This window comes from Acetobacter lambici, assembly GCF_011516885.1.
Lineage (GTDB): Bacteria > Pseudomonadota > Alphaproteobacteria > Acetobacterales > Acetobacteraceae > Acetobacter > Acetobacter lambici.
Window position 1 is genome coordinate 1 of sequence record NZ_WOTD01000006.1, and the last position, 115,343, is coordinate 115,343.

Annotated in this window: 99 protein-coding genes and 1 tRNA gene (1 of these 100 running past the window's edge); 53 read left to right on the forward strand and 47 right to left on the reverse strand. The window is 60.2% G+C overall.

Annotated elements, in window-relative coordinates; translation table 11 throughout:
* Nucleotides 1–131: 131 nt before the first annotated feature.
* Both GOB86_RS04735 and GOB86_RS04740 read right to left on the reverse strand, forming a co-directional pair.
* The gene (locus GOB86_RS04735) at nt 132–920 is read right to left on the reverse strand and encodes an ABC transporter ATP-binding protein (RefSeq protein WP_194301090.1); all 789 of its coding nucleotides are present in this window, start codon (nt 918–920) and stop codon (nt 132–134) included.
* An 11-nt stretch (nt 921–931) separates the two neighbouring features.
* Nucleotides 932–1,717 carry an MlaE family ABC transporter permease gene (locus GOB86_RS04740; protein ID WP_165991227.1) on the reverse strand — a complete coding sequence of 262 codons (786 nt, stop codon included), beginning with the start codon at nt 1,715–1,717 and terminating at the stop codon, nt 932–934.
* A 222-nt stretch (nt 1,718–1,939) separates the two neighbouring features.
* Between GOB86_RS04740 and radA the strand changes: the two genes are divergently transcribed.
* From radA to GOB86_RS04760, 4 genes are all read left to right on the forward strand, one after another.
* Nucleotides 1,940–3,331 (forward strand): DNA repair protein RadA, encoded by a 1,392-nt coding sequence (radA, locus tag GOB86_RS04745; protein ID WP_165991228.1) that lies wholly within the window; start codon nt 1,940–1,942, stop codon nt 3,329–3,331.
* Between the two features lie 68 nt (nt 3,332–3,399).
* Nucleotides 3,400–3,473, forward strand: a tRNA-Gly gene (locus GOB86_RS04750).
* A gap of 618 nt (nt 3,474–4,091) precedes the next feature.
* Nucleotides 4,092–5,579 (forward strand): hypothetical protein, encoded by a 1,488-nt coding sequence (locus GOB86_RS04755; RefSeq protein ID WP_338421513.1) that lies wholly within the window; start codon nt 4,092–4,094, stop codon nt 5,577–5,579.
* Between the two features lie 69 nt (nt 5,580–5,648).
* Complete coding sequence (locus GOB86_RS04760) at nt 5,649–7,019, forward strand: amino acid permease (RefSeq protein WP_165991229.1); 1,371 nt, start codon at nt 5,649–5,651, stop codon at nt 7,017–7,019.
* A 106-nt stretch (nt 7,020–7,125) separates the two neighbouring features.
* Here the strand turns inward: GOB86_RS04760 and GOB86_RS04765 are convergent, their stop codons facing one another.
* From GOB86_RS04765 to GOB86_RS04775, 3 genes are all read right to left on the reverse strand, one after another.
* On the reverse strand, nt 7,126–7,809 hold the full coding sequence (locus GOB86_RS04765) for a YoaK family protein (RefSeq protein ID WP_165991230.1): 684 nt from the start codon (nt 7,807–7,809) through the stop codon (nt 7,126–7,128).
* A 205-nt stretch (nt 7,810–8,014) separates the two neighbouring features.
* Nucleotides 8,015–11,740: a bifunctional proline dehydrogenase/L-glutamate gamma-semialdehyde dehydrogenase PutA gene (gene putA / locus GOB86_RS04770; RefSeq protein WP_253543654.1), complete on the reverse strand. Its 3,726-nt coding sequence runs from the start codon at nt 11,738–11,740 to the stop codon at nt 8,015–8,017.
* Nucleotides 11,741–11,844: 104 nt separating this feature from the next.
* Nucleotides 11,845–12,549, reverse strand: a complete 705-nt coding sequence (locus GOB86_RS04775) for a GntR family transcriptional regulator (RefSeq protein ID WP_165991313.1) — start codon at nt 12,547–12,549, stop codon at nt 11,845–11,847.
* Nucleotides 12,550–13,102: 553 nt separating this feature from the next.
* Here GOB86_RS04775 and GOB86_RS04780 point away from each other — a divergent pair.
* Nucleotides 13,103–13,543: a DUF2501 domain-containing protein gene (locus tag GOB86_RS04780; RefSeq protein WP_165991231.1), complete on the forward strand. Its 441-nt coding sequence runs from the start codon at nt 13,103–13,105 to the stop codon at nt 13,541–13,543.
* A 207-nt stretch (nt 13,544–13,750) separates the two neighbouring features.
* Nucleotides 13,751–15,694, forward strand: coding sequence for an acetate--CoA ligase (gene acs, locus GOB86_RS04785; RefSeq protein WP_165991232.1), 1,944 nt, complete (start codon nt 13,751–13,753; stop codon nt 15,692–15,694).
* Nucleotides 15,695–15,724: 30 nt separating this feature from the next.
* Here the strand turns inward: acs and GOB86_RS04790 are convergent, their stop codons facing one another.
* Nucleotides 15,725–15,988, reverse strand: a complete 264-nt coding sequence (locus tag GOB86_RS04790) for a DUF1653 domain-containing protein (RefSeq protein ID WP_165991233.1) — start codon at nt 15,986–15,988, stop codon at nt 15,725–15,727.
* Nucleotides 15,989–16,071: 83 nt separating this feature from the next.
* On the opposite strand from GOB86_RS04790, the gene GOB86_RS04795 reads away from it, so the two are divergent.
* On the forward strand, nt 16,072–16,626 hold the full coding sequence (locus GOB86_RS04795; RefSeq protein ID WP_408737318.1) for a hypothetical protein: 555 nt from the start codon (nt 16,072–16,074) through the stop codon (nt 16,624–16,626).
* A gap of 5 nt (nt 16,627–16,631) precedes the next feature.
* Nucleotides 16,632–16,925: a hypothetical protein gene (locus GOB86_RS04800; protein WP_165991234.1), complete on the forward strand. Its 294-nt coding sequence runs from the start codon at nt 16,632–16,634 to the stop codon at nt 16,923–16,925.
* Between the two features lie 55 nt (nt 16,926–16,980).
* On the opposite strand, the gene GOB86_RS04805 is transcribed toward GOB86_RS04800, so the two are convergent.
* Nucleotides 16,981–17,943, reverse strand: a complete 963-nt coding sequence (locus GOB86_RS04805; protein ID WP_165991235.1) for an SAM-dependent methyltransferase — start codon at nt 17,941–17,943, stop codon at nt 16,981–16,983.
* A complete protein-coding gene (locus tag GOB86_RS04810; RefSeq protein ID WP_165991236.1) occupies nt 17,940–18,326 on the reverse strand; it encodes a DUF423 domain-containing protein in 387 nt (128 codons plus the stop codon). Before GOB86_RS04810 ends, GOB86_RS04805 begins: the two co-directional genes overlap by 4 nt.
* A gap of 138 nt (nt 18,327–18,464) precedes the next feature.
* On the opposite strand from GOB86_RS04810, the gene GOB86_RS04815 reads away from it, so the two are divergent.
* The 3 genes from GOB86_RS04815 (at nt 18,465) to GOB86_RS04825 (ending at nt 20,453) form a co-directional block, all read left to right on the forward strand.
* The gene (locus GOB86_RS04815) at nt 18,465–19,043 is read left to right on the forward strand and encodes a cob(I)yrinic acid a,c-diamide adenosyltransferase (protein WP_165991237.1); all 579 of its coding nucleotides are present in this window, start codon (nt 18,465–18,467) and stop codon (nt 19,041–19,043) included.
* A 251-nt stretch (nt 19,044–19,294) separates the two neighbouring features.
* Nucleotides 19,295–19,954: a hypothetical protein gene (locus GOB86_RS04820; RefSeq protein ID WP_165991238.1), complete on the forward strand. Its 660-nt coding sequence runs from the start codon at nt 19,295–19,297 to the stop codon at nt 19,952–19,954.
* Between the two features lie 31 nt (nt 19,955–19,985).
* Nucleotides 19,986–20,453, forward strand: a complete 468-nt coding sequence (locus GOB86_RS04825) for a hypothetical protein (RefSeq protein WP_165991239.1) — start codon at nt 19,986–19,988, stop codon at nt 20,451–20,453.
* Nucleotides 20,454–20,549: 96 nt separating this feature from the next.
* On the opposite strand, the gene GOB86_RS04830 is transcribed toward GOB86_RS04825, so the two are convergent.
* The 4 genes from GOB86_RS04830 to cysQ all read right to left on the reverse strand — a co-directional run bounded on the left by GOB86_RS04830 (nt 20,550) and on the right by cysQ (nt 24,480).
* Nucleotides 20,550–21,983 carry an FAD-binding oxidoreductase gene (locus tag GOB86_RS04830; RefSeq protein ID WP_165991240.1) on the reverse strand — a complete coding sequence of 478 codons (1,434 nt, stop codon included), beginning with the start codon at nt 21,981–21,983 and terminating at the stop codon, nt 20,550–20,552.
* Nucleotides 21,984–22,045: 62 nt separating this feature from the next.
* Entirely contained in the window at nt 22,046–22,603 is a 558-nt protein-coding gene (locus GOB86_RS04835; protein WP_165991241.1) for a hypothetical protein, read from the reverse strand.
* Complete coding sequence (locus GOB86_RS04840) at nt 22,600–23,601, reverse strand: L-threonylcarbamoyladenylate synthase (protein ID WP_165991242.1); 1,002 nt, start codon at nt 23,599–23,601, stop codon at nt 22,600–22,602. Before GOB86_RS04840 ends, GOB86_RS04835 begins: the two co-directional genes overlap by 4 nt.
* A gap of 108 nt (nt 23,602–23,709) precedes the next feature.
* Nucleotides 23,710–24,480 (reverse strand): 3'(2'),5'-bisphosphate nucleotidase CysQ, encoded by a 771-nt coding sequence (cysQ, locus tag GOB86_RS04845; RefSeq protein ID WP_165991243.1) that lies wholly within the window; start codon nt 24,478–24,480, stop codon nt 23,710–23,712.
* 159 nt (nt 24,481–24,639) lie between these two features.
* On the opposite strand from cysQ, the gene GOB86_RS04850 reads away from it, so the two are divergent.
* A complete protein-coding gene (locus tag GOB86_RS04850) occupies nt 24,640–26,112 on the forward strand; it encodes a leucyl aminopeptidase (protein WP_165991244.1) in 1,473 nt (490 codons plus the stop codon).
* Nucleotides 26,113–26,174: 62 nt separating this feature from the next.
* Here GOB86_RS04850 and GOB86_RS04855 read toward each other — a convergent pair whose 3' ends face one another.
* On the reverse strand, nt 26,175–26,621 hold the full coding sequence (locus GOB86_RS04855; protein WP_165991245.1) for a DNA polymerase III subunit chi: 447 nt from the start codon (nt 26,619–26,621) through the stop codon (nt 26,175–26,177).
* A gap of 99 nt (nt 26,622–26,720) precedes the next feature.
* On the opposite strand from GOB86_RS04855, the gene GOB86_RS04860 reads away from it, so the two are divergent.
* Nucleotides 26,721–27,575: an aldo/keto reductase gene (locus GOB86_RS04860; protein ID WP_165991246.1), complete on the forward strand. Its 855-nt coding sequence runs from the start codon at nt 26,721–26,723 to the stop codon at nt 27,573–27,575.
* Between the two features lie 35 nt (nt 27,576–27,610).
* Here GOB86_RS04860 and GOB86_RS04865 read toward each other — a convergent pair whose 3' ends face one another.
* Entirely contained in the window at nt 27,611–28,729 is a 1,119-nt protein-coding gene (locus GOB86_RS04865; protein ID WP_165991314.1) for a S1C family serine protease, read from the reverse strand.
* A 413-nt stretch (nt 28,730–29,142) separates the two neighbouring features.
* Here GOB86_RS04865 and GOB86_RS04870 point away from each other — a divergent pair, with 413 nt between their 5' ends.
* The 3 genes from GOB86_RS04870 (at nt 29,143) to cowN (ending at nt 31,843) form a co-directional block, all read left to right on the forward strand.
* On the forward strand, nt 29,143–30,645 hold the full coding sequence (locus GOB86_RS04870; RefSeq protein ID WP_165991247.1) for an aldehyde dehydrogenase family protein: 1,503 nt from the start codon (nt 29,143–29,145) through the stop codon (nt 30,643–30,645).
* 160 nt (nt 30,646–30,805) lie between these two features.
* A complete protein-coding gene (locus GOB86_RS04875) occupies nt 30,806–31,480 on the forward strand; it encodes a Crp/Fnr family transcriptional regulator (protein ID WP_165991248.1) in 675 nt (224 codons plus the stop codon).
* 87 nt (nt 31,481–31,567) lie between these two features.
* Nucleotides 31,568–31,843, forward strand: a complete 276-nt coding sequence (gene cowN, locus GOB86_RS04880) for a N(2)-fixation sustaining protein CowN (RefSeq protein WP_165991249.1) — start codon at nt 31,568–31,570, stop codon at nt 31,841–31,843.
* A gap of 31 nt (nt 31,844–31,874) precedes the next feature.
* Here the strand turns inward: cowN and hrpB are convergent, their stop codons facing one another.
* From hrpB to GOB86_RS04910, 6 genes are all read right to left on the reverse strand, one after another.
* Nucleotides 31,875–34,451, reverse strand: a complete 2,577-nt coding sequence (gene hrpB / locus GOB86_RS04885; protein WP_165991315.1) for an ATP-dependent helicase HrpB — start codon at nt 34,449–34,451, stop codon at nt 31,875–31,877.
* A gap of 105 nt (nt 34,452–34,556) precedes the next feature.
* Nucleotides 34,557–35,483: a hypothetical protein gene (locus GOB86_RS04890; protein WP_165991250.1), complete on the reverse strand. Its 927-nt coding sequence runs from the start codon at nt 35,481–35,483 to the stop codon at nt 34,557–34,559.
* 91 nt (nt 35,484–35,574) lie between these two features.
* Complete coding sequence (gene hslO, locus GOB86_RS04895) at nt 35,575–36,543, reverse strand: Hsp33 family molecular chaperone HslO (protein WP_165991251.1); 969 nt, start codon at nt 36,541–36,543, stop codon at nt 35,575–35,577.
* A gap of 123 nt (nt 36,544–36,666) precedes the next feature.
* On the reverse strand, nt 36,667–36,984 hold the full coding sequence (locus GOB86_RS04900) for a hypothetical protein (protein WP_165991252.1): 318 nt from the start codon (nt 36,982–36,984) through the stop codon (nt 36,667–36,669).
* A 4-nt stretch (nt 36,985–36,988) separates the two neighbouring features.
* Nucleotides 36,989–37,987, reverse strand: a complete 999-nt coding sequence (gene argF, locus GOB86_RS04905; protein WP_165991253.1) for an ornithine carbamoyltransferase — start codon at nt 37,985–37,987, stop codon at nt 36,989–36,991.
* Nucleotides 37,984–39,198: an aspartate aminotransferase family protein gene (locus GOB86_RS04910; protein WP_165991254.1), complete on the reverse strand. Its 1,215-nt coding sequence runs from the start codon at nt 39,196–39,198 to the stop codon at nt 37,984–37,986. The genes argF and GOB86_RS04910 overlap by 4 nt, the downstream gene beginning before the upstream one ends.
* 231 nt (nt 39,199–39,429) lie before the next feature.
* Here GOB86_RS04910 and GOB86_RS04915 point away from each other — a divergent pair, with 231 nt between their 5' ends.
* The 12 genes from GOB86_RS04915 to GOB86_RS04970 all read left to right on the forward strand — a co-directional run bounded on the left by GOB86_RS04915 (nt 39,430) and on the right by GOB86_RS04970 (nt 51,542).
* Nucleotides 39,430–40,092: a RecX family transcriptional regulator gene (locus GOB86_RS04915; RefSeq protein ID WP_408737315.1), complete on the forward strand. Its 663-nt coding sequence runs from the start codon at nt 39,430–39,432 to the stop codon at nt 40,090–40,092.
* A complete protein-coding gene (locus GOB86_RS04920) occupies nt 40,089–40,553 on the forward strand; it encodes a CHAP domain-containing protein (protein ID WP_165991255.1) in 465 nt (154 codons plus the stop codon). Before GOB86_RS04915 ends, GOB86_RS04920 begins: the two co-directional genes overlap by 4 nt.
* Before the next feature lie 126 nt (nt 40,554–40,679).
* A complete protein-coding gene (locus GOB86_RS04925; RefSeq protein WP_165991256.1) occupies nt 40,680–40,931 on the forward strand; it encodes a twin-arginine translocase TatA/TatE family subunit in 252 nt (83 codons plus the stop codon).
* A 27-nt stretch (nt 40,932–40,958) separates the two neighbouring features.
* Nucleotides 40,959–41,582 (forward strand): methylthioribulose 1-phosphate dehydratase, encoded by a 624-nt coding sequence (locus GOB86_RS04930; protein ID WP_165991257.1) that lies wholly within the window; start codon nt 40,959–40,961, stop codon nt 41,580–41,582.
* Nucleotides 41,579–42,124, forward strand: coding sequence for a 1,2-dihydroxy-3-keto-5-methylthiopentene dioxygenase (locus GOB86_RS04935; RefSeq protein WP_165991258.1), 546 nt, complete (start codon nt 41,579–41,581; stop codon nt 42,122–42,124). Before GOB86_RS04930 ends, GOB86_RS04935 begins: the two co-directional genes overlap by 4 nt.
* Nucleotides 42,125–42,143: 19 nt before the next feature.
* Entirely contained in the window at nt 42,144–42,854 is a 711-nt protein-coding gene (gene mtnC, locus GOB86_RS04940) for an acireductone synthase (RefSeq protein WP_165991317.1), read from the forward strand.
* Between the two features lie 7 nt (nt 42,855–42,861).
* Nucleotides 42,862–43,806 (forward strand): bifunctional riboflavin kinase/FAD synthetase, encoded by a 945-nt coding sequence (locus GOB86_RS04945; RefSeq protein ID WP_165991259.1) that lies wholly within the window; start codon nt 42,862–42,864, stop codon nt 43,804–43,806.
* Between the two features lie 156 nt (nt 43,807–43,962).
* Nucleotides 43,963–46,881 carry an isoleucine--tRNA ligase gene (gene ileS, locus GOB86_RS04950; protein WP_165991260.1) on the forward strand — a complete coding sequence of 973 codons (2,919 nt, stop codon included), beginning with the start codon at nt 43,963–43,965 and terminating at the stop codon, nt 46,879–46,881.
* 11 nt (nt 46,882–46,892) lie between these two features.
* Complete coding sequence (lspA, locus tag GOB86_RS04955) at nt 46,893–47,375, forward strand: signal peptidase II (RefSeq protein WP_165991318.1); 483 nt, start codon at nt 46,893–46,895, stop codon at nt 47,373–47,375.
* A gap of 55 nt (nt 47,376–47,430) precedes the next feature.
* Entirely contained in the window at nt 47,431–47,952 is a 522-nt protein-coding gene (locus GOB86_RS04960) for a DUF3035 domain-containing protein (protein WP_165991319.1), read from the forward strand.
* Between the two features lie 15 nt (nt 47,953–47,967).
* Entirely contained in the window at nt 47,968–49,905 is a 1,938-nt protein-coding gene (mutL, locus tag GOB86_RS04965) for a DNA mismatch repair endonuclease MutL (RefSeq protein WP_242012506.1), read from the forward strand.
* Nucleotides 49,906–50,021: 116 nt separating this feature from the next.
* Nucleotides 50,022–51,542, forward strand: a complete 1,521-nt coding sequence (locus GOB86_RS04970) for an NADH-quinone oxidoreductase subunit M (RefSeq protein ID WP_165991261.1) — start codon at nt 50,022–50,024, stop codon at nt 51,540–51,542.
* Nucleotides 51,543–51,559: 17 nt separating this feature from the next.
* Here GOB86_RS04970 and GOB86_RS04975 read toward each other — a convergent pair whose 3' ends face one another.
* The 3 genes from GOB86_RS04975 to GOB86_RS04985 all read right to left on the reverse strand — a co-directional run bounded on the left by GOB86_RS04975 (nt 51,560) and on the right by GOB86_RS04985 (nt 55,161).
* Nucleotides 51,560–52,459 carry an EamA family transporter gene (locus GOB86_RS04975; protein WP_165991262.1) on the reverse strand — a complete coding sequence of 300 codons (900 nt, stop codon included), beginning with the start codon at nt 52,457–52,459 and terminating at the stop codon, nt 51,560–51,562.
* A gap of 64 nt (nt 52,460–52,523) precedes the next feature.
* On the reverse strand, nt 52,524–54,548 hold the full coding sequence (parE, locus tag GOB86_RS04980; protein WP_165991263.1) for a DNA topoisomerase IV subunit B: 2,025 nt from the start codon (nt 54,546–54,548) through the stop codon (nt 52,524–52,526).
* A 94-nt stretch (nt 54,549–54,642) separates the two neighbouring features.
* Nucleotides 54,643–55,161: a hypothetical protein gene (locus GOB86_RS04985; protein ID WP_165991264.1), complete on the reverse strand. Its 519-nt coding sequence runs from the start codon at nt 55,159–55,161 to the stop codon at nt 54,643–54,645.
* 390 nt (nt 55,162–55,551) lie between these two features.
* On the opposite strand from GOB86_RS04985, the gene GOB86_RS04990 reads away from it, so the two are divergent.
* Nucleotides 55,552–56,091 (forward strand): Ig-like domain-containing protein, encoded by a 540-nt coding sequence (locus GOB86_RS04990; protein ID WP_165991265.1) that lies wholly within the window; start codon nt 55,552–55,554, stop codon nt 56,089–56,091.
* A gap of 83 nt (nt 56,092–56,174) precedes the next feature.
* On the opposite strand, the gene GOB86_RS04995 is transcribed toward GOB86_RS04990, so the two are convergent.
* Entirely contained in the window at nt 56,175–56,624 is a 450-nt protein-coding gene (locus GOB86_RS04995; protein ID WP_165991266.1) for an RrF2 family transcriptional regulator, read from the reverse strand.
* Nucleotides 56,625–56,777: 153 nt separating this feature from the next.
* On the opposite strand from GOB86_RS04995, the gene cysK reads away from it, so the two are divergent.
* Complete coding sequence (cysK, locus tag GOB86_RS05000) at nt 56,778–57,764, forward strand: cysteine synthase A (protein ID WP_165991267.1); 987 nt, start codon at nt 56,778–56,780, stop codon at nt 57,762–57,764.
* A gap of 93 nt (nt 57,765–57,857) precedes the next feature.
* On the opposite strand, the gene GOB86_RS05005 is transcribed toward cysK, so the two are convergent.
* The 10 genes from GOB86_RS05005 to gltX form a co-directional block, all read right to left on the reverse strand.
* The gene (locus GOB86_RS05005) at nt 57,858–59,084 is read right to left on the reverse strand and encodes an OmpA family protein (protein WP_194301088.1); all 1,227 of its coding nucleotides are present in this window, start codon (nt 59,082–59,084) and stop codon (nt 57,858–57,860) included.
* A 130-nt stretch (nt 59,085–59,214) separates the two neighbouring features.
* Nucleotides 59,215–59,556: a DUF1491 family protein gene (locus GOB86_RS05010; RefSeq protein ID WP_165991269.1), complete on the reverse strand. Its 342-nt coding sequence runs from the start codon at nt 59,554–59,556 to the stop codon at nt 59,215–59,217.
* 8 nt (nt 59,557–59,564) lie between these two features.
* A complete protein-coding gene (locus GOB86_RS05015) occupies nt 59,565–61,328 on the reverse strand; it encodes a S41 family peptidase (RefSeq protein ID WP_165991270.1) in 1,764 nt (587 codons plus the stop codon).
* On the reverse strand, nt 61,318–63,372 hold the full coding sequence (locus tag GOB86_RS05020) for an RNB domain-containing ribonuclease (protein ID WP_165991271.1): 2,055 nt from the start codon (nt 63,370–63,372) through the stop codon (nt 61,318–61,320). The genes GOB86_RS05015 and GOB86_RS05020 overlap by 11 nt, the downstream gene beginning before the upstream one ends.
* Nucleotides 63,373–63,375: 3 nt before the next feature.
* Nucleotides 63,376–66,123: a type I DNA topoisomerase gene (topA, locus tag GOB86_RS05025; RefSeq protein ID WP_165991272.1), complete on the reverse strand. Its 2,748-nt coding sequence runs from the start codon at nt 66,121–66,123 to the stop codon at nt 63,376–63,378.
* A gap of 29 nt (nt 66,124–66,152) precedes the next feature.
* Nucleotides 66,153–67,367, reverse strand: coding sequence for a DNA-processing protein DprA (gene dprA / locus GOB86_RS05030; protein WP_165991273.1), 1,215 nt, complete (start codon nt 67,365–67,367; stop codon nt 66,153–66,155).
* A 33-nt stretch (nt 67,368–67,400) separates the two neighbouring features.
* Entirely contained in the window at nt 67,401–68,042 is a 642-nt protein-coding gene (gene plsY, locus GOB86_RS05035; RefSeq protein WP_253543662.1) for a glycerol-3-phosphate 1-O-acyltransferase PlsY, read from the reverse strand.
* The gene (locus GOB86_RS05040) at nt 68,042–69,334 is read right to left on the reverse strand and encodes a dihydroorotase (protein WP_165991275.1); all 1,293 of its coding nucleotides are present in this window, start codon (nt 69,332–69,334) and stop codon (nt 68,042–68,044) included. Before GOB86_RS05040 ends, plsY begins: the two co-directional genes overlap by 1 nt.
* Nucleotides 69,331–70,272, reverse strand: coding sequence for an aspartate carbamoyltransferase catalytic subunit (locus GOB86_RS05045; protein ID WP_165991276.1), 942 nt, complete (start codon nt 70,270–70,272; stop codon nt 69,331–69,333). Before GOB86_RS05045 ends, GOB86_RS05040 begins: the two co-directional genes overlap by 4 nt.
* Nucleotides 70,265–71,671: a glutamate--tRNA ligase gene (gene gltX, locus GOB86_RS05050; RefSeq protein ID WP_165991277.1), complete on the reverse strand. Its 1,407-nt coding sequence runs from the start codon at nt 71,669–71,671 to the stop codon at nt 70,265–70,267. Before gltX ends, GOB86_RS05045 begins: the two co-directional genes overlap by 8 nt.
* A 38-nt stretch (nt 71,672–71,709) precedes the next feature.
* Between gltX and GOB86_RS05055 the strand changes: the two genes are divergently transcribed.
* Entirely contained in the window at nt 71,710–73,905 is a 2,196-nt protein-coding gene (locus tag GOB86_RS05055) for a ComEC/Rec2 family competence protein (RefSeq protein ID WP_165991278.1), read from the forward strand.
* 141 nt (nt 73,906–74,046) lie between these two features.
* Complete coding sequence (locus GOB86_RS05060) at nt 74,047–74,586, forward strand: cupin domain-containing protein (RefSeq protein WP_408737320.1); 540 nt, start codon at nt 74,047–74,049, stop codon at nt 74,584–74,586.
* Nucleotides 74,587–74,610: 24 nt separating this feature from the next.
* Here GOB86_RS05060 and GOB86_RS05065 read toward each other — a convergent pair whose 3' ends face one another.
* Entirely contained in the window at nt 74,611–74,949 is a 339-nt protein-coding gene (locus GOB86_RS05065; RefSeq protein ID WP_165991279.1) for a carboxymuconolactone decarboxylase family protein, read from the reverse strand.
* A 129-nt stretch (nt 74,950–75,078) separates the two neighbouring features.
* Between GOB86_RS05065 and zapE the strand changes: the two genes are divergently transcribed.
* From zapE to GOB86_RS05090, 5 genes are all read left to right on the forward strand, one after another.
* Complete coding sequence (gene zapE, locus GOB86_RS05070; protein WP_165991280.1) at nt 75,079–76,302, forward strand: cell division protein ZapE; 1,224 nt, start codon at nt 75,079–75,081, stop codon at nt 76,300–76,302.
* A gap of 204 nt (nt 76,303–76,506) precedes the next feature.
* Entirely contained in the window at nt 76,507–79,374 is a 2,868-nt protein-coding gene (locus GOB86_RS05075; protein ID WP_165991281.1) for a 2-oxoglutarate dehydrogenase E1 component, read from the forward strand.
* A gap of 109 nt (nt 79,375–79,483) precedes the next feature.
* Nucleotides 79,484–80,701: a 2-oxoglutarate dehydrogenase complex dihydrolipoyllysine-residue succinyltransferase gene (gene odhB, locus GOB86_RS05080; RefSeq protein WP_165991322.1), complete on the forward strand. Its 1,218-nt coding sequence runs from the start codon at nt 79,484–79,486 to the stop codon at nt 80,699–80,701.
* Between the two features lie 89 nt (nt 80,702–80,790).
* Complete coding sequence (gene lpdA, locus GOB86_RS05085; protein ID WP_165991323.1) at nt 80,791–82,512, forward strand: dihydrolipoyl dehydrogenase; 1,722 nt, start codon at nt 80,791–80,793, stop codon at nt 82,510–82,512.
* A 70-nt stretch (nt 82,513–82,582) separates the two neighbouring features.
* On the forward strand, nt 82,583–83,611 hold the full coding sequence (locus GOB86_RS05090; RefSeq protein WP_242012508.1) for a L,D-transpeptidase: 1,029 nt from the start codon (nt 82,583–82,585) through the stop codon (nt 83,609–83,611).
* A 120-nt stretch (nt 83,612–83,731) separates the two neighbouring features.
* On the opposite strand, the gene GOB86_RS05095 is transcribed toward GOB86_RS05090, so the two are convergent.
* Nucleotides 83,732–84,127 carry a DUF3597 domain-containing protein gene (locus GOB86_RS05095; protein ID WP_165991282.1) on the reverse strand — a complete coding sequence of 132 codons (396 nt, stop codon included), beginning with the start codon at nt 84,125–84,127 and terminating at the stop codon, nt 83,732–83,734.
* Nucleotides 84,128–84,486: 359 nt separating this feature from the next.
* On the reverse strand, nt 84,487–85,776 hold the full coding sequence (gene ahcY / locus GOB86_RS05100) for an adenosylhomocysteinase (RefSeq protein ID WP_165991283.1): 1,290 nt from the start codon (nt 85,774–85,776) through the stop codon (nt 84,487–84,489).
* A 179-nt stretch (nt 85,777–85,955) separates the two neighbouring features.
* On the opposite strand from ahcY, the gene GOB86_RS05105 reads away from it, so the two are divergent.
* Both GOB86_RS05105 and GOB86_RS05110 read left to right on the forward strand, forming a co-directional pair.
* The gene (locus GOB86_RS05105) at nt 85,956–86,660 is read left to right on the forward strand and encodes a lysophospholipid acyltransferase family protein (RefSeq protein ID WP_165991284.1); all 705 of its coding nucleotides are present in this window, start codon (nt 85,956–85,958) and stop codon (nt 86,658–86,660) included.
* Nucleotides 86,661–87,013: 353 nt separating this feature from the next.
* Nucleotides 87,014–88,075 (forward strand): DUF2125 domain-containing protein, encoded by a 1,062-nt coding sequence (locus GOB86_RS05110; RefSeq protein WP_165991285.1) that lies wholly within the window; start codon nt 87,014–87,016, stop codon nt 88,073–88,075.
* A 34-nt stretch (nt 88,076–88,109) separates the two neighbouring features.
* On the opposite strand, the gene gloB is transcribed toward GOB86_RS05110, so the two are convergent.
* Complete coding sequence (gloB, locus tag GOB86_RS05115; protein ID WP_165991324.1) at nt 88,110–88,835, reverse strand: hydroxyacylglutathione hydrolase; 726 nt, start codon at nt 88,833–88,835, stop codon at nt 88,110–88,112.
* A 67-nt stretch (nt 88,836–88,902) separates the two neighbouring features.
* On the opposite strand from gloB, the gene GOB86_RS05120 reads away from it, so the two are divergent.
* From GOB86_RS05120 to GOB86_RS05150, 7 genes are all read left to right on the forward strand, one after another.
* Entirely contained in the window at nt 88,903–89,652 is a 750-nt protein-coding gene (locus GOB86_RS05120) for a class I SAM-dependent methyltransferase (protein ID WP_165991286.1), read from the forward strand.
* A 130-nt stretch (nt 89,653–89,782) separates the two neighbouring features.
* Entirely contained in the window at nt 89,783–91,444 is a 1,662-nt protein-coding gene (locus tag GOB86_RS05125; RefSeq protein WP_253543649.1) for a hypothetical protein, read from the forward strand.
* Nucleotides 91,441–92,457 (forward strand): hypothetical protein, encoded by a 1,017-nt coding sequence (locus tag GOB86_RS05130; protein WP_165991287.1) that lies wholly within the window; start codon nt 91,441–91,443, stop codon nt 92,455–92,457. Before GOB86_RS05125 ends, GOB86_RS05130 begins: the two co-directional genes overlap by 4 nt.
* Entirely contained in the window at nt 92,454–93,041 is a 588-nt protein-coding gene (locus tag GOB86_RS05135; protein WP_165991288.1) for a hypothetical protein, read from the forward strand. The genes GOB86_RS05130 and GOB86_RS05135 overlap by 4 nt, the downstream gene beginning before the upstream one ends.
* Nucleotides 93,038–94,171, forward strand: coding sequence for a hypothetical protein (locus GOB86_RS05140; protein ID WP_165991289.1), 1,134 nt, complete (start codon nt 93,038–93,040; stop codon nt 94,169–94,171). The genes GOB86_RS05135 and GOB86_RS05140 overlap by 4 nt, the downstream gene beginning before the upstream one ends.
* A complete protein-coding gene (locus GOB86_RS05145; RefSeq protein ID WP_253543647.1) occupies nt 94,108–95,667 on the forward strand; it encodes an NADH-quinone oxidoreductase subunit D-related protein in 1,560 nt (519 codons plus the stop codon). The genes GOB86_RS05140 and GOB86_RS05145 overlap by 64 nt, the downstream gene beginning before the upstream one ends.
* Nucleotides 95,668–95,703: 36 nt before the next feature.
* Complete coding sequence (locus tag GOB86_RS05150) at nt 95,704–96,201, forward strand: NADH-quinone oxidoreductase subunit B family protein (protein WP_165991290.1); 498 nt, start codon at nt 95,704–95,706, stop codon at nt 96,199–96,201.
* Here the strand turns inward: GOB86_RS05150 and GOB86_RS05155 are convergent.
* From GOB86_RS05155 to aroB, 6 genes are all read right to left on the reverse strand, one after another.
* Entirely contained in the window at nt 96,190–97,080 is an 891-nt protein-coding gene (locus tag GOB86_RS05155; RefSeq protein WP_165991291.1) for a CDP-alcohol phosphatidyltransferase family protein, read from the reverse strand. The two genes, GOB86_RS05150 and GOB86_RS05155, sit on opposite strands and share 12 nt — an antisense overlap.
* Nucleotides 97,081–97,087: 7 nt before the next feature.
* Nucleotides 97,088–97,777: a phosphatidylserine decarboxylase gene (locus tag GOB86_RS05160; protein WP_165991292.1), complete on the reverse strand. Its 690-nt coding sequence runs from the start codon at nt 97,775–97,777 to the stop codon at nt 97,088–97,090.
* 93 nt (nt 97,778–97,870) lie between these two features.
* Nucleotides 97,871–100,516: an alanine--tRNA ligase gene (gene alaS / locus GOB86_RS05165; protein WP_165991293.1), complete on the reverse strand. Its 2,646-nt coding sequence runs from the start codon at nt 100,514–100,516 to the stop codon at nt 97,871–97,873.
* 153 nt (nt 100,517–100,669) lie between these two features.
* Nucleotides 100,670–101,167, reverse strand: coding sequence for a GtrA family protein (locus tag GOB86_RS05170; RefSeq protein WP_165991294.1), 498 nt, complete (start codon nt 101,165–101,167; stop codon nt 100,670–100,672).
* Nucleotides 101,168–101,987: 820 nt separating this feature from the next.
* Complete coding sequence (locus tag GOB86_RS05175; protein ID WP_165991295.1) at nt 101,988–103,076, reverse strand: OmpA family protein; 1,089 nt, start codon at nt 103,074–103,076, stop codon at nt 101,988–101,990.
* 348 nt (nt 103,077–103,424) lie between these two features.
* Nucleotides 103,425–105,155 (reverse strand): 3-dehydroquinate synthase, encoded by a 1,731-nt coding sequence (gene aroB / locus GOB86_RS05180; protein ID WP_165991296.1) that lies wholly within the window; start codon nt 105,153–105,155, stop codon nt 103,425–103,427.
* 65 nt (nt 105,156–105,220) lie between these two features.
* Between aroB and GOB86_RS05185 the strand changes: the two genes are divergently transcribed.
* The 3 genes from GOB86_RS05185 (at nt 105,221) to GOB86_RS05195 (ending at nt 107,448) form a co-directional block, all read left to right on the forward strand.
* On the forward strand, nt 105,221–105,481 hold the full coding sequence (locus GOB86_RS05185; protein ID WP_165991297.1) for a hypothetical protein: 261 nt from the start codon (nt 105,221–105,223) through the stop codon (nt 105,479–105,481).
* Entirely contained in the window at nt 105,478–106,410 is a 933-nt protein-coding gene (locus GOB86_RS05190) for a tyrosine recombinase (RefSeq protein WP_338421512.1), read from the forward strand. Before GOB86_RS05185 ends, GOB86_RS05190 begins: the two co-directional genes overlap by 4 nt.
* An 81-nt stretch (nt 106,411–106,491) precedes the next feature.
* Nucleotides 106,492–107,448 carry an acetyl-CoA carboxylase carboxyltransferase subunit alpha gene (locus GOB86_RS05195; RefSeq protein WP_165991298.1) on the forward strand — a complete coding sequence of 319 codons (957 nt, stop codon included), beginning with the start codon at nt 106,492–106,494 and terminating at the stop codon, nt 107,446–107,448.
* A gap of 43 nt (nt 107,449–107,491) precedes the next feature.
* On the opposite strand, the gene GOB86_RS05200 is transcribed toward GOB86_RS05195, so the two are convergent.
* Entirely contained in the window at nt 107,492–108,247 is a 756-nt protein-coding gene (locus GOB86_RS05200) for a competence/damage-inducible protein A (RefSeq protein ID WP_165991299.1), read from the reverse strand.
* A 156-nt stretch (nt 108,248–108,403) separates the two neighbouring features.
* Between GOB86_RS05200 and GOB86_RS05205 the strand changes: the two genes are divergently transcribed.
* The 3 genes from GOB86_RS05205 to GOB86_RS05215 are packed head-to-tail and all read left to right on the forward strand — an operon-like array spanning nt 108,404 to nt 112,908.
* A complete protein-coding gene (locus GOB86_RS05205) occupies nt 108,404–110,023 on the forward strand; it encodes a lysine--tRNA ligase (protein ID WP_165991300.1) in 1,620 nt (539 codons plus the stop codon).
* A 17-nt stretch (nt 110,024–110,040) separates the two neighbouring features.
* Nucleotides 110,041–112,107 carry a lysylphosphatidylglycerol synthase domain-containing protein gene (locus tag GOB86_RS05210; RefSeq protein WP_165991301.1) on the forward strand — a complete coding sequence of 689 codons (2,067 nt, stop codon included), beginning with the start codon at nt 110,041–110,043 and terminating at the stop codon, nt 112,105–112,107.
* 51 nt (nt 112,108–112,158) lie between these two features.
* Nucleotides 112,159–112,908: a MarC family protein gene (locus GOB86_RS05215; protein WP_165991302.1), complete on the forward strand. Its 750-nt coding sequence runs from the start codon at nt 112,159–112,161 to the stop codon at nt 112,906–112,908.
* 84 nt (nt 112,909–112,992) lie between these two features.
* Here the strand turns inward: GOB86_RS05215 and GOB86_RS05220 are convergent, their stop codons facing one another.
* Together GOB86_RS05220 and tsaD are read right to left on the reverse strand one after the other, a co-directional pair.
* Complete coding sequence (locus GOB86_RS05220) at nt 112,993–113,814, reverse strand: 23S rRNA (adenine(2030)-N(6))-methyltransferase RlmJ (RefSeq protein ID WP_165991303.1); 822 nt, start codon at nt 113,812–113,814, stop codon at nt 112,993–112,995.
* Nucleotides 113,811–114,917: a tRNA (adenosine(37)-N6)-threonylcarbamoyltransferase complex transferase subunit TsaD gene (gene tsaD, locus GOB86_RS05225; RefSeq protein WP_165991304.1), complete on the reverse strand. Its 1,107-nt coding sequence runs from the start codon at nt 114,915–114,917 to the stop codon at nt 113,811–113,813. The genes GOB86_RS05220 and tsaD overlap by 4 nt, the downstream gene beginning before the upstream one ends.
* A gap of 146 nt (nt 114,918–115,063) precedes the next feature.
* Between tsaD and hemC the strand changes: the two genes are divergently transcribed.
* A protein-coding gene (gene hemC, locus GOB86_RS05230) for a hydroxymethylbilane synthase (protein ID WP_165991305.1) crosses the window boundary here: on the forward strand, nt 115,064–115,343 show its beginning. The gene runs 797 nt beyond the window's last position; 280 of the gene's 1,077 nt are visible here — the first part of the coding sequence; it begins with the start codon at nt 115,064–115,066; its stop codon lies off the right edge, out of view.

Genomic DNA, 115,343 nt, shown 5'->3' on the forward strand with positions numbered 1-115,343 from the left:
TGCACAACGCAGCCTGCCCGTCGCCCACATTCTCAGATGGTCAATCTTCAGACGGTCTCACCAAGCAGCCGCACAACGCTCATATATCAAATCAAAATTGCAACTGTAGTGCTAGAGTGCGGTTATGGCCGTTACCGTCTTAATTCCATGGTAATCGGGCCTTCACGGCGGCCATGGGTGAACTGGTCCACGTAGTCATTCCCGCTGTGCATGAGCGATGCGGCGGCTCCCTGCCAGACCAGTTTGCCCTTGTAGAGCATGGCCGCTTCATCCCCGATCCGCTGGGCGGAGGCCATGTCATGCGTAATGGCAATAGCAGTGGAGCCAAGCTTTTTAACGCAATCCACAATCAGACCGTCAATGACAGCACCCATAATCGGGTCCAGCCCGGTTGTGGGTTCATCAAAGAACAGAATGTTGGGTTGGGCGGCAATGGCACGGGCCAGCCCTACACGCTTTTGCATGCCGCCAGACAGTTCGGAGGGGTACAGGTCCCCAACGGAGGGGGCCAGCCCCACCTGCTCCAGAATGGCTCCAGCCTTGTCACGCGCGGTGGCGCGGGTCAGCTTGTTGAGGGCGAGCAGGCCAAAAGTCACGTTTTCCCACACGGGCAGGCTGTCAAACAGCGCGCCGTTCTGGAACAGCATGCCAATTTCGCTGCGGAGTTGGTCGCGCCGTTTGGCGGGGGCAGCCAGTACGTCCTCGCCATCAATTTCAATACAGCCTGAATCCGGGGTCATTAGGCCCAGAATGCAGCGTAGCAGCACGGATTTGCCCGAGCCTGACCCACCAATAATGACAAACGAGGTCCCCTGCGGCACATCAAGCGAAATGCCATCAAGCACTTTTTTATCCCCGAAGGATTTGTGCAGGTCCCGGATACGGATTTTGGGGGGAGCACTGGTCATGCTCTGGTCCATGGCAGTGGCACTCATTGTGAGAAGAACAGGTCTGTAATCAGGTAGTCAAAGGCCAGCAGCAGAATGGAGGCCACCACCACGGCCGATGTGGTGGCAGAGCCCACGCCCTCGGCCCCGCCCTTGCTGTTATAGCCATAATAGCAGCCCATCAGCGTGATCAGGAACCCGAACAGGGCGGCCTTGACCAGCCCGACCGTTATGTCCATGGCCTTAACCGAGTTCAGCGTTGCCGTAATGTAGGCGGTGGGGGAAAAGCCAAGCTTGACCACGGCAACAGTAAAGCCCCCCGCAACGCCCAGCACGTCGGCCACCAGCACCAGCAGGGGCAGGGCAACAATGCCCGCAAGCAGGCGTGGCGCGACCAGATACTTCATGGGGTTGGTGGAAAGGGTGCTCAACGCATCAATCTGATCGGTCACGCGCATGGTGCCGATCTGGGCAGCCATGGCGGCTCCCACGCGGCCCGCGACCATAAGCCCCGCCAGCACCGGCCCCAGCTCGCGGGTTACAGCCAGCACAACAATACCCGCAATGGCGCTCTGGGCATGGTACTGCGCAAAGCCTGTATAGGATTGCAGTGCAATAACCCCACCCGAGAACAGGGCCGTTAGGGCAACAACCGGCAGGGAGAAGAATCCTGTCTCCAAAAACGTGCGGATAAACACTCGCCCGTAGAACGGTGGCCGCATAATGTGGGACAACCCGGCCAGAGCGAACAGCGCCAGAGCGCCCGCACTGCGGATAAGCGAGAGTGTGGCGCGGCCTATGCGGGCCACAAAATCAAGCACCATATCCATGAGTTCGGGCTGTCTGTTCCTGTTGTGTGTGGTCAGGGTCTGCTGTGGTGTGAGCCGTAACCCGTTCGGGCCGGGTTCGTCAAAGCATGCTTTTGTTTTGTTGGCTCGGCAGTGCTTTGTCCCATGGTGTGTGGTGGACTGGATTGCTAAGCGGGGCTTGAGTTTGTTCTTGTTTTATTCCATTTATGGAGCCTCCAGTAAGGCAGGAACAGGGGAATCCGCGTGGCCAAAAAAACGTCCCGCCAGTATGTGTGCAAGGCATGCGGTGCCGTTCATGCCAAATGGGCAGGGCAGTGCGATGCCTGCCAGGAATGGAACACGCTGGAGGAAATGGCGGTAGAACCACTGGCCGCGTCTTCGGCCACAACCCGTGCGGGCAAGGGGCGGCGTGTGCAGTTGCATGGGCTGGGGGGCAAGGTTGAACTGCCTCCACGCACGGGCACGGGCATTGCCGAGTTGGATCGGGTGCTGGGTGGGGGTCTGGTTCCGGCCTCCGTCGTGCTGGTCGGGGGGGACCCCGGTATTGGCAAATCCACCCTGTTGTTGCAGGCGGCAAGCCGTCTGGCGGGCAATGGGGAGCGGGTTCTTTATATTTCGGGTGAAGAGGCGGTGGACCAGATCCGCCTGCGCGCCATTCGCCTTGGCGTGGCACAAACCAGTCTTGATCTGGCGGCTTCCATTAACGTTGCGGATATTGTGGCAACGCTGGAGGCCGAGCCGGACGTCAAGGTCGTGGTGATCGATTCCATCCAGACCATGTGGCTGGAAACAGTAGACAGCGCGCCCGGTACGGTCTCGCAGGTGCGGGCTTGCGCGTTTGAGTTGATCCGGGCTGCCAAACGGCGTGGGTTCAGCCTTATTCTGGTTGGGCATGTGACCAAGGAAGGTTCACTGGCAGGCCCGCGCGTGCTGGAGCACATGGTGGATGCGGTCATGTATTTTGAAGGGGATCGGGGCCACCAGTTCCGCATCCTGCGTGCCGCCAAAAACCGCTACGGTGCCACGGACGAAATTGGTGTGTTCGCCATGACCGACCGCGGGTTGGAGGAAGTGAGCAACCCTTCCGCACTGTTTTTGGCCGAGCGACGGGGCAATATAGCCGGTTCCGCCGTGTTTGCGGGGCTGGAGGGCACGCGGCCCGTGTTGCTGGAAGTGCAGGCCCTGCTCTCCCCCAAAGGGGGGGATGGTGCACCGCGCCGTGCCGTGGTGGGGTGGGACACCGGGCGTCTGGCCATGTTGCTGGCGGTGCTGGAAACACGGTGCGGGCTTAAGCTGTCGGGCATGGATGTTTACCTTAACGTGGCGGGGGGGCTGAGAGTGGTTGAGCCCGCAGCCGATCTGGCTGTGGCTGCGGCTCTGGTTTCCGCTGCCAGTGGCGTCCCCACCAGCCCCGGCGAAGTGTATTTTGGTGAGGTCGGATTGTCGGGCGAGGTCAGGCAGGTTGCGCAGGCGGATGCACGGCTGAAGGAGGCCGCCAAGCTGGGCTTTACTCAGGCCGTACTGCCCCGCCGTATTGCACGGGGGAGTGCGCGTTCGCGCCCGCCAGAGGGTATGAGCCTGCGTGAGTTGGGCCATATTTCCGATCTGGTTGGCCCGGATGTGGAGGGGGAATAATACGCCCGCCCTGTTTGTATGGCATTGCAAGCGAGGTTGGAGCGCGCTATAAGGAGCCCACGCGTTACGCGGATGTAGTTCAATGGTAGAACGGCAGCTTCCCAAGCTGCATACGGGGGTTCGATTCCCCTCATCCGCTCCATACGCTCATTTTTCTCCCAATAAAATTGCTATCCCACTCCAAGTGCCCCATGCACGGTGCTGTGCATTTTTGGCCGTAATTTGGGGTTTGTCGTGCGTCTTGTCCGCAATTTAGCGGAAGTGGCAGGCCGCGAGTGATGTATCTGGTAAAATATATTGACCGGGGGCGGCTACAGTGAGGAAATTTATTCCCGTGTATATTATTTCGGTTCCGGCATATTAAGGCCGTTTTTCAGTCAAGAACGGAAAAGAAACGATATTCAATTAAATGATTACTTTCCGATATAAGAATATAATTTCAAGAATACATAAATACAAAATAAGCATATTTTTCATTATATCATCTTGAACATATTATAGGATGATGCGATCATTATAAATAATTGCTTAACCCCGCTGTGGGGAGCGCGGGCTCTATAGCTTATTTTGAAGGGGAGCGCTTCGGGGCGTGAATGGTCTGCAACAAACAACCAAAAATCATACTGGACTGTTCTGTTACACTCCCCGCCAGATATCGGCTCCATACCCGGCGGAGCGGGAAGAGTTACGGTCTTCCCGCTCCGCCGGGGGCCGGGTTTCTGGCGCGGTCAGGCTTGGGTGCTGCTCCTTGCTGCTCAGCGTGCTGGGCGAGATTTTGCCAGCACAGGCGGAGCAGACCCTGATCTCCATCAGTGGCGTAACCATCCAGAGCGGGCTGGACATTGGGGGGGCGGCTTTTCATCTCCCCAACACCAATTTTGGCGGGGGCTCCTATGCCGCCCGGCCATCGGGTGGGTACACCCGGCACGCCAACACAACCTATGGCGAACTGTATGGCAAGCCGATGCTCAAGGGCGAATGGAAGACCGGCTGGGGGTTTGACGTAATCGGGAATGCCTCGGCCATTGGCGCGACCACCCTTGGTGATGGGGATGCCGAACAGGTTTCGCAGACATCAGGCACCCCGCGCTCGGTCTATCTGGAGGAACTCTATGCCGGGGTCAGGGTGCCGGTCCGGCTGGCGGGTGGGCATCAGGTGTTTACCGTGCAGGGTGGGCGGCAGGCTTTTGCCGTGGATGATGGGTTTTTGATCGGTAAGGGCACCTATAGTTCGGGCGAACGTGGGGCCTGGTGGTACGCGCCACGTTTTGCCTTTTCCGGCCCCGGTGTGATCAAGCTGGAAGGAGACCCCGTCCGTGCCGATGTGTTCATGCTGGAAAGCAATTCGGATAACGATATCGACCGCGGATACGACCGGCCAAAAACCAGCTTTGTGGGGTTTGACGTCACATGGTTTGTCAACAAGGCGGGCGGGCATGGTGCTTCGGTTTATGCGGACCGCGCATCGTATGTGACCCTCACCTATTTCCATGTGCGTGATGCGGATACGTCCGCCCATTATGATTATTCAACCCGCGCGGACCGCGACGGCATGAATGTGGCGGCCCTGAGTTGGGGCGGCACGCTGTTCCCGGTCAAGGCGCTGGGTATTTCCAAAAACTTTACGTTCTATGGCAACTTTGTCTCGGAGCAGAACAGCCATCCGGGCAATGGGTACAAGGGTGTTTCGGCTTACGGTATGTATTTTGAGCCGGGCTACACCTTTTCCATGCTGCCATGGACCCCGCATATTTTTTACCGTTACACCCGCTTTGGGGGCGGCAAAAATTCCGAGGGCGGCGTCAAGCACAACTACGACACGTTCTTTCTGTACGATGGCAAGCGCTACACCTATGGCGGTTACTGGCCGGGTGAAATTGTGGGCATGTATCTCGCCCCTCTGTCCGATCTGGAGGATCACCAGATCGACCTGACAGTCGTGCCTCCCGTGCATCTGTTCCGACCGACTGATTCGCTCAAGCTTGGCCTGCATTTTTACGATCTGTCGCTCATCCATGCCTCGGGCATGGGGCTGAAGAACACTGGCCGCCATGTGTCGGATGAGCTGGATGCCTCCGTTGAATACACGCTGGACGAGAACACGTCCGCAGCTCTTGCCGGGGGGGCGGCTTTTGCCGGGCCAGCAGGTCGGGCTTTGTCAAAAGCCGGAGTGCCGGGGGACCAGCCCATGCCCAATATCGACCACCATGCGGGTGTGATCGAGGCGTATTTTTACAAGCATTTTTGAGGGGCATTTCCCTGTTTATTCCTCTTGAGTTATGAACGCACCAAGCCAACAAGAATAAAGGACCTCTCTATGGCTGAGCCGAACACCAAGTCTGCCGTTAAACCTGCCACCGGCCTGCGTAGCCGCCACATCGCCATGATCGCGCTGGGTGGGACTATTGGCGCGGGTCTGTTTGTGGGGAGCGGGGCTGCCATTCAGGCTACTGGCCCGGCGGTTCTGCTGGCTTTTCTGTTGGTGGGGCTGCTGGTCATTCTGGTCATGCGCATGCTGGGCGAGATGGTGGTGGCCGACCCCGGTCGCGGCTCATTTGTGGAATATATCCGTGCAGCACACGGGGACAGGCTGGGTTTTACGTCTGGTTGGCTTTACTGGTTCTTCTGGGTTGTGGTGCTGGGGAGCGAGGCCATAGCCGGTGCGATTTTGATACAGGACTGGGTTCATCTGCCCATATGGGTTTTGTCCATTGCGCTGATCGGGCTGTTAAAGCTGGTCAACTTTGCCGCCCCCCGCGTGTTTGGGGAATGTGAGTTCTGGCTCTCGGCCGTCAAGGTTTTCAGTATTCTGGCTTTTGTGGCTATTGGCGCGCTGTATGTGGTGCATGCTTTTGGCCCCGGTGTGCCAGTCTGGCATAACCTTATGGGCCATGGTGGTCTTATGCCGCATGGCATTGTGGCCGTGCTGTCCATTATTCCCACCATCCTGTTCACCATGATGGGGTCGGAAATTGCAACGGTTGCCGCGGGCGAATCTCCTGAGCCAGACAAGAACGTGGCACGGGTTACCCGCAGTCTGGGCACGCGCGTAACCCTGTTCTATCTGGCCTCTGTTGCCATGATCCTGCTTGTGGTGCCGTGGAGCGATATTGTTGCCGGGCGCTCCCCCTTTGTTACCGCCATGGACACAATGGGCATTCCGGGTGCTGGGATGATGATGCGCATTGTGGTGTTGAGCGCCATTCTCTCCTGCCTGAACTCCGCCATGTATATTACGTCACGCGTGCTGACCGAACTTGCGGCACAGGGCGATGCCCCGGCTTTTCTGACCCGCCGTTCGGCCAGTTCCGCGCCACGGTTGGCCATTACGGTCAGCAGTATTGCGGGTACGCTGGTGGCGTTTTCGTCCATTCTTGCACCGCAGACCATTTTTGCTTTTCTGCTGAGTTGTAGCGGTGGCGTTATCCTGTTGATCTATAGCCTGATTGTAACGGCCTACATTACAACCCGCTTTGCCGCGCGCCGGAACGGGACAGAAAAAGGCAATTACACGCTGTTCCTGTTCCCGCTGTGCAATTACGCAACGCTTGCGGGTGTGGTGCTGGTGTTTGTGGCCATGCTCCTTAACCCTGAGGAACGCATGACCGCTCTGGCGACCTTGGGCACGTCGGTCGTCTGCTACGCTTTGGCATCCTACTTTGCCGTGCAGAACAAACAGCAGGCCTGATTTTTGGTGTGTTCTGAATAAAGGAAAGGCCCGCCATAAGTCCGGCGGGCCTTTCCTTTATGTCTGCTGCGGGCCAGCAAAACGGGCCTGCGCTACAACGTACTGCTCAGGGAATGCTCATCCGGTCCAGATGGAATGCCAAGGGGTGTTTGCGGAGCAGGAGCAGCCCCCCGGCCACCACAATGGTGCCGCCGGCAAGTGCTATACCCAGTGAGACACTCCGCCCCGAGACCAGAGTGCCAATGGCCGCCCCTACGAACAGGCTTAAAATGGCGGCAACACGGCGCAGGGTGCCAGAACTGCTCCCCCCGGCGGCGGAACTGTTATGGGCCAGCCCATGCAGTACCATGGTGGCGGCGGGCAGGACCATGTCAGGCAGTTTGGCGTGCCGTGTGGCGGATGTCTGTAAGCCCATGGCGCAGGACAGCAGAGCGAGGGTGACGTAAATATCGCCCGGAATATTGGCTGACCAGATCCATGCGGCAACGCCGACCATAGCCCCCACACCGAGCAGAATATCGCCAACAGTGGCGCGTATGCTGCGTTGGCGGCGCACAAGCCGTCCGCCGATCATGGCGCCCAGAAAATAAAAGCCAATAGCTTCCAGCCCGGACAGAACAATGGCCTGAGATGTTGCAATGTTAACAGCCATCAGAATAATGGTGGCGGTCATGTAGCCTGCAAAAATCTTGAGATGCAGCAGAGAAATGGCGTCCAGCATGCCCATGGCCATGGTAACAAGCAAAATGGCAATGACCAGTTTGGCATCATGCCCCGCGCGGGTTGTCATTGTATCTCCTGATCAGATGGAAGTGAAAAAAATTGCCCCGCAGCCTGTGCCGCCGGGGTGGAGAGTGTTGTAACATTCTGCACGGTCACGGAAAAATGATCTTAGTTGGACCGTGCCATGTTTTGCCAGCCCATATGGCCATAGCAGGCTGAACAAAAAAGGCCCGGCAGAACCGCCGGGCCTGAAGTGTGGTGTTTGTGTGCTTTCAGCTCAGGGTCATCAGGCTGGCGTTGCCGCCTGCGGCTGTTGTGTTGATGCTGCGCGACTGTTCTTCCAGCACGGCTTCGACTGAGGGAAGACCATTTTTTGTAATGTAGGCCGAAACAATAGCCCCGTTGCCCGCAGCTAGCAGTGCGCGTGTGGCACGGAATGCTTCGTTATCTTCCTCACTCAGAAGAATGCTGCACTCAAGCGAGCGGGCGGAGGTAACAGGCCGAACAAACTGCCCGATGGAGGCAGGCAGGGTGGCAATAGCTGCCAGAATAGCGGGCTCCGCCATAATGGCCGCAGTGTTCCCCCCGGCAAGCGCCAAGGAGATCTGGTCATACAGACCAGTAGCTGTCTGGGCCATGCACAGCACTGTGCCGCGTGCGCCCAGCCTGTACAGGTTCAACTCGCCAACAGGGCCGGGCAGGGTGATCTGCCCGTTGGTCAGCGGCTGGCTGGCAAGGGCATGGGCGCGCTGGGCTGGCTGGCTCTCGCCTTGTGTGCGCAACCAGTCGGTCCAGTCCACCATGGCTTTTGGCGTGGTGCCGCGTGCAATTTGCGGCAGGGGCGGTACCTTTGCCAGCAGGCGGCGCAGAATAAGCGGTCCTCCGGCCTTTGGTCCGGTGCCGGACAGGCCACGCCCGCCAAAGGGCTGCACGCCCACAACCGCGCCAATGGTGTTGCGGTTTACATACAGGTTGCCTGCTTCCACCTGTTCCAGAACGCTCTGAACGGTGGAGTCCAAGCGTGTGTGCAGGCCAAAGGTCAGGCCGTAGCCCGTTGCGTTAATGTCGGCCAGAACGAGGTTTAACTGGGCGCGTCGGTAGCGCAGCACATGCAGGACCGGACCAAACACTTCCTGCCCAACTTCTCGGATGGATGTGACCTCGATCAGTGTGGGGGGCACAAAGCTGCCATTGGCGCAGTTGTCTGGCAGAGGTAGTGCGTGGACTGGCGCATTTTTGCTGCGGAATGTTTCAATATGCGCCGTAATGCCCGCGGCGGCTTCGGGGGTAATGACCGGCCCCACATCCGTGCACAGGGCGGAGGGGTTGCCGAGCCGAAGTTCATGCATGGCACCGCGCAGCATGGCCAGAACATGGTCCGCGCAGTCGTCCTGCACACAGAGAATACGCAGGGCGGAGCAGCGCTGGCCCGCACTATCAAAAGCCGAGGCCAGAACATCCGCCACGACCTGTTCGGCCAGAGCGGAGGAATCCACGATCATGGCGTTCTGTCCCCCCGTTTCGGCCACAAACGGCACGGGCTGGCCCGTGGCCGTGCGGCGGTCGAGGAGTTGGCGGTTGATCAGTTGCGCCACGGCGGTGGAACCGGTGAACATGACCCCCATAATACGGTCATCCCCTACCAGTGCTGCCCCCACATCGCCCTCACCGGGCAGGAGTTGCACGGTTGCTGCGGGAACGCCTGCTTCGTGCAGAAGCTGCACGGCTACCGCTGCGATCAGGGGTGTTTCTTCCGCCGGTTTGGCAATAACGGCGTTCCCGGCGGCAAGGGCTGCGGCAATCTGGCCAATAAAAATGGCGAGCGGGAAGTTCCACGGGCTAATGCAGGCCACGGTGCCAAGGGGGGCATGGGTCTCGTTGTTAAAATCGCGGCGGATGGTGGTGGCATAATAGCGCAGGAAGTCCACAGCCTCGCGGATTTCGGCCACGGCATTGGGGAGCGACTTGCCTGCCTCGCGGCAGATCAGGGCCATAAGGGCGGCGTGCCGCGCTTCCAGCAGATCAGCGGCCTTGAGCAGGCAGTCGGCCCGTATGGCTGGGGTTTTGGCTGACCATTCCGCAAAGCCCGTTTGCGCCACGTCCACTGCCAGCGTGACCGTAGCGGGTGTGGCGTAGGTGACATGGCCGACCAGATCGCGTCGGTCAGCGGGGTTGGTTACGGGGTGCTGCGTACCATGCGTGGGCGCACCGGGCACAATGGGGGCTGCCTGCCATTGCTTTGGAGCCGCCTTTATGCCTGCGGCAAGGGTTTCGAGCACCTGATCGTCGGCCAGATCAATCCCTGCGGAGTTCTGGCGCTCGGGGGCAAACAGGTCGAGTGGCTTGCGGATTTCGGAGTGTGGCGCACCAAATGGGGTGTAACGCTTGGCCGAGGTCACGGGGTTTTCGATCAGGGATGCCACGGCAATGGCGCTATCGCCAATCTGGTTGACAAAGGAGGAGTTCGCTCCGTTTTCCAGCAGGCGGCGTACCAGATAGGCCAGTAGTGTTTCGTGCGTGCCAACAGGTGCGTAAATGCGGGCCGGGCGGTTGAACCTGTCCGCCCCGACGACCTGACGGTACAGCGGCTCGCCCATGCCGTGCAGGCATTGGAATTCATAAGACCCGATCTCGTATTTTTGCCCGGCGAGTGTGTAGATGGTGGCAAGGGTACGGGCATTATGCGTGGCAAACTGGGGAAAAATGATATCCCGTGCATCCAGCAGTTTGCGCGCGCAGGCAATGTAGCTGATATCCGTATGGCATTTGCGGGTGTACACGGGGTAGTCCGCCATGCCTTCGACCTGCGCTTTTTTAATCTCGCTGTCCCAGTAGGCACCTTTAACAAGGCGAACCATAATCCGGCGGCTGGTGCGCCTGGCCAGATCAATAATGTAATCCAGCACGAAGGGCGCGCGTTTGCCGTAGGCCTGCACCACAAAGCCAATGCCGTTCCAGCCTTCCAGCCCCGGTGTGGCGCACAGGGCTTCGAGCAGGTCGAGTGAAATATCCAGCCGTTCGCTTTCCTCGGCATCAATGTTAATGCCAATGTCGTACTGCCGGGCCAGCAGGGTGAGTTCCTGCACAACGGGCAGAAGCTCCCCCATGACCCGTGCATGCTGCGCGCGGGCATAGCGCGGGTGCAGGGCGGAAAGTTTGATGGAAATACCGGGACGTTCGTAAACATTGGCCCCTTTGGCGCTGCGCCCGATTACGTTAATGGCGTTAATGTAGTCCTGCCGGTAACGCTGGGCGTCGGCGGCGGTGTAGGCGGCCTCGCCCAGCATGTCGTAGGAATAGGAAAAGCCGATCTGTTCGAGCTTTTTGCTATTCTTGCGGGCCTGCTCAATGGTCTGGCCCAGCACAAACTGCTCGCCCATCAGGCGCATGGCCGCATCCACGGCTTTGCGGATAACGGGGCGTGTGCTCCGCTCCACAAACCCCATAAGCGCGCCAGAGAGTGTTTTGTCATTATGTTCGGCCACAACGCGGCCCGTCAGGGCCAGCCCCCATGCGGCGGCATTGGCGAACAGAGGCTTGGCGCGGCCAACGTGGGAGAGCCAGTCGCTCTCGCCTATCTTGTCCTGAATAAGGGCGTCGCGCGTGGCCATGTCGGGAATACGCAGCAGGGCCTCGGCCAGACACATCAGCGCCACACCCTCGGCGGAGGAGAGGGCAAATTCCTGCACCAGTGTTTCCACCAGACCGGGGTTACGCTGGCTGCGCAGTGTTTGGGCAAGGCCGGTCGCCATGGCGGCTACGGCGCTGTCCTGCTGTGCGCTCAGGGTGGCGGCGGGGGTCAGGGCCTCAACGCATGTCAGCTCGGGGCGGCGGATGGCCTGGGTAATGGCCTTGCGCAGCGGGGTGCGGGAGGTGAAGTCGGGTGCAAAAGTATTGGTGGAGGACATGGCGTTGTTCATCCAGATCAGCCGCCAAACCGTGCGCCTGCGGGTCTGCAGGTTGGTTTTGGCTTCATAATGATTTTTCCGCTCTGACACGATAATATACGATTTGCAACATCATATATTACCCAATCAGGCATGATCCGCCGCATGGATGAACAAGCGTTTGTAAAATATGGATTTTTAGAGGGTAAAAATGCTCAGCCCACGTTAAGGCCAGCATGCCGACGCCGGAACACATCCACCGAGATTCTGGAGGCTTCCAGAATATGGATGCGCGTCAGTCTGGCGCACAAGTCCGCATCCCGGTCACGGCAGGCGTCCAGAATGGCCTTGTGTTCGTCGTGGGTGATGTTTGTGCGGCCTTCAATAATCAGATGTCCGCGTATGTAGCGGTCCAGTCTGGTATTCAGGTCTTCTATCATTTCCAGCAGGCGGGGGCGGGGGGCTGCGGCATAGATGGAATTATGGAATGCACGGTTGAGTGCGCCTGAGCGGATCATGCCCTGCGGGCCCTCCACACCGGCTACAAATGCCTCGTAGGCGTCCTCCACGCGGGCAAAGTCCACGCGGGTCATGTTGCGCACGCCCTCGGCTGCGGCCTGTTCTTCCAGCGTTGCGCGGATCTGGGAGTATTCCAGAATATCGGCCTCATCCAGCCCGATGACCATTGCGCCCTTGTTGGGCATGAACGCCACCAGCCCTTCGGCCTCAAGGTGCTTGAGCGCTTCGCGCACGGGAATAATGCTGACCCCAAAACCTGCGGCAAGCTCGGACTGGGGCAGGGCGCGGCCCGCTGGCAACTGGTCTTCCAGAATAGCTTTGCGCAACGCCGTGCAAATGCTCTCTGACGCGGTGCCATGCGGTGCAATTTCAACACTTTTGAAAAGACTGGCAGGCAGCATGTCGGTATGGGCTCCCGCTTGGATCGTTACGGACTCGTTAAGGTTGTTATAGAGTGGAAGGCCAAACTGTTCAATCGGCCAGTCCGACCAGAGCTTGCCATGAGGCAGGCTGATCTGGTGCATGGTGTTATATCACCTGATCGTGATTGCCGGTTGGCGGGGTGGCCAAACGCCATTTATGGTTTGGCGTGTGCGGGCTGGCAAAGGGTTGGTCGCCGTGCCCGATAACGGCCCGGTCGGGGTTGGCGCCTGTGCCGGGCCTGAACTGAACCATATGTATAAAATTACAGAAGACAAAGATAATATCGTAATGTTTCAAGAGCATAATTTTATATGGCCCGGCTGGGGGCACCATTTGTGAGCCCTTTGCAAAGGGCTGGCACAGCATATGGCACGGGTCCGTAACGTGGCGTTGTTTTTGTTATGACAGGCATGTCACCCGCCCGCCCGGACAGGACTGTGGTCTGCCATGTTTTTTGCGCGCGTGGGGGCTGCTTGATCTTTGCGGGGGTTACGGGGCAGTTTGGCGCATATTCCGTTTGGGAGATTCTGAATGAAACTGTTTGCCGTGCGTGCCCTGTCGGCGCTAGCCCTTACCACGTCCGTGCTGGCATCCATGCCCGCACTTGCTCATGCCGAGGATCAGACCCTCAATATGCCGGTTATCCGTGGGGGGGATACGTCTCTCCTCTCAACGGTGGACCCATCAGGTTACGTGGCCTCCATTGACCCGAAGGAAAATGCAGGCCTGCTGAACTACTGCGTACAGAACGAATACGTCCCTGATTACGACGATGCCTTCCGCACGTTGCAGGAATACAACAAAAAGACCAATGCCGTGTCCGATGGTTCGGATGGCAATATGTTCTATGCGATCGGCTCGGCAGGCCAGATCCGCCTGAACGACCACACCTACACCGTGGCAATGGCAACCCTGCCGCTGCGCCAGAAGACCTGTAAGGCTGTTCTGGACCGCGCCAAAGCTGCCCTGTAATTTGGCGGCAGGCCTTATTCCGCACCGACCGGAATTAAGGTGTGGAATAAAAACGGCATAACAAAAAAGGCTGATCACGGTGGTGATCAGCCTTTTTTTATGTCCGGTTCGGCACATTTTTGTGCGCTTGGGGGGCGGGCATGTCTTTCCTCAGGCGGCGTGATATGATCAAAGACCATCTGGTTCGGGTGCAAAATAAGAACGTAAATGAAAGGACCAGTCCGAGTGGAAGATAAAGTTCCCTGCACGACGGAGACAGGCGTCTCTGATCGCTATCTTGATCAAGTGCAGCGTGCGCAACGCGACCCGGAGGCCTTCTGGCTGTCGCAGGCGCGCAGACTGGTCTGGCATAAAGCGCCCTCCCATGCCTCCCGCTCCGATTTTGGCGGTGATGTGCGCATATCATGGTACGAAGACGGGCAGCTCAACGTGGCTGAAAACTGCCTTGACCGCCACGTTCTGACCCAGCCCGACAAGGCCGCCCTGATCTGGGAAGGTCAGGAAGACGGGCAGAAGCTGGTGCTGACCTACCGCGAACTGCACGCGCAGGTCTGCCGCCTTGCCAATGCGCTGCGCAGGCTGGGCGTTGGCAAGGGCGACCGTGTGGCCATTCATCTGCCCATGGTGGCCGAAGGCGTGGTGTCCATGCTGGCCTGTGCGCGTATTGGCGCAATCCATGTTGTGCTGTTTGGCGGTTTTTCGGCCGAAGGGCTGGCCGAGCGGCTTATGGATAGTGGCGCGGTCGTGGTTATTACGGCCGATGTGGCGCGCCGTGGGGCCAAGGCCATTCCCAGCAAAATCACCATGGATGAGGCCCTTGTGGCCTGTGGCGCGGCCTGCACCGTGCGCCATGTGCTGGTGGTGCCCGTAACGGGCACGGAGGTGCCCATGCAGCCCGGTCGGGACCTGCACTTTGCCGCGGAAGTGGCGATGGAAATGCCCGACTGCGCGCCAGAGATCATGGATGCCTGCGATCCGCTGTTCCTGATGTATACCTCGGGCAGCACGGGGCGGCCCAAGGGTGTGGTGCATGGCACGGGTGGGTATCTGGTCTGGGCATCCTACACGCAGGAGGTGGTGTTTGCCGCCCAGCCGAACGATGTGTTCTGGTGCACGGCCGATACAAGCTGGATTACCGGGCACACCTATGTTGTGTACGGCCCGCTATGCAATGGCGCGACAATCCTGATCTATGAAGGTCTGCCCTCATGGCCGCAGCCGGGTCGTTGGTGGGATGTGATCGACCGCAACAATGTGAGTGTCTTTTACACCTCTCCCACAGTCGTACGCGCCGCCATGCGTGAGGATGCGGACGTGGTGCGCAGTCGCTCCCTGTCCAGTCTGCGCGTGCTGGGCACGGTGGGCGAGCCGATCAGCCCCGAGGCATGGCAGTGGTTCCATGATGAGGTGGGCAAGGCCTGCTGTCCGGTGGTGGATACATGGTGGCAGACCGAAACAGGGGGTGTCATGCTGACCGCCAGTGCCGGGCAGGTGCCGGGCAGGCCGGGAGCGGCAGGTCTGCCGTTGCCGGGGGTGGAAGCCGTGCTGGTGGACGCACAGACCCAGACCGAGGTTGAAGGGGCGGGGGACGGCCTTTTGTGCATGGCCCGCTCATGGCCCGGTCAGGCCATGACCTTGTGGCGTGACCATGGGCGTTTCCGCCAGACCTATTTTACCACATGCCCCGGCCGTTACTTCTCGGGTGATGGTGCGCGGCGTGAGGGGGATGGATATTTCTGGATTACTGGCCGTGTGGATGACGTGGTCAATGTCTCCGGCCACCGTATTGGCACGGCGGAAATTGAAGACGCCGTGGCAACCGATGCCGAGGTCGTGGAAAGTGCCGCTGTTGGCGTGCCGCATGACCTGAAGGGGCAGGGGCTGGTGGTGTTTGTTGTGCCGCGAACGGAAGGGAGCCTGGACCCCGCCGCCGTGCGCCGCGCCATATCTGACGGGGTGGGTCGCTATGCGGTGCCTGAGCAGATTTACGTTGTGCGTGACCTGCCCAAAACCCGTTCTGGCAAAATTGTCCGCCGTCTTCTGCGCAAGATTGCGGCACATGATCTGAGTAATCTGGGTGATCTTTCCACCCTGTCCGACCCGGACATTGTGGAGGAAATTATTGCACAGGTGTCTGGGCAGGCAGGCTGATCAAACCCGCCTGTGGCGCATGGGGTGCCCCTATGCGCCACTTCTGGCGGAGTTGTCCGTGCCAATAAAAGCAAAGCGCGGCACGCCGTTCACGCTTTGCTGCCACATGGCCAGCGGGCGGACCCAGTAGGTCCCCAGTGCATCGCACCGGTAAGTGACCAGCCATTCCTCTGTCTCGCTGTGGCGGCCCACGCATAGAACCGTGTACAATCCCCCTTTATAATGGCGGTAGAGGCCGAGCTTTGGGTGCTCGGGCTGTTCTGGCGTGGTATTTGGGCTTGTCTGTTCGGACATGCTTGGGGTCTACTCCACAAAGGTAATATTGGTCAGGTCAAACAAGGAATGTGCGCTTGAAGCATCGTGTGGGGTTGTATTGTGTGTTGGCGGGGTTGTCTGCCCTGCCTTGCGGTGTTTCCTGTTATGCGGTGGCGCATGGCGCAAGCTCGGCCCGGCAGGCCGGGGCCGCCCACGGTAAAGCCGACCCCGTGGCCCTGACCGACCAGCGCGGCAGTGCGCTGGACAGTGCCGCCCGTGTGCTGAACGCGGATGATCTGGCCGCCGCTGCCCGCCATAATGATAAGCCGCTGGTGCTGGTAGGGTCGGCCCCCCTGTCGGCCAATGGTGCAAATACAGCGCTTTTTGTACAGGTGCAGGCCGCCAGCCTGTGCGGGTCCGCCGGGTGCTCCACGGATGTGTATGTCAGGCGGAATGGTGCGTGGGCCAAGGTTCTGGATTCCGTAAGTGGACCTATTGAGCTGCTGCCAACAACACACGGTGGCTTTAGGGACATTCTGGTGGATGGTTCTGACCGCTGGGTGTGGAAGAACAACACTTACGTGGATACGCTGGTGGCGCAGGATGTGCCGGGGCTAAAAGCATCGGTGCAGGAGCATCAGGCACAGATGGACGAACAGCCCGATGGGAGCCGCTAGCCATTATGGCACAGGTTGATGGCAGCATCCGGCTGACCCTGCTTAAAACAGGGGCCACGGTTGGTCTTACGGCCCTTCTGGTATTTGTGCTGCGCTGGGTGCTGGGGTTTCTGCCCCAACTGGATGCCATTACAGGTGGGCATGCGGGGGGGGATGTTCTGCGCTTTTTGGCCTCTAACGGGCATGCGCAGGCCCAGCAGGGCGTGGCCATTGCGCTGATTGTTTTCTGCTTTGCTCTGGCCGTTTTGGTCGTGCATGCTGCCGAACGCATACTCCGGCGCAGGCGGTCCAGGCGTTAGGGAGCGGCCAGCAGGCTGCGACCATCCGGTATGCTCCCTCCTGCGGGCAATTGGGTCAGGGCATGGAGGATGGCAGGGGGGATACGCCTTTAATGGCGGCATCTTGCGACCAGAAAAACGTCAGCTCGTGTTTGTTATGCGCCAGATGGGCGAGCGCCCCACCGGGAATGGCTTCAAACGCAGCGACGGTTTCGTGGTCGGTTTCGCCCTGAAATTTAACCGTCAGCACTATGTTTTTGGTCTGCCCGGCATCAATCCATGCACGGGTCAGGCGCAGCAGGCGCTGGGGGTAAGCAATAATATCGGAAAAAACCCAGTCCGCCGCAGGGAGCTGTTTTGGGTCCAGCCCAAAGGCGCTGGCCTGTTGGAAGCTGACCTCGGGCATGGCCGCGACCGATGGTGCCAGTGGTGCGCGGTCAAACGCGGTCACCTGCGCGCCAAGGCTTGCCAGCGCCCATGTCCAGCCCCCGGGGGTTGCTCCCAGATCATAACACCGCTCGCCCACACCGGGCCAACGGCCCAGACGGGTGCAGGCCTCCCACAGTTTGAGGTAGGCGCGGGAGGGCGGGTCTGTCCGGTTTTCCACAAATTCGGGCGCGCCATTAACAAATGGACTGCTTTTGGTGGCCGAAAACAACAGGGTTGATGTGTCCAGCAAGGTCCATGCCCCCAGTGGACTGGTCGGTGCGGGAGTGGGAAAAACAAGCGGCGCGGCTTTAACTGGTGGCAGTTTTTGCACAATCAGCCCGGCCCGGCGGAAGTTGTCCGCCGCATACAGGCTCCAGTTGCGTTGGATGGCCCGTAATGTATCGGACGCATTGCGGATGGAGGTAATGCTGGCGCGCTGCGGGGCGGTCCATATGTCCAGCGCCCAAGGGGAATAGACAGGTTTGTGGGTGGAGAGGGCCAGCATGCCATGCCAGTCCACAACCTCCACGCCACGCAGGAGCAGGTCTTCTTGCAAAACGTGCTTCAACCCGTCGGCTGCCAGCCATGCGCCCTGTATGGAGGTGCTCATGCGCGGCGCATCCACCCTACAGCCAGAAGCAGCCACGAGATAATAAGGAAGCTGCCACCAACTGGCGCGATATGGTTGCCATGGTGGCCGGTAAAGGCAGTGTTGTATACGCCGCCGCAGAACATGACCGTGCCCACAAGCACGCCACAGCCGCCTAACAGGAATACGCGGTTGGTGCGCCCGGCCAGTCCAAGGCCAAGGGCCAGCAGGGCTATGCCTTGCCACATCTGCATATCCATGGCGCTGCGTGCCATGATCCGCCCGCCCTCGGCAAAGTGTGCATCGGGCAGGTGCGCGGTCAGAGCGCCCATAATCGTGCCTGTGGCGATCAAAAGCGCACCACAGATCCGCCACAGACGTGTAAGAAAAGGTCCAGTCAGCATAGTGGGTGTATAGGCGTGTCTGCGGCAAACGGGAATAGTGCTGCATGCTCTGACGCCAATTTTAGTATCTGCAACGCCGGGTATGGTAATGCGTTTTGTTCCGATAAGAATAAATCTTGAGTGTCAGGGGGATGGGGCATGAGCATACGGATTGATAAAATTGTAACCCGCGGTGGGGATGGCGGGCACACATCGCTGGGTGATGGTTCACGCGTTACCAAGGATCAGGTCCGCATAGAGGTGCTTGGCACACTCGATGAGATTAACGCGCTTGTTGGTCTGGTGCAGGCCTACACTCCAGCAGGCGATAGCGTTGCGCACCAACTGACCGCCGTACAGAATCTGCTGTTTGATATGGGGGCGGATATCTGCCTGCCAGAGGACGGCCCAATGGCCGAGCGCGCGCACCGTGTGGAAGAAGCGGCCCTGCTGGTGATCGAGCGCAGGATAGAGGAGTTGCGGGTGCTGCAGTCCCCCATTGCGGGCTTTGTGCTGCCTGGTGGTTCCGTGCCAGCAGCCATGGCGCATATGACCCGCACACAGGTGCGCAGGGCCGAGCGCCGCATGGTGGCGCTGGCCCGGGAGGAACGGGTTAATCCGGTTTTATTGAAAATACTGAACAGATTGTCCGATTACTTTTTTGTGCTGGCGCGGCACTTCAATCATGACGGGCAAACCGACGTCGTGTGGCAGCCCGTGCCAAAAGACGAAAAATAGGTCCACCCCACACAACCCCTTGGAAAAAAGGGGGGTGTATGGTATATAAGACCACAGCAGACATTGCCTGCGCGGCAATGTGTAAAATACCCTGCTGCCGGTGCTGCGGCCATATCTCTGTTTTTATCATACCATCTGGCCATAAACACAGTTGCATCGCATCTGTTTTAACCAGACGTATAAAAGCACACTTGGCTTTCTGGCAGCTTTTAAACAGACCATAAAATATCTGAAACGTGACATCTGAATTCATGAATACATCATCTTTTCTCTCCCCCCCTGTAGTGGACAGGGATAATGAGGAAGGGCTTGAAGAAGCGTCCATGCGCAATGCGCTCGAACGCATTGGACATTCCGCCCGTTCCCGCCAGTCTGCTGCTCCGCAACCCCGCCCCGCCGTCGAAAACGCAAATAACAAGCGTCGTCGCTTTGTGCGTGATGGAGAGGTGCAGGTGGAAAAGCATTCCCTTGCCCGCACAACGCCGCGTACGGTCGCCATGCCACGTGTTGCAGGCACGTCCCGCGCCGTGCATTTTAATGAAGAAGACAATAGCGAACTCTCCCGCCTGCGCCGCCAGTTGGCGGAAGAAAAGCTGAAGGTGGAAGAAAGCGAACGGCAACTGGCCGACATGCAGGCTACCCAGCGCGGCTTGACCACGCGCATTGGCCACGCGGACGCCCTGATTGCCGAGCAGAAAAACAAACTGGCTGAGCGCGAAGCGGAACTGGCTGCTGCCGGTCGGGAAATGCGTGCCGGACGCCGCCAGATGGAAGAGCTTGAAGCCGAAATGGCAGCCCTGCGCCGCCAGTTGGACGCCAAGCCACGCGGCCGCCCACGTAAGGAACCCGAACAGGCGGAAGTTGCAGCCGTGGTGGCAGAGCCGCAGCCTGTTAAGTGGTGGAAGGACTAACCCCTGACGTCGCGTTCGGGGATTGCCCACAATGAAAAATAATACGGCCACGCCCGCCCTTGCCCTTCTGGTTCTGGACGTAGCTCTTGGGGTGGCGTGCGTGGTGCTGCCCCCAGTGGTTATGGGCTTTGTTGGCCTGCTGCGCGATGTGTTTGGCGTGCTTGTGCTGCCATTCACCTTTCTGTTCGGGCTGGCGGGCTGGTCGTCCGACCTGTCCTCCCTTTCCAGCGTGCATGATGGTCTGGTGCCCCAGACCGCCAGCCACCCGCTTTACGCCGTTATGGCGGCAGCCGCGCTTGGTGTTGGGGGTGTATGCTCTGTTCTGGCCTGTAACACACCACAGGGAGCCAGAGTGGAGCGGATTGCAGCGCCCGTTTTAACAGGTCTTGCCATGCTTATGGTGGGGTTTGATCCTGGGCTGATTGTTCTGCCAGCTTTTATTTTGCAAATACTGTGCTTTTGGTATCCAACGCTGTCTTTTTCTTTTCGGCGTCAATAAAAGCATTTTCCATAATTGGCCCGTATTTATGCGGTTATTACAGAATGGACCGAAGACCGCCCCAAGCGTGCCTTCGGTCCAGATCGTGGGTTATGCTCAGGCGGGGGGTAAAACCTTGCCGGGGTTCATCAGGTCCTGCGGGTCAAGGGCTGCTTTGATCCGGCGCATGGTTTGCAGTTCGGCCCCCCCACGCCATGATGGCATCATGTAGGTTTTAAGCTGGCCAACGCCATGCTCGGCAGAAAAAGACCCACCCAGTTTGCGTACAATCTCGGCCACTGTATCCATCATGGCGTGGTCCTGTGCCAAAAATGCGGTCGGGTCCGCGCCTTCGGGCTGCACCAGATTGAAATGGATGTTGCCATCGCCAATATGGCCAAAAGGCGCTACCCGAATGCCGGGAATAAGTGCCTCGCAGGCTTTGGTGGCATCCGCAATAAATTCTGGTATGGCAGCTAGTGGCACGGACACGTCGTTTTTGACCGATGCGCCTGCGCGTTTTTGTGCCTCGGCATGTTCTTCACGGATCATCCACAGGCTCTGGCGCTGGCTTTCGCTTTCGGCCAGAACGGCGTCTGTGACCAGCTCGTCTTCTAGCGCGCTGCCCAGAACATCTTCCATAAGGCTACGCAGGCTATCATCGGCACGGGGGCTGGCCAGTTCCACCAGCACGTAGGCAGGAGCCGGGGCTTCCAGCGGCAAGGAAGCGCCTTCGATCAGGCTGTTGACCAGTGCCATGGATGTGCCGGACATGAACTCAAAGGCATGAATGGCGGAGGGGTCCTGTTTGCGGAAGGCGGCAAACAGGTTGAGTGCCCCCTGGGGGCTTTCTACGGCGCAAAGGGCCGTCTCGCGCGAGCGGGGGGCGGGCTGGAGCTGAATAACGGCTTGCGTAATAATGCCAAGCGTTCCTTCCGAGCCCACAAGGAGCTGGCGGAGGGCGTAACCTGTGTTGTCCTTGCGGAGTTTACGCATCAGGTTCAGCACGTTGCCGTCGGGTAGCACGGCTTCCAGCCCCAGTGCGAGTTCACGCGCGTTGCCGTAGCGTACCGTATTGTTGCCGCCTGCGTTGGTGGCCAGAATCCCCCCGATATCAGCCGACCCTTCGGACGAGATGGAAAGGGGGAGCAAAAGCCCCTGCGCACTTGCCGCATCCTGCGCGGCCTTAAGGGTCACGCCCGCATCTACGGTCATGGTCAGGTCGGCATGGTCAATATTGTGGATCTGGTTCATGCGGGTGGTGGAAATAACCACGGCATGCCCGCTCGAATCCGGTGTGGCACCGCCGACCATGCTGGTGTTACCCCCTTGGGGCACCATAGGCACGTTGTGGGCATGGCAAAGGGCTACGGCTTTTGCACAGTCCTCGGTATTGGCCGGGCGGAGTACTGCGGCGCAGTGACCATGGTAGAGGGCGCGCCAGTCCACGCAGAACGCCTCCGTATCCGCCGGGTTGGTCAGCACACCTGAAGGGCCAAGGATCTGCACCAGCGCATCATGGAGGGTTGGGGGAAGGGGCGTTTGGGACATGGCTCTGGTTTTCCCTGCAAAAGCACAAAAAAGACAAAGTAAAAGGGCGGTCTGGCCACCCTTTAGTAAAGATAATGGGTGTTATCGGCTACGGTGTGGATGGGAGCTGGCCACAGGGCATGCACGGCCTGCGACCCCGCAACCCCAACCAGCAGGCCAACAATCAGGCTGATGGCAATGGTCACCGGTTTTTGGCTGCGGTTGCTGCTCTTGAGCGTTGCCAGATGGGTTTGCAGTTCCGCGCGGGACTTCTGGGTCAGGTAGAGTTCGGATTTAAGTGTTTCGTTCTGGGAGTAGGCAACCCGCAGGTTGCGGTCCAGCCGGGTAATGCTATCCGCCATCTCCCGCAACTGCACACGGTACTGGTCGGGCATGTCCGTTGTTTTAGACTTGCTGGTAGAGGCCCGTGTGCCCGCCTGACGGGTCGCGGTTTTGGCCTTGGATGGGTTGACGGCAATGGTCTGGAACAGGTTTTTGAGCGCGCCACCCGTTGTGCTGTTCTTGCGCGCGCGGTTGCGCAGGGCCTGTAGGGCGGTGTCCGACTGGCCGGGGTGGTCTTCAAGCACCAGTGCCAGAATATCCGACAGAATTTTAAGTTCCTTGGGATCAATCTCGGTCATGGCGCCATATCTCCCGTTCCGTCCTGCGGGCGGGGGGCTGCCGCGCGGTTCAGGCGGTCCTGTATGGCGCGGCCCAGACCGTGCTGGGGAATGGGCTGTACGGCAATGCGGTTTAAGCCAAGGCGCTGGCCTTCGCGGTCCAGTGTGCGCAGGCCGGTAAACAGCCGTGCGGCGGCTTCTTCCAGACTGCCACTTTCGCTCAGGTTCCAGACCAGCGGAGCAGGGGTGGGGCGGGGGGCGCCAAATGCCAGCAGGGCCTCATCCGCCTGAGCGTGCAAGACATTGAGCCGCACAGGCAGATGCGGCGCGTAATGCGAAATCAGACGGCCCGGAGAGTGGGGGGCCTGATCACTGGCTGTGCGGGGCAGGCTGATATGCGGGCAGATAGTCTGCAACTCTTCCAGTGTAACACCACCGGGGCGCAGCAGGCAGGGGGCGTGCGGGTCTGTCAGGTCCACCACTGTGCTTTCCACCCCTACGGTGCAGGGGCCACTATCCAGCACGGCGTCTATGCGCCCATCCAATTCCTCCAGCACATGGGCGGCATCCACCGGGCTGATACGGCCTGAACGGTTGGCCGAAGGGGCGGCTATGGGGCGATCGACCAGTTCCAGCAGCGCATGGGCCGTGGCATTGGCGGGCACACGCACCGCAAGGCTGGACAGCCCGTCGGCTGCCAGATCGCTAATGCAGCACCCCGGCGCGCGGGGCAGGATAAGAGTGAGTGGGCCCGGCCAGAAGGCCTGTGCCAGCCTGCGTGCTACCGGGTTGGGCGTAACCTGCTCGAACGCAGCCTGCGCACTGGCAAAATGGCTGATGAGCGGGTTAAAGCGTGGCCGGTTCTTGGCTTCAAAAATACGGGCTACGGCCTGTGGCTGGCTGGCATCCGCCCCAAGGCCGTAAACGGTTTCCGTGCCAAACGCCACAAGGCCGCCAGCACGGAGAATGCTGGCAGCTGTGGCAATGCCGCTTTGGGTGGCATCCAGACGTCTGGTCATGGTTTTCTCATGGCAACAGGGCGCAATCCGTAGGCCGATCAGTAAGGCTGGCAATGTTTTGGCAACAGGAGAACCCTGCGTAAAGGGGCTACGGGTGGACTGCCCTGTTTATAGCGTTCCGGTACAGACAAAAGGAGGATTTTTCCAGTCTGTTTTGCCATAAATAAGGGGCGAGCCATCCAGCAGGGTAATATGACCACCCGCGGCTTCCACTATGGCCTGCGGGGCGGCTATGTCCCACTCCATGGTTGGGCCAAGGCGGGGGTACAGATCGACCAGCCCTTCGGCCACGCGGGCAAATTTTACGGCAGAGCCGATATTGCCCAGATGCGCTATTTTTTTGCCGTTCAGGTATTCGGCCAGACGGGTATCATCCGCATGATGGCGTGAGGCCAGAACGGTCAGCCCTTCGGCTGGGGCTGTGCGGACATGAATGGCCTGCAACCCGTTTTTGTCCAGCCGGTGGGCGCCAAGACCCACACCGCCGGTGTAAAGCTGGTGGTAGGCTGGCAGGGCCATGGCCCCCAGTGCCGCATGGCCATTGCGTACAAGGCCGATATTGACGGTAAAATCATCCCGCCCGGCGGCAAATTCGCGCGTGCCGTCCAGCGGGTCCACCAGCCAGTAGGCGGGGGTGGCATAAGCTTGCAGGCCAGCGGCAACTTCTTCTTCCGCAATAACGGGAATATCGGGTGTGGCCGCGCGCAGCCCGCGCAGAATGTGGGCCTCTGCCGCGTGGTCCGCCTCCGTTACGGGGGAGGAGTCGGTTTTGGTCACGGTTTCAAAACCCCGCGCGCGGATGGTGCGGATGATTTCGGCGGCTTCGTTGGCCAGTCTGGCGGCAAGGGCCAGCAGGTCTGTATCTGCAAGGGTGCTCATGACCCTAGCATACGCCAGCTTGGGGCTGCCGTCATGCCCTGTGGTGCATGCGTGGTGTTTATCGTGCAATCGGGGGTGCTGGCCTGTGTGGCTATTGCCAAGACAGGGTGGGAGACTTAGGCAGAAAAGATGTGGTTTTCAGGGAGATCGGTCAAAATCATGCTTCAGATTTCATTTTCCACCCAAACACAGCCTGCTGCTGGCGCACTGGCTATTCTGGTGCCCGAAGGGGACACACGCTCCGCCGTTTTTCAGGCGTTTGATCAGGCAACCCATGGCGCGCTGGGACGTGCGGCCAAGGCCGAGGGGTTTAAGGGCAAAGGTGGCACAAGCTGTGTTGTGCTCGCACCATCGGACAGTTTTGAACGCATTGTGCTGGTAGGCCTTGGCAAGACGGACGATGTGGATGCATGGGCGGCGGAGAAGGCGGGCGGCCTTGCGGCCTCCCTGCTGGGGCGTGCGCCCAAGGCCGCGCTGGCCGTGGGGGACCTGTCTGGCGCTCTGGCAGCCCATGTGGCGTTGGGTGCCGTGCTGGGGGCCTACCATTTTGGCCTCTACCAGACCAAGGATGAAGACGACAAAAAACACGTTCTGGCGGACCTGTCCGTGCTGGGTGAGCACGCGGGTGCGGCAGAAGATCTCTGGCCGTCCCTTCAGGCCGTTGCACGCGGTGTTGTGCTCACGCGCGACCTTGTGAGCGAACCTGCCAATGTGCTCAACCCGGCCGAATTTGCCGAACGGGCCACCACCTTGCGCGCCCACGGACTGGAGGTGGAAGTGCTTGACCGCGCCGCCATGGCCGAACTGGGTTTTGGCGCCCTGCTGGGAGTGGCGCAGGGGAGTGCCAATGAACCGCGCACCGTGATCATGCGCTGGAATGGCGGCAAGGAAGGCGATGCCCCGGTAGCCTTTATTGGCAAAGGTGTGACCTTTGATTCGGGTGGTATTTCCATCAAGCCTGCGGCTGGTATGGAAGACATGAAGTGGGACATGGCCGGGGCGGCAACCGTGACCGGGCTTATGGCCTCGCTTGCGCTGCGTAAGGCTCCGGTCAATGCTGTTGGTGTTGTGGGGCTGGTCGAAAACATGGTCTCCGGCACGGCACAGCGTCCGGGCGATGTGGTGCGTAGTGCATCCGGGCAGACGATTGAGGTGCTGAATACAGATGCCGAGGGCCGTCTGGTTCTGGCCGATGTGCTCTGGTATGCGCGTGACCGCTTTGCCCCCCGCCTGATGGTGGATCTGGCAACCCTGACCGGCGCCATTATTGTGGGGCTTGGCCACGAATACGCGGGTCTGTTCTCCAATGACGATGCGCTGGCCGTGGGTCTGGCGGATGCCGGTGCCTTTACGGGTGAAAAGCTGTGGCGCATGCCCATGGGCAAGGAATATGACGCCCTGCTGAAGTCCGATATTGCGGATATGCAGAACATCAGCGGTGGTCGGGCCGGTGGCTCCATTACCGCGGCACAGTTCCTCAAGCGTTTTGTGGGTGAAACCCCATGGGCGCATCTGGATATTGCCGGGGTCGCCTGGGCCAGCAAGGCCAAAAATGGCCAGCCCAAAGGGGCAACCGGCTTTGGTGTGCGCCTGCTTGACCGGTTTGTGCGTAACGGGTTTGAACAGGGCTGAGCCTGCCATACCTCTGCCTGCCCGGTTATGCGGGCAGGCGGCTTTTTGCTGGAAGTGCGGGCTTAACGCGCGCGCTTCCAGCCTTTGTCTTCCTGTCGCCAGTAAGCAAGGTCATGCCCCGCCTTGTGGGCCTCTGCCCAGCGCGTGCGTGCGGCGGCCACGGCACTTTCGTCATGGCCATCAAACAGGTCGAATATCCGCTCAAAGCGGGTTGGGTCGGCGCAATGCCGGTTTTGCGTTAAAAACAGAAAACGTGCCTCGTTCGGGCAGTCATCCCCCGTACTCAGCCAGATAGGTTGCAGGTCCGGGCAGGCTATGCCCGCGCTGCCGTGGGGCAACCACCGTGGGCTGGCACTCTGCCAGAGCGTTTTGTCCAGCTCATCCAGCACAGGTTTGTCCGCACACCACACGACCGCCTTTTGCCCACTGTCCAGCGTGCGGGTCAGCAGCATGGGTAACGCTTCTGTCAGGCTGGTGCGGGTCAGGTGGTAAAAGCCGATCTGGGTCATATATCAACTATAACAGTCTTGCCGTGGGGCGGAACAGAACAGGGTGCAAGCCTGTTCTATGCTGCCTGATGGCGTGAGGATACAAGGAGTAAAGCAGCAATGGTCCAAACCATAACCCTGCCAGATGGTACAACCCTGCCCGCATTGGGGGCAGGGACATGGAACATGGGGGATTCCGCTGCCCGCCGGGAGGAGGAAATTGCAAGTCTGCGCTACGGGGTGGAGCAGGGCGTGCAGGTGGTGGACACGGCGGAAATGTACGGTAATGGCCGCTCGGAAAAACTGGTGGGAGAAGCCATAGCCCCCATGCGTGAGCAGGTTTTTCTGGTGAGCAAGGTGCTGCCCACCAATGCGTCCGCCAAGGGTGTTGCACAAAGCTGCCGCCGGTCTTTACAGCATTTGGGAACAGACAGGCTGGACCTTTACCTGCTGCACTGGCGCGGCAGCGTGCCACTGGCCGAAACGGTGGAGGCTTTTCGCACGCTCCAGCGCGAGGGACTGATCCGGCACTGGGGTGTTTCCAATTTTGATACGGACGACATGCGTGATCTGGAGCGGTGCGCGCATGGGGGCGAATGCGCGGTCAATCAGGTGCTCTACAGTCTGGAACACAGGGGGGTGGAATATGACCTGCTGCAAGCGGACAGGCAGCGCAAGGTTGTAACCATGGCCTACTCCCCCATTGGTCAGGGTGGGGCATTGCTTGCCAACCCCGTGCTGAGGCGTGTGGCAGCACGGCATACGACATCGCTCGGGGGTGCAACGCCTGCGCAGGTGGCGCTGGCATGGGTGCTGCGCCAGCCCAATATGCTGGCTATCCCCAAAGCGGGCACGCTTGCGCATATGCGGCTTAATCTGGCGGCGGCGGAGCTGGAACTGGGGCCGCAGGATCTGGCGGAACTGGATGGAGCTTTTGCGCCCCCCACCCGCAAGCAGCCGCTGGCCATGATCTGATCATGGTGGCAGCCCATGGGAGGACTGGCCTGAAACTAGTGGAACCCACCATCCTCGGATAAAGGGCGCAGGCCAACACGTATGGTCAGGGTCTGGGGGTGGGTGTTGCGCATAATGGCCAGTGTTGCGTCACTCCCCGGTTTGGCGGCGGCAATGGCGCGGATCATGGCGCGGGCGGTATCCACATGCTCCCCGTTGAGCATGGTAATAATATCGCCCTTGCGCAGCCCGCCATGGGCTGCGGGGCTGTCGCGGTCCACTTCGGTCACTTTGGCGCCGCTATGGGTCTGCACATCATCCAGCGTTGTGCCCAGCCAGCCGCGGTCTATGTGACCCGTCTGGCGCAGGGTCTCCACAATGGGGATAACAATTTCGGACGGAATGGAAAATCCAAGCCCGACCGACCCGCCGGTGGGGGAGACAATGGCGGTGTTCAGCGCCACAACCTGCCCGGCAAGGTTAAAGGTCGGGCCGCCGGAGTTGCCGGGGTTTATGGGGGCATCCAGTTGCAGAAAATCATCAAACGGGCTGCTCCCGATATCGCGCCCACGAGCAGAGACAATGCCTGCGGTTACGGATGATCCCAGACCAAACGGGTTACCCGCCGCCATAATCCAGTCGCCCACCTGTACCAGTCGGCTATCACCCCATTCCACATAGGGCAGGGCTTCGGGGCTGGTAATTTTGATAACGGCAATATCCGTCAGTGGGTCCATGCCCACCAGTGTTGCGGTAAATTCCTTACCACTGGCGAGCGAGACGGTAATGGTATCCGCATCCTCCACCACATGGCCGTTGGTCACGATAAAGCCGTGCGGGTCGATCAAAAACCCCGACCCGGCTTCGAGCAGTTCATCCCCATGGTGGCGCATGCGTTCGCGGTAGCGCCGCTCCAGCGGTGTGCCTTTAACGGAGGAGGGGAGTTTATGGTGGCTGTCTGCGGCAAAGTCATCCCGCGTGACGGCAATATTGACCACGGCAGGAACCACCTTGCGCACAAGGGGGGCAAAGCTGACCGGCCCGGTCGTTACAAGCGGGGTTGCCGGGGCAAAGGGCGGCAGCGTGTCTGCCCACGCCGCACCTGTGCTCAGGAGCGGCGTGCAGCACAGGTAGGCCACTGCCACGGAGGGCAGGCCTTGCAGCAATCTGGTCATAAAATGCGGTGCCATGGAGCCAAGCATGTGAACTTTAGGCCATGTTTGGCGGGCTTGCGCAACCATGCTGCCAGCGTGAAGCCTGTTTTCGTGTTCTTTTTAACACGGCTGTGCGCAGGAAAGCAGGACTGACTGCCAGTTCTGGTGCCGGGTGGTGGGCGCGGGCAGCACGCTTATACGTCCATATCTGCCACTCTGATCGGTCCCGGTATTTTCCATATTTTCAAAAAACGGGTTCCTTCCCCCGGACGGGCATCACGGTTTTTTCGATCATGTCTCCTGCAATATGGGCAGGCGAGGACATGTTTTATGGCCCGAAACTTGCGTCTGTTTTCCAGCAAGAACCAGCCTTGTGACTGCGCACCGGCGCGGACCGGTCGCGGGCTGGTATTTTTTATGTGCTGGAGCATCGCATGAGCGTTAATCAGGAACCGCCCTTCAAGGCCCGTTATGAAAATTATATAGGCGGGCAGTGGAAAGCACCCATCCGGGGCGTTTACATGCAGAACAGCTCCCCCGTGGATGGACGCATTCTGTGTGAAGTGCCCCAGTCCAGCGCTGAGGATATTGACCTTGCACTGGACGCTGCCCACGCGGCTTTTCCGTCATGGGCGCGTACTGCCCCGGCTGAACGGGCTTTGCTGCTGCTCAGGGCGGCGGACCGCATGGAGGCCAGTCTTGACCTCCTTGCCAGAGCGGAAACATGGGATAACGGCAAACCGATCCGTGAGACACTGACGGCGGACATTCCGCTGGCAATTGACCATTTTCGCTATTTTGCCGGGTGCCTGCGCGCGCAGGAAGGTACCTTGAGCGAAATTACAGATACGACCATTGCCTACCATTTTCATGAACCATTGGGCGTTGTCGGGCAGATTATTCCGTGGAACTTCCCTATTCTCATGGGGGCATGGAAGCTGGCTCCCGCTCTGGCGGCGGGCAACTGCGTGGTCATGAAGCCAGCCGAAACAACGCCAGCCAGCATGCTGGTGCTGATGGAACTGATTGGTGACCTCTTTCCCCCCGGCACGCTGAACATTGTGAACGGCTTTGGGCGGGATGTGGGGGCGGCTCTGTCCAACAGTACGCGCATTGCCAAAATCGCGTTTACCGGCTCCACGCCTACCGGCAAAACAATTGCCCATGCCGCAGCGGAAAACCTGATCCCGGCCACGCTGGAGTTGGGGGGCAAGTCTCCAAACATCTTTTTTGCCGATGTGATGGAGCACGATGATGACTATCTGGACAAAGCGGTGGAAGGCTTTGCCATGTTCGCCCTCAATCAGGGGCAGATATGCTCCTGCCCAAGCCGCGCGCTGGTGCATGAATCCATTTACGACCGGTTTATCGCCCGTGCCCTGCCCCGTATTCAGGCCATACGTCAGGGGCACCCGCTTGACCCGCAAACGATGATGGGGGCGCAGAACTCCACCATGCAGCAGCAGAAAATTCTCGACTATATCGCCATTGGCAAAAGCGAGGGCGCGGAACTGCTGACAGGGGGCAACAGACCAGACCTTGGCGTGGAACTGAACAAGGGCTGTTACGTCCAGCCCACAGTGTTCCGTGGCCACAACAAAATGCGTATTTTTCAGGAGGAAATTTTTGGGCCTGTTCTGGCGGTCACAACTTTCAGAACCGAGGAGGAAGCACTGGCCATTGCCAACGATACGCCTTTTGGCCTTGGGTCTGGCGTTTGGTCACGCAATGCAAACATCTGTTATCGCATGGGGCGTGGCCTGCAGGCGGGGCGGGTGTGGGTCAACTGCTACCACGCCTATCCTGCCCATGCGGCTTTTGGGGGCTATAAAAAATCTGGCCTTGGGCGCGAAACCCACAAAATGGTTCTGGAGCACTACCAGCAGACCAAAAACATGCTGGTCAGCTACAGTGAGACCAAGCTCGGTCTGTTCTAGGTTCAGGACATGCGTGTTCAGGTATGCCCCTATTGGCAGACCTGTGAAGGAAGCACCGTTCGTCGCTTTATCCTCAGGGTCAAGCGGGTTCCGGGCTTAACGTCGTAACGCTAAGGAGGCAGGGCCATGTGGTATGGGATTTGCGCTATGGGTCTGCACGATGCCACCCCATAGTCCCGGCCATGCCTCCATTGTGGCATTGCTGGAACAGGAAGGAACACACCCGCTCCGTGGTGTGTTCCAGATGGTGGCGTTTGAGCGTGGGCAACTGCTGACCCACCCTGATGATGCGGATTATATATTTGTTGTAAAAACCGGCTGCCTGCGTGCGTTCCTGCTGGCGTTTGATCGGGAACTGAGTCTGGCCTATCTCCGGCAGGGCGATATGTTCAGCACCCATACACGTCTGCAAATGCAGGCAAGCGAGCCAACCGAGCTTTTTATGGCCAGACGGACAGCGGTGGAGCGGGTATCGGCCGCCTATCCCGCTCTCCAGTATGCCCTGATCCACGGTCTGGCAAAAGTACTTGGCCAGACCATGACCTTGCTCGAAGACCTTGCCTTCCACCATGCCAGAGGCCGGATTGCCCGTTACATTGTGCGTAGTGCAGCACAGGCTGGCATAGACCTGCAACGTGGGCAGGTTGTGCCGCTCACACTCGGTATGGAGGAAATGGCCGCCCTGCTGGGCACAACACGGCAGACGGTCTCGACCGAGTTCAACAGCATGATCCGCGAAGGCGCATTTGCGCGGGAGCGCCGGCGCGCCCTCCGGTTGGGGGATGTGACCTTACTCAAAAACTGGGCCAGTGGAGATGCCATAAGGGGCGGCTGATGCGCCTTTTGTCGGACATCTGACAGACAGGCCGCTCCTGATATTCCACACTCCCTTTCTGGCGCGGTAAAACTGAAAGAGAGAGATATGCCCGAAGGCTTTGATCGTTATGTCAGCTTCAGGAATGTTGAATGGGAAAGCAAGACAGCCGAGGTGTTCGACCTGCTGCAAACGCATTTTGAGCAAAATACCAGCCCGTTCTGGAGCTATTTTCTCAAGCAACGCGGCATTGCCCATGCTCAGGGGCTGGATGACCTGCGGGTTCTGCACAACTTCCTGCCAACCCTGAAGGACATTTTAGAAGACCTTGAGGACGCACGGACCTTGCATAAGCTGGAAGAGCTTGAGGACCGGTGCATGTAACGGTGCGGTCCTCTCTCCTTTTACGCGCGGTTCAGCTTGGACGCTGCCGGGGTTTTGCTGGAGCAAGAGCGGGGTTTTCCGGCCAGTCGTGGCGGGGGTAGCGGCCACGCATGTCGCGCCGCATATCCGCCCATCCACCTTGCCAGAACCCGCCAAGGTCCGCCGTAATGGCCTGTGGTCGCCCTGCGGGGGAAAGGAGCGCCAGACGTAGTGGCACCCGCCCGCCTGCAAGTCTGGGCGTTTGCTCCGTGCCATAAAAAACCTGCGCGCGGGCAGAGGCCACGGGCACGGGCTGGGTATAGTCCACATCCGCCCGGCCCCCGGGGAAGGGCAGGTGAGTGGGCAGTTCGCGCTCCAGCCACTGGTATTGCTCGTAGCTCAGCAGGTTGCGCAGCAGGGCATGCACGTCCAGTTCCTTTATGGCGGCAACAGAGGTGCGCCCAGCCATGTAAGGGGCCAGCCAGTCCTCAACACTGCGCGCAAGGGCGGGGGATGAAAAATCGGGCCATGCCTGCTCCCCTTCTGGTCCGTTATGCGTGGGGGCGGCCTGCACACTGTGGGCCAGCGCAACACGGGCCTGCAACTGCTTGACGGCATCTGTCCAGTTCAGGGCTGTTTCCAGAGCATCGCGCACATGGAGCAGCAGGAGGGAGGCTGCCTCCTCGGGTTTGACCTTTTCGGTCCGGTCCTTGAGCACAAGGCAACCAATGCGCGTGCGCCTGCGTGCCAGAATATTGCCCGATACGGGGTCGAGCGTGGTTTCCACCTGCTCGTGTGTGCGTGCCAGCAGGGTAGGGGGCAGGTCATTCAGGTCCAGCGGTGCCGCAAGACGGATCTCGGCTGCCGTGCGCAGGTGCAACCCGGCCACGGCCAGCAGGCGGTGGGGGCTTAACCCGTCATCGCGCTTAAGGCGTGCGTTGCTGCCATTGGCCAGCCGGTAGCTGCCCGGCTCGCCCCGGCACAGGGCAATCCGGTCGGGAAAGCCCGCCGCCAGCAGGGCCGCAGGGTTGCCTTGGGCACGCAGGTGCTGGGGCACGTTCAACCGGGAGCGAAAGCGCTTTGCCGCAAGGCGGATGCGGCTCAGGGCACCCCGGTCCGCATCCGGGTGGCCCTCGCCTGCAATCAGGTCCAGCCTCAGGCCAATATCGGCTGAGGGTGTTATGGGGGGGCGGCCCTGTGCCGTGTGCCGTGGCCGCAGGGGGTCGCGCTCTTCCAAAAGGGCGGCCATGTCCGCCGCCATTGCAGCCTCCTCCGCCGTGCGTGCGGCCAAAAGCATGGCGGCAAGGCGTGGGTGTGTGCCAAGCTGGGCCATGCGTTTGCCAAGTGGGGTAATGCCGCCTGCATCATCCAGCGCGCCCAGATGTTCCAGTAGTTCCCGTGCCGCGGCAACCGCACTGCCGGGGGGCTGGTCTGGTAGGGGCAGGGGGGGGGGCGTGCCCACGGTATCGGCCCACAGGGCTGTGGCCAGAACGTAGTCTGACAGATCGGCTTCCAGAATTTCCGGCCGGTCATGCTGGGGCATGGCGCGCTGTGTGTTCGCACTCCACAGGCAGTAGGCCGTACCTGGTGCCTCACGCCCTGCACGGCCCGCCCGCTGGCGGGCCGCCGCCTTGGAAATACGGAGTGTATCCAGCCGCGAAAGCCCCGCCCCCGCATCAAACCGTGGCGCACGGCGGTAGCCGCAATCCACCACCACACGCACCCCCGGTACGGTGAGCGATGTTTCCGCAATGGATGTAGCCAGAATAACGCGGCGCTCGCCTGCCTCGCCCGGGCGTAGCACACGGGCCTGTTCTGCTGGGTGTAGCTCCCCATGCAGGGGCAGCACTGTTGCACTTATCCCGTCCAGCAACTGGGCTGTGCGCCGGATTTCCCCCGTGCCGGGCAGGAAGGCCAGAATATCACCCGTGGTATCCGCCAGTGCCTGCCGGATACCCGCAGCCGTGGCCGGGGCAATATCGCGCAGGGTGGGAATATCCTTTTTGGCGTGGTGGACCTCCAGCGCAAACATGCGGCCTTCGCTGGTAAGCACGGGGGCGTTCATCAGGCTGGCCAGCCGTTCGGTCTCGGCCGTGGCAGACATGGCCACAAGCCGTAGGTCGGGGCGCAAGGTGCGTTGCAGGTCCAGGCAGAAGGCAAGTGCCAGATCCGCCTCCAAAGAGCGTTCGTGCACCTCGTCCAGAATAACGCAGGCCACATCTTCAAGCATGGGGTCGCCCAGTAGGCGGCGCAGGAACAGTCCTTCGGTCAGCACCTCAATACGGGTGCGGGCCGAAACCGCACTGTCTATGCGGGTGCGGTAGCCAACAAACCCGCCCACATCCTCCCCCATAAGGGAGGCAATGCGCTGGGCGGCAGCGCGTGCTGCCAGCCTGCGCGGTTCGAGCATGATAATCCGCCCGCTTTCGCCCCGCCATGCGCAGGCTGCCAGTACGGGGGGGATGGATGTGGTTTTGCCTGCCCCCGGTGGGGCCACCACAATAGCGCTGGCCGGGCGCTCTGGCGTTGGCTCCACAGCCAGAACCGCGCGGAGTTCTGGTAGAATCTCCTTGACCGGCAGGCCGTTGGCAATTGCGTCAGGATCGGGGGAAAAAGGCTGGGCTGTCATGCCGCCTTTTATGGCGGTCTGGCGGTCCGGCTGCAATGTTTACCCATTCCCTCCCTCCATGTTCAGCGCGGGGCATGGAGGGGAAGAGGGCGGGTTAAGCCGGGGTTAGTGTGTTTTTGTGCTGGAGGGCAGGGTTAAAAACCCGGCTTTGGGGGAGAGGGTTTTGGCCTGTGCCGGGGTGTCGTCCATGCCAGCGGGGAAAATGGCGTTGGGTTCGCTCTCCTGCGTTGCTGCGGTTGCTGGTGCAGGTGTGGCGGCAGGCTGGGGAATGCTGCTGGGGGTGTCCGTGCTGGCAGGTGGCTGTGCGGCTCCAGCACTGGTGGCGGGCGTGGTGCTGGGTACGGTTATTCCGGGCTGGAGTTCCGTCAGGCCGCTGGTTTCAGATGGTGTACCTGCCACGGGTGGGGCATCGGGCGCTCCGGTCAGGGACTGGGTCTGGATGGCGTTGTTCATGGGGGTGCCGCCCGCATCCACCAGCCATTTGTTCAGGGAATGGCGGATCTGGTACTCGAATTCGACATTGATGGTCTGCATCATGTCTTTTGTAATTTCGTACAGGTTTGCCGGGCTTTCCACATCCTGCGACGGGTCGGGGTGCAGGGTCTGGGTGGCCTGTGCCGAAGCACTCGCCACGCGCTTGCCTTCGGTGTTGAGGATGTCCAGATGGATATCCATCTGCCCGTCCAGTGTGCCGCCGGGTTGGTGCAGAATAAACGCGCGGTCAATAACAAAATGGGCCGTGGTGGCGGCTGCCGTATTGCCCGTGGCCATCAGCCTGTCAGCCGCCATCTGCCGCAATGTGTGGTCTGGTGGGGAGGGGGACCTGTACCCAATATCACCCGGCTCTGGGTTGGTTACGGAGTTGTCCACCACATCCAGCGTGGCCACGTTCAGGTGGATCTGGCCCAGATAGTCATAGCTCAGGGGGGCAAACTTGGTTTGCTGCGGCTGGTCCGCGCACCCCGCGAGTGCTGCTGGCAGAATAAGGGATGCAAGCAGATGGGAAAGACGCATACGGGGGAACGGCAGCATGGCACAACCTCTTTAACAGCCGACTGAAATAATCCAACGCACGCCCCGGTGCGGGGGCACCGTCAACCGTGCGTTCTGGGTAAAGGTGCGCTCAGCTTGTGGCGGAAGCGATATCCTTGCGCGGGAAATGAAAATCCTTGTTACAGAATTCGCATGTCATGACGATGGTATCGTCCCTTACGCACATATGGTCCAGATCATCCTCGGGAAAGCGCTGGAGCACTTCCACCAGCCGTGCGCGTGAGCAGCGGCAGCCAAAAGCCAGAGCACGGGACTGGCTGACATGCAGGTCTTCCTCATGGAACAGGCGGTGCAAAAGCTGGGGGGCTGGCAGGGTGTCGTCCAGCAGTTCGGCCACGGTCAGTGTGGTTGCCAGAATGGTCGCGGTTTCCCACGCCGTGTCATCCTGTGTTGCGTTGTCGGTCCCGATCAGTTCCGCCTCCGCCGTGCCGCCTTCGCCTGCAATGCGTTCGAGCACCAGAGCGCCAGAGCGCCAGCCTGCATCGGTCATTGTGCACGCAAGCATAATCCAGCACGCATGCTGTTCGCTGGTGGCAAAGTAGTGCGTGGCCATGGCGGACAGGTCGTCCCCCGCGATTTCCACAATACCCTGATGGCGCTCCATTTCAGCACCCTGATCAACGGTCAGGGCCAGATAGCCATCTCCGAGCAGTTCCCTGTCTGTCGGGGTGGGGTTGTGGGCCAGCAGGGTGTCCAGTGCAGCGTCATCCGTGCGGGCATAAAAACGCAGTGCGCCATCATGCGTGCAGTCCGCCACCAGCATGGAAACGGGACCACTCCCCTTGATCTGTAGGGAAAAAGACCCCTGAAATTTAAGGGCGGAGGCCAGAGCCGCAACAAGAGCCAGCGCCTTGCCTGCAAGGGCCGTAACCTGTGCGGGGTTGTCGTGGCGGGTGAGCATGGCGTCCGCCAGCACGCCAAGGCGGATCAACCGCCCACGGACCGGTCGTCCCGCCAGATAGAAAGGCGTTACACCGCCCGGAACCACCAGACCGGGCACATCGGGGCGGTCACGGTCGAGAAAAGCCGGTTTTTCCATAAAAACGTTCTATCCTGCCAAAATAACATCAAGGCCATGCCGCCCCGCTCCGGATGGAAGGGGGGGGATGCCTTGGCGCACCTTAATCATGAGGTGCTGGGAGTATGGGGTGTTCTGCTTTACTCAGGCCTGAGCGGAAATATCCAGTTCAAGTTTTTCAAGCTGGCGCTCAAGCGTGCGGGCGGCATCGGGGGTAAGGCCCAGCGTGTCGGTCAGGGCGCGGAGCAGGCCCTTGCGGCACGCGTCGTGTTCCATGTCCAGATCACCCGCGCGGCCACACCCGGCCAGACAGTCCAGATAGGAGGCACGGAGCGGTGCGAGCCTGTCCGCGGCAAAGGGAAGGGTCGCCAGAATACTGTCCAGAGCAGGCTCAACCCAGCCGGGAACGCTGGGTGTTTCTTCCGTGGAGGTTGGTGTTACGGGCTTTTCCGCATCACTCATGAGTTTACTCCTTGCCAAAGGAGGTCCAGTTGGTCCCTCCCATTGTCCATGCCAGAATGCCCTTCTGGGCGTGCAGGCGGTTTTCGGCCTCGTCAAACACTACGGAGTGGGGGCCTTCGAACACGTCCTGCGTAACTTCCTCCCCAATATGGGCAGGCAGGCAGTGCATGAACAGGGCATCGGGGGCGGCAAGGCCCATCAATTTTGCGTCCACACGGTAGGGCTCCAGCCGCGACATGCGGGAGGCGGCCTCCTCGTGCGAGTCGGACATGCTGACCCATGTATCGGTTACAATGCAGTCTGCTTTTTCCACGGCGGCATGGGGGTCTTCCGTCCACTCCACATCGCCACCTTCAAGCCGTGCCCAGTCCAGCACAGCCTGCGGGGGCTTCATTTTGGCAGGTGTTGCCGCGCGGAGTTTGAAGCCAAAGCGCACAGCCCCTTCGATCAGCGAGACGAGCACGTTGTTGCCATCCCCCGTCCAGGCGAACGTGCGGCCACGCACGGGGCCGCGATGTTCCTCAAACGTCATGATATCGGCCAGAATCTGCACCGGGTGGGAGTCCGGTGTCAGCCCGTTAATGACCGGGCTTGTGCTCCACCGTGCCAGTTCGTGCAGATTGGTGGTGTTGCCCGTGCGCAGGACAATGGCATCCACAAAGCGGGAGAGCACACGCGCCGTATCGGCCAGTGTTTCACCCCGGCCGATCTGCATGTCCTGCGGGCTGAGCACCACGGCGTCCCCCCCAAGCTGGCGCATGCCCACTTCAAAGGAAACACGCGTGCGCGTGGAGGGTTTGGAAAGGATAAGCCCCAACTGCCGCCCTGCCAGCGGCTGGCGGGGGTGGAGCGGAAAGCGGCGGTTCTGCTGCATCCGCTTCATGCTGCTGGCAACATCCAGAATCTGGCGCAGGGTTGCCCCGTCCAGATCCTTGAGGTCAAGAAAATGGCGAAGCCCCGTCTGCACCGGTGTGATGGAAGAGGTGGAAAGAGCCGCACTCATGGGGTTGTCTCCAGAACTGTCTTGTTTTTGTTATCAGGTTTGGCCCGCAGGGTTGTAACGGCCTGCACAAGCATGGCCACGGCCTTGCGGCAGTCATCTTCCGTTACGGTCAGGGGGGGGACAAGGCGCAACACATTATCGCCTGCTGTTACGCACAAAAGCCCTGCCTCCTGTGCCGCGGCCTGTACATCGCCCACCACAGGCACGCAGCGCAGGCCGATCAGCAGGCCAAGGCCACGGCGTTGTTCAAAAACATCCGGAGCATCGGCTACAAGGCTGTCCAGCAGGTCATCGAGCAATGCGGCGCGGGTGCATATCTGGTCCATAAAGCCCGGAGCCAGCAGTACATCCAGCACGGCATTGGCGGCAGCACATGCCAGCGGGTTACCCCCAAAGGTGGTGCCATGCGTGCCCGCGGTCATGGCTTTGGCCACGGTTTCGGTCGCCAGAATGGCCCCTATGGGAAAGCCCCCGCCAAGCCCCTTGGCCGTGCTCATCACATCAGGCGTAATACCTGCCCACTGGTGGGCAAACAGACGGCCTGTGCGGCCAACACCACTTTGCACTTCGTCCAGTGCCAGCAGCACGCCGGTCTGGTCGCACAGCGCGCGCAGGGCGCGCAGATATTCCACACTGGCGCGTTTGATGCCGCTTTCCCCCTGAATGGGTTCGAGCATCACAGCGGCGGTGCGCGGGGTAATGGCGGCCTTTACAGCCTCGATATCGTTAAAAGGCACATGCACAAAATCGGTAACCGGCGTGCCAAAACCTTCCAGATATTTCGGGTTGCCGGTCGCTGCGAGCATGGCCAGTGTGCGGCCGTGGAACGCCCCATCCATACAGATGATCTGGGTCCGTTCGGGGTGGCCTGCCATCATCTGCGCGCGGCGGGCCATTTTGACCATGCCCTCGTTGGCTTCCGCCCCGGAGTTGCAGAAGAACACACTATCGGCAAACGTGTTGGCGACCAGCCGCTCGGCCAGTTTTTCCGCCTGCGGAATGCGGAACAGGTTGGAGACATGCATAACCCGCCCGGCCTGCTGGCTTATGGTGTCTACCAGATGGGGGTGCGCGTGCCCCACGGAGCAGGTGGCAATACCCGCAGCAAAGTCCAGGAATCGTCGTCCATCCGATGCGTACAGCCAAGAGCCTTCGCCCCGCTCAAAGGCGAGGTCGGCACGCTTATAGGTCGGCATCAGGGGAGGAATCATGGAATCTGGTCTTTACGTTGGTGGTTATCAAACCTGAATGAGGGAAGCTGGAACAGCGCAAAACAAAAAACGCCCGCTACCGTAAAAGGGTGGAGCGGGCGGCCCGTTGCGCATCTGGCTATAATGCCGTGTTCATGTTGTGGGTGTCAAACTTCTGTATTGAATACTTTGCATATCTATTATGCTGTGTGGCAATTCTGGTGTGGCTACATAGTGGCGCAAAGGCGCAACATGAGCATACTATCCATAACCATGGACAACACCACGCCCCCTTCCTTGACCTGTCCGCCCCCGCAACGTTCAACCCTGCGGGAGGCGGCACTGGCGCATCTGGCCCGTTTTGGCACTACCCGGCAGGGGCTGGAGCAGGTTCTGCTGCGCCGCGTTGCCCGTTGGGCGCAAAAAGCCCAGCGTGCGGGGGATTGTGCGGAGGTCGTGGCCGAACATGCGGCAGGACTGCGCCCCGTAGTGGTCGCGGTGGTGGATGACATGGTGCGGCTGGGTGCGGTGGATGATGCGGTGTTTGCCCGCTCACGCGTGCGCAGGCTTGTGCGTTCTGGCCGTTCCACCCGCGCGGTGCAGGCCCACCTTGCGGCCAAAGGTGTTGCCCCGGAAGTGCGGGAAGAGGCGCTGGAAGAGGGCGTGGGCACGCTGGGTGCAGGCGAGCGGGAACTCTGCGCCGCATTGGTGCTGGCGCGCAAACGCAGGCTTGGCCCGTTTGCCACAGACCCCGCCGAACCAGATGAGGATGAGGCCAGTGGCATGGCCCGGCAGAACAGGGCGCTGGGGGTGCTGGCGCGCGCGGGTTTTGCGCGCGACGTGGCCGAGCGTGTTCTGGAGATGCAGAGCGAGGAGGCGGAGGACTGGATGGACCGCTTGAGAGCCGAGTCGTGAAGGCGGGCCGGTTATGCCTTACCCTGCCGTTGCTGCTGGCCGCCTGTGCGGGTGGTGGGCATGGAAGCTGGCATGGGGCCCTGCAGTGCGCGCCCTATGCGCGGGAACATTCGGATATTAACCTGCGCGGTGATGCCGCAACATGGTGGTGGCAGGCGCAGGGCCAGTACGCGCGGGGCTCCCGCCCCAGAACGGGGGATGTGCTTGTGTTCCGTGCCACACACAGGCTGCCATCGGGCCATGTTTCCGTTGTTCGGGAAGTGCGGAACAACCGTCTGGTGCTGGTCGATCATGCCAACTGGGAGCCGGGGGAGGTCACCCGCCACGCTCCCGTGCAGGACGTATCCCCCCGTAATGACTGGACGCGGGTGCGCGTGTGGTGGTCCCCCACACATGCGTTTGGCAAGACGGTTTATCCAACCTACGGATTTATAGAACCGTATACTCCGGGAAATAGCTGATCAGGCCGTTTGCGCGGGGTTAAAAAGGAAAAACTTGCATCATGGCGTGTTCGCCCTCATGTACAAGGCGGATTACGGCAAGCAGACTGGCCGCACATGCGCGCCACAAGGTTAAGGAAGAGTGGAATGGGCAGCTTGAGCATCTGGCACTGGCTTATTGTTCTGGTGGTCGTGCTGGTGTTGTTTGGTGGTGGCGGCAAGATCAGCACCATCATGGGGGATATGGCCAAGGGCATCAAATCCTTCAAAAAACACATGGCTGATGACGAACCGATGGACGATACCGCCTCGCGTGCGGGTTCGGGCCATATTGCACCGCCCCCGGCTGCCGCTGCCGAGCGCGCCGCCGCGCCAGCAGACAAGACCACCCAGCACTAACCAACGCCGAGGAAGGCCAACAGCATCATGACGGATAACGCCACCACGGATTTTGTCCGCGGCGCGCAGGATATTGTGCATGCGGGCCAGCGGCTGGATGCGCGCGGCTGGGTGCCAGCCACGGCAGGGAACATCAGTTGCAGGCTGCCTGATGGGCGCATAGCCATTACGCGTTCGGGCTGCCACAAAGGTTTTTTGACCCAGAACGATGTGATAACCGTGGATCTGGCGGGCAAGCCCCACCAGCCGCAGAACAAACCCAGTGCGGAAACCCTGCTGCACTGTCAGGTTTATCGTCTGTTGCCAGATGTGGGCGCGGTGCTGCACGGCCACTCGGTTGCCTCCACCGTTCTGTCCATGACCGAACCTTCTCAGGCCCTTATTCTGGAAGATTACGAGGTCCAGAAGGTGTTTGAAGGGCAGAGCACGCATGAAGCCAGTGTGCGTGTGCCGCTTTTTGCCAATGATCAGGATATTGCCCGTCTGGCACGTGAGGTGGAGCCATTTTTTGCTGACATGCCCGCAGGCTACATTATTCGTGGTCATGGTGTGTATGTGTGGGGCAAAAACATGGCCGCAGCCCTTGCCCGGCTGGAAGGGCTGGAGTTCCTGCTGGCCTGTGTTCTGGAAAGAAGGAAGCTGGGGAAATGAGCAGCCTGAGTGTGTTTGAGGACAGCCACCCCGGTGTGGCCCTGTTACAGACGCAGGACGGGGCGGAAATTGCCGCAGCCCTTGCCCCGTTTGGTATCCGCTTTGAACGGTGGGACGACGTGCAACCCCCACCCAGAGATGCGGACGAAGCCACAGTGCTGGCAACCTACCGCCCATGGCTGGACAAACTGATGGGGGAAACCGGGGCAGGCTCGGCCGATGTGCTGCGCGTCAATGCCCAGACCCCCAACAAGGAAGCCCTGCGCAGCAAGTTCCTGTCCGAACATACCCATAGTGAGGACGAAGTACGATTTTTTGTGCATGGGGGTGGCCACTTCATCATGCACATCAATGACCGGGTGTATGATGTGGAATGCACGCAGGGTGACCTGATTTCCGTGCCGGAAGGGTATAAGCACTGGTTTGACGCAGGCCCAGAGCCCGATATGGTGACCCTGCGCATCTTTACCCACAAGGAAGGCTGGGTGGCCCAGTATACGGGTGCGGATATTGCCCGCCAGTTCCCCTCCTTTTCCAGCTAGGCAAGATTTCACGACCATGATGCAGAATACGGGTTCAGCCACGCCACGCGTGGTGCTGCTGGATATTGAAGGCACCACCCTGCCGGTGGCTTTTGTGCATAAAGTGCTTTTTCCCTATGCGCGCACGCACCTGCCCGCGTTGCTTGCACAGCAGCACGATAATCCTGTGGTAGTGCAAGCTCTGGCGGAAACCGCACAGCTGGCTCCCGGCGTGCCTGCGGCAGAACAGCTTGAACGCTGGATGGATATGGACGCCAAGGTCGCCCCGCTCAAAAGCCTGCAAGGACTGTGCTGGGAGCAGGGCTACCGGCAGGGCGAACTGGTGGCTGACCTGTTCCCCGATGTGGTGCCAGCTCTGAAGGCATGGAAAGCCGCAGGGCTGACTCTGGCCGTTTATTCTTCCGGCTCAGAAGCCGCGCAGAAGCTGATTTACGGCTACACGGAGCAAGGGGATGTAACACCCCTGTTCAGCGCGTTTTTTGACCTGAAAATGGGTGGAAAAAGAGAGAGCACAAGCTACAGCGCTATTGTGCAAAAGGCAGGCTGGGCTCCGGCCGAGGTGTTGTTCCTGTCCGATGTTGTGGCCGAGTTGGAAGCCGCCGAGCAGGCCGGGTTGCAGGTCTGCCAGATTGCCCGCCCGGAGGACAAAACGGTGCCGGGTGTCCGCCATCGGGTTGCGGCCTCCCTGCCTCAGGCAGCCCGCCTGTTCGGTCTGCCCGAAGGAGCGTAATGGGTCGATGACAATCAGCCTGCACACCAACTGGCGGGATATTCCCGCAGAAGCCCACGGCTGTGCCGCAGCCTTGGGTAATTTTGATGGTGTGCATCTTGGGCATGCCCATCTGCTCCACTCTGTTTTTGCCGCCCGGCCAGACCTGCCGCCTGCCGTTGTGACGTTTGAGCCGCACCCGCGCGAGTTGTTCCGCCCGCAGGACCTGCCATTCCGGCTGACCCTGAGTGCGGAGCGGCTGGAGGCCCTGCGTGCATTGGGTGTGCGCCACGTTTTTCAGATCGGGTTTGACAAGGCTTTTTCCGAACTGAGTGCCGAACAGTTTGTGGATGATGTGCTGCACAACGCGCTGCGCCTGCACCACGTTGGCTGTGGGCCGGACTTTGCTTTTGGCCACCGCCGGGGTGGCAATGTGGCGTTCCTTGCCGAGCGCACACATCAGCTTGGCATGGGCTTTACCGCTGTGCAGGCGCTGGCCGATCAGGGCGGCCCTTTTTCCTCCACCCGCATCCGCCGCCTGTTGCAGGACGGCTATCCCGACGAGGCGGCGGGCGAACTCGGGCGCCTATGGTGTATTCGTGGTGTTGTGCAGCATGGGGACAAGCGCGGCAGGCTGCTGGGCTTTCCCACGGCCAATATTCCATTGGGCCGCCACCTTGAACCCGCGCGGGGTGTGTACGCGGTCACAGTGCGCCTGCCCAACGGGCAGACCCACCGTGGCGTTGCCAATATCGGCCGCCGTCCCACCATAAATGATGGGCAGGAAAGCAGGCTGGAGGCGCATCTTTTTGATTTTGAGGGCGACCTGTACGGGCAGGAACTCTCGGTCAGCCTTCACGCCCTGCTGCGGGAGGAAAAACGCTTTGACGGGCTGGACGCGCTTAAAAACCAGATCGCGCAGGATGCAACGCAGGCCCGGCAGGTGCTGGACGCGCCCCCCTCTTTGAGCTGACCCGGATGGCATGGTCGGGGTCGGGTTGGGCAGTGCTGTCCGGTTTGGTGCTTGACCCTGAGCTTTTCCTTTTTGATAAGACAGTAACGACCAAGGTGGCGTGGGTGCCAAAAGCCCGCATGCCATGAACCCGAACCGAAGTGACCTCAGCCTCCCATGACCTCATCGAGCAGCGAACCCGACAAGACATCCCTGGCCGACCAGTATCGCAATACGGTGTTTCTGCCACGGACCTCTTTTCCCATGCGTGGCAACCTGCCCCAGCAGGAGCCCAAATGGCTGGAAAAATGGCGCGAAAGCGGGCTGGATGAGAAGCTGAAGCAGCAGGCGCAGGGACGCCCGGTCTTTACCCTGCATGACGGCCCGCCCTACGCCAACGGGCACCTGCACATTGGTCATGCGCTGAACAAGATCAACAAGGACGTTATCAACCGCGCGCACCGTATGGCGGGCTACGCGGTGCGTTACGTGCCGGGCTGGGACTGCCACGGTCTGCCCATTGAGTGGAAAGTGGAGGAAGGGTATCGCAAGGCCAAGCGCGACAAGGATTCCGTGCCTGTTCTGGAGTTCCGGGCCGAATGCCGCAGTTACGCAGGCAACTGGCTGAACATCCAGATGGAGGAATTCCAGCGTCTGGGCGTGCAGGCCGAATGGCGCAACCGCTACGCCACCATGGATTTTTCGTCCGAGGCGGCAATTGCCGAGGAAATCGGGCGTTTTCTGCTCAACGGCAAGCTGTACCGTGGCCTGCGCCCGGTTATGTGGAGCCCGGTGGAAAAAACCGCTCTGGCCGAAGCGGAAATCGAATATCACGACCACACATCCACCACCATTCTGGTCGCATTCCCCGTGGTCAAGGACCCCACGCCCGCCCATGCGCTGGCCGATGTGTCCGTGGTTATCTGGACCACAACGCCGTGGACCATTCCGGGCAACCGCGCGCTGGCTTACGGGCCGGAGATCACCTACGTGGTCCTGCGGGTGGACGAAACGGGCGAGGGTGCGATGCTCGAACCCGGTGCCCGCGTGCTGGTGGCCGAAGCACTGGTCGAGTCCTTTTGCACCGGGGCGCACGTAACCGCGCACCACATCCTTTACACCCTGCCCGGCAGTGCGCTGGCCGGTGCCGTGTGCGCGCATCCGCTGCGTGGCGCAGGGTATGATTTTGACGTGCCCATGCTGGCGGGGGACTTTGTGACCACCGATGCAGGGACCGGCCTTGTGCATCAGGCCCCGGCCCACGGCGAGGACGACTTTACACTCTGCCGCGCCAACGGTGTGGATGTGCCAGAAACCGTGCAGGACGATGGGACTTACGCGCCATGGGTCCCCGGTTTTGCGGGGGTCCATGTGTTCAAAGCCGCCGATGTGGTCTGCGCTACGCTGACCAGTGTGATGGAACGCGCCAACGCCGCGGGCACCGCTCCGGCCGGTCTGGTCGGGCGGGGGGAGATTGTGCATTCCTACCCCCACTCATGGCGTTCGCGCGCGCCGGTCATTTACCGGGCAACACCGCAATGGTTCATCCGTATGGACGGAGAAAACGCCCTGCGGGAGAACGCGCTCAAGGCGTTGGAAAACGTCACCTTTGTGCCCGCACAGGCGCGCAATCGCCTGACCTCCATGATCCGCACCCGCCCGGACTGGTGCATCAGCCGCCAGCGCGCATGGGGCGTGCCCATTGCCGTGTTCGTGGAAAAACGCACAGGCGAAGTCCTGCGTGACCCGGTTGTGATGCAGCGCGTGGTAGATGCCTTCCGCTCCGAAGGGGCGGATGCATGGTACACCTCCGAACCCGCACGTTTTCTGGGGGAAGGTCGCAACCCCGATGATTACGAACAGGTGTTCGACATTGTCGATGTCTGGTTTGAAAGTGGGTCCACCCATGCCTTTGTGCTGGGCCGTCCGGGCCTGAGCTTTCCGGCCGATCTGTATCTGGAAGGTTCGGATCAGCACCGTGGCTGGTTCCAGTCCTCCTTGCTGGAAAGTGTGGGCACACGGGGTGTCTCGCCCTACAAGGCGTTGGTGACCAACGGTTTTGTTCTGGACGAACAGGGCCGCAAAATGTCCAAGTCCTTGGGTAATGTGATTGCCCCGCAGGATGTAAACGACAGCATGGGGGCAGATGTGTTGCGCCTGTGGGTCATGAATTCGGACACCAATGACGACCTGCGCATTGGCAAGGAAATTCTCAAACAGCAGGGCGAGCTATACCGCCGCCTACGCAACACGCTGCGCTGGCTGCTGGGTGGTCTGGACGGCTTTACCGAGGCCGAAGTGGTGCCTTACGCGGAACTGCCCGAGCTGGAACGCTGGGTTCTGCACCGTTTGAGCGAACTGGGTGGTCTGGTGGCCCGCGCGGTGGAAACGCATGAATGGGTTGGGGTTTACCCAGCGCTGCATGGCTTTTGCACAACGGACCTGTCGGCTTTTTACTTCGATATCCGCAAGGATGCGCTGTATTGCGATGCCCCCTCCAGCCCCACCCGCCGCGCGGTACGCACGGTGCTGGATGTGCTGCACCGCTGCCTGAGCACATGGCTTGCCCCCGTGCTGGTGTTTACGGCGGAAGAGGCATGGGCCGCCCGCTTTGGCGATCAGGCCAGTGTGCATGAACAGGCTTTTCCCGACCTGCCAGCGGAATGGACCGACGCGGCTCTGGAAGAGCGCTGGGCGCGTATCCGCTCCGTCCGCCGCATTATCACGACCGAGATCGAGGGTGCACGCCGCGCGGGGACCATTGGTTCCTCCTTGCAGGCACAGGTCGAACTGACTTTTTCGGAAGAAGAAGCTGGTATTTTTGCGGGCGTGAACTGGGGTGAACTGGCTATTGTCTCGCACGTGGAAGTGGTGATCGACCCCACATCCTCTTCCGTTTATGTGGAAGGGGATGAAGGGGGCGATCTGCATGGCGCGCCCGTGGTCCGGGTGGCGGAGGGCGAAAAATGCGTCCGCTGCTGGAAAGTCCTACCAGAAACGGGGTCGAATCCGGCTTACCCCGGTGTGTGCCCGCGTTGTGCCGATGTGGTGGCCCAGAGCGGTTTTGTCAGCACATCCGAGCAGGAGGGCGCGTGAGCAGGCCGTTCATGCTCCGGCCAGCAGGCATTGGCCTGCTGGTGCTGATGCTGGTTCTGTCTGTGGATCAGTTGAGCAAATTCTGGATTTTGTACGGGCTGGACCTGCCCGCCCGTGGCTCTGTTGCAGTGTTGCCGTTCCTTAACTTTACCATGGTCTGGAACCATGCCGTGACATTTGGCATGTTTGGCGGACTTGGTGGCGCTGGGCGGATTGTGTTTTCCGCTGTGGCAATGGTAGTAGCTTGTTGTCTGCTGGTGTGGATGGCCAGAACCCCCAGCAGGTTGACGGCAGCGTGCGTGGGTGCGGTAACCGGCGGCGCCATAGGCAACGTAATTGATCGTGTGCGCTATGGGGCCGTGGTGGATTTTTTGCATGCCCATGCATTCGGTTGGTCTTGGTATGTATTCAACGTGGCTGACTCCGCTATAGTATGCGCGGTATGCGTCTTGTTGTTGCAGAATTTTCTGTCTGATGGACAGCGGACATCTTAGGCATAAGCAGCCCGCGCCAGAGCGCGCGGTTTTCAGGATGAGTGGAAGGCAGATGATAGTGCGCCGTGTTTCGACCCTGATTTCTCCGGTGCTGCTGGTAGGCGGCTGCATGATGCTGAGCGGCTGCTCCGGGCATGAGGCCGCCGAGGCCTTCGGCCTGGAACGGAGCATGCCAGATGAATATACGGTGACAACACGCTCACCGTTATCCATGCCCCCTTCGGAGGAGCTGGTTAAGCCCAGCAAAGGGGATGAACGCACGCACGATGAGAGCGAACGCCTGCAGGCGCTCGAAACTCTCTCCCCCGATGTGGCTCTGCGCGGCACTAATGGGGATACCAGTGAAGGCCAGACCATTCTGGTCAACGAGGCCACAGCCGCCTCTGATGAACCCGATCAGGGTGAACTCGGTGCCGCTGGTTCGGGCTTTGTGGAGCAGTTGATGTTCTGGAAAGGTGGCAAGGCAGGGGGCGTTGTGAACGCGGATGAGGAAAACCGTCGGCTCAAAACCAATGCGGCCCTTGGTGCCTCGCCCACCAAAGGCGTTACCCCGACCCAGCACCCCAAAAAGAAGTAGGGTACGGGTCTGACCATGTCAGACCAGCCTGATCAGGTGGTCATGCCAGGTGGTGTGCCTGACCACCCGCATGTGCGGCGGTTGCCCGAAGTTATTGTTAACCGCATTGCTGCGGGCGAGGTGATCGAACGCCCCGCCGCCGCCGTAAAAGAACTCATAGAAAACGCCATAGACGCCGGAGCCCTCCGGTTGGACATCTCGCTTGATGGGGGCGGGGTGGAGCGCATGATCGTGACCGATGATGGCGTTGGCATCTCCCCCGATGATCTGACATTGGCGGTTGAGCGGCATTGTACCTCCAAATTGGGGGACGAGACGCTGGTGCACATCAACACCCTCGGTTTTCGGGGGGAGGCGCTGCCGTCCATCGGGGCTGCGGCACGGTTGAGCATTACCTCCCGCCCCAAGGGGGAAAGTGGCGCATGGCGTATCCGGGTTGAAGGGGGCAAAACCTACCCGCCCGAACCTGTTGCCGGGGCATATGGCACCAGTGTTGTGGTCGAAGACCTGTTTTTTGCCACCCCGGCCCGCCGCAAGTTTTTAAAAAGTGCCCGCGTGGAAGGCCGCCACGTGGAAAGCGTTGTGCGCCGTCTGGCATTGGCCGTGCCCCAGACTGCCTTCCGCTTTGTGCTTGATGGGCGCGAGGTGCTGGACCTGCCTGCGCAGGATATGGCTGCCCGCGCGGCTGCGCTGCTGGACGCCAGCGAGGCCGATGGTTTTTTGAACATAGCAGGCGAGCGCGAGGGAATGACCCTGAGCGGCTTTATCTGCCCGCCGTCGGTCCATCGGTCCACGGCCAATGGGCAGTTCATGCTGGTTAATGGGCGGCCTGTGGTGGACCCGGTGCTCAAAACCGCCGTGCGCGTAGCTTACCGTCGGGTGATTGAGCCGGGTCGTCACCCTGTGGTTGCACTCATGTTAACGGTGCCGCCTGAACAGGTGGATGTAAACGTCCACCCCGCCAAAACCGAACTGCGCTTTGCGGATGAAGCGGCCGTGCGCTCGCTGGTTATCGGTACACTCCAGCGTGCGCTTGAACATGGGGCAGGGGTTGCGGGTGTACGCCCTGTTCTGTCCTCCGCCCCAAGGGCGACCCGTATCTGGTATCCGCCCGAGCAGGGGCAGATGGCTCCCCAGCCAGCCCCTGCCTACCCCGCTGCTCCGCAGACCTCCGGCATGGCCGAACCGCGCCTGATGTTTGGCGATGCCCCCTTCGCGCGGACCCTGCCTGTTCCTCCCACGTCTTTTGCGCCCGGTGGGGCTAATGCGCCGCAGGATGCTCGGCTGGCCGGGGGTATGGTTGGTGCGGGTAACCCCTTTGCGCAGGTGGAGGAGGCTGGCGGTGCGCGGTTGGATCACCCGCTGGGTGCTGCGGTGGCGCAGGTGCTGGATACGTATATTCTGGCCGTAGCGGCGGATGGGTCTTTGGTCTTGGTGGACCAGCATGCTGCCCACGAACGGCTGACGCATGAACGCCTGCGGGAGCAGTATCTGAGCGGGCGCGTGCAGGCCCAGCGTCTGCTTGTGCCCGATGTGGTGGAACTGCCTCGTGTGCAGCAGGACCTTCTGCTTGCCCGCCAGCCCATGCTGGAAAGACTCGGGGTGGAAATAGAAGAGTTTGGCGGCGGCTCTATTCTGGTCCGCGCTCTGCCCGCCATGCTTGGCAGGAGTGATGCAATCAGCCTGTTGCGTGATCTGGCGGATGAGCTGGAAGCGGATGAAAATGGTGCGCCGGACGAAATGGCATCCCTTGATGGCAAGCTCGATGCGGTGATCGCCCGTATGGCCTGCCATGGCAGTATTCGGGCGGGCAGGCGGCTTACGCCGGAGGAAATGAATGCCCTGCTACGGCAGATGGAGGCCACACCCCGCGCGGGTACGTGCTCACACGGGCGGCCAACATGGCTCAAACTCAGCCGTAATGATCTCGAAAAGTTGTTTGGCCGCCGTTAGCTCTACTGCGCCGCAGGGGGCGTGATCGGCGGAACGTGAACAGCCCTGCGCTGGCCTCCCACGGCAAAAAGGCGCAGTCTTAAAAAAGTGTCATTAAACCCGGATGGTGTGAAGCCGTGCAGCCAATCCTGCTTTCGCTGATAACCTATCTTCCTCTTGCAGGCGCGGTTGCGGCCTTCCTTTGCCCCGGTCATGGACCGGAGCGGGATCGCGCGGCCCGCTGGCTGGGGTTGTGGACTACGCTACTCACTTTTGGGCTGAGCGTGCTGATGTGGGTCGGCTTTGACCCCAGCCAGCCCGGCCTGCAATATGAAACCCGGCTGGGCTGGCTGAGCGATTATGGTATTTCGTACCATACTGGCGTGGATGGGATCAGCCTGGTCTTTATTATGCTCACCGCTTTTCTTACGCCTCTGGCGTTGGGGGCGGGTTGGCGTAGCGTGCAAACGCAGGGGCGGGACTTTGTGGCGGCTATGCTGCTGCTGGAAACGGCTCTGTTCGGCCTGTTTTCCGCGCAGGATCTGGTTCTGTTTTACGTCTTTTACGAAGCAACACTTATTCCGGGCTGCCTGATGATCGGAATATGGGGTGGGGCCAAGCGGGTCTGGGCGTCGCTTCAGTTCTTCCTGTTCACCTTTGGTGGTTCGCTGTTCATGCTGGTCGGGCTGATCACCATGTGGCTGCATGCGGGCACGACCGATATTCCAGCCCTTATGCATGCGGGTTTTTCCCATTCGTTGCAGGGCTGGCTGTTACTGGCTTTTCTGCTGGCTTTTGGCGTCAAGCTTCCTCTCTTCCCGCTCCACGCATGGTTGCCGGATGCGTATACGGAGGCCCCCACACCAGCATCGGCTATGCTTTCGGGCGTGTTGTCCAAGACGGGGGCTTACGGGTTGCTGCGCTTTGGTGTGCTGATGTTCCCCGATGCAGTACGCCAGTTTGCGCCTTATGTGCTTGCTCTTGGTGTAGTGGCCATTCTGTATGCGGCATTTGTTGCATTTGCCCAGACGGATATGAAGCGGCTTATCGCGTATTCCTCCTTCTCCCATATGGGCATGATCGCGGTTGGTCTGTTCACGCTGACGGCGGAAGGGATTGATGGCGCCATCTTTCAGATGCTCTCCCACGGTGTGGTTATTGCCGCGCTGTTCTTCTGTGTGGCGGCCGTGGCATGGCGGGCAGAAACGCGCGATATTGATGCACTGGGTGGTGTAGCCAAGCAGATGCCCGTACTGGCCCTGCTGGCCATGTTGTTCACCATGGCCAATGTGGGTCTGCCCGGCACAGGCGCTTTTGTGGGCGAACTTCTGGTGCTTATGGGGGCCATCCATGTGTCCATCTGGGTGGCGCTGCTGGCGGGTGGCACCATGATTATGGGCGCGGTTTACATGCTCTCGCTGTACCGTCGGGTTCTGTTCGGCAGTGTGCGCGGCACGGTTGGTCTGTTGCGTGACCTGACTGTGGGTGAAATTGCAGTGCTTGCACCGCTGGCCGTGGTTACGTTGTGGATGGGTGTGCACCCCGGGACCTTCACCCGGATTTTTGATCCCATGATCATGCAGGCCGTGCATGGGAGCGGGGTGAGTGTGGCGTCTTCGGCCATGCATGGCCCGGTTTTGCATCTAGCCAGCCGCTAAGCGGGTTGGCGGACCGATTATTCTGGAAGAATCGGTCCGTCTGGCGCTGTGCTTTTGCCACTTCGGGGCATCAGCACGGTGCCGACAGACGCCAGAACCACACATAAAATACCGCACAATCGCAGAAGGGATGGAACCTCATGCAGCAATATGGCACCAGCCAGCGCTGCGGAAACAGGTTCCAGACTACACAGCACGCCAAATTCGCGGGCGGACAGTTTTTGCATGGCTTGCATTTCCAGCGTGTAAGGCAGGGCGGACGAACACAGGGCAACAACAACGCTCAACCCCAGCAAAAGGGGAGCATGCAGCCCAACCCACAGGGCAGGGATGGTGCAGGGCACAAAAACAGCAGCCCCACCACACAGCATACCCAGTGAACACGCCTGACCAGACGGCAGCTTACCTGCAATGTTACGGGCGAAAATAATATATAGCGCCCAGAAAATGGCAGCCAGCAAAGCAAACATAATGCCAATAAGATCGGGGCGTACGGCTGATTCCGGGCGGAGCAGCAGCACAAGCCCCAGCACGGTCAGGCTTGTCCACACCACATCGCTCCAGCGCCGGGTATGGATGAAGGACAGAACAAGAGGTCCGGTAAACTCCAGCGCTACAGTCGTGCCCAACGGCAACCGCCCGAGCGAGAGATAGAAAAAATAGTTCATGCCCGCCAGAGACAGCCCATAGGGCAGTACCAGCAGCAGCACCCTGCGCGAGAGGCTGTGCCAACTGCGGAAGAACAGCATGAGCATGATTGCGGCAAAAAAGGTGCGCAGCCCCACCATGCCCGCAGCCCCAAAAGCGGGGAACAGCATTTTGGCATAAGATGAACCAAATTGCAGGCAGAGCATGCCGCCCACAACCTGTAGCAGTGCGGACAAACGCTCCCTGACAGAAAAAGTGGGCGTGCTCATGGGCTGCTCACATTATGGCGGGGCGTGGAATATAGGGGCACCCGCGGTTGAGGAGGTCGCTGGGTCAGATATCCAGCAGTTCATCAACCGAGCGGGCATGTTCCTGAATAAAGGCAAAACGGAGTTCGGGTTTGCGGCCCATCAGGCTTTCTACCCGCTCACGCGTGCTCAAACGGTCTTCTGGTGGGGCAACCACGCGCAGCAGAGTGCGGGTGCGCGGGTCCATTGTGGTTTCCTTCAGATCCGCCGGAGGCATTTCCCCCAGCCCTTTAAAGCGGGAGACATCAATCTTGCCCCGCTTTTTGCTCAGGACTGCCATTTTGCGTTCCCTGTCCGCATCATCCATGGCGTACACGCTGTGCGCGCCCTGTGTCAGCCGGTATAGCGGGGGCTGAGCCAGATACAGGTGACCGTTGCGAATAAGCTCGGGTAGCTCACGGTAGAAGAACGTCATGAGCAGGGAGGCAATATGCGCGCCATCCACGTCCGCGTCGGTCATGATAATCACGCGGCCATAGCGCAGTTTGGTCAGGTCAAACCGCTCGCCCGAGCCACAGCCCAGAGCTTCTATCAGGTCACGCAGTTCCTGGTTGGCACGTAGCTTTTCCGTTGTGGCGCTGGCCACGTTCAGAATTTTGCCACGTAGGGGAAGAACGGCCTGTGTTTCGCGGTTGCGGGCCTGTTTGGCGGACCCGCCTGCCGAGTCCCCTTCCACCAGAAAAATTTCGGTATCGGGGGCGTGTTCCTTGGTGCAGTCGGTCAGCTTGCCGGGCAGGCGCAGGCGGCGGGTCGCACTTTTGCGCGGTGTGTCCTTGAGTTCGCGGCGGCGCAGGCGTTCTTCCGCCCGGTCGATGGCAAAGCTGAGCAGCGAATCCGCCTGTGCGGGGTTTTGGGCCAGCCAGTGGTCAAACCGGTCGCGCAAGGCTGTTTCGAGCAGCTTGCTGGCCTCTGCCGTGGTCAGTTTTTCCTTTGTCTGGCCTTGGAACTGCGGGTCCCGAATAAAGGCGGACAGGCGGGCGGCAATCATGCCCAGTATGTCTTCTGCTGTAATGCTGGCCGCTTTTTTTATGGAGCGCTGGTCGCCCCATGCACGCAGGCCCTTGAGCAGCGCATTGCGGAACCCGGTCTCGTGCGTACCACCCTGCGGAGTCGGAATGGTGTTGCAGTAGGAGATCAGGGACGCCGCACCACTTTCCAAAAAGGCGACGGCCCATTCCACCTTGCCGTTGTCCGTTCCATCCGCCTGTGGGGGTAGGGGCGCCTCCCCCGACCAGAAGGGGGTGAGCAGGGGTGCGTTGGGGCCAAGGTCATCGGCCAGACTATCGGCCAGACCACCGGGGAAGTGCAGAACAGCTTCGGTCGGGGTTTCATCCCCCGCCTTGATCAGCGTGGGATCGCACGACCAGCGAATGGTCACACCACGGAACAGGAACGCCTTGGAGCGGCAGAGTTTGTACAGGCGGACGGGCACAAAAACATGCGTGCCAAAAATTTCGGGGTCGGGCTGGAATGTAATCTGGGTGCCACGCCGGTTGGGGGCTGCTCCGGCTTTTTCCAGCGCGGTTACGGGTTTGCCGCGTTCATAAGACTGCTGCCACAAGGTGCGGTCCCGCGCGATTTCCACATCCATGCGTGAGGAAAGGGCGTTGACCACGGATGACCCAACACCGTGCAACCCGCCGGATGTGGCGTAGGCTTTGCCCGAGAACTTACCACCGGCATGCAGTGTGGTCAGAATAACTTCCAGCGCCGACCGGTCGGGAAAGCGGGGGTGCGGGTCAACGGGAATACCCCGCCCGTTATCACGGACCGAAAGGCGGTTGTCCGGGGCCAGATGTACGTCAATGGTGTTGGCGTGGCCTGCCACCGCCTCATCCATCGAGTTATCCAGAATTTCGGCGGCCAGATGGTGCAGCGCACCTTCATCCGTTCCGCCAATATACATGCCGGGCCTGCGGCGGACTGGTTCCAGCCCCTCCAGCACCTCAATGGCGCTGGCGTCATACGCCTCGTTCTCCGGCGCTTTGGGGCGGGCGGAGGCACTGGCGGACTTGCGGGGCGGTGTGGGGGCGGAAAACAGATCGCTCATGCGGGAAGTCTGTCCCGCTTTGGCGTTGATTCGTCAAGCACCAGAGGCAGCCCGGACGTTAGATGCCCGGTATGCCGCCTGTGGTTGCGGGCCATTACGCGGCCTTGTGGGTGGTCCGGCGGCGTACGGGAGCGCGTGTGGTTGTGGGGGCTGCACATGTTTCAAACGATGCGGGCTGGGTGACATCCTTGGCATCGGAATAATTGGAGAGGTCTTCCCCGTTATCCAGCGCGTTCACTTCATCAAACATGGCCATGCGCTGCTGGCAGAAGATGGTACCAGACTGCAAACCCTGCTCGGACTGCACGTTGGCGAGCTGGGTAATGTAGTCATCATGTTCACGCTGTGCGCTGCGGCCGAAAGTGGAGCGGAAGTAGCCGTTCAGCTTGTCTTCCTCGTTCAGCAGAACGGTGCGGAACTTGGCGACAAACGCATTGTAGCGGTCCTGCGCACTGCACGACAGGGCTGTTACCATCAGCTCGCTTTTAAGGCCCTGCACGTTGAATGCTTCATGCGCGGGGGAATGGCCGCACGGACTGGCGGCAAAAGTAACGGAACCATGCAGAACGCCCGCGGCAAGAACACCCGCGGCAAAAAGACGGGAAAGGAACATACGGTAGGACCTCCGACAGATGCTGCACAACGCAATAGCCTATTCAGGCAGGAAAGAAACGGCCTAATTTGTCATACCGTCATTTCCCAGCAGGGGGCTCATGGCAGGATTATGCATATATGGCCGTGTCCTGCGCTGGTCGTGATAGGGCTGTGTTATGGCTAAACGATGTTTTTACTTTTCCCTGCCTGTCAACAAACAGGCAGGGGTGCCAAAAGGAGCGGGCCGGGCCTCTTCCTTCCTGCTGCTGGATGATTTAAAGGCAAGGACGACTCATGCGGCGTTATGGCGTGTTGCGCTGGTCTGGCCAGCGGGCAGAGCTTAACCCTTTAACTAAATGGAACGCGCTGGGTTATGGTTGATTTAACAAGAATGAAGCGGAGCTGTGGAGTGCGCTTACGAGGAATTGCCGGGCTGACGCTAACTGCTGGCATGCTTGCCGGCTGCGCGACAACCGTGGGCCCTGTCCATGTCGGATCTCCCAATCCGTTTGGGTATCTCAAAAAATCTGCCGTGTGCAGCACAACCCCCATCAAGAAAGAGGCTGACGGCCAGCTTTCCACCACCATGACGGTCCGCTCCGATGGTGGTCTGTGCGAAGTGCTCGTCTCCCAGCCTGATGGGAAGCCTTACCTGACATTCGGGGCCGCTCCGGCTCCCGAACATGGCAAGGCGTTCCTGTATTCGCTGGATAACGACACGCACGTAACCTACACCCCCACGCAGGGTTACGCGGGGCAGGACAAGTTTACGGTTATCCTTATCCCCGGTCCCGGCCAGCAGCGCACCCATCTTACGGTTACAGCGCAGGTGGATGCCACAGGCGTGTTTATTCCACACCCTGCGGTGACCGCCCCCGTTCCGGCCGCGCCGGAAAAGAAGGCAGTGACCAAGCGGGCGGTCCGTCCGGCCAAGGCCAGCAAGAACTAAACTGTTCTTATAGGTTCAATAAAAAAGCGGTGCCGTTTGATGCGGCACCGCTTTTTTTATGCCCACTGAACAGGGGCTGAAAATCAGATGGAAAAAGTAATGGGTTCGCTCTGTGGGCGCTTGAGCCCAGCGTCTTCCGCCTGACGGACCAGTTCGTCCAGTGTGGTCTGGCGCATCTGCTCTGTCAGCTTTGTGTCAAAGCCGCTCCAGCAGGGTTCAATAACCTTGTGGAAGAGGGGGCCTTGCGGGCCATCGCTGCCTTCGGGGTCCTCGTTCAGGACGGCTTCAATAATATTGATCAGGGTTACATCGCGGCGGGGGCGGCCCAGCCGGTAGCCCCCACGCGGGCCACGAATGCTTTCCAGTAGCCCCGAGCGTGAGAGTGCTTGAAGCAGCGGCTCGATCCCCCGGCGGGCCAGCCCGGAACGCTCGGCAATATCTGCGGCACTGACCGCATTGGAGCGTCCTGCGTGGAAAGCAACGTCCAGCATGATGAGAACAGCGGTCATTGCTCTGTCACGACGAAGAATCATGCGCAAGGTCCTTCCTGCTTGGCTTACGGTCTGGCGTATGATGTGCCAGCCTTGCTGTGTTGTGTGCTTATAGCAGGGGAATGCCTGTTTATCTACGTTGGAAATTCGTATTATAAGACAGTTGAACATATAAACAGTTCAGGTAGGGACCAAATGCCATCAACAACGCACGATAACGAGGGTTACGGCTTTGCAGCGCCTCGTGGGAGAGTTTACGACTCGGTTTTGAATGTGGTGGGTGGAACACCTCTGGTCGCCCTGCCGCGCATTATGCACGAAGACAAGCTGACAAGCCGCGTGCTGCTCAAGCTGGAATTTTTTAATCCACTTGGCTCAGTCAAGGACAGAATCGGCACAGCCATGGTGCTGGATGCCGAGCGTAGGGGCAAAATTACCCCCGGCCGCACCCTGCTGGTGGAACCTACGTCGGGGAATACCGGGATCTCTTTGGCATTTGTAGCCGCTGCCCGTGGGTACAGGCTGATTGTCACCATGCCCGAGGGTGCTTCCATCGAACGGCGGCGCATGGTGCGGCTGATGGACGCACAGGTGGAACTGACCCCCGCGCGCCTTGGCATGGCAGGTGCGATCGCCCGTGCGAACGAAATCCTGGCTGAAACACCAGACGCGTGGATGCCAGACCAGTTTGATAATCCGGCAAACCCTGCGGTGCATGCCGCGACCACGGCGGAAGAAATCTGGATTGATACGGCAGGCAAGGTCGATATTGTTGTGGCTGGTGTTGGCACCGGGGGTACTGCAACCGGGATTGCAGAATCGCTCAAGCCCCGGCGCAAAGGCATACAGGTCTTTGGGGTGGAGCCAGCGGAAAGTGCCATTCTGAACGGGGATGAACCCGGCCCGCACGGTATTCAGGGAATTGGTCCGGGTTTTTGCCCCGCAACGTTGCACCTTAAATCTTTGGATGGGGTACTGACCGTTTCCGAGCGTGAGGCCATTGCCGCCGCCAGACGCTGCGCACGTATTGATGGTATTCCCGTTGGTATTTCCTCCGGGGCGGCGCTGCATGCGGCGTTGCAACTGGCCCATAAAAAAGAAAACGCAGGCAAGACCATTGTTGCCATAGCGCCATCTTTTGCTGAACGTTACCTCTCCACGTCCCTCTTTTCGGGTCTGTAAGCACCAGCCGGCATATGCAGGCTGGTTCAGGCCATAAAAAAAGCCCGCCTCAAATGGGGCGGGCTTTTTTAGGACAGGGGAAAAGCCTGTCTGTTAGCGGAAGAGAATTTCCACACGCCGATTCTGGGCTTCCTTGGTGTTCGGGCCAGTCTGCACAAGCGGGTGCGTGTCGCCGTAACCATGAATATCAATGGTGGAGCCAGCAATCCCATCCCGCATCAACTCGGCTTTAACAACCGTTGCGCGGCGGATGGAGAGCTTCATGTTGTATTCTTCGCCTGCCTTCTCGCCCGGATGGGCGGAGGAATTGTCGGTGTAGCCCGAGACTGTAATGCGGGTCAGAGCTACATGGGCCGCTGCCTGTGCGGCTTCGTTCACAATGGAACGTGCCCTGTCGGTCAGGTCGGCTTTATCCCAGTCAAAGAACACCAGATAGCTGCGTGCGGCCTGCGGGGCAGGGGCCAGAACATTGGCAACTGGTGGGGGCGGAGGTGGCGCGGGATTAAATTCGTACCGCAGACCCAGCATCATGGAATGGTTGAAGTCTGTGACGGTCTTGTGGGTGCCGCTGATGGTACCAACGCCCGTGGCCGCCTGAATGCCACCAATGTTCCCTGTGGAGGTCACACTATGGGATTGCGGGCCAAACATGGTCCAGAACCGGTATTCCGCGGTAGCCGACAGGCCAACAACCCACGGTACGGGGAAGGAAAGACCAAAAATGCCCTGATAGGTGGCATTACCGTACGTGCCACCAATACGCTGCGTTGTGTTGCCAGAGCCATTGCTCCCGACAAGCGACGCATTGGTGGAGGTCCAGCCATAGCCAACACCGGCCCCAAAATAGGGGAACAGCCATGGCTTGCCGATGTCCAGGTCAAACAGCGCATTAACCATAACGCCGTAGGTCTGGCGTCGGCCATCCCCTTTTGTGGCCAGTGTGCTGGTCACAAGGCGGTTATAGTCCATATTGCGGTAATTGCCTTCGACCTCAACACGAAAACCGTTGCCAAGGCCCCAGCCCACCGAGCCGATTCCAACAGCGCCAGCTTTCCAACGGTCACGACCGTCAGGGAAGTGGGCTGTGCTTTTAACGCGCTGGTCCTGGTTAAGGGTCCCGCCACCTTCCCCGGCAATATACAGCCCCTGAACAGGCTGCGCGTGCGCTGAGACGGCGGACAGCAGGAGGCCAGCCGCAAGCGGCGCAGAAAGCAGCGTTTGCGCAAGCAGTATACGGCGCGGCTTCATGGTCTTCTCCCTGCTGTGGCAAAGGTTGTGCGATACATCACGTATGGCGTTTGATGGTACGAGGGCACACATGCCTGCCTTCTTTGCTGTAAAGTTGTGTATGACGCAACAGGCAGAAGCCAGAGTTTTCCCAAACTTGTGGATTTTATGCGTCATAAATACCGCAGGCGTGTGGGTTAAGCCACAATACCTACCTTTCTTGTCAGATCAGTATTGCTTCAAACGGAGGGCTGAAGTCCAAAGTTTCAATTTCCAGCACCCATAAATCCGGGTCGTATTTGAGTTGCCGGTCAACATAGGCCTGAATCTGCTCCGCGCCTACGGGTGTTGTTCCCGTGCCACGCAGCCATGCGGCCTCACCTTGTGCCGTGCGGGTCTGGGTGAGCACAATACCCTCTCCGTTTCGGCCGAGTAATATAACCAGAATCCCCCCGGCATCCGGGTCACCCTTACGTAGCAGCATGGCCGAGCGTCCATCCAGCCCGGACTGGCGGAGGAGGGCGCGGGCGACAAGGTCGGTACGCAGGCGTGGGGGAGGGGTCATGTCATCATTCATGGTGCGGCGGAAATCTGGGGGGCCGGGGCTGCGTCATCTGGAATGGCGGCTATGGCGGTTTTGTACCATGCCGGATGGTTAATCAGGTCGCGCGCCACGCTTACGTCCCGGTCATTGCCCAATGCCGCCGGACATGCCTTGCGAATGGCCAGAATACTGGGGACGGTCAGCGGGTAACGCGCCGCGCGTGAGGCGGTTATGGCCGCCTGATTGGCCAGCTTGCCGCTGGCCAGCGTACGCAGGGCATGGGTTGTATCGGCTTCCCCCAGACTGGTGCAGATCTGCGGCATAACGCCCAGTCCCTGCAAGGGCCAGTGCAGGGGAGCAATCACGCGGCTCCATGTGACAAACAGTTCGCCCTCATCCGGGAGCTGCGCCACGGTCTGCACCAGCCCCTTGCCCAGTGTTGCACTGCCAATGACCACGGCACGGCGGTGATCGGCCAGAGCGGCTGCCAGAATTTCCGCGGCACTGGCGGTGCGTCCGTCAACCAGAACGGCAATGGGCAGACCGTTGGTCATGTCCCCCCCCTGCACGGCCCAGATATGGTTGGACTGTGGGTCCCGTCCACTGGTTACGGCGGCAACGCCGTGGTCCAGCAGCAATGCCGCAGCGGTGACAGCCTGTTGCAGTACGCCGCCCCGGTTGCCCCGCAGGTCTATGATCAGACCCCGCAGGTTTTTGTCCTGTGTGGCCTGATCGAGGTACTGGCTCATTTCCTCCGCTGTATCGGAGGAAAAAGCCGTAACCCGGAGTACTACAATGGGGCCGCTGGCAAAGGCGAACACGGTTTCTGGCGGCACTTTGGAGCGGCGTAGTGTTACCGTATGTCCGCGCCGCCGACCGGGGGAGAGCAGGCGCAGGATAAGGGCGCTGTCTTCTGGACCACGGAGCCATTCTGTAACGGTTGCGGCGGACTGCCCTGCCGTTAACTGGCCATTAACGGCAATAATCCGGTCCCCTGTATCAATCTCGGACGTCCATGCCGGGCCGTTGGCGTTAATGGCGGATACAACAATATGCCGCCCGTTCTGGGCCAGCGTAATGCCTGCGTCGGCCTCCCCACCTGTTCGGGCCTCACGGTCGGTACTGGCCGAGGATGGACCTATGTAGCGGGAATAGGGGTCCAGATGATTGAACAGTTCATCAAAAAACGCCTGTAACAGATCATCGCGTTCAGCCGAGCGCACGGCAGCGGAATGGGCACGTGCGGCTTCCAGAAAATCGGTGGCCAGTCTGGCCCAGTCATCCACATTGTCCGCCGGTGGCGCCGGGCGGGAGAGCAGGGGCAGAGGGCCTGAGAGCAACTGAATGTTGGTGCCACGGGAATCGAAGGTCAGTGTGGGGTCCAGCGCTGTCAGGCAGCCTAGCCCCCATAGGGTAAAATCCCGGCTGCTGTGGGGCTCAAGCGTGCGGGGGCCTAAAAATTCCAGTGCGGTGGCAATAACGGAATGCACAAGCGGCATGTCCACCGCCGGAGGGGGCGGGGGAGCTGGCACATCGGGCAGGGCAGGTGTTGTGGGTGCCGCGTTGGCTGTAGCCGGGAGCGGCTCGGCCGGTGCATCTGCCCCAACTGGCGCACCGGAGGGTGCGGGCTGAGGGGTTGCTGGCGGTGGGTTGGGTACGGGGGCACCATTACCACTCTGGGCATGCAGCGTGGCTGGCTGGCACAGCAGCAGAATGGCCAGCATAACGCCGGGCACGAGCAACTGGTGCTGCACAATGGCCCGAACATAGCGGAAGGGAAGTTCAGCTCGCATGGGTGGGGGACGCCAGTACGGACACGCCACGCGCCGGGCAGGTTGCCAGCAGAACTGCCATAAGCAGCGCCCCGTTCTGGATAAGGGGCGTGTAGCGCGCGGCAAGGCCGCTGTACGGCGAGTCGTCATTCATCCTTGCGTAATCCGGAAAAGCAGACCAGGGCAGCAAAGACGGAGTTCCAGTTTTCGTCAATCGCACGCAAAGGCCATGCCGTGTTGTTGTGGTGGCATGGATGTTCACGTTTTGCCCTATCTGGGGAACCAGAAAGGCCGCCGTCAGCCGATTTTGGCAATCCTGAACGCTTTTTCCGGCCCGTCGCTCGGTAAAATTAAGGTGCGACGCGAGCGCATAATCCTGCGTGCGCGGTGGCGCGCAGGCCACAGCAGGGGCGGTTTTATCCGGGCCAGCCCTGCTTGCGCACCATGCGCTTATGGCTCTGTGCGCCACCAGATCGGCATAGCGCCGGATGGGGCTGGTAAAGTGGATATACAGCGGCAGACCAAGCCCGTAATGGCGGCCCGGCACGGCGCTGTAACGCGCGGCGGGGCGGGGGAGCATGGCCGTAGGAGCGGGATGGACCCTAAAAGGCACAACCAGCCGGTTTTCGTGCGCAATCCGGGCAGCAAGTGTGTTTGCCGCGATCATGAAGCTGGCAACCAGATCGTGGGTTGCAAGGCGCTCGCGCGGTAAAAAGGCAGCAGGCTGCCCATCGGGGTGGAAGGTGATGGCCCAGGCATCTTCATCCAAACGCATGGCGCCGCGTTTGGTTGCATCCTTGTCCAACGCATGGCTTGCAGCCATGAGGGTTGGCAGCAAAGTTGTGGGCAGGGCGTGGACCGGGTGTGTGGCGGGCAGGGCTTTGCCGTCCAGCGCTGCCTGTGCATCCCGGTAGGTCAGGCGGGCCGCACTGCGCATGATGCCGCGCCCGATTGTGCTGCCCAGTATCTGCCCTTCATGCGTAATCTGTATATCGGCAAACAGGCAGAGCCTGTCCTGCCCGGGCCGGAGCGAGCAGGCATTGGCCGACAGGCTGGGGGGCAGCATGGGCACGGTCCGGTCGGGCAGGTAAATGGACGTCCCACGCGTGCGGGCCTCCACATCCAGTGCGGAGCCACAGGGCACGTAGTGGCTGACATCGGCAATGGCAATAACAAGGTGAAAACCCGTATCGGTCGCCTCCGCCCATATGGCGTCGTCAAAGTCCTGAGCGGTTTCATCATCAAGCGTTATCAGGGGCAGGCTACGCAGGTCGCACCGGTTGGCGGGGGCGGGCTGGTCGTGTCCGGCCGCAGCCAGTTCGGCCACGTGCTGCCCCTCCTGCTCCGCTTCGGCAGAAAAACTGGTGGGTATGGCGTGCGTAAGCAGGCTGAGCTGGCTGGCCATGCCAGCGGCAGCCGCCCGGCCGTAGGGTATGGGGCTGTCTGCGGCCAGTGTGCCGTCGGGCATCTGGCGCAAGGTGGCCATAACCACTTCCCCCGGTTCTGGCAGGGCATGCTGTTCTGGTGCGGCCAGAGGGAATGTACCCGCAATATGGGGGTTGCACGCCCATAATTGGTCCAAAGGCGCGCCATCGGCCCCAAGAGCGCGGGAAAAGGCAAGGGCTTCCTCGGTGCGTACAAGCAGGCGTTCGGCCCGGGCCTCCCGGCGGCGGGCACCACAGGCGGGGCGCAGGCGGACCAGAACCATATCGCCGGGCAAAGGGTATGGCAGATCTGGCGCGCGTGTGGTGATGACAACAGGTGTTGCTGCCTGGGCATCGGCCAGTATGCCGCATGGCGTACCATCATTGCGGATATGGGTTATGCGCGCGCGTGCGGTTTCTGGCAGCCCGATGGAGGTTTTGAGGCGTCCTGCTGGCAGGTCCAGCAGGTCTCCGCTCAGGGCCATGTCGTGCAGTATGGACTTAAGGCGCGCCTTGTCCCGGATGGGGCGGTCAAATGCGCGGAGCATGTCGCTCAGCCCAACAGGGACAACCCCGTCCAGCAGGAAGGCCCGAAGTGCTGCGCTGGAAGGAAGGGCAGCGACTTCAGACCTGCCGGGCATGGGTTATTCAGCCTTTTTTTTGCGCGGAGTGGTGGTGGCCTTACGGGCCTTGGGTTTGGCGGGGGCCGCATCGCCTTCCGTGGCGGTGGCGGCTTTTGCCTTGGTGGTTTTGGTCGCGCTCTTTGTGGTGGTCTTGGCTGCGGTTTTGGCTGGAGCTTTGGTGGCCGTCTTGGCTGTAGTGGTTTTGGCCGCAGCTTTTTTCTTGGCGGGTGCCTTTTTGGCTCCGGCCTTGGCCTTGAGCGGCTTGCCCTTATCCGCCAGCAGGGCCACGGCCTCGTCCAGCGTGACTGCGTCCATGTCTGTGCCACGTGGCAGGGTGGCTACAAACTGGCCGTGCTGGGCGTAGGGGCCAAACCGGCCCTTGCGCACCATAACGGGTTCTCCATCCTTGGGGTGGTTGCCCAGATTGCGGATGGAGGCCAGCTTTTTGGCCAGAGCATCCACAGCACGGTTCAGCTCCACGGTCAGGACGTCGTCATCCTTGTCGAGCGAGCCATAGACCGCGCCCATTTTAACGAAGGGGCCAAATCGGCCCAGACCCGCTTCGATCGGCTCACCCGTTTCGGGGTGCAGGCCCACAAGGCGGGGGAGGGAGAGCAGGCCGACAGCCTGATCCAGCGTAATGCTGGCTCCGTCCATGCCTTTGGGCAGGGATGCGCGGCGGGGTTTGGCTTTTTTGTCCTCAGGGTCCGGCTCGCCCTGCTGCACATACAGCCCCCACGGGCCTTGGCGGACCGTAATGTCCTCACCCGTTTGCGGGTGCTGGCCCAGTAGGCGCATGCCGTCCTTGAGTGCGGCACTGCCATCGCCATCTTCGGCACTTTCGGCTGTCAGCCTGCGGGTAAACTGGCATTCGGGGTAGTTCGAGCAGCCAATGAACGCGCCGTAACGGCCAAGCTTAAGCCCAAGCCGCCCTGTGCCGCAGGAGGCGCAGTGCCGTGGGTCCGATCCATCCGCGCGAGGTGGGAAGAAGAATGGCCCAAGGTCCTTGTCCAATGCGTTGAGCACATCGGTAATGGTCAGTTCCTTGGTGTCACCCACCGCCTTGGAAAAATCGTGCCAGAAGGACGCCAGAACTTCCTTCCACTGGGCCTGACCGTCCGAAATATCGTCAAGCAGTTCTTCCAGACTGGCCGTAAAGCCCGTGTCCACATACCGTTCAAAAAAGGACACGAGGAACGCGGTGACCAGCCGCCCACGGGCTTCTGGCACAAAGCGCCGGTTTTCAAGCTGCACGTAGCTGCGGTCCTGCAACACGGTCAGGATGGAAGCGTAGGTGGAAGGGCGGCCAATGCCCAGCTCTTCCATCTTTTTAACCAAAGATGCCTCGGAATAGCGCGGCGGCGGCTGGGTAAAGTGCTGCTCCGCTTCCACACCCTCACGCTTGAGCGGGTCTTTCTCGTGCATGGGGGGCAGCATGCGGGAATCGTCATCTGCTGCGGCTTTCTCGGTATCATCGCGCCCTTCGCGGTAGAGTTTGAGAAAACCGTCAAAGGTAATGATCGAGCCGTTGGCGCGCAGCACGGTCTGGCCGGAGGGGCCTGCGATGTCCACCGCCACCTGGTCCAGCGTTGCCGATTCCATCTGGCTGGCCACAGCACGCTTCCACACCAGTTCGTACAGGCGGCGCTGGTCGTTGTTCAGGTAGCGGGCCATGGACTCGGGTGTGCGCGAAATATCGGTCGGCCGAATGGCTTCATGCGCTTCCTGCGCGTTTTTGGCCTTGGATGTGTAGTGGCGGGGCTGGGCGGGTACGTAGTCCGCGCCAATCTTGCTGCCAATATGGCCGCGTATGGCGTGGACCGCCTCCTGCGCCATGGTCACGCCATCGGTTCGCATATAGGTGATCAGACCGACAGTTTCCCCCCCCAGTTCCATGCCTTCATAGAGCTGCTGGGCGGTGCGCATGGTGGTCTGGGCACTCATGCCCAGCTTGCGCGATGCCTCCTGCTGCAAGGTGGAGGTGGTAAAGGGTGGCTGCGGGTTGCGCCGGACCTTGCGCCGCTCAATGGAGCGCACGCTCAGTTCTTCGGCTTCCACCGCGCGTTTGGCGGCTTCGGCCAGATCAGCATTGCTCAGGTCGAACTGGTCGAGCTTTTTGCCATCCAGATGGGTCAGCCGTGCGGTAAAGGGCGCGCTGCCAGGGGTCAGCAGGGATGCAATAACGCTCCAGTATTCGCGCGGTTTGAAAACCTCAATCTCCGCCTCACGCTCACAGATCAGGCGCAGGGCAACGGATTGCACCCGCCCCGCACTGCGCGACCCCGGTAGCTTGCGCCACAGCACGGGGGAGAGGGTAAAGCCCACCAGATAATCCAGCGCGCGGCGGGCCAGATAGGCCTCGATCAGCGGCAGATCAAGCTCACGCGGGTGCGCCATGGCGTGTTTGATGGCACTTTTTGTAATCTCGTTAAACGTGACACGCTGCACGTCCACGCCTTTGAGCGCATTACGCTCCTCCAGCATGGCCCGCACATGCCACGAAATAGCCTCCCCTTCCCGATCCGGGTCAGTGGCGAGGTAGAGATGTTTGGCACCCTTGAGCGCCTTGATAATGGCGGCAACTTGCCTTGTACCGCGGTCATCGGCCTGCCACTTCATGGCAAAGCCTTCATCCGGCAGAACGGACCCGTCTTTGGGCGGGAGGTCGCGCACATGTCCAAACGATGCAAGCACCGTGTAGCCATCGCCCAGATATTTGTTGATCGTTTTAGCCTTGGCTGGGCTCTCGACCACAACAACGTCAGTCATACTCTCTCCGACCTGCCCGGAAGCAGCACTTACCTACTCGTTTCTGCCTGCCCGTTAGTTAGCCCAACGCGACCATCCTGATAGGTGGTCACCTGACCTGACAGCTCAAGCTGGGTGAGCGCGGCCAGAACGACAGAAGCCGAGAACTGGCAGCGCCTTATAAGATCGTCAACAGCTACGGGTGTAAAGGACAGAAGGTCAAGCAGTTGCGTGGCGGGGGAAATGTGCGTGTTCTGGTCGGCTGATAAAGTTGGAGGGTTGTCCGTAACTAACTGTTTTTGTGTATTATTTTTAAAAATACTCTCATCTTCAGATGTGGTGGCGGAAGGGGGGAGAGATGCAAATAGATCAGGCATGGATTTTGTGCGGCTCAGGCCCAAAGCCGGGTTCTGGGGGGTGGTAAACGCAATGTGCGGCAGAATATCCGCGGCGCGTTCGGTCAGAATAGCTCCTTTGCGCAGCAGGTCGTTGCTGCCCCTGCACCTTGGATCGAGCGGGGAACCGGGTACGGCAAATACCTCGCGCCCGTAATCGGCGGCCATACGTGCGGTGATCAGCGTGCCAGAATGGGGGGCCGCTTCCACCACAACACAGCCAAGGGCCAACCCCGCTATAAGCCTGTTCCGGCGCGGAAAGTGGCGGCCTTGCGGGGCTGTGCCAAGAGGAGCTTCGGTTACGACCGCACCCATTTGGGCAATCTGGTCCTGCAAGGCAGCGTTCTGGGGGGGGTATGGGCAGTCCAGCCCGCCCGCTATGGCGGCAAGGGTTAGCCCCTGTTTGTAAAGGGCTCCCTTATGGGCGGCACTATCAATCCCCCGCGCAAGGCCGGAAATAATGGTCAACCCGGAGTCGGCCAGTTCGGTTGCAAGGCTTTCGGCCAGCCGCAACCCTTGGGCGGAGGCGTTGCGCGCGCCCACAATGCCAATGCCCGGCTGGCACAGGCAGGCCGGGTTGCCCAGAATACTCAGCACGGGTGGTGCGTCAGGGATGTGCCGCAAAAGGGGCGGGTAGTTGCCGTCCAGCAGGGTCAGGAACTGCCCGCCAAGGGCCAGAGTCGCGTCTATTTCGCGCTGAATGCTGTCTGCCGGAGGAATGGCGGGGCGGGTGCGGCCTCTGGTGGGCAGGCCCGGCAGGGCGTCCAGTGCCGCAGCGGGGGTGCCATACTGCGCCACCAGCCGTTGCCATGTGCGTGGGCCGACATGTTCGGTCCGTGCAAGCCGCAGGGCCGCGAACAGGTTGTTCATATTCTGGGGTGGTCCAGCCGGCGCAAAGGCCGGTCAGTCCTTTTTCTGGCCAATGCGGGACTCGGTGCCCCGGAGAATACGGCCAATGTTTTCATGGTGGCGGGCAATGACCAGTATGCTGATCAGGAGTGTCGCCATGGGCTTGGGGCTGGCCTGAAAGGAAAAGCCATAGAGGGCCAGAATAACAACCGGCATGGCCACAAACGCAGCCAATGCCCCGGCGGAGGAAATGCGAGATGCCTTGGCAACACCCAGCCACACAGCGCACCCCACCAGCCCGGTAATGGGGGAGAGTGCAAGCAGTGCCCCCAACCCGGTTGCAACGCCCTTACCTCCCCGAAAGCCCAGAAAAATGGGAAAACAGTGCCCCACCACCGCAGCCAGAGCAGCAAGGGAGGCTGTGTGGTCTGAATAATCGGGTGAGGTCATGACCCAGGCGATCAGCACGGCCAGAAAGCCCTTGGCCGCATCCAGCCCCAGAGTGGCGGCCGCAAGGTCCTTGCGGCCGGTGCGCAGGACATTGGTCGCGCCAATATTGCCCGAGCCAATACTACGCAGGTCGCCCGCACCGCCAAGGTTGGTCAGGATCAGCCCGAATGGCACGCTGCCCAGCGCGTAGCCCATGAAGGCCATGGCCGCCATAAGCCACAGCACGTAGGAGGGGAGTTGCCCGATCATGCTGCATCCGCCTCATACACGCGTTGTCCGGCCTTCCATGTGCCTAGCACACGGCCTTCGAGCGGGCGGCGATCGAACGGGGTGTTCTGCGCACGGCCGGGGAGTTTGCCCGCAGTCACCAGCCAGCTCTGTTCGGGGGCGAACAGACACAGATCGGCCATGGCCCCCACGGCCAGCGTGCCGCCCTCCACACCCAGCAGGCTGGCGGGGCGGTGGGTCAGCAGGCCAAGAGCCTGTGGCAGGCTCAACGTGCCGTCATGCACACGTGCAAGGGTTACGCCCAGCAGCGTGACCATACCCGTGCCGCCTGTTGCGGCCTGCGCAAAGGGCAGGCGTTTGTCGTCCGCATCACGCGGGTGGTGGTCGGAGGCAATGGCGTCGATCGTGCCATCGGCCAGCCCCGTGCACACGGCCAGCCGGTCCGCCTCGCTGCGGAGGGGAGGGGAGAATTTGGCGTAGGTTCTGAAGTCGCCAATCGCGTTTTCGTTCAGGTCAAAATAGGGGGGGGCCGTATCGCATGTGACGTTCAGTCCCCGCGCCTTGGCGGTGCGGATCAGGTCCAGCCCTTCCCCGGTGGAGACGTGGCCAAAGTGCAGGCGCCCCCCGGTTAGTTCCGCCAGACGGATATCACGCGCGATCATGATCGATTCGGCGGCGGTGGGAATGCCCGCAAGCCCAAGCCGCGTGGCCAGCGCGCCCGATGTGGCACAGCCCGACCCCGCCAGAGACGGGTCTTCGGGGTGCTGGACCACCATGGCGTTAAAGCCGCTGGCGTAAGCCAGGGCCAGCCGCATAAGACGGGTGGGGTCTATGGCGCGGTTGCCATCGGTAAAGGCTACGGCACCGGCCTCATGCAGCAGGCCAATTTCGGCCAGTTCCTTGCCTTCGCACCCTTTGGTCAGGGCACCGTAGGGCAGAATGGTCACGGCCCCGGTTTCTTCCCCGCGTGCGCGGAGCATGCGGACCAGAGCGGGGTTATCAATGGCGGGTTTGCAGGTCGGCAGCACCGCAATGGTGGTAATGCCCCCAGCGGAGGCAGCCCGCGTGGCGGAGGCTATGGTTTCGCGGTATTCATAGCCGGGTTCGCCAATTTCCACGCGCATGTCCACAAGGCCGGGGCAGAGCACCGCACCTTGGCCATCTACACGGGTTGCCCCTTCGGGTAGGTCCTGCGCGCCGGGTTTGTCTATGCCTGCAATCCGTCCGTTCTGCACAACAAGGCGGCCGGGCTGGTCCAGCCCGGATGCGGGGTCGATCAGGCGGACATTGTCAAAAACAACGGTGGTCATGGATTTTGCCTGCTGCGGGTTAGACGGTCCAGAACGGCCATGCGCACGGCCACACCCATTTCCACCTGTTCCTGAATGACGCTCTGGTCGGAATCGGCAACGGAACTGTCAATTTCCACGCCCCGGTTCATGGGGCCGGGGTGCATGACCAGCGCGTTTTTGTGCGCAAGGTCCAGCCGCCTGCGGTCCAGACCAAAAAAGCGGAAGTATTCGCGCGCGCTGGGGATCAGCCCGGAGGACATGCGCTCGCGTTGCAGGCGCAGCATCATCACCACGTCCACATCGCGCAGGCCGTCTTCCATGCTGTGGTGGATGTCCACCACAAGCTGGCCAAGGTTGCCCGGCACCAGTGTTGGCGGGCCAACAAGGCGCACGGAACTGCCCATTGTGGTGAGCAGGTGAATATTGGAGCGCGCCACGCGTGAGTGGGCGACGTCTCCACAAATGGCGACTTTAAGGCCCCCAAGGGTGCCATGGTGGCGGCGGATGGTCAGCGCGTCCAGCAGGGCCTGGGTTGGGTGCTCATGCATGCCATCACCCGCGTTCACGACCGAGGCTTCCACCTTGCGCGCCAGCAGGGCCGGAGCGCCCGACTGGGAGTGGCGGACCACCAGCAGGTCGGTGCGCATGGCGTTCAGGGTTGCTGCGGTGTCCAGCAGGGTTTCCCCCTTGTTCACCGAGGACTGGGCGACGGACATGTTGATCACATCCGCCCCCAGCCGCTTGCCTGCCAGTTCGAAGGAAGTCCGCGTGCGGGTGCTGTCTTCAAAGAACAGGTTGATCAGGGTGCGCCCGCGCAGCACGTCGCGCGGGACCTTGCGGGAGCGGTTGAGCAGGGCGTAGCTCTCGGCCAGATCCAGCAGCGGCTCGATCTGGTCTGGCGTCATGCCCTCCAGCCCGAGCAGATGCCGGGTGTGGCGGCCGGGAAAGCTAGCCATGCAGAACGGCTCCTATTCTGGCCAGTGTTTCGTCCCGGCCCAGTGCCTGCAACGTGGCATCGATTCCGGGGGAGGAGTTGGAGCCGGTTACAGCCGCGCGCAGTGGCTGGGCAACCTGCCCGAGCTTGTGCCCCCCACGTTCGGCAAAGGCGCGCAGGGCGGCGTCTATGTTTTCGGGGCTGAAGGGTTCAACCACGGCCAGATCGCGCGCAAGTTCACCCAGCAGGGCGCGGCCTTCGGGGGTGAGCAGTTTTTCGGCCTTGGCGTTCATGGGCAGGGGCACATGGCGGCCGAGGAAGGCGGCGTTCTCGGTCAGTTCAACCAGTGTGCGCGCACGTTCCTTAAGGCCGGGCATAAGGGCCAGCACACGCGCACGCGTGGTTTCGTCCACCGTCACGCCGTCTACTTTTTTCAGGCGGTCCATTACGTCGTCGGTCAGGCGCACGTCATCGGTCTGGCGCAGCCATACGGCGTTGATGTGGTCCAGCTTGGCGTAATCCATGCGCGAGGGGGCGCGGCCCACGCCATCAATGTCGAACAGTTTGATCTGTTCCTCGCGGGAGAGGATTTCCGCATCCCCATGTCCCCAGCCCAGACGGAGCAGGTAGTTGCACAGGGCTTCGGGCAGGTAGCCCATATCGCGGAATTCCACGACCGACTGCGCACCGTGGCGTTTGGACAGTTTGGCGCCATCGGGGCCATGAATAAGAGGGAGGTGGCCAAAGCGCGGCAGGTCCCAGCCCATGGCGCGGTAGATCATGGCCTGACGGAAGGTGTTGGTCAGGTGGTCATCCCCACGGATAACGTGGGTAATGGCCATGTCGTGGTCATCGACCACCACGGCGTGCTGGTAGGTGGGGGTGCCATCGGAGCGCAGGATGATCATGTCATCCAGCTCAATATTGGCGACGCGCACTTCGCCCTGCACCAGATCGTCAATAATGGCCTCGCCTTCACGCGGGGCTTTAATGCGGACAGCAAAGGGGGCACCGGCTGGGGCTTCGGCGGGGTCGCGGTCGCGCCACAGGCCGTTATAGCGCGGGGGCTTACCATTTTTCATGGCGTCTTCGCGCATCTGCTTAAGTTCTTCTGGCGTGCAGTAGCACTTGTAGGCCAGACCTTTTTCAAGCAGTTCCAGTGCCACCTCGCGGTGTCGGGCCTCCCGCGTGGACTGGAAGACGGGTTCCTCATCCGGCGTAATGCCCATCCAGTCCATGCCCGCAAAAATTACATCTACGGCCTGTTGGGTGGAGCGTTCGCGGTCGGTATCTTCAATACGCAGGAGGAATTGACCGCCATGGTGACGGGCAAAGAGGAAGTTGAACAGGGCTGCGCGGGCGTTGCCAATATGCAGCAGGCCTGTCGGACTCGGAGCAAAGCGTGTGCGGATGGTCGTCATGGGGCGTTTCTTTATCACGCGCGGGCGCAGGGAGCCATATGCTGAACCCGATGTCTGTCATGGTGTTGTTCGAGGGCGAGCACAGGCGGCTTGTACTGTGGGTTCCCGTTATGCTCGCACTGGGTGCGCTGGCTTATTTTCTGTGGCCTTGTGAGCCGGGATGGGGTGTGGGCGTGGTGTTGCCTGCCGTAGTGGCGGGCCTGTGCCTTGGTGCGTGTTTTTGCTGGCCACATAGCCTGTTGGCGCGCCTGCCGGGTGGGGTTGGTGTGGCACTGGCTGTAGGTTTTGGCGTGGCATGGCTTGCAGCCCACCGCCAGCCCCCCATGCCCGAACTGCCCCGCCGGGGCACCGAGGTTACGGGTATTGTGCGCGATATTGCCTATTTTCCCGCACCCATGGAGCAAGGTGGCCTGATGCGGCGGATTACGCTGGCACAGGCTGTCCTGCATGATTTTGTGGATGATGGCATGCAGCCCCTGCGCCGCACGCTGGATATTCGTCTGGTCCCGCAGGATTCGGTGGCCCTGCTGCCCGGAGACGGGGTGCGTGTGCGTGCTGTGTTGCAGCCTCCGCCTTTTCCTGCCTTGCCCGGTGGGCGGGACAGGCAGTTCGAGGCATGGTTTTCTGGCCGTGCGGGGAGTGGTTACGCGCAGGAACCCGTGCTGGTGGAATCCGGTCCACAGCCTAGCGCGTTTGGGGCCTCGCAAGTGCTGGATACACTGCGCGAGCGGGTGGATGCGCGTATCCGCCATGTTCTGCCCGGAGCCTCCGGCGCGGTTGTGGCCACTGTGCTGGATGGCAGGGCCGAGGCCGTGCCGCAGAGTGTGCGGGAGGACTTTGCCGCTTCCGGGCTTGCGCACCTGCTGGCAGTGGCGGGGCTGCATCTTGGCATTGTTATAGGGGCTGCCATGCTGGTCTGCCGCATGGTGCTGGCCACGTGGGAATATGCGGCCCTGCGGTGGCCGTGCAAGGCTGTTTCCGCCTTTGTGGCGTGGGTGGTGGGCGGTGGTTACGTGCTGCTTACGGGTGTGCACCTGCCAGCGGAGCGGAGTTGGCTGATGTCCTCCATTGTGGTGTTCGGGCTTATGGTGGGGCGTAGGGCCGTGTCCATGCGCGGGCTGGCGCTGGCGGCAACGCTTATGCTGCTTGTGGCTCCGCAGGTTGTGCTGGATGTGGCTTTTCAGATGTCCATGGCGGCGGTTATCGCGCTTGTGGCGGGGTATGAGGTGCTGCACCCACGTCTGCTGCGTGGCCTGTCCGGGCTTGCAGGGGTGCGGCAGACACTGGTCCGGCATGGTCTGATGCTGGTGCTGACCAGCCTGCTGGCAGGGACGGCGACGTTACCTGTTGTGATGGCGCATTTTGGTGTTGTGCAGCCATTTTTTGTGTTGGCCAATCTGGTGGCCGTGCCGTTAATGGCGCTGTGGATCATGCCGTTGGGGTTGATCGCGCTTCTCGCCATGCCTTTGCATGCCGATGGTCCATTTTTACACCTTATGAATGGCGGCGTGCGCATTGTGCTGTGGCTGGCGCACTGTGTGGCGGGCTGGCCGGGGGCGCGTATTGTCGTGCCTGCCATGCCGGGCTGGGGGCTGGGCGCTGTTCTGCTCGGGTTGTGCTGGCTGTGCCTGTGGCGCGGGGCGTGGCGGTGGTGGGGAATGCCTGTTGTGCTGCTAGGGACCATAACCCCGTGGCTGATGACCCAGCCTGATATTCTGATCAGCCCGGATGGGCAGTTGATGGGGGTAAGGGACGCAGCCACCCTGCGCGTTATGGGCCATGCGCGGGATGAACGCGTTGTAAAAGCAGCATGGGCGCAGGCAACGGCCCTGCCTGTATCCGATTTTCCCGCCAAGGGGGTGGCGGGGGCGGAAACAGCCGATGGCAGCCTGATCTGCGGCGAAGGTGAAGTGGCAGGCACCTGCGCCCTGTTGCGCCACGGGCAAGAGGTTGTTCTGCGTATCCATGATTCATCGGATGGGCGTGCGGCCTTACCCAATAATGTCTGTGCGCAGGCGGCGGCAGTGGTGAGTGTTGCGCCCCTTCGGGAGTCCTGCCTGGATGTGCCGGTCAGGCTGGATCGTTTTACCGCTTGGCGGGGTGGGGCGCAGGCTGTTTTTCTGGCGCATGGCGTGCGTGTTACCAGTGATCGCCAAAGGCGGGGGGAGCGTGTGTGGGTGCTTAAGCCCGGTGGGCATGGCATGCCAACACTCCCCTTGGCGCAGGCCGAATAGGGCGCAGGTGCCAGCACGGGGCTGGCAGGATGTGTTGCGACCTGTTCAACAGTTTTCTGGTTTTTAAAGGGTAGGGGCCTGATCATGGATGTTTACAAAATCATTCCCGGAATTCTGGCCGGAAAAATCCGCACGCACCATATGGCGCTGCTCCTGTGTTTACCTGTGGGCCTGAGCCTGTTTTTACCTCAGGCTCAGGCTCAGGCTCAGGCTCAGGCTCAGGCTCAGGCTCAGGATAAGCAGGCACCCACAATGTGGTACTGGCATAACTGGACGGACAAATCCGGTATCAGCCACATGACAAAATGCCCGGTGCGGAATTTTAATCTCAAGACCATGTCACACCCGGCGGGGCCTCAATGGCAGGATCGGCTGGCTCCGGGTGCGGCGCAGATGATTTTTACCGTCCAGCCCGCCCACTGGAATGGCACGTGGCACCCCGACCCCAAGGTGCAGTGGATCATTCCGCTGAGCGGGTCATGGTTTGTAACCGCCATGGACGGAACAAAGGTGGTCATGGGGCCGGGTGAAATATCGCTGGGCGAGGACCAGCGCAGTGTGCGCGACGGGCATGGTCGCATAGGGCATTATGCGGGCAATGTGGGGGATAGTCCGGTGCAGCTTCTGGTTATCCAGACGGATGAGGCCCCCACAGTCGACCAGCCCTGCCGCTTCAGGTAGGGGCGTGGTCTGATTGGCCGGGCTTTAGCCCTCCGTGCTGTCAAACGCTTCCATCACCCGACTGGAATAAACAAGGGCCGCCCCTGCGTTCAGCGCTACGGCCACGCCAAGGGCTTCGGCAATTTCCTCCTTGCTTGCGCCCACCTTGCGGGCGGCGGCGGAATGCACGGCAATGCAGCCATCACATCGGGTGGTTACGGCCACGGCCAGCGCAATGAGTTCGCGCGTTTTGGCATCCAGATGTTTGAGTTCGGGGAGCGGAGTTTCCAGCGTTTGCAACCCCTTGAGCGTATTGGGGGTCAATTGCGCCAGTGCTTTGACGTTTTTTTGCATATTGGCGCGATAAGCATTCCAGTCGGTCATGACGTGGACTCCGATATGGGTATGATGGACCCATCAACAGCACCAGAGCACTCCCACCTTGTCACGACACGGTTAGGAGAGGTGATGGTGCTTGCTTAAAGAGCCTTCAAGCCGTTATCGGGCAGAATTATGACAGACATGAACACGAGCGGGGCCTCCGCTGCGACCGCACAGGGGCCTCTGGCAGTTTACCGGCAGCGCATCGCCACCGGGGACATCAAGAGCGATCCGGATCAGGCCCGTGTGGTCGAACGTCTGGACCAGTTGTGGCGCGAACTTGCGGCCATGCCCGAACGTGCGCCACAGGCGGCCTCCCCCGCCAGCAAGGGGCGGGCCTTTCTGGCGGGGCTTGCCAAAAAGCTGATGAGCCAGCCCACGCAGGCCGCACAGAGCGGGCCACGCGGGCTTTATATTGTAGGGCGGGTAGGGCGTGGCAAAACCATGGTCATGGACCTGTTCTTTGGCTGTGCGCCGGTCAGACTCAAGGAGCGTATCCATTTTTTGCGCTTCATGCAGGACGTGCACCAGAAGCTGCATGCCCTCAAGGCGGCCAACCCCGGCATGGCCGACCCCATTCCCCCGTTGGCCAAAGCCATTGCCGCGCGCGTGCGGCTTTTGTGCTTTGACGAGTTTCAGGTGAACGACATTGCCGACGCCATGATTCTGGGTCGCCTGTTCGAGGCCCTGTTTGCCGATGGCGTGGTGATTGTCGCCACATCCAATACCGAGCCTTCGCAACTATTCCAGAACAGGCCGGGGGCGGATGCCTTTAAGCCGTTTATTGCCATTATCCGGCGTGAGCTGGATACGATCGAGCTGGATTCGCCGCGCGATTACCGCCGTGGGCGCGAGCAGGACCGCCAGACATGGCTGGTCCCGGCCGATGCACAGGCCCATGCAACGCTTGACCGCATTTTTGCCCATCAGGCCGGTTCAGCCAGCACGCAGCCGGTTACGCTGGAGTTCATTGGTCGCAGCTTTGTGGTGGAGCAGGCGGCAGGGCGGGTCTGCCGGTTTGATTTCAACTCTTTGTGTGGAAAACCCCTTGGACCAAACGACTATCTGGCATTGGCACGGCGTTTTCCCGTTGTCGTGATCGACAACATTCCCTGCATGGGACAGGACGAGGCCAATCTGGCACGGCGCTTCATTACCCTCATAGATGCCTTGTACGACAACGGAAATCTGCTGTTTGCCTCGGCTGCGGCCGCACCTGACAAACTGTTTACCGAGGGCGAGGGATCGGATGCATTTGCCCGTACGGCCTCGCGTCTGGCGGAAATGGGCAGTGAAAGCTGGCTTGAACACGGTGCGCAGGCGGCACAGGCGGCGCACAGCCTCGCTAGAGCGTGACAGGCGGTGCCCTTGTTCCGGCCCCATGGCCGGTCTAGCTCTTGAGACAGAAAGAGCCGGGGGCTGTGTGCCGCTGGCAAGGGATATCAAGGGCACCCCGCTGTATGGGTGGGGTGAAGGAAAAGATGGTCCGGCTTACGTTGGAGTGTGACACAACATCTGGTCTGCGGCGCGTGATCACCCCGCGACAGGGAGGAATGTGAGATGGCGGTATCGGATATGCTGGCAACCGCTCTGAACGGTGCCAATATCGCGTACCTTGCGGATTTGTATGCCCAATGGGCAAAGGATCCAAAAAGTGTAGATCCCTCCTTCAATATTCTCTTCAGCTCGCTGGGAGATGACGAGGCGGCCGTACTGCATGACGCGCTTGGCGCATCATGGGCACCGCGCCCGTCCATTATTACGGGGGAAGAGCCGCCACCACCTGCCAAGGGTGGCCCGGCTGGCGGTCTGGCAGCGCAGGACAGTCTGGCAATTGCCCGTCTGGTGCGCGCTTACCGCGAATTCGGTCATCTGGAGGCAACGCTGGACCCGCTCGGGCTCAAGGTTCCCACGCAGCGTGAGGAACTGAACCCGCAGACCTACGGCTTTGGCCCCAAGGACCTTGAACGCGACGTGTTTATTGGCTCCTTGCTGGAACCCCTGCTCAAGGGGCGTAACACAGCCAAGGTCAAGGACGTTATTGCAGCCCTGCGCGGCGTTTACTGTGGCAATATTGGTGCGGAATACCTGTACGCCCGCAATGCCGAGCAGCGCGAATGGTTCCGCAACCGGTTGGAAAGCGATAACTGGCAGAACAATGTCAGTGTAGCCGAGCGCAAAAGCATTCTCAAAAATCTGGCCGAAGCCGAAGGGTTCGAGGCTTTCTGTCAGAAGCGTTACGTTGGCGCCAAACGGTTTGGTCTGGAAGGGGGCGAAATCTCCATTCCCGCCCTGCATGCCATTGTGGACCAGTCCGCAGTGCAGGGTGTTGGCTCGGTCACCATTGGCATGGCGCACCGTGGCCGCCTGAACACGCTGGTTAACGTGGTGCGTAAGCCCTACGTGGCCATTTTTAACGAATTTGCCGGTGGTTCCTTCAAGCCTGACAATGTGGAAGGCTCGGGGGACGTCAAATACCATCTCGGGTCTTCGGCTGATGTGGAAGTAAGCGGGCGCTCGGTCCATATTTCCCTTCTGCCCAATCCATCACATCTGGAAGCGGTGGATACCGTTGTGCTGGGTAAGGTGCGCGCAACGCAGGATGACGCGGGCGATACGCAAAACCGTAGTGGCAGCATGGGTATTGTCATTCATGGTGATGCGGCATTTGCCGGTCAGGGCATTGTGTACGAAACCTTTGCCATGTCCCAACTGCCTGGCTACCGTACGGGTGGGACCATCCATATGGTGGTTAACAACCAGATCGGCTTTACCACCAACCCGGAATGCGGGCATTCCGGTGTGTATGGCACCGATCTTGCCAAATCCATTGAGGCGCCGGTCCTGCATGTGAATGGTGATGACGCTGAAGCGGTGATCTACGCCTCACGCCTTGCCGCAGATTATCGCCTCAAATTTGCCAGCGATATTGTGCTCGATATTGTCTGCTACCGCCGCCATGGCCATAACGAAACGGACGAGCCGGTTTTTACCCAGCCCGTTATGTACAAGGCCATTGCCAGCCACGAAACGCCGCATACCCTGTATGCCCGCCGTGTGGTGGAAACAGGTGTGATGACCGAGGCCGAAACGCAGGCCCAGTGGGATGCGTTCCAGGACCGGTTGGAAGCGGATTACAAAGCAGCCGAGTCCTACAAGGTCAACAAGGCTGACTGGCTTGAAGGTGGCTGGAAAGGGCTGAGTGCTCCGGGGCAGAAACCCGAACAGGCATGGCCCGAAACCGGCGTGGCTCTTGATGCGCTGCAAAAAATTGGCGCAGCAATCACCAAGGTACCCGAAGGGTTCAACCTTAATTCCAAGATCGCACGCCAGCTCAAGGCCAAGGCTGGCATGTTCAGCTCGGGCGAAGGGTTTGACTGGGCAACGGGCGAGGCCATGGGTTTTGGCTCCCTGCTGCTGGATGGCCACCGTGTGCGCCTGTCTGGCGAGGACTGCCAGCGCGGCACCTTCAGCCAGCGCCACGCCACATGGACCGATCAGGTCAACCAGACGCCCTGCACACCGCTGAACCACATTCAGCCTGATCAGGCAAAAATCGAAATCTGGAACTCGCTGTTGTCCGAATACGGCGTGCTGGGTTTTGAATACGGTTATTCCGTGCGTAACCCGCAAACGCTGGTTCTGTGGGAAGCGCAGTTCGGGGACTTCGCTAACTGTGCGCAGGTCATTATTGACCAGTTCATTGCGTCGGGTGAGACCAAATGGCTGCGCATGTCCGGTCTGGTGCTGCTTCTGCCCCACGGGTACGAAGGGCAGGGACCTGAACATTCTTCCGCCCGTCTGGAGCGTTACCTCCAGCTCTGCGCTGAAGACAATATGTTCGTGTGCAACATTACAACGCCTGCGAACTACTTCCATGCCCTGCGCCGCCAGCTCAAGCTGGACTACCGCAAGCCGCTGGTGCTGATGGAGCCCAAATCCCTGCTGCGGCACAAGCTGGCGGTTTCCGCTCTGGCGGATTTTGGGCCGGGTACGCGCTTTAGCCCGGTTCTGCCAGAGGCGGATGCGCTTGGGCCGGACGCCAAGGTCCGTCGCGTGGTTATCTGCTCGGGCAAGGTTTATTACGACCTGCTGGCAGCCCGCCGCGAGAAGGACATCAAGGATGTCGCCATCGTGCGTGTGGAGCAACTCTACCCCTTCCCCGAAGCAGCACTCGCAGCCGAGCTGAAGCGTTATCCTGAAGCAGACATTGTCTGGTGTCAGGAAGAAACGGAAAATGGCGGTGCGTGGCACTTTGTGGACCGGCGGATTGAAAAAGCCCTGCTACGGGCAGGCCATAAGGCCGGGCGTCCGCAGTATGTGGGGCGTGCAGCCGCGGCAAGCCCTGCCACGGGTCTGGCCCGCATCCACGCTGCCGAGCAGGCGGATCTTGTGGAACGCGCGCTGGGGCTTAAAACGTCTGGCTGAGCCGGGTCTGGAATTTTAGAAAAATTGTCCGCCTTACGCGGAAGAAAAACCCTGTGTGGAAAAACCATTACCCCACACAGGAGCTTTCTTGAGAAGAATGGGGAACAGGATGTCAGTCGAGATCAAGGTGCCAACACTGGGCGAGAGCGTAACCACGGCAACCATTGCCAAATGGCTCAAGCAGCCGGGTGATGCAGTCAAGGAAGACGAGCCGGTCGTTGAACTTGAAACTGATAAGGTCAGTGTGGAAGTTGCCGCCCCGCAGGCAGGCGTACTTGGCCCGCAGGCCGTAAAGGAAGGGGATGAGGTTGAAGTGGGTGCCCTGCTGACAACCGTGGAGCCCGGCAAGGCAGGGGCCGCACCCGCAGCCCCCAAAGTCGTGGCACCAGAAAAAAAGGTGGAAGCCCCCGCCGCCCCGGCCGCAAAACCTGCGGCTCCAGCAGTTGATTCTGCCGCAGCCCTGCCTGCCGCGCGCAAGATGATGGCCGAAAATGGCCTGAACGCAGGGCAGGTTGGTCAGGGCACGGGTCTTGGCGGACGCATTACCAAAGGCGACGTACTGGGCTTTTTGTCCCAGCCGCAGGCGGCGACCCCGGCAGCGGCCCCCAAGCCTGCCCGCAAGGATGACCCGCGTGAAGAACGCGTCAAAATGACGCGCCTGCGCCGCACCATTGCCCGCCGCCTGAAGGAAGCGCAGAACACGGCGGCCATGCTGACCACGTTCAACGAGATCGACATGTCTGGCGCAATGGCGCTGCGTGCCGAATTCCAGGACAGCTTTGTTAAAAAGCATGGTGTGAAGTTGGGTTACATGTCCATCTTCTCCCGTGGGGTGATTGCAGCGCTGAAGGAATTCCCCGCCATTAACGCCGAAATTGACGGCGAGGATGTGATCTATCGCGACTTTATCAACCTTGGCATTGCCGTGGGTGGCCCCAACGGTCTGGTTGTGCCGGTTATTCGCGATGCCGATAAAATGGGCTTTGCCCAGATCGAAAAAACCATTTCAGGCTTCGGTAAGGCCGCGCGTGAAGGAACACTCAAGCTGGATGAACTGTCCGGTGGTACCTTCTCCATTACCAATGGCGGCATTTATGGTTCGCTGCTGTCCACCCCGATCCTGAACGCCCCGCAGTCCGGTATTCTGGGCATGCACTCCATTCAGGAGCGCCCGGTTGCCGTAAACGGCCAGGTGGTCATTCGCCCCATGATGTATGTGGCCCTGTCCTACGATCATCGTATTGTGGATGGTAAGGAGGCTGTCAGCTTCCTTGTTCGGCTCAAGCAGAATGTGGAAGACCCCCGTCGCCTGTTGATTGACGTCTGATCTGACACTGGCACAGGCCGGAGGTGGCCCATACGCGGCTCTCCGGCCTTTCCATTTTTGCAGACCCTAACGTGAGCGAGACAAGACCCATGCCGACCGAAATTAAAGTACCGACCCTTGGAGAAAGTGTGACCACCGCCACGGTAGGGAAGTGGCTCAAGCAGCCGGGTGAAGCGGTCAAGGAAGACGAACCGGTTGTAGAACTGGAAACGGACAAGGTGAGCGTGGAAGTGCCTGCTCCCGCCGCCGGTCGGCTGGAAAACCATGCCGTAAAGGAAGGTGATGAAGTAGAGGTTGGTGCCGTGCTGGCCCTGCTGGAAGCCGGAGCCGCAGGCAAGGCCGCTGCCCCGGCAGCACAAGCCGCCGCCCCCGCGCAGTCTGCTCCCGCTCCCAAAGCCGCAGCACAGGCCGCCCCACCGGCCGAGACGGATTATGATGTTGTGGTTATTGGTGCAGGACCGGGCGGGTATGTCTGCGCCATTCGCGCGGCACAGCTTGGCTTTAAGGTTGCCTGCGTGGAAAAACGCGCAACCCTTGGTGGTACCTGCCTGAACGTTGGGTGCATTCCCTCCAAGGCGCTGCTTCAGTCCTCGGAAAACTATCATGCCGCCGGGCACGATTTTGCAGCCCATGGTGTGCTGATTGATAGCGTAAAGCTTGATCTGGCCAAAATGCAGGCCCGCAAGGCCGATATTGTGGGCGCCAACGTGAAGGGGGTTGAATTCCTCTTCAAGAAAAACGGCATTACCTGGCTTAAGGGCCATGGCAAGGTAGAAGGCACGGGCCGTCTGAGTGTGGATGGCAAGCCGGTAACCGCCAAACACATCATTATTGCTAGCGGGAGCGATAGCGCAAACCTGCCGGGCATTGAGGTGGACGAAAAAGTTATTGTGACTTCCACAGGTGCGCTTGAACTGTCCGAAGTGCCCAAGCGTCTGGTTGTCATTGGTGGTGGTGTTATTGGGCTGGAACTGGGGAGCGTGTGGCAGCGCCTTGGCGCGGAAGTGACCGTGGTAGAATTCCTTGACCGTCTGGTCCCCGGCACCGACAACGAAGTGGCCGCGCAGTTCCAGAAACTGCTGACCAAGCAGGGCTTCAAAATGAAGCTGGGCCACAAGGTCACCAAAGCCGAAAAAACCAAAAAAGCCGTGGTGCTCAGTATTGAACCCTCCGCCGGTGGCACGGTGGAAACGCTGGAGGCCGATGTGGTTCTGGTGGCGGTCGGTCGTACGGCCGCAAGCAAGAACATGGGGCTGGAAGAAGCCGGTATTGCGCTGGACAAGCGTGGCCGCGTGGAAGTGGATGCCCATTACGCCACAAACATTCCCGGTATTTACGCAATTGGGGACGTTATTGCTGGCCCCATGCTGGCCCACAAGGCGGAAGAAGAAGGTGTGGCTCTGGCCGAACTGCTGGCAGGGCAGGCTGGGCACGTTAATTACGATGCCATTCCCGGTGTGATCTACACATGGCCGGAAGTGGCGTCCGTTGGCTTTACGGAAGAGCAGCTTAAGGACAAGGGCGTTGCTTACAAGACCGGCAAGTTCCCCTTCCTTGCCAATGGCCGCGCACGCGCACTGGGCATGACGGACGGTTTTGTTAAAGTTCTGGCCGACAAGCAGACCGACCGCGTGCTGGGCGTGCACATTATTGGCCCAGCAGCAGGCGAACTGATTGCCGAAGCCACAATGGCAATCGAGTTTGGTGCCTCGGCGGAAGATATCGGCCGTGTCTGCCACGCTCACCCAACACTGAGCGAAGCGGTCAAGGAAGCCGCATTGGGTGCTGACAACCGCGCGATCAACATCTGAATATTTTCTTCTTGTTAGGACTAATGCCATACTCTCCCCCGTAGTTGCATACGGGGGAGCATGTATGTGCATGGTACGGAAACTGGCAGTCTGCTCGGCTATGGCTGGTGGTTTTCTGGCCATATCAGAGGTTGCGTGGGCGCAGGGGGCAATATGGCGGCCTGCTGAGCATACAACCAACACTCTCGCGCCCGGTGGCGCACATCACTCCAGTGTAGATGATAGTGCTTTGGACCCTGCTTTTGCTGGGTTGTCTAACGGCGCACCAGCTTTATCCTCCCATCCGCAGGAGAGGGTATTGTCCCCTATTCCTGTTGTGGGGGAGGATACCGCCCGGCAGGAAGCATGGGCGTTGACCATAGCTTTCCGGCATGAGGTGCCAGCCGCCCTGCCTGTGGCCTCGGTATACAAAACGGCATGGGTGGCACTGGCCCGGCAGCAACTGGAGCAGGCAGGTTATGTTCTGGACCGGCCACAGGTGCTTGTGGTGGTGGACCGTAACCCCAAAGTCCAACGTCTGTGCCTGATTTTGGCTTTACCTGGCAGTGCGGACTGGCAGGTTATTGGCAGCACCAGAGTGTCCACCGGCACAACCGGACGGCAATATTACTATATTACCCCCACAGGTGTTTTTCCCAATTCGGCGGATCGTCTTGGTTACCGTGCATTGGGCACCAAGAATGAAAACGGCATTATGGGGAATGGCACCACAGGCATGCGCGTGTGGGACTTTGGCTGGCAATGGGCCGAAAAAGGGTGGCTACCAAGCCGGGACAAAGTGCAGATCCGGCTGGAAATGCATGCAACGGACCCGGTTTATCTGGAGCAACGTCTGGGGCATACGGCGTCTGAAGGCTGTATCCGCATTCCGTCATCGCTGAATGTATTTATTGACCGGCATGGGCTGCTGGATGCCGAGTACGAGCAAAAGGCCGCTGTAGATCGCCGCTTTGCAGCACTTTTACGCAAGGACCGGGTGGTCTCGCCCATAGCTGGACTGGCCGTTGTGGTGGTGGATACGGCACATTACACCACCGTTCCAGCCGCCGCCGCCTTTAAAGATACAGATACTCAGCACAGGAACACCCTGCACGGCTAAAAAACGCAGGGTGAGATATTGTTTGTGCGGGTCAGGGGTAAAGCCGTTGTGGGCAGCCTAAAAGTATAAAGCGCAGGCTATTCACCTGCGCCTGCTTCAGTTCTGGTTACCCGTGCGGATTTACAGACCTGCGGGAATTTTTCCGCCATTCTGGACCAGTTTCTGGCGGACTTCCTTGATCAGCCACACGTTCATGCTTGCGCTGTCTTCGGTATTGCCGGTGTAACCCAGTTCTGCCGCCAGCTTTTTGCGTGCATCCAGCGAGCTATCCAGCCCCAGCAGTTTGAGCAGGTCCACAATGGACTCTTTCCAGTTCAGGTTCTGTCCGTTCTGCGCGGCAAGGCTTGCCAGAACGGCGTCCACATTCACGGGGGACCCGGCGGGGGGCACTGTGCCGGGGGCGGCAACGGCGGCCGCACTGGGCTGTGCGTTAGCATTGGCGGGGGATGTGGTGTCTGGCGTTGCTGCTTTGGCGTGATGAAAAATGGCGGATAGAATGGAGCCAAAAATACTCATGGGGGGTAATCCTCTCATAATATACAGCGCGGTTCTGTTATGCAGAATACCCTGATAAATCTGTCAGGAAAGAGACAGTTTTGTGCAAGGGCAAGGGCAAGGGCAAGGGCAAGGGCACGGGCGCGGATGGGGGAAGCTCTGCCAGCAACAGGAAGAGGGCAGGCCAGTGCGTTGCCCTGTGCAGGGTAACGGTTCAGCCCGGCAATGGGTTCAGATTAAAAACCACGAACCAGCAGTGCATTTTTTGAATGGGGGAGGGGGGCAGGTCACGGTCTTGGCCGTGGCGTGCCCGCAGGGCCAAGGCCCGAACGGGGGGAGGGCGTTCCATGTGGAACATCCCCCACCCCGGTCATGGTCTATTAGTAACGGTATTCTTCGTGCTTGAAGGGACCGTTAACCGGAACGTCAATGTATTTGGCCTGTGTTTCGCTCAGCTTGCTCAGATGCGCGCCAACCTTGGCCAGATGCAGGGATGCAACTTTTTCGTCCAGCTTTTTGGGCAGGGTGTAAACTGCAACGTCATACTTGCCTTCCGGTGCTGTCCACAGTTCGATCTGGGCCAGCGTCTGGTTGGTAAAGGACGCAGACATAACAAAGGACGGGTGACCGGTTGCATTGCCCAGATTGACCAGACGGCCTTCGGACAGAACAATCAGGCGCTTGCCATCAGGGAACACCACTTCATCAACCTGCGGTTTGATGTTGTCCCATGTGAAGTTGCGCAGCCCGCCGATCTGGATTTCGGAGTCAAAGTGGCCGATGTTGCACACGATTGCGCGGTTTTTCATGGCGCGCATGTGGTCAACGGTAATGACGTCCACGTTGCCGGTTGCGGTCACAAAAATGTCGCCACGCGGTGCGGCGGCTTCCATGGTGACCACTTCGTAGCCTTCCATGGCGGCCTGCAGGGCGCAGATCGGGTCAACTTCGGTCACCAGCACGCGGCAGCCTGCGTTACGCAGGGAGGCAGCGGAGCCTTTGCCCACGTCACCATAACCGGCAACAACGGCAACCTTGCCAGCCATCATGACATCGGTGCCACGGCGGATGGCGTCCACCAGACTTTCGCGGCAGCCATACAGGTTATCAAATTTGGATTTGGTAACGCTGTCGTTCACGTTGATGGCGGGAACCTTCAGCGTGCCTTTTTTCTGCATTTCCCACAGGCGGTGCACACCTGTTGTGGTTTCTTCCGACAGGCCCTTAACTTCGGCCAGCAGTTCGGGGAACTGGTCATGCATCATGACGGTCAGATCGCCACCGTCATCGAGGATCATGTTCGGGGTCCAGCCATCGGGGCCCTTGATGGTCTGCTCGATACACCAGTTGAATTCGTCTTCGGTCAGGCCTTTCCATGCGAACACCGGAATGCCAGCAGCAGCAATAGCCGCAGCGGCGTGGTCCTGCGTGGAGAAAATGTTGCAAGAAGACCAGCGCACGGTAGCGCCCAGAGCGACCAGTGTTTCGATCAGAACTGCGGTCTGGATGGTCATGTGCAGGCAGCCTGCAATACGCGCGCCCTTAAGGGGCTGGCTTGCGCCGTATTCTTCGCGCAGTGCCATCAGACCCGGCATTTCGCCTTCAGCAATGGAAATTTCCTTGCGACCCCAATCGGCCAGCGAGAGGTCCTTTACCTTATAGTCGCTCATATTATCCTGTCTTTCTATGCAAAGTGCTGCTTTGCTATACAGCCATAGCGGGCCATAGGCCAGACGGAACAGGTATGGCAGGTCTGGTTTGTGCGGTTTTGCTTGCCACAACGGCGGTTTTCTGGTGTCCAGCGTGGTTAATCAAAGACTAATATGCTGGTTGTAGCGGGTTTGTTCTTATGGCTGTTGTGCGTTCCGTTGTGTTTAATATTGTGGCTTTTGTGCTGACCGGGATCATGGGGGTTGGCGCCCTGCCTATCCGCTGGTTTATGCCCGGGCGTGCGCTGGCTTATGCAAAGCTGTGGTCGCGGCTGGTCCTGTGGCTGTTCCGTACCATTTGCGGGGTGCGGGTGTGCGTAAGCGGGCAGGAGCATCTGCCACAATCCGGCCCAGCACTTATTGCCTCGCAGCATCAGTCCGCGTTCGATACGCTGGTGTGGATGCTGCTGCTGCCCCGCCCGTGTTACGTCATGAAAGGCGAATTGACCCGCATTCCCCTGCTTGGCCCTATGCTGGTGCTAACAGGTATGATGCCGGTGGAGCGTGCGGCGGGTGCGCGCGCCCTGCGCCTCTTGTTGCAGGGCACAGACAAGGCCGTTGCTGATAACCGCCAGATTATTATTTTCCCTGAAGGGACGCGCACCATGCCGGGTGAGCATGTGGCGCTCAAGCCCGGTATTGCCGCCATGTCCAGCCATACAGGGTTGCCGGTTATTCCGGTGGCCACCAATTCGGGCCTGTTCTGGGGGCGCAATGCTTTTGTCAAACGCTCGGGCGTGCTGCATGTGTGCATTGGCCCGAGTGTTGGTCCGATCAAAAGAACGGCTCTGCTTGAAGAGATTGAAAAAAGCTGGCGGGCGCTGGAGCCTGTCGGTGCCGCGTAACCCTGTGGAGGACCGGAGCAGGAGAGGGGGATAACCAGATATCCACTGTGGATAACTTTGTGGAGTATGATCTATGTCATAAAAGGGTCATGCCAGTAATTCAGGCGGATTTACTGCATACTCCCAAGTAAATCTGGTTGAATGCTTTTGCTGGCATGTGTGGTGTTTTGAGAAAAAATTCCAAAATTCTCTTTTCCATAAAGAGGTTTTTGGATTATGTGGGTTCAGGTGTTTTTCTGGAAAAACTGACTGGGGCATTGGGTGGACTGCCGCTGGGGCGTGTGCTGCCAATAAGGAATTCAGGCTGTGGATAATTTTACGCGGCAGGCGGAAGACAGCCATTTGAGGTGGGGATGACACGCTTTGTAAAAACAGCCCTTGTTACGCTGGCAGTGGGGGCCGTGCTGCTTGGTGGCGGGGCTGGCGCGTTCCGCTGGAAGAGCCAGCAGTATCTGGACCAGCTTGTCTCGCATCCTTCGGGTTTGTGCCAGTTGACTTATCAGGGCAGGCAGTCTGCGGGGGGGCTGTTTGGCGCTGGTCTGGTGTTGCAGGGCGTGCATGTGGCCTGCGCACCCACCACACATGGCGGACCTGCCCCACGGGCCATGGAATACGCCGCCAGCCATGTGTTGCTGGAGGCCGTACCGTGGCACCCGTTGCAGGTGCATATGCGGCTGGATGGGCCGCAGTCCATTGCCGTGCCATATGAGCATGATGGCGTGGAGGACAGCCGTCTGGTTGTGCTTGAAGGCAGCCCGGTGGAGGTGTTCTGGCCTGCGCGCGCCGTGCCTGCGGGCAGGGCGGCCTTTACGGCTCCGTTTGTGCATGTGCGTGGGTCAGGCGTGAGCATGACAAACGTGCAGGGGGAATGGTTGTGGAACACGCAGGCCACTTTTCAGGCCAGTGTGCTCGGTCTTTCCCTGTCGGTGGAGCAGATGACCATTCCTACATGGCCGCAGTACCTGCAAAACGTCAAAGCCGCTTTTTCCATGCCCGGCCCGTATGAACGCCTGCGTGTGCTGGAACAGGAGGAGGAAAGTGGGCAGGCCATCTGGCCTGAACTGCTTGTGCAAAAGGCCTCAGCGGAGTGGAATGGTCTCAAACTGGGTGTGACCGGCCATGTGCGGGGTGGGCATGCTACCGCCGTGACCGGAGATTTCTGGCTGACTATTAAAGACTGGAAGCCCTTTGTAGAACGCCTTCAACCCGAAAAAATTCTGCCCCCCGAGCAGGCCGCAGCCTTTAAAACAGCTCTGGAGGACATGATTGCCCGAGGGGACAGGTCAGGCGGCAAGCTTGTTCTCTCGCTCTCCGCACGGAACGGGTATGTTTACATGGGCGCTGTTCCGCTGGAGCGGATTTTGCCAGTTGTAAGGCTGGTGCAGCCGGCGCAAACCATACTGGCCATCCCATAACAGGCTGAGCCGTATGCTCACTTGGCGCGTGTGCTCAGAATACGTCTTTCTGCTTGCGCAGGTCGGACAGTATCTGAGCGTTGGGCGCGCGCAGGAACGGGTTTGTCGCGCGCTCAAGCCCCAGTGTGGAGGGCACGGTTGGTAATCCCCTCTCCCGCAGGGCGCGGACCTCCTGCACACGGGCCTGAAGGGCTGGGTTGTCGGGGTCCACATGTAGGGCAAACAGGGCGTTGGAGAGCGTATATTCATGTCCGCAGCACACGCGGGTCTGCTCGGGCAGGTCACGTAGCTTGCCAAGGCTTGCAAACATCTGCTGCGCCGTGCCTTCAAACAGGCGGCCACAGCCAAGGCTGAACAGCGTATCGCCACAGAACAGGGCGGGGGGCTGGTCAAAATAATACGCAATATGGCCCAGCGTGTGGCCCGGCATGGCCAGAACCCGCCCAGCACTTTGGCCTATTTCTATTCTGTCATTGTCATTTAACGGCAGATCGAGTTTGGGCATGCGGTGCTGCTCGGCTGCGGGGCCAGCCACTTTGGCATGGTAGCGGGTCCGCAGGGTATTGGTGCCGCCAATATGGTCATTGTGGTGGTGGGTTAGCAGAATAAAGTCCAGCCTGTTCCCGTTCTGCTCCAGTGCGCGTTCTATGGGGGGAGCCTCGCCGGGGTCTACAACAGCGGTCACGCCCGTTGCATCGTCACGCAAAAGCCATGCGTAATTGTCGCTCAGAACCGGAATGGCGCGAATGGTCAGGGGCATGGGGGCCTCCAGCTTGGGTGGGGGTAGGTCATGGCTTTGGCAGGGTAACATATGATAGGCATGCACCATGCAGAATGCCACGTCGCGCGAAGAAAGCTTTTACGGGACTCCATCGGGCAAGGTGTACGTCAGCCTGCTGGGTGAGCGCATGCGGTGGTTCTGGCCGGAGATGAAAAACCAGTCTGTTCTGGGGCTGGGTGGTGCGGCTCCCTACCTGCACACAATCGGGGACAGTTCCACACTACGCATTGGTGCCTACCTTGGGAATACACGGGTGGATACAGCTTTTCAGCCCGGTCAGTGCTGTGTGGTGGACCCTGCGGAACTTCCGTTTGAGCCGCAGAAATTTGACCGTATTCTGCTTGTGCATGCCCTGCAGGGGCGCGACAATCCGTTAACCGTTCTGCGCTCCGCAGCCCGTGCGCTCAAGGATGACGGGCGTCTGCTCATGGTTGTGCCCAGCCGTCTGGGCGGGCGCGCAAGGTTGCGGCGCACCCCGTTCGCCAGGGACGCATCCTTCACAAGGCCCAAGTTGCGGCAGTTGCTGGCAGCGGCCATGCTGCGGGCCGAGCAGTGGGATGAGGCTGTGTTTTTGCCCGCCAGTCAGGCCTGTCGCACGCTCAGGCGCGGTCGGCGGATGGATATTGCGGGCAAGGTGCTCTGCCCGGGTGGGGGGAGCCTTATTCTGGTCGAGGCCGTGCCGGATATGTATTCCGCCCTGCCTTTGTCCTTGCACCACAAAAAGGGGTGGTTTGCGCGTATGCGCCTGACTTCGGCTGGTATGGCAGGTGCGCCCAGAGCGGGAAAATTACCCTAGCCATTGTCTGGTGCGGTTGAACAGATTGTATTCAGCCTGCACTCATGGTGTTATCCGCCGGATTTTATGTTCTTAGCTTCTGGGGCCGGGTTCCATTCTTCTTTCTTGTGTTCTTTGTGGTCTGCTTCTGGTGCTGGTGGCGCTGGGTGTTGTTGCCGTGGTGCCGGACAGGCTCCTGCGCGGCACGGCATTCTGGCGGGCGGAAATTCTGGCAGCCTTATGGGGCCTTGCCGGGGTAACGGCCCTGATCGGGGCGTCCTTTCGGGTGGAAGGGGAGTTGGGGTGGTTCCCCGTATTCGGGGCGGATGGACCCTCCCTGCCCATGCTGGCCATTCTGGCGTGTGTGGGCGCGCTGGTGGGCAGGGGGCGTGCGGGTGTTGCCTGCGTGCTGGCCTGCTTGGGCGTGCTGGCTTTGTCTCCACTGGTTTTTGGGCTTTTTACAGGCACGGCTCTTGTGCTGCTGGCCGGGCGCGGCAAGCGTGGGCTGTGCCTGCCGTTTGCTGTTCTGCCTGCCTGTATTCCTGCGGATAGCAGTCTGTCCGTGCCGTTGCTGGGGGTTATGGTTCTGCTGGTCGGCTGGGCTGTTGGCGTCCAGCGGGGGCCGCTGGCTGTTCTGCCTGCCTGTATTGGTCTGTTCTTGCTTGGCCGCCTATTGGCGGAGGTGGGGGAACTACCTCTGCTCTCTCAGGTTGTCTTGCTGGTGTGTGGTGGTGTGGTGGCCTGTGCGGGGCTTGTACAGGCCATGCGCGACCAGCAGGGTACGGCTCTTGTGGCGGGGTTGGCAGCGTGCTGGTACGGCATGCTGGTGTTTGCCCTTGTGCTTGCGCTTTCCTCCCCCCTTGGTGGTGCGGATACGTTCCGTACAACGGTTGTTCTGGGTATGGGTGGTCCCGTTGTGGCGCTGCTGGGTATATTGTGGACCGCCCAGTGGAGGGAGGCTATCGGCAGTGCCGTGCTGCGCACCCAATCCGCCAGATGGCTGCTGGGTGTTGTGTTGCTCCAGTGTTCTGCCCTGCCGCCATGTGGCGGGTTTCTGGTCCTGTGGGCGGCATTGGCGGGCGGGAATTACTCGGTCGAGGCCACGCAGCCGGTCATGGCGTTGCTGGCGCTTGTGCTGGTTGTGTTTTTTGTAGGTCTTGGTGTTGTGTTCAATGCCGGTCTGGTGCGCGCAGGCCTGTTGCTTCTGTCTGGACCAGCGGGTGCGGTGGATGCCGTGCCAGCCATGGTCCTGCCTTTGTGGGTTTGTGCGGTGTTGGCCAGTGTGCTGGCTTTTTTGCCAGGTATCTGGCTGTTCGTAGCGGATCATCTGGTCGTGGGGCCGCCGCTGCCGCCCATAACATGGCAGGATCTGACCACTGTGCATTTTGCTGGCCATGCCGCTCGCCTGACCCCCATGCTTGTTCTGCTGGGTGTGGCGCTGGCGCTGTGTGCTACTGGTCTTTTGGTCCGGTTGTTTGGTTTTATGCCCTTTGCCCCCACCACGCGGCAGGTAACCGCATGGCGGCAGGGAGCGCCGTTGTGCGATACAACGCCAGCGCAGAGCGGGCCGCAGGACGATGCGGGCATGGATCGGCTGCCTTTGTGGCCAGCATGGCGTGGTTTTTTGTCCGCGCCCAGTACGGTTACGGCCCTGCGCGCGCCGGGAGCTTTGCCGCGCAGGGGAGTGGTTTTGTGGCGGTATGCACGTCGCAGGCTGTTCATGGTCACGGGCTGGTGCGAAGCGCAGGGCATGGTCCTTATTCTGCTTCTTATGGGGGTGGGCCTGCTGGCAGGGCTGTTTGTGGGTAAATGACGCATTCCATTCCTTGGGGCTGGGTCCTCCTTTTTCTGCCGCTCATGGTGGTACAGGCTCTGGCCATGGTGTTGGCGGCCCCGTGGTTGAGCGGGCTTGTCGGGCGGGTGGCCGGGCGTCTGTCGGGCGTGTCGTCCTTTCCCGTCATGGGCCGGTGGCAGGATATATGGCATCAGTTCCGTCGCCCTCGCCTGGGGCAAAACGGCATGCAGTTGGCTGGTATTGCCTGTGCGGGAGCGCTTGTGCTGGCTGTGCTGGGTTGCGGGCTTACGCCTGCATTTACGCTGGTCATTCCAGACCTGCCCGCACCGGGGTTGTTGCTGATCTGCTGTGTGCTGGTTATGGCGCTTGTGCTGCTGAACGTGCCATGTGTGCTCGACGGTGGGTTGGGTGCGGTGCGTGGTGCCCGTGGCATGCTGGGAGCATTTCTGTTGCTGCCTGCGCTGGTTCCGGTTTTTCTGCTCTGTGGCGCGCGTGATTTTTCGGATTTTCTGGCCCGGGTGCATGGGCTTTCCCCCGTGACGGATGGCGCGCCTTTTGTGCTGGCTGGTGTTGCGCTGTTTTTGGTCCCGGCTCTGGCCTGGCCCGTGCAGGATGAGAAGGTCGCCCTGCTGGCAGGGCCGGAGCGCGCCATGTGGCTCTGGGCCGCCGATTGTGTGCAGATTGCGTGGGTCGTGCTGGCGCTGGATACGGCATGGCCGGGTAGCCTTGCCCTGCCCGATGATGGTGGAATGGAACAATGGCTCAGCCAGTACCTGCTTGGTTTTGGCCTTTGGGGTGTAAAACTGATGTTTGCGGGGGTGTTGCTGGCACTGGTCAGGCTGGTTGTGCTGCCTCCCTTGCGGCGCGCACGCGTTCGGCTGGTCAGTATTTTTCTGCTTGGGGTTCTGGCCTTGCAGGTCACATGGTCTGTTCACCCCAGATTGCCTGAACGTGATGACACCAATGTAGCCGCAACGGTGCAGGAAGGTGGCCCACAGGCCTCCACCACGGGCATGGAGGAGGTGCAATGACCCTTATTGCCATTCTTGTGCCCATGGTGGCCTTGTGCGTTGTTGCGCGCGGTGTGGGGTTTCTGCTGCTTGCGGGGGTGGTAACCGCTCTGGCCATGCTGGTGGATGGACTGACTCCTTTGCAGGAAGTTGGAGCTGCTCTGGCGCTGCTGTTTGCGGCTGTGCCCCCGCTCTTTTTAACTCGCTACCAGCATGACGCCACGCTTGAGCGCAGCGGTGCCGCCGTGCCGTTTTTTGCTCTGGGGCTAATGGTTCTGCTGCTGCTTGCCTGTAGCCGCGCGGGGAGCACGGTTTTTCCCGCCGGGTTGTGCACCATGGTGGCGGGCCTTGTGGCCGTTGTGTGCCGCCAGAGCATGGTCTGGCAATGGGCGGGGCTTTTAACCTGTATCGAAGGTATTTTGCTGTCCGCCGTGCTGGGCCGCCAGCCCGTGGTGCTGGGTGTGGCGGCACTGGCCGGGGCGGTGGTGCTGCTCCTTGGTGGCATGTGTATCCACCGGATTATGCCGCGTGTTGTGCCGCTGCGCGCTGCGGGCCAGCGCACCACCAGACGTGCTGACCCGTCGGACGGAGGGGCAGACGCATGAGTATGGGTATGGAAGCCACAGTTTTTCTGGCCGCCCTTGCGTTTGTATGGCCCTTTGTTGGCGCGTTGGTTGTGGCGGCCCTGCCTGCCCCGCACAGCCGCGAGGCAGCGATATGGATGGCCGGTATTGGCTGCGCTCTTTCGGTTATCGTGTTCATGTTCCCCTCGGTGGGTGGCAACGCCAGCGGTTGGGATGATGACCCGGTGCAAAGGGCAGGCCGGGTTATGCTGGCGTTTGGTCTGCTGTTGCTGGTGCTGGAAAACGCCGTTCAGCCTGATCGGCTGTTGCGCAGCCTGCCCCACGTGTGCACCGCTCTGGCGGGGCTGGCCTGTGTGGCCCCTGAACCCGCCGTGGGGTTGGGTATTCTGGAACTGGCTCTGGCGTGGGGGGTGTTCGTGTTCACGCGCCCGGCCGGGCGGGCCAAAACCGGGTGGGGGTTAATCCGAACCGGATCGGTGGGTACCGTCCTTGTGCTGTCTGGACTGCTGTTGCCACAGGGGAGCACGGTTTCTGGCCTGATGATGGCCTGTGGTCTTGTTATTTTAACCGGTCTGGCGCCGTTTGGTCAGTTCTGGCGCGACCGGAACGACAGTTTTCTGTTCCTCCCTTTTGCTGGCGCATCCATCCTTTTGGCCATGCGGCTGCGCGGGCATGGTGGTGCTGCGTTTGAGATGGCCCTTGTGGCCGCGGGTCTTGTCTCGGTCTGGTTAACGGCCAGTGCTGGCCGTGCGGGGCACAGGCAGAGACTGTTCCGCACATTTCCCTCGGCGCTCGCACTCATGGCCGTTGGGGTGGAGGCGGATGTTGCGGCGTTGCTGTTCCTGTGTGGGTGGTGCCTTGCGGGGGGCAACCGGAGTGGGCGCGGCTGGGCGGTTAATGTTCTGGCGTGCTTTCCCCCCGGTGCGCCGTTTGTGGGTTGCCTGCTCCTGCTTTCCGTCATGACTGACTGGTCATGGCCTGTGGCGGTTCTGACCGTGTGTGGTATTCTGGCTGCCGTGCTGCGCGCCGTGCCGGACAGGGAGGCCGCGCGCCTGTTCTGGCCGGAGGATATGGCCGGGCGTGTGGCGTGTTCAGTCCTGACGATCATGGGCTTTCTGGTGCCGTTGGCCATGATGCTCGGAGCGTTCTGATGGATGTTGTCTCCCTTATTTACGCGGGTGAGCAGACGGCTACCCCATGGCGCTTCCGGCTTGATGAACTGGCATGGCGAGACATGGTGGACCTGCTCCGCAGTGACGACCTGCCCTTTGTTGGCCTGTGGTGTGACGGGGCGGATGTGCATGCCCTGTTTTTGCCCGATGGACACCCGTTAGCCGCAACTCTGGCGCTCGAAGGGGGGCGCTACCCGGCTCTTTCGCCCGCACGGGTTGCCTCCAGCCTGTACGAACGCGCGATCTATGACCTGTTTGGTGCCGAGGCCATGTGGGCGGTGGATGTCCGCCCTTTGCTTGACCATGATGTATGGTCCGCCACAACCCCACTGGGGTTGGCTCCGGGGCGGGGAGGGCAGCACAAAGGACTTATTACCTTCCAGCCGTCCGACGCCATGGCGGCGGCACAGGGGCGGGTGGATGAGCGTGGCCCTGCCTCTGGTGCTCTGACCCCACCGTTTTACACGCGGCTTGTCCTGTCCAGCACGCTTGTCGCGTATGGCGAAACACAGACAGGCTACGCCCACCGTGGCATTGCCGCCCGCTCGCGGCATGCGCGGGTGGAGGATGTCTGCCGTCTGAGTGCCCGGGTTGCGGCGGGTAGTTCTGTTGCCCATCAGGTTGCGTTCTGTCAGGCAGTGGAAAATGCCTGTGGAGAGAGCGTGGGGGCGGAGGTCGCACTCCTTCGCGTGGCTTTGCTGGAGATGGAGCGGCTGTTCCACCATCTTTATACTCTGGCGGGCATGGCGCGGCTGGCGGGGGCGCATATGGTGGCGTCGCACTGCATGGCTTTGCGCGAGAAACTGGTGGCCGAAGCAGCCCCTGTAACCGGCTCGCGGTTGCTGATGGATGTGTGCATCCCCGGTGGCCTGTCCGTGCGGGATGCGACCCAGATGGGGGATCTGTGCGCCAGACTGTATGAACTGGGACAACAGGCCTACCCGCAACTGGTGCTTTTGTGGCGCGAATACCCCGGCCTTGCCGCATTGCTCGGCGGTGTGGGGCGTGTGCAGGCCGATGATCTGGAACGGGTCGGGCTGGATGGTCCGGTAGCCCGTGCCGCAGGGTGGGATTGTGATGGTAGGCGCATGATGCCCGCGTATGACGGCCTGTGGCGCTATACATCGGGCAGGCAGAATGGCACGGCGGAGGACCGCGCCCTGCTGCTGCTGGACGAGATGGAGGAAAGCCTGCGGATGCTTGACCTTGCCTTCGCCCGTATAGGGCTTGCAGCAGGCGGGAACGTGCCCTTGTCCATGCAGGATGGAGAAGGAACAGGGTTGGTCGAAGGGCCATGGGGCGGCGTGCTGTATTGGGTGCGTCTGGCGCATGGTCGTGTGGCGGAGGCCTTCTGCCGCAAGCCCGAAACCTCGGCCCTGCTGGTGTTTGAGCAGGCTCTGCCTAACCATCAGGCAGAGGATACGGCATTACTGGCCTGCTCGCTGGGTGTGAACGCGGCGGCGCTGGATGGTTAGGGGAACGGGAATGAACAGGCACAGGGCGGGCCTCTCATGGGGCTGATCCGCGCGGTCATGAATACAGCGTTCTGGAAGGGGCGGCAAAAGCGCAAGCCCCTTGGCCCCCGTTGGCCTCTGCTGCTTTTTCATGTGGATACAGGTGGCTGTGGTGGTTGTGGTATGGAATTACAGGCCATGACCAGCCTGCCATATGACATGCAGGGCGCTGGGTTCGGGTTTGTAAACTCCCCCCGTGCCGCGGATGTTCTGCTGGTTACCGGCCCCCTTACGCGCACCATGGCCCCGGTTCTGCAAGCCGCGTGGGAGGCCATGCCCGACCCTAAAGGGATTATCAGTATTGGCACCTGCGCGCTTGATGGCGGCGTGTTCAACGAAAATTATGCCGTCATGGGGGGGCTGGAGCGCCGGGTATCGGTTGATCTGGCCATTACAGGCTGCCCCCCCAGCCCGCAGGAAATCCTGAACGGGTTATGCTCTTTGCTGGGCAGTGCGGCACAGAGTGGACAAAAGGAAACGCCCTCAGGGAGTTGAGGGCGTTTCAGTATCGTCTTTGTGGAGCTCTTCCGCCGCTTTTTTTAGCTTGAGAAAGCTACGTCGGCTTAAGGGGAGCAAAACCATATAGATCACACCCGCCGCCGCTAGTGCAGCCCATGGGTCGGCTACCAGAATAACGGCGTAAATGCCGGTTCCCAGCATAAGTGGCAGCACAAACTGGGCTGGCACCTTAAAGTTTTTAAACGACCAGACCGGTAGGGTGGAAACCAGAAGCAGGGCCGTGCTGGTTAATGTAAAGTCTGGCAGCCAGGGCAGGCGGGTCAGGTTGTACAGCCAGTCTATGCCAAGTTTTTGTGCTTCCAGCCCCAAAAAGAGCGGGAAAAGGGCAAGCCCAGCCCCAGCGGGTGCGGGTACGCCGGTAAAAAAGTTACTGGCATATTTGGGTTTCAGTTCTTCCCCATCCAGATTGGCGTTAAAGCGCGCAAGGCGGAGCGCCATGCAGACCGTAAACAGCAGGCAGGGCAGAAAAGCGTAACGGTTGCTGTCCTTGATAGCCCAGAAATACAGCAGGAAGGACGGCGCGACCCCAAAGCACAAAAAGTCGGAAAGACTGTCAAATTCCGCGCCAAACCGCGTGGCGCCGCGTAACATGCGGGCAATGCGACCATCCAGCCCATCTATAAAGGCGGAAATCAGCAGGGCAGCGGCTGCCGCCTGAAAACGCCCTTCAATGGCAAAGCGCATGCCGGTCAGGCCCGCGCAAAGCCCCAACATTGTTAAAATATTGGGAATCAGGCGGTTAAAGGACGGCCCCCGGCTTTTGTTGCGCACACGCCGTTTGCGGCGGCGCGGCTGCTGGGGATTTTTGGGGTCGGGAAGAACCGCCGGAGGGGATGTTGGTGCGGGGAGTGTCACAGGCTTGTCAGAGACGCGCCATGACGGTCTCACCGCCAACCATGGTCTGACCTACGGCTACCAGCGGCTCAACGCCGGGCGGCAGATACAGGTCAGTGCGAGAGCCAAAGCGGATCAGCCCAAACCGTTCACCCGCTTCCATCTGCATTCCTTCGGTTACGGAGCAGACAATCCGGCGTGCCACCAGCCCAGCAATCTGGACCACGGCCAGCATACGTCCGTCTGGCAGGGTCAGGCTGAGCGCGTTGCGTTCGTTCTGCTCGGACGCCTTGTCCAGACTTGCGTTCAGGAACAGGCCCGGATGGTAGGCAATACGGGTGACCGTGCCAGCAGCAGGCATGCGGTTAACATGCACGTCCAGCACGGACAGGAAGGTGGCAATCCGCCACACGGGCGTTTCCCCCATGCCAAGTTCCTTGGGGGGGGCAATTTTTTCAATGGACACAATATGTCCGTCCGCGGGGGCTACCGCCACATCGTTGCGGGCAGGTGTTACACGTTCCGGATCACGGAAAAAATAAAGGCAGAAGCCAAAAAAACCGGTGCTGGCATGGCCAAGCAGGCGCAGCTTGGGGCAGCGCAGCTTGCGGCCAAGCAGGTAGGACACGGCAGACACAGCACCGGACGCCAGCAGAAACGGGCGGGCTTCGGGGTGGGGGCGTGCCACAACAAGTTTAAGGGATGCAAGTAAAGACATAACTCAATCCTTACGCCAAAGACGGACCAAGGGGAAGTAGCGGAACAGGAAGGTCCATACCTGTTCCGCTCCCCCGTTTTTGCAGCGTTAGTGTCAGGCGCTTGTTTTGAGCACATCCCGCACGGCGGCAAAGGCAGCATCTGCGGCCGCACCATCGGGGCCACCGGCCTGCGCCATGTCGGGGCGTCCACCACCACCCTTGCCGCCCATGGCAATGCTGGCCGCCTTGACGAGTGCCACTGCGTTCACCTTTTCGGTCAGGGCAGGGGCTACGGCTGCCACAACACTCCCCTTACCATCAGCGCAGGAAATCAGGACCACCACATCGGCCTCGCCCTGCTTGAGAATGGTCTCCGCCAGCCCTTTAAGCTCACGGGCCGGGGTTTCGCCCACATTGCGTGTGGCCAGACGGGCCGCGCCTACTTTTTCCACCCCAGCGGCTGCAACGCTGCCTGTGGCCATCTGGCGTTGCAGGTTGGCAATCTGGCGTTCCATGGCGCGGCGTTCTTCCAGCAAGGTTGCCAGTCGTTCGGGCGCGTCGGCTACGCTGACCTTCATCATGCTGGCAAGCTGGAGCAGCCTTTGCTCGTTTGTTGCGGTCAGGGATTCGGCGGCTTTGCCCGCGACGGCTTCAATACGCCGGACACCGGCGGAAACACCATTTTCGGCTACAATGCGGAACTGCCCGATATCCCCCGTGCGGCTCACATGCGTGCCGCCACACAGTTCCATGGACCACGCTCCTTTGCCATCTTCGGCCGGACCCATGGCCACCACGCGGACCTCATCGCCATATTTTTCGCCAAACAGGGCGGTAGCCCCTTCGGCAATGGCTTCTTCAGGGGTCATGGACCGGGTGGTTACGGCGGCATTCTGGCGGATGCGATGGTTAACCTCTGCCTCGATATCGGCCAGTTCTTCTGCCGTAATCGGGCGGGGCTGGCTGACGTCAAAACGTAGGCGGTCGGGTGTGTTCAGGCTGCCCTTCTGTGCCACATGCGCGCCAAGGCGGCGGCGCATGGCCTCGTGCAGCAGGTGGGTCGCGGAGTGGTGGGCACGTATGGCCGAGCGGCGGTCATGGTCCACGGTGGCGGTGACCGCCATGCCGGGCTTGAGCGTGCCCTCGGTCACCGTGCCATAGTGCACGATCAGGTCGCCTGCTTTTTTCTGTGTATCGCGGATTGCGACTTTCAGCCCTTTAGCGGTCAGAAAACCTGTATCGCCAGCCTGACCACCACTTTCGCCATAAAACGGGGTCTGGTTGAGCAGCACGGCCACTTCCTGCCCGATTGTTGCTTCTGGCACGAACGCATTGCCCGCAATAAGGGCCAGTACCTCGCCATCTGCCTGTTCGGTGGAATAGCCAAGGAACTCGGATGCGCCAAATTTGTCGCGCGCTTCAAACCAGATGGTCTCTACTGCGGTATCGCCCGAGCCAGTCCATGCGGCGCGGGCGCGCTGGCGCTGGATGGTCATGGCGTCATCAAAGCCTTTTACGTCCACATCATGGCCGCTACCACGCAGGGCGTCCTGCGTCAGATCCAGCGGAAAGCCAAATGTGTCGTACAGGCGGAAGGCCACATCGCCGGGGAGTGGTGCGCCAGAGGCCAGCTTGCTTTTTTCGTCGTCTAGCAGGTGCAGGCCACGGTCGAGCATGGCTTTAAAGCGCTCTTCCTCACCGCGCATGGTTTCACGGATCAGGGCTTCACCATGCACCAGTTCGGGGTAGGCTGTGCCCATCTGCTGGATCAGGGCGGGCAGCAGTTTGTAAAAAACCGGGTCCGTGGTGCCCATCATGTGCAAATGGCGCATGGCGCGGCGCATGATCCGGCGCAGGACGTAACCGCGCCCGTCTTTGGCGGGTAGAACGCCATCGGCAATAAGGAATGCGGTGGAACGTAGGTGGTCGGCCACAACCCGGTGGCTGGCCTTGAACGGCCCATCCACGGCCTGATGGGTCAGATCCGATGATGCGTTGATGAGCGAGACAAACGTGTCCGTGTCATAGTTATCGCGCTTGCCCTGCATAATGGCGGCAAAGCGTTCCAGCCCCAGACCCGTATCAATGGATGGGCGTGGCAGGGGCGAGCGCGTGCCCGGCGGGTCTTCGAAATACTGCATGAACACAAGGTTCCAGATTTCGACAAACCGGTCGCCATCTTCATCGGGGGAGCCGGGGGGGCCGCCGGGAACATCGGGGCCATGATCATAAAAAATTTCGGAGCAGGGGCCGCAGGGGCCGGTATCGCCCATCCGCCAGAAGTTGTCCGAGGTGGGAATGCGAATAATGCGGCTGTCATCCAGCCCGGCAATGGAGCGCCACAGACCGGCTGCGTCTTCATCCTCGGCATAGACGGTAACAAGCAGTTTGTCCTTTGGCAGGCCAAAACCCTTGGTCATCAGGGTCCATGCCAGTTCTATGGCCTGAGGCTTGAAATAATCCCCGAAGGAGAAGTTCCCCATCATTTCAAAGAACGTATGGTGCCGGGCCGTGTAACCGACATTATCCAGATCGTTGTGTTTGCCGCCTGCGCGGACCACTTTCTGGGCGGTTGTCGCGCGCGAGTAGGGGCGTGTCTCCTGTCCCGTAAACACGTTTTTGAACTGGACCATTCCTGCGTTGGTAAACAGCAAGGTGGGGTCATTGCTCGGCACGAGTGACGAGGAGGGGACGATCTGGTGGCCCTTGCTGGCAAAATAGTCCAGAAAAGCGGTGCGGATTTCATTTGTTGTCAGCATGGCGTGAGGCAGCAAAGTCCTGAAACTGGTTGGGCGCGTAATACCTTCCCGCATAGCGCAGAATGATGCTCACGGCCGGGTGATATGCGCAGTATTCTCTTAAACCTTGGGGTAAATGTAGCGCACCCTGTGCTTCTCTGAAAGAGGGCAGGATTATGGCTCGGTATTGTGTGTGTGATCGGTGGCGGGAATTTCCACGGTCATTTCTGCAAGTTCAAGGGCCGAGGTGGGTGGTTTCTCGCGGAAAACTATTTTCTGGCAAAGGTTGAAGTTGGCTATCAACCCGGCAAAACTGCCGCAGGCCAGAGCCAGTATTGGATGCTGGATGCAAAGCGGGAAAACGTAAAACAGTGTGTAAACCGTTCCACGGTTCAGAAAAAAACCCAAACTGTTGGCGGAAAGGAATCGCAGCCATTGCAGGACCGGGTGGCTATGGTGGCCCACGCCCCGGAATGTCCACAGGCTGTTGAGAAGCCAATTGAATGTTGCCGCAATAAAATAGGCAGCCAGCGTTGCAGCGGTTAACCCGATTATGGGACGCAACGCGTAAACTGAGCTTGCGTCCCATAAAAAACCCAGACTGCCGACAACGCAGAATTTTAAAAAGCGTAGCAGGCGTGGGGACAATATGAAGGGAGAAACTAAGCGCATACCACGCAAAAGTCAGAAAAATATGATCAGGGCAAGATATAAAAAAATGAAGGTGCTCAGCAACACCGTCTTGTCTGGTTTTAGAATAAGGTTGGATATGCTCCGCATAAGGATGCCTCCTCAACATATTGGTTTTGCAGTGAGCCGGTGCTGAACCGGTGGCATGATCATGAGTGTTGATGACTGCGGTATGACCGTGATGGTCGGAGCCGTTTGGTTTTCCATGCTTTGAGCATGATGAATGGCAAAGGTTCAGAGCATTATCCGCCGGATGTATTCATGTTGTTCGGGGTGTTTTGTGCCAATCTGAAAGACCGCTGAAAAAGCCATAGGATTGGTCGAGTTCAACCATCATGAGCAGAACAGAAGATCATCAGACCAAGTGTAGAACCAATAATGTTTGAACTAATCAAACAGGAGGTTTTGCCAAACTGGGCACGCCAGTCTTTACTGGCTTTATAAGCATTGGTGCAATTGGCCCAAGGGTATGGGGAATGTAGTCCACCCATCCGGACCCTGTGGCGCAAATGTTGATTATTCTTTGAAAAAACAGTGTTTATTGGATTTTATGTGCCTGATTGCAGGCTTTATCCTTACGTATTCAGCCATTGCTGAGCGGGAGGGGTAGAGGTTTGCACTCAAACTGTTCTTGGGAGCGAATAGTAATGGAAAAAACAATGAAGGCTGAAGTTCCATCCAAAAACAAAAATATATAAGGCTTTGCTCTCTCGTTGCGTAGTGGTTGAGCAACGCACAAAAAAAGAGGCACCCGTGAGGGTACCTCTCTTTTTTTGTTCCGAAGTAACCCGGAGCAGACCGATTAGTGGAGGATAATTTCCACGCGGCGGTTCTGCGGTTCGCGGGTGTTCGGGCCGGTCGGGACCAGCGGATGGGCTTCACCATAACCATGGATGTCGATGGCGGCAGCCGGAACGCCGTCATGAACCAGCTCAGCCTTTACGCTTTCAGCACGATGCAGGGACAGGCCCAGATTGTACTTTTCGCCGCGCGGGCCGGGGTGTGCTGCGGAGTTATCGGTGTAACCGTTAACTTCGATGCGGGTGGTCTGGACGTGGGTGGAAGCCTGAGCGGCTTCAGCCACGATCTGACGTGCACGTGCGCTCAGGACAGATTTGTCCCAATCGAAGAACACGAGGTAGGAACGTGCGGGCAGCGGTGCCGGAGCGGCAACGATCGGAGCAGCCGGCGGCGGGGGCGGCGGAGCCGTATCGAACGCATAACGCAGGCCAACCATGAACAGGTGGTTGAAGCGATGGTCAACGCTGGTACGGTCAGTGCCGGAGCGAACGTCGTCGAACTGGCCGTTACGGAAGGAGCCCGGCTGACCGATCATGCGGTACTGCGCGGTCACCTGGAAGCCCGGAATGCCCGTGTCGAATGCTGCACCGACGATGGCCTGGTAAGCAAAGCCACCCTTTGTGCCGCGGTAACCGGCCGTGGAACCAAAGTTCTGGTGTTCCTGCGTCCACAGGTAGCCAGCACCGGCACCGATGAACGGTGTAACAGGCACGTTGTTGATGCCGAACTTCGTCAGGTCGAAGTCATACAGAGCATTGATGAAACCGCCGTAGGAAGAATCCTTACCTTTGTTGCGATCACCGTTGCCAGTGCTGCCGCTCAGGTTGGAACGCAGGTAGGTGCCTTCCACTTCAGCGCGCAGGCCGTTACCAAAGCCCCAGCCAACGGAACCGTAACCGGTCCAGCCGCTTTTGTGGCCAACCTTGTTGGAGCCGGGTTCAGTACCAGCTTTGGTTTTGAACGTCTGGGTTTGAGTCAGGTCGTAGCCGCCGCCAAGGTCGACATACGGGCCGGTGATGGTGGTGGCGGATGCGGCCGCCGGAGCCGCTGCCATCAGGGTTGTTGCGAGTAACGCCGTGCGGAGACGCATTTTTTGCCCTCAATATTTCATCTAGGTGAGCCTGTTCTACCAATTACTGGCGTAACTGACCACCCGATGCACCAAAAATTCGTATAAAGAGGTTACCACCCATTCGGGAAAGGCGACCTCTCATACTCTTGTCGACTAAAAGACACAGCAGTGCTTTCGTTGCAACAGATCATTTTGCAGCATGAATATGAACTGGATGCATGCGGCGTTGTAGTTGCTTCGATTACTGTATCCATTAGCTCTGCCAATGCAGATCTGAGGCATGCTCTCGCGCCAGAATAAGGCGGAATTAAGACAGGGTTGCAAATTTGCAACGCTCTTAAAATAAAGTGCATGCCTCTACTTCTTTCACCCCCGCGCACCATCGGCGATCAGTATTTCCCTGACCGCATCAGCAGGAACATCCTGTGTGGTAAAGGCGCGACCGATTCCGTGGGCCAGAACAAATGACAGACGACCATCCTGCATTTTTTTGTCCCGCTGCATGTGGGCCATCAGGTCGTCTACGGCAAAGGTCTGGGGCAGATCCCGAATGTGCGTTGGCATGCTCAGGTTTTCCAGATGTTGGGTCACGCGGATTTGATCTTCCGCCGGGCAAAGCCCCAGCCTGACCGAAAGTGCGAAGGCCAGATGCAACCCGATAGACACGGCCTCGCCATGTAACAGGCGACCATCGTAGCCAAGCTCGGCCTCCAGCGCGTGGCCAAAGGTGTGACCAAGGTTGAGCAGGGCGCGTCCGTTGCTTTTTTGCTCTTCGCGTTCATCCCCCGCCACAACGCGGGCCTTGAAGGCGCAGGCCTGCCGCACGGCTTCGGCCAGAGCTTCGGGCTCCTGATCCAGCACGGCGGCACCGTGTTTTTCACACCAGTCAAAAAGAGCCGGGTCGCCGATCAGGCCAGACTTAACAATTTCCGCATAACCCGCGACCAGTTCGCGCCGGGGGAGGGTGCTGAGCGTTGTCACATCCGCCAGCACACACAAAGGCTGATGGAACGCGCCCAGCAGATTTTTGCCCCAGCGGGTGTTGATGCCGGTTTTGCCGCCCACGGAGGAATCGACCTGCGAGAGCAAGGTGGTGGGGATTTGCACAAATGGCAGTCCACGCAGGGTTGTGGCGGCCACAAACCCGGCAAGGTCCCCCACGACTCCCCCACCAAGGGCGATGATGGTTGTGCGCCGCTCCACGCCCTGTTCCAGAATCGCGTCCGTCAGGTGCTGGTAAATGGTCAGGCATTTGCTCTGCTCGCCCGGTGTTACGCGCAGGCTACGGGTGCGTACGCCTGTTTCGTGCAGCGAATCTTCCAGCTTTTGCAGGTAGAGCGGGGCTACGTTGTTGTCGGTAATAATAATGGCGTTTTTCTGGGGGAGCACAGGTGCCAGCAGCCCACCCGCGCGGCTGATCAGGTCCGTGCCGATCACCACATCATACGACGCTCTGGACAGGGAGACGGGTAACCGTAGCGGACGGCGGGACAGGGCAAGCGCTTCCATAACGCGGGTTGTGGTGTGTTCCACGTTGTTGTCTCCACAATCGACAATAATCTCGGCCTCGGCATAGACCGGGTGGCGGATGGTCATCAGCCGGTCCAGCACATCCCTGGGGGATGCGGTGTTGAGCAGTGGCCGGTGCGTGCGCCCGGCAACACGGCGGAGCAGGACCGGCAGCGGGCAGCGCAGCCAGACCGAAATAGCCTGCCTGCGCACCAGCGCGCGAGTCTGGGCATCCATGAATGCGCCGCCTCCTGTGGCCAGCACCATGGGGGGGCCTTCAAGCAGGCGGCGAATCACCCGGCGCTCACCATCACGGAACGCGCTCTCGCCATAAAGCTGGAACACGTCGGCAATGGAGCAGCCAGCGGCCCGCTCGATCTCAATATCTGCATCAACAAACGGCAGGCCGAGTCTGGTGGCAAGGTGGCGACCAACAGTTGTTTTGCCAGCACCCATAAGGCCGACCAGCACAATGCTGCGCTCCGATGTCATGCCGTTGTTGCACGGATTGCGGACAATCCGCTCCAGATCAAGCGGGATGGGCGGCGGGTCCGTGGTTGGGGAGGGGGAGGAGATACGTGATGACATGAAGCCTAGCTTAACATAGAGCAGAAAGAACACACCTATATCTGTTGTTAGGGGAGCCTGCCTGTATGAGCCGTACGGTTCTGATTGTTTTTGCCGTTGTTGTTCTTGGTGCGCTGGGGGGCTTTGCCGCTCTGGGGGTTGCTGGTCGGCCGCCTGTGCAGCAGCCTGTTCACCATGACCTGCCGTTTGCGGCGGACGCGGTGGTCACGACCCCGTCTGTTGCCGTACCTCCGGCCCCGGCGGTTCCCGTTGTAACGCCTGTTGTGCCAGCCGCACCCGCCCAGCTCAGCATTACCCCCACGGATACGGCTCCCGCTCACCCGTGAGCAATGCGGCAGGCGGCGTGGAGCTTTTTTTGGAAATGCAGGCGGCCGAACGTGCGGCCGCCCCCAATACCCTGCTGGCCTATCAGGCTGATCTCGACTCCTGCGCGCAAAGTCTGGTGGGAGCGGGGCAGACCCTGCGCACCGCAACAGTTGAAGGGCTGCGTGGCTGGCTGGCGGACCTGTCCGCACAGGGGCAGTCACGCCGGACTGTTGCGCGCCGGCTGTCGTGCATAAAACAGTTCTATCTGTTTTTGCTGCGTGAAGGGCTGCGGACGGATAATCCGGCCGAACACCTCGATTCCCCCCGTGCGGAGCAGGCTCTGCCGCATTTTTTATCCGAATCGGAAGTGCTGGCCCTGCTGGATGCCTGCGTGGAGCCAGAGGGAGCCTCCGCCGCCAAAAAACGCCGAGCACTTGTGGCGTTGGCGGCGCTGGAACTGCTGTACGCATCTGGGCTGCGTATTTCCGAGTTGCTGGGGCTGCCACGGCAGGCATTGGCGGGGGACCAGCGTATGCTCAGCGTGCGCGGCAAAGGCGGGCGGGAGCGGCTTGTTCCCCTGTCCGATAGTGCGCGGCAGGCCGCACAGGCGCTGGTTGTGGCTGATGCCGGGCTGAACAGCCCTTATCTTTTTCCCGGACGAGACCCCACACGCCCCATGACCCGGCAGGCCTTTGACCGGATACTGCATGATGTGGGGCAAAAAGCCGGACTGGACCCCGCACGTCTGTCGCCCCATGTGCTGCGCCATTCCTTTGCCACCCATCTGCTTGCGCATGGGGCGGACCTGCGTGCGTTGCAAATGCTGCTGGGTCATGCGGACATCGCCACAACCCAGATTTATACGCATGTACAAACCGAGCGGTTACGGCAGGTTGTGGCCGAGCATCATCCTCTTTCGGCCTCCAAAAACGCTGATTTGGACGATTGAGGGGCAAAAAGCGCGCCCAGAACACTTTTGGATGCACGAAGTGACTTGGCTTTAAGCGCCATTGTGCTATCGGCTTTGCTCATGCGTCAGTTCCTGGATTTTGAAAAGCCCGTCGCCGAACTTGAGAACAAGATCGACGAACTGCGGCAGATGACCGACCCCGAAGGGGTCAATATAGAAGAAGAAACGGCCCGCCTTTCCGATAAGGCGGAAAAGCACCTGCGCACGATCTACGCCAAGCTTACACCTTGGCAGAAAGTGCAGGTGGCCCGTCATGCCCAGCGTCCGCACACGCAGGACTATATTGGTCGGCTCATAACGGATTTTACACCGTTGGCAGGCGACCGGCTGTTTGGGGATGACAAGGCCATTATTGGTGGCATTGGCCGTTTTGATGGCATGCCCGTGGTGGTGATCGGGACCGAGCGTGGCTCGGACCTGGAAACACGGCTCCAGCATAATTTTGGCATGGCCCGGCCAGAAGGCTACCGCAAGGCCCAACGCCTGATGAAGATGGCTGGCCAGTTCAAGCTGCCGATTCTCACGTTTATCGACACCGCAGGCGCATGGCCCGGTATTGATGCGGAGCAGCGTGGGCAGGCCGAGGCCATTGCCCGCTCCATTGCTACCTGTTTTGACGCCCCCGTCCCCCTGATCGCCACGGTTATTGGCGAGGGTGGGTCTGGTGGTGCGGTGGCGCTGGGGGCAGGGGACCGTGTTCTTATGCTCGAACACGCCATTTACTCCGTGATCTCGCCCGAGGCCTGTGCCTCCATTTTGTGGCGTGACCCCAAACAGGCCAGCACGGCAGCGGAAACCCTGCGTCTGACGGCACAGGACCTCAAGCGCCTTGGCCTGATTGATCAGATCATTCCCGAACCCGTGGGGGGTGCCCAGCGTGACCCCGCCGCTGCCATGGATGCGGTGCGTGGTGTGCTGGGGGCTATGCTCAAGGACCTGCTACCGCTGGCCGCTGAGAAGCTCAAAGAACTGCGCCGCGAGAAATTTTTGGCCATGGGGCGCGAAGCCCTGCACTGACCGCACCTTTAACGGGCGGTCAGTCATGGCGTGCCTGAGTGGATCAGACAGGCGGTTCACCCTCCACGGGTGAGCCGCCTTTTGCGTTCAGCAGGTCATGAATGGCCTGTGCGGCCTCGTTCACACGCTGAATATCCTGACCCTTGGCCACAAGTGCTACGCCATGGCGTTCCCCTTCGCGGTGGAAAGGGTAGGAGCCAAGGTCAAGGTCCGCAAAGCGGTCCTGAATAGCCTCCAGCCCATCGGCCAGTGCGCCTTCCCCCAGCAATGTGGTGTGCCATGTGCGCGAAAAGACGGGGGCTCCCCTTTGCAGGGTTGGCGCCAACTCATCAAACATGGCGCGCATAATGCGGGGCACTCCGGCCAGAACATGCACATTGCCAAGGCTAAAACCCGGAGCAATGGATACGGGGTTGGCAATGGGGGTTGCGCCTCTGGGGAGTTTGGCCATGCGCTGGCGGGCGGCATTAAAGTTTTCCGCCCCAAAGCGTTCTTCCAGAACGGCAAAGGTGGGGGGGTGAATTTCCCATGGCACGCCAAAGGCTTCGGCCACGCAGGGGGATGTTATGTCATCGTGCGTTGGGCCAATGCCACCGGTTGTAAATACCTCGTCAAAGCGGGCGCGCAGTTCCGTTACGGTGTTGACGATTGTGGACCGGATATCGGGGATCACGCGGATTTCGACCAGCGGAATGCCCAACTCCCCCAGCCGGAGGGCTAGAAACTGGATGTTGTCGTCCCGTGTGCGGCCAGAAAGGATTTCGTTACCAATAAGGATGAGTGCGGAAGTGCGGCGCATGACTCGGGTCTGACCTTTTGTTCTGGGCTTCTTGAATGAGCGTGAAGGATGGAGCGGAGTGTTTGCGGGGTCAATGGTCGTAAAAATTACACTCCAAAGGGTGCCCTGCGCGTTTTTGCATTGACCGGGTGCCGTGCAATTCATAGCTTCCCGCGCATGTCAGATAGCCAAACAGCATCCGCTTCCGATCTTCCGCGCGCGTGGCCTTTTGAAGAGGCGCGTAAACTGGCCGATCATGTTGCAACACGTAGCAGCACAGGTGCCGATGAGCGCCCGGCTCTGCTGGAAACCGGGTATGGTCCCTCGGGCCTGCCCCATATTGGCACCTTTGGTGAGGTTGCACGCACGTCCTGGGTGCGGCAGGCCTACACGGCCCTGACGGGCCGTCCCTCGCGCCTGCTGGCTTTTTCGGACGATATGGACGCCCTGCGCAAGGTGCCCGACAACGTGCCCCAGCGCGAAATGCTGCAAAAGTATATTGGTCAGCCGCTCTCCCGCGTGCCGGACCCGTTTGGCACGCACGAGTCGTTTGCCGCCCATAACAACGCCCGGCTGTGCGCGTTCCTGGACAGCTTTGGCTTTGAATACGAATTTGCGTCTTCCACCCAGTATTACACCTCTGGCCGGTTCGATGCGGCCTTGCGGCGGGTGCTGGAAGTGCATGACCAGATTCTGGCCGTTATTCTGCCCACGCTGGGGCCGGACCGCCGCGCGACCTATTCCCCTGTTCTGCCGCTGCACCCCCATACGGGTGAGGTCATGCAGGTTAAAATGGACGCCATTGATGTTGCGGCTGGCACCGTGCGCTGGACGGACCCCGCAACGGGTGAGGTGTTTGAAACACCGGTGACGGGTGGTCACGCCAAAATGCAGTGGAAGGCCGACTGGGCCATGCGCTGGTACGCGCTGGGCGTTGATTACGAAATGTCGGGCAAGGATCTGATTGATAGCGTGCGTCTGTCTGGCCGGATCTGCAAAATTCTGGGCGGTACACCGCCTGCGGGCCTGACATACGAGCTGTTTTTGGACGAACAGGGGCAAAAAATCTCCAAGTCCAAGGGGAATGGCCTGTCGGTGGAGGAGTGGCTGCGTTACGCCCCGCCCGAAAGTCTGGGCCAGTTCATGTTCAACCAGCCGCAGCGCGCTAAGCGGCTGTATTTTGATGTGATCCCCAAAACGGCGGATGACTACCTGACGCATGCGGACAAGGCCCGTGCCCTTCAGGCGGAAAACCCGACGGGTAATGACGTGCGGGCAAATCCGGCATGGTTCATCCATAAAGGCACAGTGCCAGAGGATGCGGGTAGTCCGGTGCCGTTTGGCATGCTGCTCAATCTGGCCAGTGTTGCCAATGCGGATACGCCAGAAGTGCTGTGGGGTTTTATCCGCCGCTACGACGGAGCTGTTTCACCCAAAACGCACCCCATGCTGGCGGAGCTGGTCAAACACGCAATCGCCTATTACGCGGACTTTGTACGTCCGGCCAAAACCTTCCGCGCGCCAACGGACAAGGAACGTGCGGCACTGGTCGATCTGGCAGAAACCCTGCGCGGTTTTGAAGGGGAAGCCGCCGATGCGTCCACCTTGCAGAACCTTGTGTTCGAAATTGGCAAACGCCATGCGTTCGAGCCACTCAGAAGCTGGTTTGGCTGCCTGTACGAGGTGCTTCTGGGGCAAAAGGAAGGGCCGCGTTTTGGCGGGTTTGTCGCGCTGTATGGTGTGCCCGAAACCATTGCCCTGATTGACGCCGCCCTCCTGCGAGATACGCAGGTTTAAGCAGGGTATGGCAGCAGATGACGCAGACGACCCAGCCCCCCAACCAGCAGCCTGACCTCCACGCGGGGGAGAAGGGATGGAAAAAAAGGCTGAGGCATCTGCCCCATCTGGTCGGGCTGCTGCTTATGGTGGCCGCCATTATTGTGGTGCAGCATGAGGTGCGGCACCTGAAAATGGCCGATATCCGGCAGGCCATGGAGGCTATTCCCGCCTTCCAGTTATGGGCTGCCGTTGGGTGTACGCTGCTTTCCTACTTCATCCTGTCTTTTTACGACCGGCTGGCCGCCATTCAGGTCGGGTATGGGCAACTGCCGTTCCGCAGGGCGGCGTTTGCGGCGTTCTGCTCCTATGTGCTGTCGCATAATCTTGGGTTTTCGGCGGTATCCGGGGCTGCGGTCAGGTATCGGCTGTACCGCAACTGGGGCGTTAACGCCTTTGCCATTACCCAGATTATTGCCTTCTGCTCCGCTACCTACCTATTGGGGGCGGCGGTCCTTATTGGCGCGGTTCTTATTCTGGAACCCGCTGTACTCCCCGGTATTGGCAACCGCGTACCTCAGGCACTGCTGGCCTGTATTGGCGGGTTGCTGTGGCTGATGGTGGCCGGATATATCGGGCTGGCCTTCCGGCTACGTGAGTTCCGGTTCCGTAAATGGGTGATCGCACTGCCATCCCCCCGTATGGCCATCATGCAGACTGTGGTGGCCACGGCGGAAGTGGCCGCGACCGCCAGCATAGCCTTTGTGCTGCTGCCCAAAGGGTGTGGGGTGGATTTTGGGTCTTTTCTGGCAATTTACATCGCATCCTATACGGCGGGTCTGGTTGCCAGCGTACCAGGTGGGTTGGGTGTATTTGATGGGGCCATGCTGCTGGCCCTTGGCCCGTATATGCCCGCTCCCCAGATTTTGGGTATGGTGCTGATCTTCCGGCTTTTTTATTACATTATTCCCCTCTTTATCGCCGGGATCATGTTTGCGGGGCATGAACTGTTTCTGCGTGGGGATGCAGCCCTTGCCGAAAAGAAAAACCGCAATCGTGGGGTGGATGCGCAGCTTGTCCGGCGTAGGCCCAGTCAGGTCGTGCGTGAGAGCGAAGCTGCTTTTTCCGTAGCAGTGGCAACGGGGACTGTCTCGTTATGCGGGGTGCTGCTGCTCTGTCTTGTGCTGATGGAGCCAGTTCCCAAGTTTTCCATGCTGCCCGATACGTTTGCTGGACTGGTGCATGTGGGGGGTAATTATCTGCTCTCGCTCATGGGGGTAGCACTCATCGGTCTGGCCATTGGTCTTTCCCAGCGGGTTACACTGGCCTGGCGGGGCGCTTTAGGGCTTTTGCTGGTGGCAACGGTCATGACCTTCCTGCGTGGGAACACAATTTTTGTGCCCTTTATGCTGGGTCTGTCCGCGCTGTTTATTGCGCCGTTCCGTAACTGCTATTACCGGCGCGCCAAATTGCTGAGTGAGCCGCTCTCGCTTTCCAATCTTTTGTGTCTGCTGCTGTTTTTTGGCTGCATTATTGCGCTGGCTACGCGCAATGCAGGGGCGGGTAGCTGGTGGCAGCTTATGCTGGCATCGCCCGCGCATGGGGCTGTACGCTGGACCGTGGCCCTTGCTGTGCTGCTTGCGCTGGTTGTGCTGGCCCGGTTGATGTGGCCTGCCCGTATTCCCATCCAGTCTTGGACAGAGGACATGGCCGAGCACTACAAAACGCTCAGACATGCCCTGCCCGATATTGCGGGCATGAAGCCCGAAGGCTTTGTGGAAGGGGAAGCGCGTGACGCGGTTATTCCCTTTATCTGCCGGGAGAACATGCTGATCGGACTGGGAGACCCCGCGGGCGAGGAGGATGACAGTATTTCGGCCATCTGGCGTTTGCGCGATCTGGCATTGCAGCAGGGGTTACGGCTGGCCTTCTGGCAGGTGGGGGACAGTTTTGTTCGCATATACAATGATATCGGGTTGAATGTCTGGCCGCTCGAAGATGGCAGCAATACCAACCTGTGCTACCCGCCGGGGGATATTGCTCTGGTATCGCGTTTTGTAAAAACCTATAAAGACAACAAGGGCGTAACAGGCGTTTCCTTGTAATCGGCGTTTGCGCGGGCAGCCGTTTTTTCTGTTGGAGTTCTGGGCGGGGTTATGTCGGTTCATCTTCCCGAGGTTCTGCTAAGCGGCAGTATGGTCAGGACTGGGGTTTCTTCCTTTCTGCTGGCGTTTCCAGCACTGTTCTCCATTGTTAATCCGTTTGGGGCTGCTCTTATTTTTGCGCAGGCTTCCGCTGGTCGTTCCCAGCGGGAGATCATGGCGCTGGCACGGCTGGTCTCTTTTTATTCCTTCATGCTGGTCATTGTCTCGTTATGGCTGGGTGGGATCGTACTGGCGTTTTTTGGCGTGACCGTTAACGCCCTGCGCGTGGCGGGCGGTCTGGTAGTGGCCGTACGGGCATGGGACTTGCTGCAAAGCCCCGAAAGTGTGGAAGCGCAAAAGGAAAAACAGGCCTTGCAGGGTGGGCGCACGGTTATGTCTCCCAACTGGGCGGATTCCGCGTTTTTTCCGTTGGCCATGCCGTTTACCGTGGGGCCGGGCACTATTGCGGTGGCCATTGCTCTTGGGTCCGGTTGCCCATCGGGTCATTCCTTCTGGGCGTATTCGGCGGGCACGACCTTTGCTGCCGTATGCGTGGTGCTTATTGTGTGGGCAGCCTATTCCAGTTCGGAAAAACTGGTGTCCATGCTGGGGGTGACCGGCACGCGTATTGTCAGTCGCATGGCGGCACTGGTTCTGCTGTGCATTGGCGTGCAGATTCTGGCCGCAGGCGTACAGGGCTTTGCAATGGATATGTGGCACAACCTGCTCAAGGACATTCCACACCCTGCCAAAAGTGCCTGAGAGGTTGTGGGAGGAGGGGAGCGTAAAGCGGTGTTTACGCTCCCCATCCTTTTGGATGGTGATCGGACGATTGTCCGGGTTGTTTTATTCAGGCACCAGTTCGCTCACCGTAGCCTCAAACGCACCAAGGGCAGTTTTTAGCCGATCGAGTTGCTGTTGGGCCTGTGTGGCAAACCCATAAGGGGGTTTGATCACCAGAAGCCCCGCGCCGTTAAGTGCATCGGGGTTATGTGGTGGGCGCATCAGCAATTCAGCAACCAGCACATTGCGGTGTCCGGCCTGCTCCACACTGGTATGGAACTGGCGCACGGGTGTTCTGTGTTTGATGGGGTACCATACCGCTATCATGCCAGCGGCAAAGCGGGTGTGAATGGTCTGTAGGGCTCCGGCCAGTCGGTCAAACTCTCCCGGTTCCTCAAACGGAGGGTCGATCAGCACAAGGCCGCGTTTTGCTGTTTTGGGCGGGAGCAGGGCGCGCAGGCTTTCATACGCATCGCGCTCGTGTACGCTTATGTTGGGCTGCCCTGCGAACAGGCGGTAGAGTGCCCGTTTATCAACCGGGTGTTTTTCGCAGCAGATCAACTGGTCCTGCGGGCGGAGCATAAGCGATGCAAGCAGTGGGGAGCCGGGGTAAAAGCGTGGCCCACCTGCCTTGCGCACCAGTTTCAGCCATGGGGTTAGCGGGCTGTCTGGTGCTTCTGCCCATAGCCTGCCAATGCCATTTTGGTATTCGCCGGTTTTTTCCGCCTCGGGGCTTTCAAGGTCATAGCGGCCAATGCCTGCATGGGTATCCAGCACCAGAAAAGGCGAGTCCTTGCGTAAAAAATGCTGGAGCAGGCTGACCAGCAGGCTGTGCTTCATGCAGTCGGCAAAATTGCCGGCGTGGTAGATGTGGCGGTAATTCATGCGGAGGTCTGACCGGGTTCAAAGCGCTGGGCCATGTCTTCCAGTGGCCAGCGCGGGCGTGGACGCAGGGTGGTATTGTTGGGAGCGGGTAGGCCGCGTTCGGCACTTTTGCGCCATGTTTCAAGCGCTGCCCAGCCGACCATAACGGCATTATCCGTGCAGAGTTTGAGCGGGGGCGCTGCAAAGCGCAGGCCTCGGCGTTGGGCAACGTCCTCCAGTCGGGCGCGCAGGGGGGTGTTGGCGGCAACACCACCAGCGGCCACCAGCAGCCGGGCCTGTGGCATCATGTCCAGTGCGTGGTTTATCCGGTCGGCCACCACATCGGCCACGGCCTGCTGGAAGGATGCAGCAAGGTCGGCTGCAAACTGGTGTGGGAGCGCTTCCTGACCGTAGGGTGCGAGCTTTTGCGCAATGGCGGTTTTGAGCCCGGAGAATGAGAAGTCACACCCCTGCCGGTGCAGTAGCGGGCGGGGCAGGGCTATGGCGTCGGGTTTGCCTTCACGCGCCAGTTTTTCCAGCGCCGGGCCGCCGGGCCAACCAAGGCCGAGCATTTTTGCAACCTTGTCAAATGCCTCGCCCGCTGCGTCATCTATGGTGCCGCCGAGCTTGCGGTAATGGCCCACGCCTTCCACCGCAATACACTGGCAATGCCCGCCCGAGACCAGCAACAGCAGGTAGGGGAAGGGCGCGCCGCCGGGCACAATACCGGGCAGGCGGGCGGTCAGGGCGTGGGCTTCCACATGGTTGACCGCAACAAACGGGACATTCAGCGCCAGAGCCAGCCCCTTGGCAAAGCTTGTGCCAACAATTAGCCCACCGATCAGCCCCGGTCCGGTGCTTGCGGCAATAAAGGCAAGGTCCGTGGTGGCCAACTCCGCATCGGCCAGTGTGGCCTCGACCAGAGCGGGCAGGAGGGCCAGATGCGCGCGGGCGGCTATTTCTGGCACCACGCCGCCAAAATCCGCATGTCCGTCTTGTGAGACAACACGCTGGGCAAGGCAGGTGCCATCGGGGGCCAGAATGGCGCAGGCGGTCTCGTCACACGAGGACTCAATGGCCAGAACCGGCCCGGCGGGCTGATGGGTGGCGGAAAGGTCACTCATGGACGCACCATAAAAAAAGCGGTATTCTTGCACGAATGCAACGGATGGGGAGGGGCGGAATGTTTTTCCGGTCGCGCAAGTTTTTCAGACCAGCCGGGCTTCATCGTATCTTGTCCTTTCTCCATTCCCGGTAATAGACACATCTTATGGATTCAGCCTACCCTTCCTCACCCGTCCTTTCTCCCGCTTTGCAGGAGGTTGCCGCGGAAGCTGCTGCACGCCAAAAAAAGGCGGGCAGTCATTCGGGACGTCACTCCCTGCCTTTGCGCGTGGGCACGCGTGGGTCTCCACTTGCGCTGGTCCAGACACGCGCCTTCCTGACCACGCTTACGCGCTTTTGCCCCGTATTGCGGGACATGAACGCGTTTCAGGAGCACCAGATCAACACCACGGGTGATCAGGTGCAGAACCGGCGGTTGGCGGAAA

Coding starts and splice junctions, on each gene's coding strand:
- GOB86_RS04735 (WP_194301090.1), bottom strand. CDS start 920: ATGGACCAGAGCATGACCAGTGCTCCCCCCAAAATCCGTATCCGGGAC.
- GOB86_RS04740 (WP_165991227.1), bottom strand. CDS start 1,717: ATGGATATGGTGCTTGATTTTGTGGCCCGCATAGGCCGCGCCACACTC.
- GOB86_RS04760 (WP_165991229.1), top strand. CDS start 5,649: ATGGCTGAGCCGAACACCAAGTCTGCCGTTAAACCTGCCACCGGCCTG.
- GOB86_RS04765 (WP_165991230.1), bottom strand. CDS start 7,809: ATGACAACCCGCGCGGGGCATGATGCCAAACTGGTCATTGCCATTTTG.
- GOB86_RS04775 (WP_165991313.1), bottom strand. CDS start 12,549: ATGCTGCCTGCCAGTCTTTTCAAAAGTGTTGAAATTGCACCGCATGGC.
- GOB86_RS04780 (WP_165991231.1), top strand. CDS start 13,103: ATGAAACTGTTTGCCGTGCGTGCCCTGTCGGCGCTAGCCCTTACCACG.
- acs (WP_165991232.1), top strand. CDS start 13,751: ATGAAAGGACCAGTCCGAGTGGAAGATAAAGTTCCCTGCACGACGGAG.
- GOB86_RS04790 (WP_165991233.1), bottom strand. CDS start 15,988: ATGTCCGAACAGACAAGCCCAAATACCACGCCAGAACAGCCCGAGCAC.
- GOB86_RS04800 (WP_165991234.1), top strand. CDS start 16,632: ATGGCACAGGTTGATGGCAGCATCCGGCTGACCCTGCTTAAAACAGGG.
- GOB86_RS04805 (WP_165991235.1), bottom strand. CDS start 17,943: ATGAGCACCTCCATACAGGGCGCATGGCTGGCAGCCGACGGGTTGAAG.
- GOB86_RS04810 (WP_165991236.1), bottom strand. CDS start 18,326: ATGCTGACTGGACCTTTTCTTACACGTCTGTGGCGGATCTGTGGTGCG.
- GOB86_RS04815 (WP_165991237.1), top strand. CDS start 18,465: ATGAGCATACGGATTGATAAAATTGTAACCCGCGGTGGGGATGGCGGG.
- GOB86_RS04820 (WP_165991238.1), top strand. CDS start 19,295: ATGAATACATCATCTTTTCTCTCCCCCCCTGTAGTGGACAGGGATAAT.
- GOB86_RS04825 (WP_165991239.1), top strand. CDS start 19,986: ATGAAAAATAATACGGCCACGCCCGCCCTTGCCCTTCTGGTTCTGGAC.
- GOB86_RS04830 (WP_165991240.1), bottom strand. CDS start 21,983: ATGTCCCAAACGCCCCTTCCCCCAACCCTCCATGATGCGCTGGTGCAG.
- GOB86_RS04835 (WP_165991241.1), bottom strand. CDS start 22,603: ATGACCGAGATTGATCCCAAGGAACTTAAAATTCTGTCGGATATTCTG.
- GOB86_RS04840 (WP_165991242.1), bottom strand. CDS start 23,601: ATGACCAGACGTCTGGATGCCACCCAAAGCGGCATTGCCACAGCTGCC.
- cysQ (WP_165991243.1), bottom strand. CDS start 24,480: ATGAGCACCCTTGCAGATACAGACCTGCTGGCCCTTGCCGCCAGACTG.
- GOB86_RS04850 (WP_165991244.1), top strand. CDS start 24,640: ATGCTTCAGATTTCATTTTCCACCCAAACACAGCCTGCTGCTGGCGCA.
- GOB86_RS04855 (WP_165991245.1), bottom strand. CDS start 26,621: ATGACCCAGATCGGCTTTTACCACCTGACCCGCACCAGCCTGACAGAA.
- GOB86_RS04860 (WP_165991246.1), top strand. CDS start 26,721: ATGGTCCAAACCATAACCCTGCCAGATGGTACAACCCTGCCCGCATTG.
- GOB86_RS04865 (WP_165991314.1), bottom strand. CDS start 28,729: ATGACCAGATTGCTGCAAGGCCTGCCCTCCGTGGCAGTGGCCTACCTG.
- GOB86_RS04870 (WP_165991247.1), top strand. CDS start 29,143: ATGAGCGTTAATCAGGAACCGCCCTTCAAGGCCCGTTATGAAAATTAT.
- GOB86_RS04875 (WP_165991248.1), top strand. CDS start 30,806: ATGCCACCCCATAGTCCCGGCCATGCCTCCATTGTGGCATTGCTGGAA.
- cowN (WP_165991249.1), top strand. CDS start 31,568: ATGCCCGAAGGCTTTGATCGTTATGTCAGCTTCAGGAATGTTGAATGG.
- hrpB (WP_165991315.1), bottom strand. CDS start 34,451: ATGACAGCCCAGCCTTTTTCCCCCGATCCTGACGCAATTGCCAACGGC.
- GOB86_RS04890 (WP_165991250.1), bottom strand. CDS start 35,483: ATGCTGCCGTTCCCCCGTATGCGTCTTTCCCATCTGCTTGCATCCCTT.
- hslO (WP_165991251.1), bottom strand. CDS start 36,543: ATGGAAAAACCGGCTTTTCTCGACCGTGACCGCCCCGATGTGCCCGGT.
- GOB86_RS04900 (WP_165991252.1), bottom strand. CDS start 36,984: ATGAGTGATGCGGAAAAGCCCGTAACACCAACCTCCACGGAAGAAACA.
- argF (WP_165991253.1), bottom strand. CDS start 37,987: ATGAGTGCGGCTCTTTCCACCTCTTCCATCACACCGGTGCAGACGGGG.
- GOB86_RS04910 (WP_165991254.1), bottom strand. CDS start 39,198: ATGATTCCTCCCCTGATGCCGACCTATAAGCGTGCCGACCTCGCCTTT.
- GOB86_RS04915 (WP_408737315.1), top strand. CDS start 39,430: ATGAGCATACTATCCATAACCATGGACAACACCACGCCCCCTTCCTTG.
- GOB86_RS04925 (WP_165991256.1), top strand. CDS start 40,680: ATGGGCAGCTTGAGCATCTGGCACTGGCTTATTGTTCTGGTGGTCGTG.
- GOB86_RS04930 (WP_165991257.1), top strand. CDS start 40,959: ATGACGGATAACGCCACCACGGATTTTGTCCGCGGCGCGCAGGATATT.
- GOB86_RS04935 (WP_165991258.1), top strand. CDS start 41,579: ATGAGCAGCCTGAGTGTGTTTGAGGACAGCCACCCCGGTGTGGCCCTG.
- mtnC (WP_165991317.1), top strand. CDS start 42,144: ATGCAGAATACGGGTTCAGCCACGCCACGCGTGGTGCTGCTGGATATT.
- GOB86_RS04945 (WP_165991259.1), top strand. CDS start 42,862: ATGACAATCAGCCTGCACACCAACTGGCGGGATATTCCCGCAGAAGCC.
- ileS (WP_165991260.1), top strand. CDS start 43,963: ATGACCTCATCGAGCAGCGAACCCGACAAGACATCCCTGGCCGACCAG.
- lspA (WP_165991318.1), top strand. CDS start 46,893: ATGCTCCGGCCAGCAGGCATTGGCCTGCTGGTGCTGATGCTGGTTCTG.
- mutL (WP_242012506.1), top strand. CDS start 47,968: ATGTCAGACCAGCCTGATCAGGTGGTCATGCCAGGTGGTGTGCCTGAC.
- GOB86_RS04975 (WP_165991262.1), bottom strand. CDS start 52,459: ATGAGCACGCCCACTTTTTCTGTCAGGGAGCGTTTGTCCGCACTGCTA.
- parE (WP_165991263.1), bottom strand. CDS start 54,548: ATGAGCGATCTGTTTTCCGCCCCCACACCGCCCCGCAAGTCCGCCAGT.
- GOB86_RS04985 (WP_165991264.1), bottom strand. CDS start 55,161: ATGTTCCTTTCCCGTCTTTTTGCCGCGGGTGTTCTTGCCGCGGGCGTT.
- GOB86_RS04995 (WP_165991266.1), bottom strand. CDS start 56,624: ATGATTCTTCGTCGTGACAGAGCAATGACCGCTGTTCTCATCATGCTG.
- cysK (WP_165991267.1), top strand. CDS start 56,778: ATGCCATCAACAACGCACGATAACGAGGGTTACGGCTTTGCAGCGCCT.
- GOB86_RS05005 (WP_194301088.1), bottom strand. CDS start 59,084: ATGTGTGCCCTCGTACCATCAAACGCCATACGTGATGTATCGCACAAC.
- GOB86_RS05010 (WP_165991269.1), bottom strand. CDS start 59,556: ATGACCCCTCCCCCACGCCTGCGTACCGACCTTGTCGCCCGCGCCCTC.
- GOB86_RS05015 (WP_165991270.1), bottom strand. CDS start 61,328: ATGCGAGCTGAACTTCCCTTCCGCTATGTTCGGGCCATTGTGCAGCAC.
- GOB86_RS05020 (WP_165991271.1), bottom strand. CDS start 63,372: ATGCCCGGCAGGTCTGAAGTCGCTGCCCTTCCTTCCAGCGCAGCACTT.
- topA (WP_165991272.1), bottom strand. CDS start 66,123: ATGACTGACGTTGTTGTGGTCGAGAGCCCAGCCAAGGCTAAAACGATC.
- dprA (WP_165991273.1), bottom strand. CDS start 67,367: ATGAACAACCTGTTCGCGGCCCTGCGGCTTGCACGGACCGAACATGTC.
- GOB86_RS05040 (WP_165991275.1), bottom strand. CDS start 69,334: ATGACCACCGTTGTTTTTGACAATGTCCGCCTGATCGACCCCGCATCC.
- GOB86_RS05045 (WP_165991276.1), bottom strand. CDS start 70,272: ATGGCTAGCTTTCCCGGCCGCCACACCCGGCATCTGCTCGGGCTGGAG.
- gltX (WP_165991277.1), bottom strand. CDS start 71,671: ATGACGACCATCCGCACACGCTTTGCTCCGAGTCCGACAGGCCTGCTG.
- GOB86_RS05055 (WP_165991278.1), top strand. CDS start 71,710: ATGCTGAACCCGATGTCTGTCATGGTGTTGTTCGAGGGCGAGCACAGG.
- GOB86_RS05060 (WP_408737320.1), top strand. CDS start 74,047: ATGGCGCTGCTCCTGTGTTTACCTGTGGGCCTGAGCCTGTTTTTACCT.
- GOB86_RS05065 (WP_165991279.1), bottom strand. CDS start 74,949: ATGACCGACTGGAATGCTTATCGCGCCAATATGCAAAAAAACGTCAAA.
- zapE (WP_165991280.1), top strand. CDS start 75,079: ATGACAGACATGAACACGAGCGGGGCCTCCGCTGCGACCGCACAGGGG.
- GOB86_RS05075 (WP_165991281.1), top strand. CDS start 76,507: ATGGCGGTATCGGATATGCTGGCAACCGCTCTGAACGGTGCCAATATC.
- odhB (WP_165991322.1), top strand. CDS start 79,484: ATGTCAGTCGAGATCAAGGTGCCAACACTGGGCGAGAGCGTAACCACG.
- lpdA (WP_165991323.1), top strand. CDS start 80,791: ATGCCGACCGAAATTAAAGTACCGACCCTTGGAGAAAGTGTGACCACC.
- GOB86_RS05090 (WP_242012508.1), top strand. CDS start 82,583: ATGGTACGGAAACTGGCAGTCTGCTCGGCTATGGCTGGTGGTTTTCTG.
- GOB86_RS05095 (WP_165991282.1), bottom strand. CDS start 84,127: ATGAGTATTTTTGGCTCCATTCTATCCGCCATTTTTCATCACGCCAAA.
- ahcY (WP_165991283.1), bottom strand. CDS start 85,776: ATGAGCGACTATAAGGTAAAGGACCTCTCGCTGGCCGATTGGGGTCGC.
- GOB86_RS05105 (WP_165991284.1), top strand. CDS start 85,956: ATGGCTGTTGTGCGTTCCGTTGTGTTTAATATTGTGGCTTTTGTGCTG.
- GOB86_RS05110 (WP_165991285.1), top strand. CDS start 87,014: ATGACACGCTTTGTAAAAACAGCCCTTGTTACGCTGGCAGTGGGGGCC.
- gloB (WP_165991324.1), bottom strand. CDS start 88,835: ATGCCCCTGACCATTCGCGCCATTCCGGTTCTGAGCGACAATTACGCA.
- GOB86_RS05120 (WP_165991286.1), top strand. CDS start 88,903: ATGCAGAATGCCACGTCGCGCGAAGAAAGCTTTTACGGGACTCCATCG.
- GOB86_RS05130 (WP_165991287.1), top strand. CDS start 91,441: ATGACGCATTCCATTCCTTGGGGCTGGGTCCTCCTTTTTCTGCCGCTC.
- GOB86_RS05135 (WP_165991288.1), top strand. CDS start 92,454: ATGACCCTTATTGCCATTCTTGTGCCCATGGTGGCCTTGTGCGTTGTT.
- GOB86_RS05140 (WP_165991289.1), top strand. CDS start 93,038: ATGAGTATGGGTATGGAAGCCACAGTTTTTCTGGCCGCCCTTGCGTTT.
- GOB86_RS05150 (WP_165991290.1), top strand. CDS start 95,704: ATGGGGCTGATCCGCGCGGTCATGAATACAGCGTTCTGGAAGGGGCGG.
- GOB86_RS05160 (WP_165991292.1), bottom strand. CDS start 97,777: ATGTCTTTACTTGCATCCCTTAAACTTGTTGTGGCACGCCCCCACCCC.
- alaS (WP_165991293.1), bottom strand. CDS start 100,516: ATGCTGACAACAAATGAAATCCGCACCGCTTTTCTGGACTATTTTGCC.
- GOB86_RS05170 (WP_165991294.1), bottom strand. CDS start 101,167: ATGCGCTTAGTTTCTCCCTTCATATTGTCCCCACGCCTGCTACGCTTT.
- GOB86_RS05175 (WP_165991295.1), bottom strand. CDS start 103,076: ATGCGTCTCCGCACGGCGTTACTCGCAACAACCCTGATGGCAGCGGCT.
- aroB (WP_165991296.1), bottom strand. CDS start 105,155: ATGTCATCACGTATCTCCTCCCCCTCCCCAACCACGGACCCGCCGCCC.
- GOB86_RS05185 (WP_165991297.1), top strand. CDS start 105,221: ATGAGCCGTACGGTTCTGATTGTTTTTGCCGTTGTTGTTCTTGGTGCG.
- GOB86_RS05195 (WP_165991298.1), top strand. CDS start 106,492: ATGCGTCAGTTCCTGGATTTTGAAAAGCCCGTCGCCGAACTTGAGAAC.
- GOB86_RS05200 (WP_165991299.1), bottom strand. CDS start 108,247: ATGCGCCGCACTTCCGCACTCATCCTTATTGGTAACGAAATCCTTTCT.
- GOB86_RS05205 (WP_165991300.1), top strand. CDS start 108,404: ATGTCAGATAGCCAAACAGCATCCGCTTCCGATCTTCCGCGCGCGTGG.
- GOB86_RS05210 (WP_165991301.1), top strand. CDS start 110,041: ATGACGCAGACGACCCAGCCCCCCAACCAGCAGCCTGACCTCCACGCG.
- GOB86_RS05215 (WP_165991302.1), top strand. CDS start 112,159: ATGTCGGTTCATCTTCCCGAGGTTCTGCTAAGCGGCAGTATGGTCAGG.
- GOB86_RS05220 (WP_165991303.1), bottom strand. CDS start 113,814: ATGAATTACCGCCACATCTACCACGCCGGCAATTTTGCCGACTGCATG.
- tsaD (WP_165991304.1), bottom strand. CDS start 114,917: ATGAGTGACCTTTCCGCCACCCATCAGCCCGCCGGGCCGGTTCTGGCC.